At 65.8% G+C, this 112,506-nt stretch carries 105 protein-coding genes, 1 tRNA gene, 1 pseudogene and 1 riboswitch (1 of these 108 only partly in view); of the genes and pseudogenes, 54 read left to right on the top strand and 53 right to left on the bottom strand.

The genetic code is table 11. The annotated features are described in order from the left end of the window. Both P2G62_RS00535 and P2G62_RS00530 read left to right on the top strand, forming a co-directional pair. Positions 1-530 (top strand): annotated as a pseudogene (locus P2G62_RS00535) (cytochrome c); its annotated part reaches 100 nt to the left of the window's first position; the annotation flags it as partial. A 503-nt stretch (positions 531-1,033) separates the two neighbouring features. Further along, a complete protein-coding gene (locus tag P2G62_RS00530) occupies positions 1,034-1,948 on the top strand; it encodes a magnesium transporter CorA family protein (protein WP_275733203.1) in 915 nt (304 codons plus the stop codon). A gap of 100 nt (positions 1,949-2,048) precedes the next feature. Here P2G62_RS00530 and P2G62_RS00525 read toward each other — a convergent pair whose 3' ends face one another. Genes P2G62_RS00525 through P2G62_RS00515 form a run of 3 tightly spaced genes read right to left on the bottom strand, consistent with a single transcriptional unit; the run spans position 2,049 to position 3,752 of the window. Then, entirely contained in the window at positions 2,049-2,627 is a 579-nt protein-coding gene (locus tag P2G62_RS00525; protein ID WP_275732897.1) for a TIGR02281 family clan AA aspartic protease, read from the bottom strand. Between the two features lie 48 nt (positions 2,628-2,675). Beyond that, positions 2,676-3,308 carry a MarC family protein gene (locus P2G62_RS00520; protein ID WP_275732896.1) on the bottom strand — a complete coding sequence of 211 codons (633 nt, stop codon included), beginning with the start codon at positions 3,306-3,308 and terminating at the stop codon, positions 2,676-2,678. 60 nt (positions 3,309-3,368) lie between these two features. Beyond that, the gene (locus tag P2G62_RS00515) at positions 3,369-3,752 is read right to left on the bottom strand and encodes an HTH domain-containing protein (protein ID WP_275732895.1); all 384 of its coding nucleotides are present in this window, start codon (positions 3,750-3,752) and stop codon (positions 3,369-3,371) included. 164 nt (positions 3,753-3,916) lie between these two features. Here P2G62_RS00515 and tatA point away from each other — a divergent pair, with 164 nt between their 5' ends. The 4 genes from tatA to P2G62_RS00495 are packed head-to-tail and all read left to right on the top strand — an operon-like array spanning position 3,917 to position 6,401. After that, complete coding sequence (gene tatA / locus P2G62_RS00510; RefSeq protein ID WP_275732894.1) at positions 3,917-4,135, top strand: twin-arginine translocase TatA/TatE family subunit; 219 nt, start codon at positions 3,917-3,919, stop codon at positions 4,133-4,135. 45 nt (positions 4,136-4,180) lie between these two features. Continuing rightward, on the top strand, positions 4,181-4,717 hold the full coding sequence (gene tatB / locus P2G62_RS00505; RefSeq protein WP_275732893.1) for a Sec-independent protein translocase protein TatB: 537 nt from the start codon (positions 4,181-4,183) through the stop codon (positions 4,715-4,717). Then, positions 4,714-5,568, top strand: coding sequence for a twin-arginine translocase subunit TatC (gene tatC / locus P2G62_RS00500; protein ID WP_275732892.1), 855 nt, complete (start codon positions 4,714-4,716; stop codon positions 5,566-5,568). The genes tatB and tatC overlap by 4 nt, the downstream gene beginning before the upstream one ends. Beyond that, positions 5,565-6,401, top strand: coding sequence for an ATP-binding protein (locus P2G62_RS00495; RefSeq protein ID WP_275732890.1), 837 nt, complete (start codon positions 5,565-5,567; stop codon positions 6,399-6,401). Before tatC ends, P2G62_RS00495 begins: the two co-directional genes overlap by 4 nt. A gap of 140 nt (positions 6,402-6,541) precedes the next feature. On the opposite strand, the gene P2G62_RS00490 is transcribed toward P2G62_RS00495, so the two are convergent. From P2G62_RS00490 to P2G62_RS00470, 5 genes are all read right to left on the bottom strand, one after another. Continuing rightward, entirely contained in the window at positions 6,542-8,221 is a 1,680-nt protein-coding gene (locus tag P2G62_RS00490; RefSeq protein WP_275732889.1) for a putative transporter, read from the bottom strand. A 218-nt stretch (positions 8,222-8,439) separates the two neighbouring features. Continuing rightward, entirely contained in the window at positions 8,440-9,648 is a 1,209-nt protein-coding gene (locus tag P2G62_RS00485) for a M23 family metallopeptidase (RefSeq protein ID WP_275732888.1), read from the bottom strand. A gap of 56 nt (positions 9,649-9,704) precedes the next feature. Next, positions 9,705-10,364 carry a protein-L-isoaspartate(D-aspartate) O-methyltransferase gene (locus P2G62_RS00480; RefSeq protein WP_275732887.1) on the bottom strand — a complete coding sequence of 220 codons (660 nt, stop codon included), beginning with the start codon at positions 10,362-10,364 and terminating at the stop codon, positions 9,705-9,707. Beyond that, positions 10,361-11,146: a 5'/3'-nucleotidase SurE gene (gene surE, locus P2G62_RS00475; protein ID WP_275732886.1), complete on the bottom strand. Its 786-nt coding sequence runs from the start codon at positions 11,144-11,146 to the stop codon at positions 10,361-10,363. Before surE ends, P2G62_RS00480 begins: the two co-directional genes overlap by 4 nt. A gap of 154 nt (positions 11,147-11,300) precedes the next feature. After that, entirely contained in the window at positions 11,301-11,972 is a 672-nt protein-coding gene (locus tag P2G62_RS00470; RefSeq protein ID WP_275732885.1) for an SDR family NAD(P)-dependent oxidoreductase, read from the bottom strand. Positions 11,973-12,181: 209 nt separating this feature from the next. Between P2G62_RS00470 and P2G62_RS00465 the strand changes: the two genes are divergently transcribed. Beyond that, on the top strand, positions 12,182-12,733 hold the full coding sequence (locus P2G62_RS00465; protein WP_275732884.1) for a biotin transporter BioY: 552 nt from the start codon (positions 12,182-12,184) through the stop codon (positions 12,731-12,733). Between the two features lie 63 nt (positions 12,734-12,796). On the opposite strand, the gene P2G62_RS00460 is transcribed toward P2G62_RS00465, so the two are convergent. The 3 genes from P2G62_RS00460 to gltX all read right to left on the bottom strand — a co-directional run bounded on the left by P2G62_RS00460 (position 12,797) and on the right by gltX (position 16,134). Further along, a complete protein-coding gene (locus tag P2G62_RS00460) occupies positions 12,797-13,216 on the bottom strand; it encodes a DUF1284 domain-containing protein (RefSeq protein ID WP_275732883.1) in 420 nt (139 codons plus the stop codon). A gap of 146 nt (positions 13,217-13,362) precedes the next feature. Continuing rightward, on the bottom strand, positions 13,363-14,658 hold the full coding sequence (gltA, locus tag P2G62_RS00455; RefSeq protein WP_275732882.1) for a citrate synthase: 1,296 nt from the start codon (positions 14,656-14,658) through the stop codon (positions 13,363-13,365). Positions 14,659-14,733: 75 nt separating this feature from the next. Then, positions 14,734-16,134 carry a glutamate--tRNA ligase gene (gene gltX, locus P2G62_RS00450; protein WP_275732881.1) on the bottom strand — a complete coding sequence of 467 codons (1,401 nt, stop codon included), beginning with the start codon at positions 16,132-16,134 and terminating at the stop codon, positions 14,734-14,736. Positions 16,135-16,242: 108 nt separating this feature from the next. On the opposite strand from gltX, the gene P2G62_RS00445 reads away from it, so the two are divergent. Next, the gene (locus tag P2G62_RS00445) at positions 16,243-18,405 is read left to right on the top strand and encodes a ComEC/Rec2 family competence protein (RefSeq protein WP_275732880.1); all 2,163 of its coding nucleotides are present in this window, start codon (positions 16,243-16,245) and stop codon (positions 18,403-18,405) included. Positions 18,406-18,493: 88 nt separating this feature from the next. Here the strand turns inward: P2G62_RS00445 and lexA are convergent, their stop codons facing one another. From lexA to P2G62_RS00415, 6 genes are all read right to left on the bottom strand, one after another. Next, positions 18,494-19,201, bottom strand: a complete 708-nt coding sequence (gene lexA / locus P2G62_RS00440) for a transcriptional repressor LexA (RefSeq protein ID WP_275732879.1) — start codon at positions 19,199-19,201, stop codon at positions 18,494-18,496. Between the two features lie 123 nt (positions 19,202-19,324). After that, on the bottom strand, positions 19,325-20,506 hold the full coding sequence (gene glp, locus P2G62_RS00435; protein ID WP_275732878.1) for a gephyrin-like molybdotransferase Glp: 1,182 nt from the start codon (positions 20,504-20,506) through the stop codon (positions 19,325-19,327). Continuing rightward, positions 20,503-20,979, bottom strand: a complete 477-nt coding sequence (gene moaC / locus P2G62_RS00430; protein ID WP_275732877.1) for a cyclic pyranopterin monophosphate synthase MoaC — start codon at positions 20,977-20,979, stop codon at positions 20,503-20,505. Before moaC ends, glp begins: the two co-directional genes overlap by 4 nt. Beyond that, a complete protein-coding gene (trpC, locus tag P2G62_RS00425; RefSeq protein ID WP_275732876.1) occupies positions 20,976-21,770 on the bottom strand; it encodes an indole-3-glycerol phosphate synthase TrpC in 795 nt (264 codons plus the stop codon). Before trpC ends, moaC begins: the two co-directional genes overlap by 4 nt. Next, positions 21,767-22,789, bottom strand: a complete 1,023-nt coding sequence (gene trpD, locus P2G62_RS00420; RefSeq protein ID WP_275732875.1) for an anthranilate phosphoribosyltransferase — start codon at positions 22,787-22,789, stop codon at positions 21,767-21,769. The genes trpC and trpD overlap by 4 nt, the downstream gene beginning before the upstream one ends. After that, positions 22,786-23,373 carry an aminodeoxychorismate/anthranilate synthase component II gene (locus P2G62_RS00415; protein ID WP_275732874.1) on the bottom strand — a complete coding sequence of 196 codons (588 nt, stop codon included), beginning with the start codon at positions 23,371-23,373 and terminating at the stop codon, positions 22,786-22,788. Before P2G62_RS00415 ends, trpD begins: the two co-directional genes overlap by 4 nt. Before the next feature lie 165 nt (positions 23,374-23,538). Between P2G62_RS00415 and P2G62_RS00410 the strand changes: the two genes are divergently transcribed. After that, positions 23,539-25,017, top strand: a complete 1,479-nt coding sequence (locus tag P2G62_RS00410; protein WP_275732873.1) for a divergent polysaccharide deacetylase family protein — start codon at positions 23,539-23,541, stop codon at positions 25,015-25,017. A 52-nt stretch (positions 25,018-25,069) separates the two neighbouring features. Here the strand turns inward: P2G62_RS00410 and trpE are convergent, their stop codons facing one another. From trpE to fabI, 6 genes are all read right to left on the bottom strand, one after another. After that, entirely contained in the window at positions 25,070-26,578 is a 1,509-nt protein-coding gene (trpE, locus tag P2G62_RS00405) for an anthranilate synthase component I (RefSeq protein ID WP_275732872.1), read from the bottom strand. Positions 26,579-26,589: 11 nt separating this feature from the next. Further along, positions 26,590-28,440 (bottom strand): SurA N-terminal domain-containing protein, encoded by a 1,851-nt coding sequence (locus tag P2G62_RS00400; protein ID WP_275732871.1) that lies wholly within the window; start codon positions 28,438-28,440, stop codon positions 26,590-26,592. A 65-nt stretch (positions 28,441-28,505) separates the two neighbouring features. Next, positions 28,506-29,687, bottom strand: a complete 1,182-nt coding sequence (locus P2G62_RS00395) for an aminotransferase (RefSeq protein WP_275732870.1) — start codon at positions 29,685-29,687, stop codon at positions 28,506-28,508. A gap of 210 nt (positions 29,688-29,897) precedes the next feature. Further along, complete coding sequence (gene gpt / locus P2G62_RS00390) at positions 29,898-30,404, bottom strand: xanthine phosphoribosyltransferase (protein WP_275732869.1); 507 nt, start codon at positions 30,402-30,404, stop codon at positions 29,898-29,900. Between the two features lie 12 nt (positions 30,405-30,416). Then, positions 30,417-31,034 (bottom strand): LysE family translocator, encoded by a 618-nt coding sequence (locus P2G62_RS00385; protein WP_275732868.1) that lies wholly within the window; start codon positions 31,032-31,034, stop codon positions 30,417-30,419. A 3-nt stretch (positions 31,035-31,037) separates the two neighbouring features. Continuing rightward, a complete protein-coding gene (gene fabI / locus P2G62_RS00380; RefSeq protein ID WP_275732867.1) occupies positions 31,038-31,871 on the bottom strand; it encodes an enoyl-ACP reductase FabI in 834 nt (277 codons plus the stop codon). 140 nt (positions 31,872-32,011) lie between these two features. Here fabI and pdxH point away from each other — a divergent pair, with 140 nt between their 5' ends. The 4 genes from pdxH (at position 32,012) to P2G62_RS00360 (ending at position 34,037) form a co-directional block, all read left to right on the top strand. Beyond that, positions 32,012-32,635, top strand: coding sequence for a pyridoxamine 5'-phosphate oxidase (gene pdxH / locus P2G62_RS00375; RefSeq protein WP_275732866.1), 624 nt, complete (start codon positions 32,012-32,014; stop codon positions 32,633-32,635). A gap of 143 nt (positions 32,636-32,778) precedes the next feature. Continuing rightward, a complete protein-coding gene (locus tag P2G62_RS00370) occupies positions 32,779-33,318 on the top strand; it encodes a cold shock domain-containing protein (RefSeq protein WP_275732865.1) in 540 nt (179 codons plus the stop codon). Beyond that, positions 33,288-33,776, top strand: coding sequence for a DUF192 domain-containing protein (locus tag P2G62_RS00365; protein WP_275732864.1), 489 nt, complete (start codon positions 33,288-33,290; stop codon positions 33,774-33,776). The genes P2G62_RS00370 and P2G62_RS00365 overlap by 31 nt, the downstream gene beginning before the upstream one ends. 184 nt (positions 33,777-33,960) lie before the next feature. Continuing rightward, positions 33,961-34,037: transfer RNA gene (locus P2G62_RS00360), tRNA-Pro, on the top strand. A gap of 102 nt (positions 34,038-34,139) precedes the next feature. On the opposite strand, the gene P2G62_RS00355 is transcribed toward P2G62_RS00360, so the two are convergent. From P2G62_RS00355 to P2G62_RS00310, 10 genes are all read right to left on the bottom strand, one after another. After that, positions 34,140-34,529, bottom strand: a complete 390-nt coding sequence (locus P2G62_RS00355) for a hypothetical protein (RefSeq protein WP_275732863.1) — start codon at positions 34,527-34,529, stop codon at positions 34,140-34,142. Continuing rightward, on the bottom strand, positions 34,526-34,912 hold the full coding sequence (locus P2G62_RS00350) for a response regulator (protein ID WP_275732862.1): 387 nt from the start codon (positions 34,910-34,912) through the stop codon (positions 34,526-34,528). Before P2G62_RS00350 ends, P2G62_RS00355 begins: the two co-directional genes overlap by 4 nt. After that, complete coding sequence (locus P2G62_RS00345) at positions 34,903-35,781, bottom strand: protein-glutamate O-methyltransferase (protein WP_275732861.1); 879 nt, start codon at positions 35,779-35,781, stop codon at positions 34,903-34,905. The genes P2G62_RS00350 and P2G62_RS00345 overlap by 10 nt, the downstream gene beginning before the upstream one ends. Then, complete coding sequence (locus tag P2G62_RS00340) at positions 35,778-36,245, bottom strand: chemotaxis protein CheW (protein ID WP_275732860.1); 468 nt, start codon at positions 36,243-36,245, stop codon at positions 35,778-35,780. Before P2G62_RS00340 ends, P2G62_RS00345 begins: the two co-directional genes overlap by 4 nt. A 5-nt stretch (positions 36,246-36,250) precedes the next feature. Continuing rightward, entirely contained in the window at positions 36,251-38,467 is a 2,217-nt protein-coding gene (locus P2G62_RS00335) for a chemotaxis protein CheA (protein WP_275732859.1), read from the bottom strand. Positions 38,468-38,478: 11 nt separating this feature from the next. After that, positions 38,479-38,844: a response regulator gene (locus P2G62_RS00330; RefSeq protein ID WP_275732858.1), complete on the bottom strand. Its 366-nt coding sequence runs from the start codon at positions 38,842-38,844 to the stop codon at positions 38,479-38,481. After that, positions 38,841-39,116, bottom strand: coding sequence for an STAS domain-containing protein (locus tag P2G62_RS00325; RefSeq protein ID WP_275732857.1), 276 nt, complete (start codon positions 39,114-39,116; stop codon positions 38,841-38,843). The genes P2G62_RS00330 and P2G62_RS00325 overlap by 4 nt, the downstream gene beginning before the upstream one ends. A 111-nt stretch (positions 39,117-39,227) precedes the next feature. After that, positions 39,228-40,202 carry a glucokinase gene (locus P2G62_RS00320; protein WP_275732856.1) on the bottom strand — a complete coding sequence of 325 codons (975 nt, stop codon included), beginning with the start codon at positions 40,200-40,202 and terminating at the stop codon, positions 39,228-39,230. A 1-nt stretch (position 40,203) separates the two neighbouring features. Continuing rightward, the gene (locus P2G62_RS00315) at positions 40,204-41,526 is read right to left on the bottom strand and encodes a GH1 family beta-glucosidase (RefSeq protein WP_275733202.1); all 1,323 of its coding nucleotides are present in this window, start codon (positions 41,524-41,526) and stop codon (positions 40,204-40,206) included. Continuing rightward, a complete protein-coding gene (locus P2G62_RS00310) occupies positions 41,507-42,568 on the bottom strand; it encodes a substrate-binding domain-containing protein (RefSeq protein ID WP_275732855.1) in 1,062 nt (353 codons plus the stop codon). Before P2G62_RS00310 ends, P2G62_RS00315 begins: the two co-directional genes overlap by 20 nt. Before the next feature lie 283 nt (positions 42,569-42,851). On the opposite strand from P2G62_RS00310, the gene P2G62_RS00305 reads away from it, so the two are divergent. The 6 genes from P2G62_RS00305 (at position 42,852) to P2G62_RS00280 (ending at position 50,745) form a co-directional block, all read left to right on the top strand. After that, entirely contained in the window at positions 42,852-44,204 is a 1,353-nt protein-coding gene (locus P2G62_RS00305) for an ABC transporter substrate-binding protein (RefSeq protein ID WP_275732854.1), read from the top strand. 61 nt (positions 44,205-44,265) lie between these two features. Continuing rightward, entirely contained in the window at positions 44,266-45,261 is a 996-nt protein-coding gene (locus tag P2G62_RS00300; protein WP_275732853.1) for a sugar ABC transporter permease, read from the top strand. Then, positions 45,261-46,394 carry a carbohydrate ABC transporter permease gene (locus P2G62_RS00295; protein WP_275732852.1) on the top strand — a complete coding sequence of 378 codons (1,134 nt, stop codon included), beginning with the start codon at positions 45,261-45,263 and terminating at the stop codon, positions 46,392-46,394. The genes P2G62_RS00300 and P2G62_RS00295 overlap by 1 nt, the downstream gene beginning before the upstream one ends. Further along, positions 46,395-48,029, top strand: coding sequence for an alpha-amylase family glycosyl hydrolase (locus P2G62_RS00290; protein WP_275732851.1), 1,635 nt, complete (start codon positions 46,395-46,397; stop codon positions 48,027-48,029). Positions 48,030-48,032: 3 nt separating this feature from the next. Beyond that, entirely contained in the window at positions 48,033-49,118 is a 1,086-nt protein-coding gene (ugpC, locus tag P2G62_RS00285; protein WP_275732850.1) for a sn-glycerol-3-phosphate ABC transporter ATP-binding protein UgpC, read from the top strand. Positions 49,119-49,188: 70 nt separating this feature from the next. Next, positions 49,189-50,745, top strand: a complete 1,557-nt coding sequence (locus P2G62_RS00280; protein ID WP_275732849.1) for a trimethylamine methyltransferase family protein — start codon at positions 49,189-49,191, stop codon at positions 50,743-50,745. A 147-nt stretch (positions 50,746-50,892) separates the two neighbouring features. On the opposite strand, the gene P2G62_RS00275 is transcribed toward P2G62_RS00280, so the two are convergent. Genes P2G62_RS00275 through P2G62_RS00260 form a run of 4 tightly spaced genes read right to left on the bottom strand, consistent with a single transcriptional unit; the run spans position 50,893 to position 54,961 of the window. Beyond that, positions 50,893-52,215, bottom strand: coding sequence for an HlyC/CorC family transporter (locus tag P2G62_RS00275; RefSeq protein ID WP_275732848.1), 1,323 nt, complete (start codon positions 52,213-52,215; stop codon positions 50,893-50,895). 40 nt (positions 52,216-52,255) lie between these two features. Next, positions 52,256-53,218, bottom strand: a complete 963-nt coding sequence (locus tag P2G62_RS00270; protein ID WP_275732847.1) for a site-specific tyrosine recombinase XerD — start codon at positions 53,216-53,218, stop codon at positions 52,256-52,258. Then, positions 53,215-54,837, bottom strand: coding sequence for a hypothetical protein (locus P2G62_RS00265; protein WP_275732846.1), 1,623 nt, complete (start codon positions 54,835-54,837; stop codon positions 53,215-53,217). Before P2G62_RS00265 ends, P2G62_RS00270 begins: the two co-directional genes overlap by 4 nt. Continuing rightward, positions 54,827-54,961: a hypothetical protein gene (locus P2G62_RS00260; protein ID WP_275732845.1), complete on the bottom strand. Its 135-nt coding sequence runs from the start codon at positions 54,959-54,961 to the stop codon at positions 54,827-54,829. The genes P2G62_RS00265 and P2G62_RS00260 overlap by 11 nt, the downstream gene beginning before the upstream one ends. Before the next feature lie 248 nt (positions 54,962-55,209). Between P2G62_RS00260 and P2G62_RS00255 the strand changes: the two genes are divergently transcribed. From P2G62_RS00255 to P2G62_RS00245, 3 genes are all read left to right on the top strand, one after another. Further along, complete coding sequence (locus P2G62_RS00255; RefSeq protein WP_275733201.1) at positions 55,210-55,788, top strand: shikimate kinase; 579 nt, start codon at positions 55,210-55,212, stop codon at positions 55,786-55,788. A 1-nt stretch (position 55,789) separates the two neighbouring features. After that, on the top strand, positions 55,790-56,896 hold the full coding sequence (aroB, locus tag P2G62_RS00250; protein WP_275732844.1) for a 3-dehydroquinate synthase: 1,107 nt from the start codon (positions 55,790-55,792) through the stop codon (positions 56,894-56,896). A gap of 136 nt (positions 56,897-57,032) precedes the next feature. Beyond that, positions 57,033-57,929, top strand: a complete 897-nt coding sequence (locus P2G62_RS00245) for a hydrogen peroxide-inducible genes activator (protein WP_275732843.1) — start codon at positions 57,033-57,035, stop codon at positions 57,927-57,929. Positions 57,930-58,047: 118 nt separating this feature from the next. Here the strand turns inward: P2G62_RS00245 and P2G62_RS00240 are convergent, their stop codons facing one another. Further along, positions 58,048-58,596: a peroxiredoxin gene (locus P2G62_RS00240; RefSeq protein WP_275732842.1), complete on the bottom strand. Its 549-nt coding sequence runs from the start codon at positions 58,594-58,596 to the stop codon at positions 58,048-58,050. Positions 58,597-58,888: 292 nt separating this feature from the next. Between P2G62_RS00240 and lipA the strand changes: the two genes are divergently transcribed. The 4 genes from lipA to P2G62_RS00220 all read left to right on the top strand — a co-directional run bounded on the left by lipA (position 58,889) and on the right by P2G62_RS00220 (position 64,857). Next, entirely contained in the window at positions 58,889-59,839 is a 951-nt protein-coding gene (gene lipA / locus P2G62_RS00235; protein WP_275732841.1) for a lipoyl synthase, read from the top strand. Between the two features lie 78 nt (positions 59,840-59,917). Continuing rightward, a complete protein-coding gene (locus P2G62_RS00230) occupies positions 59,918-62,248 on the top strand; it encodes a Tex family protein (protein ID WP_275732840.1) in 2,331 nt (776 codons plus the stop codon). Positions 62,249-62,504: 256 nt separating this feature from the next. Next, the gene (locus P2G62_RS00225; protein ID WP_275732839.1) at positions 62,505-64,211 is read left to right on the top strand and encodes a tetrathionate reductase family octaheme c-type cytochrome; all 1,707 of its coding nucleotides are present in this window, start codon (positions 62,505-62,507) and stop codon (positions 64,209-64,211) included. Next, complete coding sequence (locus P2G62_RS00220) at positions 64,204-64,857, top strand: cytochrome b/b6 domain-containing protein (protein WP_275732838.1); 654 nt, start codon at positions 64,204-64,206, stop codon at positions 64,855-64,857. Before P2G62_RS00225 ends, P2G62_RS00220 begins: the two co-directional genes overlap by 8 nt. A 76-nt stretch (positions 64,858-64,933) precedes the next feature. Here the strand turns inward: P2G62_RS00220 and tyrS are convergent, their stop codons facing one another. After that, entirely contained in the window at positions 64,934-66,184 is a 1,251-nt protein-coding gene (gene tyrS, locus P2G62_RS00215) for a tyrosine--tRNA ligase (protein WP_275732837.1), read from the bottom strand. A 59-nt stretch (positions 66,185-66,243) separates the two neighbouring features. Here tyrS and P2G62_RS00210 point away from each other — a divergent pair, with 59 nt between their 5' ends. Next, positions 66,244-67,353 carry an anhydro-N-acetylmuramic acid kinase gene (locus P2G62_RS00210; RefSeq protein ID WP_275732836.1) on the top strand — a complete coding sequence of 370 codons (1,110 nt, stop codon included), beginning with the start codon at positions 66,244-66,246 and terminating at the stop codon, positions 67,351-67,353. Between the two features lie 173 nt (positions 67,354-67,526). Further along, a complete protein-coding gene (locus P2G62_RS00205) occupies positions 67,527-67,781 on the top strand; it encodes a DUF2798 domain-containing protein (RefSeq protein ID WP_275732835.1) in 255 nt (84 codons plus the stop codon). 154 nt (positions 67,782-67,935) lie between these two features. Here the strand turns inward: P2G62_RS00205 and eno are convergent, their stop codons facing one another. From eno to P2G62_RS00180, 5 genes are all read right to left on the bottom strand, one after another. Beyond that, positions 67,936-69,210: a phosphopyruvate hydratase gene (eno, locus tag P2G62_RS00200; RefSeq protein ID WP_275732834.1), complete on the bottom strand. Its 1,275-nt coding sequence runs from the start codon at positions 69,208-69,210 to the stop codon at positions 67,936-67,938. A 103-nt stretch (positions 69,211-69,313) separates the two neighbouring features. Then, positions 69,314-70,189, bottom strand: coding sequence for a DMT family transporter (locus P2G62_RS00195; RefSeq protein WP_275732833.1), 876 nt, complete (start codon positions 70,187-70,189; stop codon positions 69,314-69,316). 98 nt (positions 70,190-70,287) lie between these two features. Then, positions 70,288-70,992, bottom strand: a complete 705-nt coding sequence (locus tag P2G62_RS00190; protein WP_275732832.1) for an endonuclease/exonuclease/phosphatase family protein — start codon at positions 70,990-70,992, stop codon at positions 70,288-70,290. 38 nt (positions 70,993-71,030) lie between these two features. Next, entirely contained in the window at positions 71,031-72,458 is a 1,428-nt protein-coding gene (locus P2G62_RS00185; RefSeq protein WP_275732831.1) for a protein adenylyltransferase SelO, read from the bottom strand. Positions 72,459-72,570: 112 nt separating this feature from the next. After that, positions 72,571-73,506, bottom strand: a complete 936-nt coding sequence (locus P2G62_RS00180) for a nucleoside hydrolase (RefSeq protein ID WP_275732830.1) — start codon at positions 73,504-73,506, stop codon at positions 72,571-72,573. 155 nt (positions 73,507-73,661) lie between these two features. Between P2G62_RS00180 and P2G62_RS00175 the strand changes: the two genes are divergently transcribed. Further along, positions 73,662-74,405: a hypothetical protein gene (locus P2G62_RS00175; protein ID WP_275732829.1), complete on the top strand. Its 744-nt coding sequence runs from the start codon at positions 73,662-73,664 to the stop codon at positions 74,403-74,405. Positions 74,406-74,453: 48 nt separating this feature from the next. On the opposite strand, the gene P2G62_RS00170 is transcribed toward P2G62_RS00175, so the two are convergent. The 3 genes from P2G62_RS00170 to P2G62_RS00160 all read right to left on the bottom strand — a co-directional run bounded on the left by P2G62_RS00170 (position 74,454) and on the right by P2G62_RS00160 (position 77,807). Continuing rightward, the gene (locus P2G62_RS00170; protein ID WP_275732828.1) at positions 74,454-75,458 is read right to left on the bottom strand and encodes a Fe(3+) ABC transporter substrate-binding protein; all 1,005 of its coding nucleotides are present in this window, start codon (positions 75,456-75,458) and stop codon (positions 74,454-74,456) included. A 132-nt stretch (positions 75,459-75,590) separates the two neighbouring features. Further along, positions 75,591-77,444 (bottom strand): ABC-F family ATP-binding cassette domain-containing protein, encoded by a 1,854-nt coding sequence (locus P2G62_RS00165; protein WP_275732827.1) that lies wholly within the window; start codon positions 77,442-77,444, stop codon positions 75,591-75,593. A gap of 60 nt (positions 77,445-77,504) precedes the next feature. After that, positions 77,505-77,807 carry a hypothetical protein gene (locus P2G62_RS00160; protein ID WP_275732826.1) on the bottom strand — a complete coding sequence of 101 codons (303 nt, stop codon included), beginning with the start codon at positions 77,805-77,807 and terminating at the stop codon, positions 77,505-77,507. Between the two features lie 230 nt (positions 77,808-78,037). Between P2G62_RS00160 and ndk the strand changes: the two genes are divergently transcribed. Beyond that, positions 78,038-78,460 carry a nucleoside-diphosphate kinase gene (gene ndk, locus P2G62_RS00155; protein ID WP_275732825.1) on the top strand — a complete coding sequence of 141 codons (423 nt, stop codon included), beginning with the start codon at positions 78,038-78,040 and terminating at the stop codon, positions 78,458-78,460. On the opposite strand, the gene P2G62_RS00150 is transcribed toward ndk, so the two are convergent. Both P2G62_RS00150 and P2G62_RS00145 read right to left on the bottom strand, forming a co-directional pair. Beyond that, positions 78,457-78,858 carry a TfoX/Sxy family DNA transformation protein gene (locus tag P2G62_RS00150; RefSeq protein ID WP_275732824.1) on the bottom strand — a complete coding sequence of 134 codons (402 nt, stop codon included), beginning with the start codon at positions 78,856-78,858 and terminating at the stop codon, positions 78,457-78,459. The two genes, ndk and P2G62_RS00150, sit on opposite strands and share 4 nt — an antisense overlap. A 393-nt stretch (positions 78,859-79,251) precedes the next feature. Further along, positions 79,252-79,761 carry an Rrf2 family transcriptional regulator gene (locus P2G62_RS00145; protein ID WP_275732823.1) on the bottom strand — a complete coding sequence of 170 codons (510 nt, stop codon included), beginning with the start codon at positions 79,759-79,761 and terminating at the stop codon, positions 79,252-79,254. 182 nt (positions 79,762-79,943) lie between these two features. Here P2G62_RS00145 and P2G62_RS00140 point away from each other — a divergent pair, with 182 nt between their 5' ends. Further along, a complete protein-coding gene (locus P2G62_RS00140; RefSeq protein WP_275732822.1) occupies positions 79,944-80,945 on the top strand; it encodes an SLAC1 anion channel family protein in 1,002 nt (333 codons plus the stop codon). Positions 80,946-81,095: 150 nt separating this feature from the next. On the opposite strand, the gene P2G62_RS00135 is transcribed toward P2G62_RS00140, so the two are convergent. Next, the gene (locus P2G62_RS00135) at positions 81,096-82,142 is read right to left on the bottom strand and encodes a cytochrome-c peroxidase (protein WP_275732821.1); all 1,047 of its coding nucleotides are present in this window, start codon (positions 82,140-82,142) and stop codon (positions 81,096-81,098) included. Positions 82,143-82,336: 194 nt separating this feature from the next. Between P2G62_RS00135 and speB the strand changes: the two genes are divergently transcribed. From speB to P2G62_RS00095, 8 genes are all read left to right on the top strand, one after another. Next, positions 82,337-83,311: an agmatinase gene (gene speB, locus P2G62_RS00130; protein WP_275732820.1), complete on the top strand. Its 975-nt coding sequence runs from the start codon at positions 82,337-82,339 to the stop codon at positions 83,309-83,311. Next, on the top strand, positions 83,308-83,727 hold the full coding sequence (locus P2G62_RS00125; protein ID WP_275732819.1) for a DUF1499 domain-containing protein: 420 nt from the start codon (positions 83,308-83,310) through the stop codon (positions 83,725-83,727). Before speB ends, P2G62_RS00125 begins: the two co-directional genes overlap by 4 nt. A 119-nt stretch (positions 83,728-83,846) precedes the next feature. After that, positions 83,847-84,926, top strand: coding sequence for a DUF475 domain-containing protein (locus P2G62_RS00120; protein ID WP_275732818.1), 1,080 nt, complete (start codon positions 83,847-83,849; stop codon positions 84,924-84,926). An 18-nt stretch (positions 84,927-84,944) separates the two neighbouring features. Next, positions 84,945-85,142, top strand: a riboswitch (cobalamin riboswitch). A 129-nt stretch (positions 85,143-85,271) separates the two neighbouring features. Then, positions 85,272-87,161, top strand: coding sequence for a TonB-dependent receptor (locus P2G62_RS00115; protein WP_275732817.1), 1,890 nt, complete (start codon positions 85,272-85,274; stop codon positions 87,159-87,161). Continuing rightward, positions 87,148-88,008 carry an ABC transporter substrate-binding protein gene (locus tag P2G62_RS00110; RefSeq protein WP_275732816.1) on the top strand — a complete coding sequence of 287 codons (861 nt, stop codon included), beginning with the start codon at positions 87,148-87,150 and terminating at the stop codon, positions 88,006-88,008. The genes P2G62_RS00115 and P2G62_RS00110 overlap by 14 nt, the downstream gene beginning before the upstream one ends. Then, on the top strand, positions 88,005-88,988 hold the full coding sequence (locus P2G62_RS00105) for an iron ABC transporter permease (protein WP_275732815.1): 984 nt from the start codon (positions 88,005-88,007) through the stop codon (positions 88,986-88,988). The genes P2G62_RS00110 and P2G62_RS00105 overlap by 4 nt, the downstream gene beginning before the upstream one ends. After that, positions 88,985-89,737, top strand: a complete 753-nt coding sequence (locus P2G62_RS00100; protein ID WP_275732814.1) for an ABC transporter ATP-binding protein — start codon at positions 88,985-88,987, stop codon at positions 89,735-89,737. The genes P2G62_RS00105 and P2G62_RS00100 overlap by 4 nt, the downstream gene beginning before the upstream one ends. 115 nt (positions 89,738-89,852) lie before the next feature. Then, positions 89,853-91,466: an FMN-binding glutamate synthase family protein gene (locus P2G62_RS00095; RefSeq protein WP_275732813.1), complete on the top strand. Its 1,614-nt coding sequence runs from the start codon at positions 89,853-89,855 to the stop codon at positions 91,464-91,466. Between the two features lie 153 nt (positions 91,467-91,619). Here P2G62_RS00095 and ssb read toward each other — a convergent pair whose 3' ends face one another. Then, complete coding sequence (gene ssb / locus P2G62_RS00090; protein WP_275732812.1) at positions 91,620-92,129, bottom strand: single-stranded DNA-binding protein; 510 nt, start codon at positions 92,127-92,129, stop codon at positions 91,620-91,622. Positions 92,130-92,407: 278 nt separating this feature from the next. On the opposite strand from ssb, the gene P2G62_RS00085 reads away from it, so the two are divergent. Continuing rightward, a complete protein-coding gene (locus P2G62_RS00085; protein ID WP_275732811.1) occupies positions 92,408-93,025 on the top strand; it encodes a lytic transglycosylase domain-containing protein in 618 nt (205 codons plus the stop codon). Positions 93,026-93,099: 74 nt separating this feature from the next. Here P2G62_RS00085 and P2G62_RS00080 read toward each other — a convergent pair whose 3' ends face one another. Beyond that, positions 93,100-93,657 (bottom strand): YSC84-related protein, encoded by a 558-nt coding sequence (locus P2G62_RS00080; RefSeq protein ID WP_275732810.1) that lies wholly within the window; start codon positions 93,655-93,657, stop codon positions 93,100-93,102. Between the two features lie 329 nt (positions 93,658-93,986). Between P2G62_RS00080 and P2G62_RS00075 the strand changes: the two genes are divergently transcribed. The 12 genes from P2G62_RS00075 to P2G62_RS00020 all read left to right on the top strand — a co-directional run bounded on the left by P2G62_RS00075 (position 93,987) and on the right by P2G62_RS00020 (position 107,037). Further along, positions 93,987-94,631: an XRE family transcriptional regulator gene (locus P2G62_RS00075; protein WP_275732809.1), complete on the top strand. Its 645-nt coding sequence runs from the start codon at positions 93,987-93,989 to the stop codon at positions 94,629-94,631. A gap of 181 nt (positions 94,632-94,812) precedes the next feature. After that, positions 94,813-95,700, top strand: a complete 888-nt coding sequence (locus tag P2G62_RS00070) for a glutamine amidotransferase family protein (protein ID WP_275732808.1) — start codon at positions 94,813-94,815, stop codon at positions 95,698-95,700. Between the two features lie 2 nt (positions 95,701-95,702). Beyond that, positions 95,703-96,386 carry a GXGXG domain-containing protein gene (locus P2G62_RS00065; RefSeq protein ID WP_275732807.1) on the top strand — a complete coding sequence of 228 codons (684 nt, stop codon included), beginning with the start codon at positions 95,703-95,705 and terminating at the stop codon, positions 96,384-96,386. 11 nt (positions 96,387-96,397) lie between these two features. Continuing rightward, positions 96,398-97,723: an FMN-binding glutamate synthase family protein gene (locus tag P2G62_RS00060; RefSeq protein WP_275732806.1), complete on the top strand. Its 1,326-nt coding sequence runs from the start codon at positions 96,398-96,400 to the stop codon at positions 97,721-97,723. 55 nt (positions 97,724-97,778) lie between these two features. After that, complete coding sequence (glnT, locus tag P2G62_RS00055; protein ID WP_275732805.1) at positions 97,779-99,083, top strand: type III glutamate--ammonia ligase; 1,305 nt, start codon at positions 97,779-97,781, stop codon at positions 99,081-99,083. 60 nt (positions 99,084-99,143) lie between these two features. Continuing rightward, the gene (locus P2G62_RS00050; protein WP_275732804.1) at positions 99,144-100,394 is read left to right on the top strand and encodes a sarcosine oxidase subunit beta family protein; all 1,251 of its coding nucleotides are present in this window, start codon (positions 99,144-99,146) and stop codon (positions 100,392-100,394) included. Positions 100,395-100,422: 28 nt separating this feature from the next. Then, entirely contained in the window at positions 100,423-100,713 is a 291-nt protein-coding gene (locus P2G62_RS00045) for a sarcosine oxidase subunit delta (RefSeq protein ID WP_275732803.1), read from the top strand. Continuing rightward, positions 100,710-103,643 (top strand): sarcosine oxidase subunit alpha family protein, encoded by a 2,934-nt coding sequence (locus tag P2G62_RS00040; RefSeq protein ID WP_275732802.1) that lies wholly within the window; start codon positions 100,710-100,712, stop codon positions 103,641-103,643. The genes P2G62_RS00045 and P2G62_RS00040 overlap by 4 nt, the downstream gene beginning before the upstream one ends. Beyond that, entirely contained in the window at positions 103,636-104,202 is a 567-nt protein-coding gene (locus P2G62_RS00035) for a sarcosine oxidase subunit gamma family protein (RefSeq protein WP_275732801.1), read from the top strand. The genes P2G62_RS00040 and P2G62_RS00035 overlap by 8 nt, the downstream gene beginning before the upstream one ends. Further along, positions 104,199-105,089, top strand: a complete 891-nt coding sequence (gene folD, locus P2G62_RS00030; RefSeq protein ID WP_275732800.1) for a bifunctional methylenetetrahydrofolate dehydrogenase/methenyltetrahydrofolate cyclohydrolase FolD — start codon at positions 104,199-104,201, stop codon at positions 105,087-105,089. Before P2G62_RS00035 ends, folD begins: the two co-directional genes overlap by 4 nt. Positions 105,090-105,174: 85 nt before the next feature. Then, the gene (gene purU, locus P2G62_RS00025; protein WP_275732799.1) at positions 105,175-106,059 is read left to right on the top strand and encodes a formyltetrahydrofolate deformylase; all 885 of its coding nucleotides are present in this window, start codon (positions 105,175-105,177) and stop codon (positions 106,057-106,059) included. Positions 106,060-106,311: 252 nt separating this feature from the next. Next, positions 106,312-107,037 carry an FCD domain-containing protein gene (locus P2G62_RS00020; protein WP_275732798.1) on the top strand — a complete coding sequence of 242 codons (726 nt, stop codon included), beginning with the start codon at positions 106,312-106,314 and terminating at the stop codon, positions 107,035-107,037. On the opposite strand, the gene P2G62_RS00015 is transcribed toward P2G62_RS00020, so the two are convergent. Continuing rightward, positions 106,985-108,310: an ABC transporter substrate-binding protein gene (locus P2G62_RS00015; protein ID WP_275732797.1), complete on the bottom strand. Its 1,326-nt coding sequence runs from the start codon at positions 108,308-108,310 to the stop codon at positions 106,985-106,987. The genes P2G62_RS00020 and P2G62_RS00015 overlap by 53 nt on opposite strands. Positions 108,311-108,482: 172 nt before the next feature. On the opposite strand from P2G62_RS00015, the gene P2G62_RS00010 reads away from it, so the two are divergent. Further along, positions 108,483-109,826: an NAD(P)/FAD-dependent oxidoreductase gene (locus P2G62_RS00010; protein WP_275732796.1), complete on the top strand. Its 1,344-nt coding sequence runs from the start codon at positions 108,483-108,485 to the stop codon at positions 109,824-109,826. Between the two features lie 65 nt (positions 109,827-109,891). Then, positions 109,892-112,261 carry an aminomethyltransferase family protein gene (locus P2G62_RS00005; RefSeq protein ID WP_275732795.1) on the top strand — a complete coding sequence of 790 codons (2,370 nt, stop codon included), beginning with the start codon at positions 109,892-109,894 and terminating at the stop codon, positions 112,259-112,261. Positions 112,262-112,506: the final 245 nt, after the last annotated feature.

Genomic DNA, 112,506 nt, shown 5'->3' with positions numbered 1-112,506 from the left:
CCGAGGAAATCGACGCCTGGAACCTGGATGTCAGCCCCGATGGCACCGGCCTGCCCGAAGGCTCGGGCTCGGTCGCCGATGGCGAGACGCTGTTTTCGGAAAACTGCGCGGTCTGCCACGGCGAATTCGCCGAAGGCGTGGACAACTGGCCGAAACTGGCCGGGGGTATGGACACGCTCGACCGCAAGGACCCGCTGAAGACCGTGGGCAGCTACTGGCCCTATCTTTCGACCGTGTGGGATTATGCGCACCGCTCGATGCCCTTCGGCAACGCGCAGACGCTCTCGGTCGACGATACCTATGCGATCGTGGCCTATATCCTCTATTCCAACGATCTGGTGGATGACGATTTCGTCCTGACGAAAGAGAACTTCCTGGACGTCGAGATGCCCAACAAGGACGGTTTCATCGTCGATGACCGCGCCGAGACGGAATATCCCGAGTTCTCGAAGCCGGCTTGCATGGAAAACTGCAAGGAGTCGGTCGAGATCACCGCGCATGCCACCGTTCTGGACGTGACGCCCGACAATCAGGACGACTGATCCCGTCAGGGATTGCCGTTCTGCCTCCCCACGCGTCCGCTTCGGCGGGCGCGTTTTTCATTCAGGGGGTGGCTTCAGATATGACAAAACGCCCCTGACCGTGGGGCGGGGCGTTGCATGGTGCGCAGGTGATCTGTCGGCAGGCGGGTGTCAGGCGCGGGCGTGTTTGCGTGCGATCAGGCGGCCGTGGATTTCGCGCGAAATGGCAATGCCGATCACTACCAGCGCGATCGTGTCGAAACTGAAAATGTCCAGAAAATCCATCTGCCCTCTCCGTCGCTGCTGAGCCCAGAGTGTGGCGGGAAATGCGGCATAAAAAAGGCGCGCCCAAGGCAATTTCGGCGCGCCTCCGGGCCCCGGCACGCAACGGGGGGCTTGACCCGCCGCGCGTGCCCGCTACCGATGGGCAAAACGCCTTGAGGGTCCGTCACATGCTTTTCGCTTTCACTTCCGGGGCCCGGGGCCTGAAACGGCTGGGGCAGGACACGCCGATGACGCCGGGCAGCGATCTGGAGCACGCGCTCTGGATCGACCTCTATCGTCCGCTCGACAGCCAGGCCGAGGCCGTGTCGCGGCTGGGGATCGAGGTGCCGACACTGGCCGACATGGAAGAGATCGAAATCTCGAACCGGCTGTATCGCGAAGAGGGTGCGGATGTGATGACCGTGGTGCTGCCCGGGCTGACACCGGACGGGGCCCATGTCGCAGGGCCGGTCAGCTTCATCCTGACGGCGCGGCGTCTGGTCACCGTGCGCCACCATGCGCCGCGCAGCTTCGAGACGTTCCCCGAACGCGCGGATCGCTCGGCTGCGGGCTGCGGCAGTGCCGAACGGGTGTTTCTGGGGCTGATCGAGGAAATTATCGCCCGTCAGGCCGACCTTCTGGAAGGTGTGGGCCGCGCGCTCGACCGGGTTTCGGCGCAGGTTCTGTCGGGGCAGGGGCTGGGGGCGCCGGAATTGCAGCTGGCGCTCGAAGATGTCGGGCGGCAGGGCGAATTGCTGGGCCGGGTGCGGCTGGCACTGCTGACGCTTGAACGGGCGCTGTCGTTTTACGACCAGACCATCACCGGCCACCCGCAGGCGAAAGAGCTGCGGATGATCGTGAAAAGCCAGATGCGCGACATCGGCTCGCTTTCGGTGCATGGCGATTTCCTGTCCTCGCGCGTGTCGCTCTCGGTCGACGCGACGCTGGGGATGATTAACCTCGCGCAGAACACCACCGTGCGGATCGTGTCGGTGGTGGCGGCGCTGTTCATGCCGCCGACGATGATCGCCTCGGTCTACGGGATGAACTTCCATTTCATGCCCGAACTCGACTGGCCCTGGGGCTACCCGCTGGCGCTCGGGTTGATGGCGGGGTCGGCGGTGGGAACCTGGGCGTTTTTCCGATGGAAGGACTGGTTGTAAGGCCGGCTGCCTCCGGCGGGAGTATTTGTGCCAAGAAGAAAGGGCTTCAGGCTTCTTCTTGGCACAAATACTCATTGCCCGGTTGAAACAGGACCCGCGCTCAGCGTTCCAGAACCATCCGGTCACGGCTGAACTCGACCCGGGCGAAGCGGGTGAGATAGGTCATCCCCATCAGCGAGGTATCCATGTCGCTGCCGTTGACCACGGCGCGCAGGTTTTCATCCTGAATCGGGCCGAGCGCGAAACTGTCGATCCGCACCGGGGCGATGCGCACGATCCCGTTGGCGGTGCGCGCCTCGCCCAGATAGGCCAGCCCGGCGGTGTCGATGCCCGCGCGCGTCGCATCGCGTTGCGTCAGCACGATGTCGGTCGCGCCGGTGTCTACGACGAAGCGCACCGGCACACCGTTCACCTCGGCTTTCAGGTAGTAATGCCCGTCCGGGGCCAGCGGCGCCTCGATCCGGCCTGCGCTGAGCACGGCTTGCGTCGGGGCGACTTCACGGCGGATGTCGGACCACAGCCCGACCGCCGCCAGCGTGCCCAGAAAGATCAGCCCCCAGAGCATCGCCTGTTGCAGCGTGCGCCCGGGGCGGCGGCGGAATTCGATCACGAAATACCCCCCCACAGCCACCAGCAGCAGGGCAAGATAGATCAGACGTGCGGCGTTTTCGGCAAGCATGGGCCTGATGTAGGGGGCGGGGGAACAAAAGCGAAGGGGCGGAATGTCTCAGGCGGCGGAAAGTGTCGCAAAAATTCCCGCGCCACGCAGCCCGTCCAGAATGAACTGGATCGCCAGTGCCGCCAGCAGCATGCCCAGAAGGCGCGTGACCACCATCGTGCCGGTCCGGCCGAGCGCACGTTCCAGCGGCGTGGCCAGCAGGAACAGCGCGAAGACGCAGCCCAGAACCGCCAGCATTACCAGATGGATCAGCGCGATATGGGTCGCATCCGCCCCCGGCGCGCCCGCCAGCAGGATCATCGTAGCCATCGCACCCGGGCCCGCGATCAGGGGCGTGGCCAGCGGAAACACCGACGGGTCATGTTCGGGTTCGGCATGCTGGCCTTCGCGCCGTTCGGTGCGGCGTTCGAACAGCATGTCCAGCGCGGTCAGGAACAGCAGCACGCCGCCCGCGATGCGGAAAGCGGGCATCGAGATGCCGATGCCCAGCAGGATCTTGTCGCCAAACAGGCCGAACAGCGTCAGCAACCCCGCGCCGATCGCCACCGCACGCACCCCGACCATTAGCCGGGCCCGCGCGCTCATGCCCTGGGTCAGGGCAATGAACAGCGGCGCCAGCCCGATCGGGTCGACGACCACGAAAAGCGTGACAAAGGCAGTGATATATTCGGCGGTCGGCATCCGGGCTCCTTTCATGCGACCCTAGCGCGGGTCGCGCGCCGGGGCCAGAGGGGGCATGTGTCAGCCGTCGCGTGCCGCAGGGGCAGCGGGCATGGGGTCGGGCGGCGCGGGCTCGGGCAGGGCGGCGCGGATCTTGGCGGCCAGGCTCTGGGCGCCGGCCGCGATCCGGGTGTCGGCATGGGCTTGCGCCAGCCGCAACAGATGTTCGAGGGCCGCGATCTCTTCGGGGTTCAGCACCAGGGGCGGCAGCGCCACCGCCCGGCGCAGCATGTAGCCCACGCCGCGCTGGCCCACGACCGGCACGCCGAATTCCGACAGCACCGACATGTCGCGCCAGATCGTGCGCTCGGACACGCCCAGTTCGGCGGCCAGATCGGCCGCGCGCAGCATGGCGCCGCCGCGCATCATCTCGATCAGTTTTTGCAGACGTTCGGTGCGGGTCATGGCCCGGGTCTAGCATGGCGCGGCGCAACTGACAAATAACTGTCAGTAATCTGCGCTCCGGCCTGCCTGCGCGCCGGATTCGGGCTTTGATTGCCGTCTCGCTGCCCCTAAAACCGAAGGCCAGACAACGGGCGCGGCACGGGCCGCCCCATGAGGAGAAGACTATGCTCAACAATATCGGCCTTCCCGGCCTTCTTCTGATTGCGGTGGTGGTTCTGGTGCTGTTCGGCCGCGGCAAGATTTCCTCGCTGATGGGCGAGGTCGGCAAGGGCATCACCGCCTTCAAGAAAGGCGTGAAAGACGGCACCCAGGAGATCGAGGATGCCACCGTCACCGACGTGACGCCCGCCAACGATCCGGCCAAAGACAAAGACAAGGTCTGAGCCTTTCGCCCCCGGGCGTGACAGGCGCAGGAGGCCTTACATCCCATGTTCGATATCGGTTGGAGCGAGCTTCTGCTGATCGGCGTCGTGGCGCTGATCGTCGTGGGGCCCAAGGATTTGCCCGGCATGTTCCACACGTTGGGGCGGCTGACGGCGCGTGCGAAATCCATGGCACGCGAGTTTTCGCGTGCGATGGAGGATGCCGCCAAGGACACCGGGCTGGATGCGACGGCCACGGATCTCAAGAACCTGACCTCGAAAAAATCGCTTGGGCTCGATGCGCTGGAAAAAGCCACCGAGAAATTCGAGAAATGGGAGCCGAATCTGCCCGGCACGATGAAGATGCCCGAGCCGTTCACGCCCCCCGACCCGGCGGTGGCGACCGAGGACGAGCTGGCCCCCGAACCCGCGGCGCCCAAGGCCGCGGCCAAGACGGCCAAGCCCAAGGCGCCCGCCAAGGCCACGGCCGACAAACCGGCGGCGAAACCCAAGGCCGCGGCCAAGCCGAAGGCGGCCAAGGCCGCCGATCCGGCAAAACCCAAGACAAGCCGCAAAACCGCTGCCAAGAAGGGTGACGCATGAGCACCGACGAGATCCACGACACCGCCGCGCCCCTGATCGAACATCTGGCCGAGTTGCGCACCCGGATTCTTTATGCGCTGGCGGCCTTTGTCGTGGCGATGGTGATCTGCTATGCGCTCTGGCAGCCGGTGTTCAACTTTCTGACGCAGCCGATCTGTCACGCGCTGGCGGAGCGGGGCCAGCAATGCGGGCTGTATCTGATCAAGCTGCAAGAAGGCTTCTTCGTTGCGATCAGCATCTCGTTTCTGGGTGGCTTCGCGCTGTCCTTCCCGGTGATCGGCTATCAGCTGTGGCGGTTTGTGGCGCCGGGGCTGTATAAATCCGAAAAGAACGCGTTCCTGCCGTTCCTCGTTGCCTCGCCGGTGATGTTCTTTCTGGGCGCGGCCTTTGCCTATTACGTCATCCTGCCGCTGGCCTTCGCCTTCTTTCTGGGGTTCCAGCAAGGCGGGCTGGATGCGGCCAATGGCGCCAACGAGATGGCCGCGATCGGGTTCCAGGGCTCGGTTCAGGAATATCTGTCGCTGACGATCAAATTCGTGATGGCCTTCGGCATCTGCTTCCAGCTGCCGGTTCTGCTGTCGCTGATGGGCAAGGCGGGGCTGGTGTCGTCCCGCGGGTTGAGCAGCGTGCGCAAATATGCGGTTGTGGTGATCCTGATCGTCGCCGCCGTCGCCACCCCCCCCGATGTGGTCAGCCAGGTGATCCTGTTCACGGTGGTTTACGGGCTTTATGAAGTGTCGATCCAGCTGGTGAAACGCATCGAAAAGACCCGCGAAGCCCGGATGCGTGCCGAGGGCACCTGGATCGACGACGAGGATTTCGAAGATGACGAGGGCGAAGGCAAGGCATGAGTGATCCGCTGATCCGCATTGCCGCCGCGCTGGAGCGGCTGGCACCCGCGCCGGCACCGGCCCCGGATTTCACCGCCGCCGATGCCTTCCTGTGGCACACCGCCCCCGACCGGCTGGAGCCGGTGTCGCGGGTGAACCGGGTCGATCTGGCGCAGCTGGTGGGGATCGACCGGGCGCGCGACACGCTCTTGGCCAATACGCTGCAATTCGCGCGTGGGGCAGCGGCGAACAATGCGCTGCTGTGGGGCGCGCGCGGCATGGGGAAATCCTCGTTGGTCAAGGCTGTGCATGCGGCGGTCATCGAACAGGGACTGGCGCTGAAGCTGGTGGAACTCGCGCGCGAGGATCTGCCCTCGGTCGGGCGGTTGCTGGCGCATCTGCGTGCCTCGGATCAGCGCTTCGTGCTCTATTGCGACGACCTCAGCTTCAGCCATGACGACCAGCATTACAAATCGCTCAAGGCGGTGCTGGATGGCGGGATCGAGGGGCGGCCCGAGAACGTGATCTTCTACGCCACTTCGAACCGGCGCCACCTGATGCCGCGCGACATGATCGAGAATGAACGTTCGACCGCGATCAACCCCTCCGAGGCGGTCGAGGAGAAGGTCTCGCTCTCGGATCGCTTCGGGCTGTGGCTGGGCTTCCATCCCTGCGATCAGGATCAGTTTCTGGCGATGATCGCGGGCTATTGCGCGGCCTATGGCATCAAGATCGCGCCCGAAACCCTGCGCGCCGAGGCGATCGAATGGCAGGCCACGCGCGGCGCGCGTTCGGGCCGGGTGGCGTGGCAGTATTTCACCGATCTGGCGGGGCGGCGCGGCATCGCGCTGTAACCGATGCGGCGCCGTTTGCGGGGCTGAATCCGAGTATTTTTGCCAAGAAGAAGCCCGTGAAGAAGCCTGTGCGATCTTGCGCTTCTTCTTGGCCCAAATACTCCGGGGGAGGCGCGCCTGCGCGCCGGGGGCAGCGCCCCCTACATCAGCAGCAAAACTAGGATCTGCGGCGCCAGAATCCGCATGCACATCACCAGCGGATAGACCGAGGCATAGCCGATGCTTTGCGCGGCCGAGGGTGACATCGCATTGGCGAAGGCCAGCGCCGGCGGATCGGTCATCGACCCCGCAAGCACGCCGCTCAGGCTCAGGTAGTTCACCTTGAACACCATGCGCGCGACGAAGCCCACGATCAGCAGCGGCAGCAGGGTGATCAGCACCGCATAGCCCATCCACCTGAAGCCGTCGCCATGGATCAGCGTATCGACGAACTGATCGCCGGCCTTGAGGCCGACGGCGGCCAGGAACAGCACGATGCCCAGCTCGCGCAGTGCATGGTTCGCGACCGGCGGCATGAACCAGACGAAGGGGCCGAAATCGCCCAGCCGCGCCAGCAGGATCGCCACCACCAGCGGGCCACCGGCGAGCCCGAGTTTCAGCGGCGCGGGCAGGCCGGGGATCAGGATCGGGATCGAGCCGAGCAGGATGCCCAGCACGATGCCGATGAAGACGGCGGAGAACTGCACCTCGTCTAGATGGCGGCGCTGATCGCCAAACAGGCTGCGCGCGGCGGCCACATCGTTGGCGGTGCCGACCACGGTCAGGATGTCGCCGAATTGCAGCGCCAGACCGCCCTGCGCAGGCAGCTGCGTGCCCGCCCGCGACACGCGCGAGATGGTGACGCCGCGCGCTTCCAGCCCGAAATCGCGAATCCGGTGGCCGAGCGCGCGTTTCTCGGTCACGGCGATGCGCTCCCAGACTAGATTGGTGCCCTTGGTCGTGGTCAGCGCGACATCGACCTGCTCTCCCAGGATCAGCATCATGTTGTGAAGAAGCGGTGCGGGGCCGACCAGATGCACAACATCGCCAATCGCGATCGGCGTTTCGCGGACCGGGTGGATCAGATCATCGCCCTTGCGCATCCGCGACACCACCACGCCCTTGTCGAACAGGTCAGGCACCTCGCCCAGGGTCAGCCCCGCCAGATTGGGGTTCTTCACCCGCACGTTCATCACCGGCAGCTCGGCGTCGCCCTGTTTGCGGCTGTGTTCGAAGGCGGTCTCTTCCTCGGCGATGTTGACCCGCAGAACCGCGCGGATCAGCAGCATCGAAATCAGAATGCCGACAATGCCGAAGGGGTAGGCGACGGCATAGCCCAGACTGGGCAGGGCCATCGACGCCCCGTCGGCGCCGATGTCCTTGAGCACCTGTGTCGCCGCGCCAAGGCCCGGTGTATTGGTCACTGCGCCCGACATCAGCCCGACCAGCGCGGGCAACGGAATGTCGGTGGCGAAATGCAGCGCCACAGTGATCAGAACGCCCAGCGTGACGATGGCGGCCGCGATCAGGTTCAGTTGCAGCCCGGATTTCTGCAATGTCGCAAAAAAACCGGGGCCGACCTGAATGCCGATGGTGAAGACGAAGATGATCAGCCCGAATTCCCGGACGAATTCGATCGTGGCGTGGTCAAACCCGATTCCGGCCGTTCCCGCCAGATGGCCCACGAAGATGCCCGCAAACAACACGCCACCGATGCCCAGGCCGACGCCCCGCACCTGCAACCCGCCCAGCCACAGCCCCAGCGACCCCGCCAATGACAGTGCTGCGGTTGCAAGCGCTACGTCGGGCAGCCCATGCAGAAAGGCGAGAATCGGCTCCATGGCGCTAGTCTTTCCCAGAGGCGTTAAACAATTGAAAATGCGGGCGTGGGGGAAGCCTGCACCCATGGCGGGGGCGGGTCAACGGGCGGGCGCAAATTTCGCTGCGCTGCGGCAGGAAACCCGGGTGCCCGGGGCGTGCCGGGCGTCGGCTGCGCAGAAATTCAGCAGGGCCGGGAGTGGCGCAGGGCCGGGCGCGCCTGCGCGCGCGCGCAACCGGGTTATTCCAGATAGGGCATCGGATCGACGCTGTCATAGCCCTGGCGCACCTCGAAATGCACGAAGCCCGGCTCGCTTGCACGGACCTTCGCGATGCTTTGGCCGCGTTTCACGCTGTCGCCCTTGGCCACGCTCAGCGCGTCGATATTGGCATAGACCGTCAGCAGGCCGTTGGCATGGCGCAGCACCAGGATCGGCACCTGATCGGTGTTCTTGGTGATCGCGGCCACGGTTCCGGCCTCGGCGGCGGCGACCGTGGTGCCGGGGGCGGCGGCAATATCCACGCCGTCGTTCTTGCCCTTCACATAGGGCCGGATGATCGCGCCCGAGACCGGCATCTGCAGCCTGGACTTGCCCGAGGCGGCGGTGCGCGAGGCGCCCAGATCGGGGGCGGCCGATTTGTCGACCGGGGTCGAGGCCTTCACCGGGTTTTCGGCAGGCAGCGGCTTGGCGGCCGAGGGGGGCGTCGGCGTGGGGCTGCCCTGACCAGGCTGCGTCTCGACGGTTTTCGGGGGTTTGCCTGCCGCGGTCGGGATCAGCAGATACTGCCCCTCGCGCACGCTCAGATCGGCCGAAAGACCGTTCCATTCTGCCAGCGATTTCACCGGCACGTTGTAATAGCGCGCGATCGAATAGGCGGTCTCGCCGCGGGCGACCTTGTGCTTGGTCGGTTCCGTCCCCGGGGTGGCCTTGACGGCGGGTGCGGGCGTGGCCGGAGCGGTGGTTGTGGCCTTGGGCGTGCCCGCCTCGGCGCGGTCGATGGCGCTTGAGGCCAGCGAGGTGATGTCGATCTTCTCGCTCCCGAGCGCGGTGGGCGTGCTGGCCGCAGGCTCCGCAACGCGGCGCGGAAGCGCCAGCAACTCGCCCTTGTTCAGGGTCGCATTCGGTTGCACGGCATTATAGCGCGCCAGTTCCACCGGATCGACGCCGATGCGGTTGGCGACGCTGGTCACCGTATCGCCGCGATTGGCCACGGCGACCTGATAATTGGGGTAAGAGATGATCCCGCGCGCGTCGGGTTTGGGCCGGTCGGCGGTCGCCTGACGCGCGGCCTCGGTGGTGTCCAGTCCGATCTGGCCGAAGTTGCGCAGATCCGCGTCGAACTGCCCGTTCGGGTCACAGGCGGCCAGCGCGCCCAGGGCACAGCCAGCGAGCATCAGGCGGCGTGCGCGCGGCAAAAGGCAGGGCAGGGCGGAGGGGTGCTTTGTCATCGGCTCAGTCCTCATTCTTGGTCGTGGCCCCTGTTGCCGGGGCCTTGGCGGTATCATCAGTCGCTTGCCATGCCCTCGACAAGCGGCACGAAGCGCACGGGGCGCAGTTCCTCGTAATCGAAACCCGTATCCAGACGGCGCACCCGGATCAGGCTTTGCACCGTGTCCGACTGGCCTACAGGCAAAACCATGATACCGCCGATCTTGAGCTGCGACAACAGGGGGCCCGGCGGGTCTTCGGCGGCGGCAGTCACAAGAATACGATCAAACGGCGCCTGATCGGGCAATCCGCGCGACCCGTCGCCGGCGATTGTCACGATATTGGGGATGTGCAGGGTGCGGAACAGATCTTCGGCCTCGCGCGCCAGACGGCGGTGGCGGTCCACGGTATAGACCCGGCGCACCAGACCGGCCAGCACGGCCGCCTGATAGCCCGAGCCGGTGCCGACCTCGAGCACGGTATCGCGTGGCCCGGGCCGCAGCGCCTGGGTCATCAACCCTACCACCGACGGCTGCGAGATCGTCTGGCCGCAGGCAATCGGCAGCGGCATGTCTTCATAGGCGCGGTCGGCAAACAGCCCCTTGACGAAAAGCCCGCGATCGACGCGTTCCATCGCGCCCAGAACGCGCGCATCGGTCACGCCCTTGGAGCGCAGCGCGAAGAGGAAGCGCATCTTGCGCTCGGCCAGATCCTCCTCTTCGGGCAGATCGTTCATCCCAGGCGCGCCTCCAGATCGGTCAGAACCTCATGCGCGGTCAGATCGGCGCGCATCGGCGTGATCGAGATGTAACCGTCCAGATTGACCGCCGCATCGGTGCCCGGCGCGGTGGCCGTGTGCTGCGGGCCGCCCTTGATCCACAAGAAGCGCCGCCCCGTGGGCGAATGGTGCGGTTCGACCCCGAAGAAGCTGTCGGTGCGATAGCCCTGCGCCGCGACCTTGTGGCCCTTGACCTTCGCCGCCGGAACCGGCGGGAAGTTGACGTTATAAAACACCCGGTAGGGGCCATCGTCCCAGACGCCGTTTTCCCACAGCTTGCGCACCAGCGCGGGGCCATGCACGCGCGCGGCCTCGAACGGATCGTCGAGCGAGAACACGTCCGGCCCGAGGAACTGGCTCAGCGCGATTGCCGGGATGCCCTGCAGCGCCCCCTCCATCGCGCCGCCGAGCGTGCCGGAATAAAGCGCGTTCTCGGCCGAATTGTTGCCCCGGTTCACCCCCGACAAGATCAGGTCGGGGCGCCCGTCCTTCAGCACATCGTAAAGCCCCGCCAGCACGCAATCGGCGGGGCTGCCCTCGGCCGCATAGCGGCGGGGCGCGAGCTTGGCGATCATCATCGGGTGGGTGTAGCTGATGCAATGCGCCACGCCCGATTGCTCGAACGCGGGCGCCACGGTCCAGACCTCGCCGTCCGGTCCGGCCAGTTCGGTGGCGATATGGTGCAACACCTCAAGGCCCGGCGCGTTGATACCATCGTCGTTGGTGATGAGAATGCGCATGCCGCCCCCTTGATTGCCTTTGCCCCTGCTTAGCGCGGGGGCGGCGGGGCGTAAAGCGCTTGGCCGCGTCGCTGCGGATTATCCGGCAGGCGGTGTTTTCAGGCACACGCAAATGCCTTCGGCAGAAGTATTTAGGGCAAGATGAATGCCGCGGTCAAAGCCCGGCCACGATCCGCGCGGCTTCGATCCGGCAATCGGTCAGCGCGGCACGGTCTTCGCCGGGGAAGAAGCGCGCACGGGTGGCGGTGGGCATCGGCGCCGGCGTGTCGATCAGGACGCGGGGGCCGATCTTGGCATTCTCGGCCTGCCAGCTGCGCACCAGGGCCATCTGCGCGGCCTTGGTCGCCCCGTAAGCGCCGAAGAATTTCTCGCCGCCACACGGATCGTCGAAGAACAGCGCCGTGCCATCGCCCGCGCGCAGCAGCGGTTCGATCAGCGGCAGGAGCGTGGCCGTCGCCGCAAGATTGGTGGCGATGGATTTCGTCATGTCCTTGGGGTCGATATGCGCAGCCGGGGTCAGCGGCGCGGCATGCACCGCGCAATGTGCCCAAAGCTGGACCCCGCCCCAGCGGGCCGCAATCGAACTGGCCAGATGTTTCATCTGATCGGCATCGGTCACGTCCAGCGGCGCGAGCGTCGCGCTGCCGCCTGCGGCCTGAATCCGGTCGTCCAGTTCCTCCAGCGCGCCAACGGTGCGCGCCACCGCCATCACATGCCAGCCCGCGGCGGCAAGCGCCTCGGCCAGGGCGCTGCCCAACCCGCGCGAGGCGCCGGTGACAAGAGCCAGTTTCTTGGGTTCGGACGGGGTGTGATCTGCGGTGCTCATGGCGGTTCTTTGGCAGAGCGCGCAGGCCCGTGCAAGAGGCTGCGCGCGTCCCGGGCTGCGGCGCGGCGGCGCAGCGCCTGTTTGCAAATTAGCGCGGCGCGGCACCGCGGCAGTTTGCAACGTCGCTGGATTGTCTGCGCAGGCGCGTTGACTTTGCAGCGGCCGCAGCCAAGGGTTCCGGCGCGAATTGGATGAACAGGGAGGTTCCTATGACGCTTTCGAAAGCTCTTGCGCCGGGTGCATCGCGGGGCGCGCGCGCCGCACAGGTTCTGGCAGGCACCGCGCTGCTGGCCGCGGCATCGCAGATTTCGGTGCCGATGTTTCCGGTGCCGATGACGCTGCAGACGCTGGCGGTGCTGAGCATCGGTATGGCGATGGGCACGCGGATGGGCGTGCTGACCGTGGCCGCCTGGCTGGCCGAGGGCTTCATGGGCCTGCCGGTGCTGGCCAATGGCGGGTCGACCGCGGCTTTCTTCGGACCCACGGCGGGCTTCCTGCTGGGCTTCGTGGCGATGGTGGCGGTGGCGGGGATCGCGGCGGATCGCGGCGTGAAATCCTTCCTGGGGCTGACCGTCGCCGGGCTGATTGCGGGTGTGGTGCTGTATGTGCCGGGTCTGGCCTGGCCCGCGCTGGTGATGGGCAAGGCGATGCCCGATCTGCTGGCGGGCTGGATGATGCCCTTCGTGCTGGGCGATATCGTGAAAGCGGTGCTGGCCGCGCTGATCGTTTCGGGCGGCTGGAGCTGGCTGGCCCGGCGCTGAGCCCTGCGGGACACTGCGAAACGCCGCCCCGTCCGGGCGGCGTTTTTGTTTTTTAGCAAGATATTACGCGCCGTTCTTCAAACGTTTCAGCGCCGCCGCGCACATCCCGTATTGCAGCCACTGGCAGGGTGCGCAGATCCGTTCCAGCGCGTCATCGGGCAGGGCGCGCATCCGATCCAGTGCCGCGCCCCAGTTGAGCCTGTCTCCCGGCGCAAGCCTCATGGCCCGACTGTGCGCCGCGTCAAGCTGTGCGATCCGCTGCGCGCTTTCACACCCCTCTCCACGCCGCGAAGGACAGGGGGCGCAGATGTCGTCGGCGCTATCCTGCACCATGATCTCGACCGCCTCGCCGCCCGGTGCGCGCAGCCGGTCCATCACGATCGCCGCCATGTTCGCGGTGAACTCCGGCGAATAGCCTTTGCCCTCGAAGCCCAGGGCGCACAGGAAATGATGCGGACGAAAGCGGAGCGGGGGCTGTGACATCGGCGCGGCGGTCCCGGTGGGCAGGGCAGGGTGAGTATTTGTGCCAAGAAGAAGCGAGGGTCTTTCTTCTTGGCATAAATACTCCTGCCGGAGGCAAAGAAAAGGGGCCGGAGGTTTCCCTCCGGCCCCGGGTTTTTCAGCGCAGATCAGCGCGCGTCGACATTGACGTAATCGCGCGCGACCGAGCCGGTGTAGAGCTGACGCGGACGGCCGATCTTGCCAGCCGGATCGCCGATCATCTCTTTCCACTGCGAGATCCAGCCGACGGTGCGCGACAGCGCGAAGATCGGCGTGAACATCGAGGTCGGGAAGCCCATCGCCTCGAGGATGATGCCCGAGTAGAAGTCGACGTTCGGGTAGAGTTTCTTCTCGACGAAATAGGGATCTTCGAGCGCGATCTTTTCCAGTTCCTTGGCGACCTGCAGCAGCGGGTTGTTGTGCACGCCCAGCAGATCCAGAACCTCGTCGGCCGATTCTTTCATGACCTTCGCGCGCGGGTCGAAGTTCTTGTAGACGCGGTGGCCGAAGCCCATCAGGCGGAACGGGTCGTTCTTGTCCTTCGCGCGGGCGACGAATTCAGGGATCCGGTCGACCGAGCCGATTTCGCGCAGCATTTCCAGGCAGGCCTGGTTGGCGCCGCCGTGGGCCGGGCCCCAGAGGCAGGCGATGCCGGCCGCGATACAGGCGAAGGGGTTGGCCCCCGACGAGCCGGCCAGACGCACGGTCGAGGTCGAGGCGTTCTGTTCGTGATCGGCATGCAGCGTGAAGATCCGGTCCATCGCCTTGGCCAGCGCGGGCTGCACGGTGTAGGGCTCGGCCGGGACCGAGAAGCACATGTGCAGGAAGTTCGACGCATAGTCGAGGTCGTTGCGCGGATAGACGAAGGGCTGACCGATCGAATATTTATAGGCCCAGGCGGCGATCGTCGGCAGTTTCGCGATCAGGCGCATCGAGGCGACCTCGCGCTGCCAGGGATCGTTGATGTCGAGGCTGTCGTGGTAGAAGGACGACAGCGCGCCGACCACGCCCACCATGGTGGCCATCGGGTGCGCGTCACGACGGAAGCCGCGGAAGAAATACTGGATCTGCTCGTGCAGCATGGTGTGACGGGTGATCCGGTATTCGAAATCTTCCATCTGCTGGCGGTTCGGCAGTTCGCCGTTCAGCAGCAGATAGCAGACTTCCAGATAATGCGATTTCTCGGCCAGCTGTTCGATCGGATAGCCGCGATACAGCAGTTCGCCCTTGTCGCCGTCGATATAGGTGATGGCCGATTCACAGGCGGCGGTCGAGGTGAAGCCCGGGTCGAAGGTGAACACATCGGCCTGACCGTAGAGCTTGCGGATGTCGAGCACATCGGGCCCGACGCTGGGCGAAAGCACCGGGAGGTCGTAGGTCTTGCCGTCAAGCGTCAGCGTGGCGGTTCTTTTTGTATCGGCCATGTGGGTCCCTTTCCTGTCGTCCGGCTGGGCTTGCCGGCATATATCTTCCGGAGGTTCCGGAAAGGCGGCCCGCCCTCAGGCCGCCTGATCGTCCAACCTGGCCAGAGTTTCATCGCGGCCAAGAACAAGCATCATATCGAATACGCTGGGCGTCACGGACCGCCCTGCCAGAGCGGCGCGCAGAGGTCCGGCGAGCTTCCCGAAGCCCAGCCCGTGTGCCTGCGCCACCGCATTCAGAGTGGCCTCCAATTCATCCCGCGTCCAGCTAGCATTTTGCAACTGCGGCGTCAATTCTTTCAGTATACCACGGGATACCGGATCAAGAGTTTTCTGCGCCTTCTCATCCGGGGCGATGGGGCGCGAAGCCAGAACAAATTCCGCCTTTTCAAGCAGTTCCGGGAAGGTTTTCGCGCGTTCTTTCAGGCAATACATCGCCCGTTCCAGCCCGTCACGCTGTGCCGTGGTCAGCGCTGGTTTGTCTGCGGCGGCCAGATAGCCCTCGATTTCACGCACAAGTGCAGCATCTTCGGCCACGGCGATATGCTGGCCGCACAGGTTTTCGAGCTTTTTGAAATCGAGCCGCGCCGGCGCGCGGCCGATTCCTTCCAGATTGAACCAGTCGCGGGCCTGCGCATCGGTGAAGAATTCGTCGTCGCCATGGCTCCAGCCAAGCCGCGTCAGGTAGTTGCGCATCCCCGCCGCCGGGTAGCCCATCGCCTGATATTCCTCCAGGCCCACGGCGCCGTGGCGTTTGGACAATTTCTTGCCGTCGGGACCATGAATCAGCGGGATATGCGCAAAGACCGGCACGTCCCAGCCCATCGCGTTATAGACCTGCACCTGCCGCGCGGCATTGGTCAGGTGATCGTCGCCGCGGATCACATGGGTCACGCCCATGTCGTGATCGTCGACGACCACCGCCAGCATATAGGTGGGCGTCCCGTCCGAGCGCAGGCAGACCATGTCGTCCAGCTGATCGTTCTTGAATGTCACCGTGCCCTGCACCTTGTCCTCGATCACCGTGGCGCCCTCGCGCGGGGCTTTCAGGCGGATCACATAGGGCGCGTCGGGGTGGCTGGCCGGGTCGGCATCGCGCCAGGGCGACTGGAACAGGGTCGAGCGGCCCTCGGCCCGGGCGGCCTCGCGGAAGGCCTCGATTTCTTCTTGCGTCGAGAAGCATTTATAGGCCGCGCCGCGCGCCAGCATCTCGCGCGCGACCTCGGCATGACGCGCGCGGCCTTCGAACTGGCTGACCACCTCGCCGTCGTAATCGAGCCCGAGCCAGTCGAGCCCTTTCAGGATCGCCGCCGTCGCCGCGGGGGTGGAGCGTTCGCGGTCGGTATCCTCGATCCGCAGCAGGAAGGTGCCGCCATGGCCGCGCGCGAACAGCCAGTTGAACAGCGCGGTGCGCGCGCCGCCGATATGCAGATAGCCGGTGGGCGAGGGGGCGAAACGGGTGACGATCTTGTCCGACATCGGGGGCCTTTCTGCGCCGCTTCGGGGGCGGCGTTAACCTTTTGGAAACCATGAAGCCCGTAGGCTTGCTTGGCTGAATGCATAAGTGGCGCGGGCCGGAGAAACAAGGTGCAGGCACAGGCCGAAAGCGGCGGGATCGGGGATATGCGCGGGCCGGCGGGGCCGAAGGCCGCGCTGCGGGCCCGGCTTGCCGGGGCGGGCGGGCGTGCGCTCCGGGGCGCGGTCGCCGGGCTGGGCGATCCGGCAGCGGCGCTGGTGCGCGCGCAGCTTGATCTGATCCTCTGGGCGCCGGTCGCGCTGTCGCTCGGGATCGGCGGCTATTTCCTGTGGCCCGGCGAACCCGGCCTGCCCGGCCTTGCGCTTGCGGTGGCGGGGGCCGTGCTGGGCGCCGGGCTGTGGCTGCGCGGCGCGGCATGGGGGCTGGAACCTGCGCGCTTTCCCGCAGCCCTGTTGATGTTGGCGCTATGCGGGGGGCTGCTGGCAAGTGCGCGGGCGCATTCGGTCGCCGCGCCGGTCCTTGGCTTTCGGTATTACGGTCCGGTCGAGGGGCGGGTGGTCAAGATCGACCGCTCGGCCAGCGACCGGCTGCGGCTGACGCTCGATCAGCCGGTGCTCAGCGGCGTCGATCCTGCGCGCACGCCGGCGCGGCTGCGGGTCTCGTTGCATGGCGACCAGACGCATCTGGACCCGATGCCGGGGCTGCGGGTGATGCTGACCGCAAATCTGGGCCCGCCGCCCCCGCCGACAGAGCCCGGCTCGTATGATTTCCGCCGCCATTTCTGGTTCGAACAGCTGGGCGCCGTGGGCTATACCCGCGCGCCGGTGATGGTGCTGGAACCGCCCGCACCGGGGCAATGGGCGCTGGCAGGGCACCGGCTGCGGATGCGGCTGTCGCAGGCGATTCAGGCCCGCATTCCCGGTCAGGCGGGCGCGGTGGCGGCGGCATTGATGACGGGCGACCGCGCGGGCATCACCGAGGCGACGAACGAGGCGATGCGCGCGGCCAACCTGGCGCATATCATCGCGATTTCGGGTCTGCACATGGGGTTGCTGGCCGGGTTCGTCTTTGCCGCCGTGCGCTACGGTCTGGCGGCCTTGGGGCGGCCCGCGCTGATCTGGCCGGTTAAGAAAATCGCTGCCGTCGTCGCGCTGCTGGCCGCCAGTGCCTATCTATGGGTAGCCGGGCCGCAGGTTGCAACGCAGCGCGCCTATCTGATGACGGGTGTCATGCTGCTGGCGGTGCTGTTCGACCGCCGCGCGATTTCGCTGCGCACCGTGGCACTGGCGGCGCTGATATTGCTGCTGTGGCGCCCCGAAAGCCTGCTTTCGCCGGGGTTTCAGATGTCCTTTGCCGCAACGGTTGCCCTGATCGTGACCTATGGCGGATGGGGCCGGGTCGCGCCGCGCATTCCGATGCTGGCGCGCCCGGTGGTGATGCTGGTGCTGACCTCGCTGGTCGGGGGGATGGCGACCGGGCCGATCGCGGCGGCGCATTTTCACCGGATGCCGGAATACGGGCTGCTGGCGAACCTGCTGGCGGTGCCGGTGATGGGCACGCTGGTGATGCCGGCGGGCGTGATCGCGGCGCTGCTGGCGCCGCTAGGGTTGGCCGCGCCCGCGCTATGGGTGATGGAGCAGGGCACACGCTGGATGATCTTTGTGGCCGAATGGGTTGCCGGGCTGGAAGGGGCGGTGATCGCCGTGCCGCAGCCGCCCGCCTTCGTATTGCCGGCGCTGGCGCTGGGCGCAGTGGTCGCGGTGCTGGCGCGCGGCGCGGGGCGCAGTCTTGGCGGGCTTGCGATGGTTCTGGCGCTGGGGGGCTGGGCGGTGGCGGTGCGGCCCGTTCTGCTGATCGCGCCCGAGGCCACGCTGGTGGGGGTGATGACGCCGGCCGGGCGCGCGTTGTCCAAACCTGCCGCCGGTTTCATCGCCGAAAGCTGGCTCGAGGCTGATGGTGACGGGGCAACCCGCGATGAGGCCGCCTTGCGTCCGGGTTTTGAGGGGCCAAGGAACGCCCGCGTGGCGCGCTTGCCCGATGGTCGCGCGCTGGTGCATCTGAGCGGCAAGGGCGCGGCCGGGCGTCTGGCAGAGCACTGCCACGGCGGCGCGCTGGTGGTTCTGGCGGCGAAGGCGCCGCCCGACGATCACCCTGGGTGTGATCTGTGGGACGAGACCCGTCTGGCCACAAGCGGGGCAGTAGCAATCGCGGCGGATGGCCAGATGCACACCAGTGCCAAGGTGACTGGCGCGCGACTTTGGACCGGGCGCTAGGCCCCGCCTGCGGAGGCCAGAACACCGGACCCAAACACCGGAGCGGAGCCTCCGGCGGGAGTATTTGCGCGAAGGTGAAAGGGCGGCGTCAGTAGCTGCGGATCAGCCCGACCAGGCGGCCCTGTACCTTGACCTGATCGTCGCGCAACATCCGGGTTTCATAGGCGGGGTTGGCGGCTTCAAGCGCGATCATCCCGTTGCGCCGGTAGAAGCGTTTCAGCGTGGCCTCGTGCCCCTCGACCAGCGCCACGACGATGTCGCCATTGTCGGCGGTGGTCTGTTCGCGGATCACCACGATGTCGCCATCGTTGATCCCGGCCTCGATCATACTGTCGCCCTTGACTTCGAGCGCGTAATGCTCGCCGCGTCCCGACAGCATCGTGCCGGGCACCGCGACGTGATGCGAGACTTCGGAGATTGCCTCGATCGGCACCCCGGCGGCGATCCGCCCCATTACCGGCAGTTCGATCGCGCCTGCGGATTCCACCGCCATCGCGCCGCGCGGCGGATCGGTGCGATCGCCTTCGATCACGCGGGGGGTAAAGCCCGGCTTCGGCTGGGCGCTATCGGCTTTTTCCAGAGCTTCGGGCAGTTTCACGATCTCGATCGCGCGGGCCCGGTGCGCCAGACGGCGGATGAAGCCGCGTTCTTCCAGCGCAGTGATAAGCCGGTGAATCCCGGATTTCGACCGCAGATCCAGCGCATCCTTCATTTCATCGAACGAAGGCGGAACACCGTCACGCGCCATGCGTTTTTGAATGAAATCCAGCAGTTCCAGTTGCTTACGCGTCAGCATTGCGGTCCCTCCGGTCAATCGCCCACCCGGCGTTCCCCTAAGGTTCTAGCGCTGTTCCCGGTTCGTGTCAATAATTTGCGCCATCCCGACGTCGTGACCCTTGCCCTTGTGGCAAGGGGGCGCTCAGATCGGCAGATAGTCGACAACCTCGCCCGCGCGGCGCGGGCCGTCCCCCAGCGGGCGGATCAGCAGCGCGTCGGCTTCGGCCAGGATGCCCAGACGCGCGCTGTCCTGGCTGTCGAACGGGGTGATGACCGGCAGGCCATCGGTCGGGCCGAGGCGGGCGCGCATGTAATGCGTGCGCGGTCCGGTGGGGCCGGTGTCGGCGCCCAGCACCGCGCGCGCGGTGCGGTGAACCCCGGGCAGCCCCTGCATCGCGGCCAGCATCGGCAGCAGGAACAGGTGCGCGCAGACCGTGGCCGAAACCGGATTGCCGGGCAGGCCCAGCATCGCCGCACGGCCCATCCGCCCCGCCATCAGCGGTTTGCCCGGGCGCATCGCGATCTTCCAGAAGGCGCGCTCCAGCCCCAGATCGGTGGCGACCTTGCCGACCAGATCATGTTCGCCCACCGAGGCGCCGCCCGAGGTCACGATCAGATCGGCGCCTTCGGCAAGGCCGAAGACCGTGCGCAGGCTGGCCTCGGTATCGCGCGCAATCGGCAGCATCCGCACCTCGGCGCCCGCGGCTTCGGCCAGCGCTGCCAGCACGAAATTGTTCGAGCACAGGATCTGGTCGGGGCCGGGGGTCTCGCCCGGCATCACCAACTCATCCCCCGTCGCGATGATTGCCACGACAGGGCGGCGATAGACCGTCACCTCGGGCACGTTCATTGCCGCCAGCAGCCCCAGGACCCGGGCGTCAAGCCGGCGCGGCGCAGAAAGTTGGTCGCCCCGTGTGAAATCCTGCCCACGGGGGCGGATATTGTCGTGGCTTTCAAGGTCTTGCGACAAGGTGATCGTGTCGCCGTCGCGGGTCACATGTTCCTGCAGCACGACCACGCCGCCGTCGCGCGGCACCGGCGCGCCGGTGAAGATGCGCAGCGCCTGGCCGGGGGCAACCGGCGCAGACCAGCCCCGCCCGGCGGCCGACTGGCCCTCGACCCGCAGCGTGGCGCCGGGCCGGTGATCGGCGGCGTCGATCCAGTAGCCATCCATCGCCGAAGCGGAAAACGGCGGTTGGGTCAGCGCCGCCGTGGCGGGCGTGGCCAGAACCCGGCCCGCCGCGCGGCGCAGGGCCACGGTTTCGGTGGGCAGGGGGGCGACAAGCGCCAGAACGCGGGCCAGCGCCTCTTCGACTGAAATCATCGTTCTGCCTCGTACCGGCCGGATTTGCCGCCGTCTTTCAGGGTGACCTGAATGCCCTCGATCCGCATCGACTTTTCCACGGCCTTCAGCATGTCATAGACCGTCAGCGCCGCGACCGACACGGCGGTCAGCGCCTCCATCTCGACGCCGGTCTGGCCGGTGGTCTTGACGGTCGCGGAGATCCGCACGCCGGGCAGGGCGGGGTCCGGCGTCAGATCCAGCGCGACCTTGGTGATCGGCAGCGGATGGCACAGCGGGATCAGATCGGCGGTCTTCTTGGTCGCCATGATCCCCGCGACCCGCGCGATGCCCAGCACGTCGCCCTTCTTCGCCGTGCCGTCCAGCACATAGGCCAGGGTTTCGGGCGTCATCACCACGCAGCCCTCGGCCACGGCCACGCGCGCGGTCACCTGCTTGTCCGAGACATCGACCATATGGGCCTGACCGGCGGCGTCGAAATGGCTCAGGCTCATGCGGCCTCCAGCAGGGCACGGGTGGCGGCGGCGACATCGGCCTGCCGCATCAGGCTTTCGCCGATCAGGAAGCGGCGCGCGCCGACGGCGGCCATCGCGGCCATGTCGGCGCGGGTGAAGATGCCGCTTTCGCAGACCAGATCGCGGCCCTCGGCCAGGATCGCGGGCGCGAGCTGCCGGGTCACATCCAGCGTCACCTCGAAGGTTTTCAGGTTGCGGTTGTTCACTCCCAGAAGCGGCGATTTCAGGTGTTTCAAGGCGCGCTCCAGCTCGGGGGCGTCATGCACCTCGATCAGCACATCCATCCCCCAGCTGAAGGCCGCGTCTTCCAGCTCGACCGCCAGCGCATCTTCGACTGAAGCCATGATAATCAGGATGCAATCGGCGCCCCAGGCGCGCGCCTCGGCGACCTGATAGGTGTCATACAGAAAATCCTTGCGCAGCGCGGGCAGGGTGCAGGCGCCGCGCGCCGCGCGCAGGAATTCCGGCGCGCCCTGAAAGCTGGGCGCATCGGTCAGCACCGACAGGCAGGCCGCACCGCCCGCCTGATAGGCCTGCGCCAATGCGGGCGGGTCGAAATCGGGGCGGATCAACCCTTTGGAGGGGCTGGCCTTCTTGATTTCGGCAATCAGGCCATAGCCGGTCGCGGCCTTATCGGCCAGCGCCCGGGCAAAGCCGCGGGTCGGATCGGCGGCGCGGGCCTCGGCCTCGACCTCGCCCAGGGGGCGGGCGGCCTTGGCGGCGGCCACTTCCTCCAGCTTGTAGGCCTTGATCTTGTCGAGAATGTTCATGCCGCAACCTCTTGCGTGATCCGGGCAAGGGTTTCGAGCGCGCGGTTTGCCGCGCCGCTGTCGATGCTGTGCGCGGCCATCTCGGCACCCGCTTTCAGATCGGCCACCTTGTCGGCCACCACCAGCGCGGCAGCGGCATTCAGCAGCACCGCGTCGCGGTAGGCGGATTTTTCGCCCGCAAACAACGCCCGGATCGCGGCGGCGTTTTCGGCAGGCGTGCCGCCGACGATGTCCTTGAACGGATGCACCGGCAGGCCCGCGTCTTCGGGGTGGATCGTGCGCCCGGTGATCTTGCCACCGTCCAGCACCGCGACCTCGGTCGTGCCGGTGATGGTGATCTCGTCGGTGCCGTCCGAGCCATGCACCAGCCAGGCCTTTTCAGTGCCCAGCATCTGCAGGGTTTCGGCCATCGGGAAGATCAGGTCGGGGGCGAAGGCGCCGGTCAGCTGACGCTTGACGCCGGCCGGGTTGGTCAGCGGCCCAAGGATGTTGAAGATCGTCTTGCAGCCGAGTTCCGCGCGCACCGGCCCGACATGGCGCATCGCCGGGTGGTGGATCTGCGCCATCATGAAGCCGATGCCCGCCTCGGCCAGTCCGCGTTCGGTCGCCACGGGGCCGGCCATCACGTCGATCCCCAGTTCGGATTGCACATCCGCCGTGCCGGATTTCGAGCTGGCCGCGCGGTTGCCGTGCTTGGCCACCGGCACGCCCGCGCCCGCCACCACAAAGGCCGTCGCGGTCGAGATATTGAGCGTATGCATCCCGTCGCCGCCGGTGCCAACGATGTCCATCGCCCCTTCGGGCGCCGTGACCGGCACGCATTTGGCGCGCATCGCGGCGGCGGCGGCGGCATATTCGGCCACCGATTCCCCGCGCGCGCGCAGCGCCATCAGAAAGCCGCCGATCTGGGCGGGCGTCGCCTCGCCGTTGAACAGGATCTCGAACGCGGTCTCGGCCTGGGCGCGCGACAGCGGCCCTTCCGAGGCCGCATAGATCAGCGGTTTCATCGCGTCGCTCATGCGCTCACCTTCACTTTCGCGTCCTCGAGGAAATTGCGGATCATCTGGTGACCGTGTTCCGAGGCAATGGATTCGGGGTGGAACTGCACCCCCTCGATCGGTTTTTCGCGGTGCCGCAGGCCCATGATCATGCCGTCTTCCAGCCAGGCGGTGACTTCCAGACAGTCGGGCAGGGTGGCGCGATCGACGATCAGGCTGTGATAGCGGGTCGCCTGGAACGGGCTGGGCAGGCCGCGGAACACGCCTTTTCCGGCGTGATGGATGGTGCCCATCTTGCCATGCACGATTTCGCCCGCGCGCACGACATGGCCGCCGAAGGCCTCGCCGATGGTCTGATGGCCCAGACACACGCCCAGCAGCGGCACGTTTGCCTCGGCGGCGGCCAGGGTCAGCGGCAGGCAGATCCCGGCGGCCGAGGGGTCGCAGGGCCCGGGGGACAAAACGATCGCCTCGGCGCCCATGCCCATCGCCTGCTGCACATCCAGCGCGTCATTGCGCACGACCTTCACATCGGCGCCCAATTCCCCGAAATAATGCACGAGGTTGTAGGTAAAGCTGTCGTAATTGTCGATGAGCAGAAGCATGGCGTCGCTTTTCCCGTGTGCCGCCCGGATTCAGGGGGTGAACCGGGAATTTCGTCGCGCTATAGATGTTCAGAGCGATGCGCCGGGGTCAAGGGCCGTGGGTCGGTTTTGACCTGTGTTTCGGGCCCCGAGGCGGTTGAACGAGCTGGATTCGAGGGGTGAGGCATGGGGCGCGGAGTAATCGCGGGCTTGGGCGTGGGCAGCCTGATGACGGTCGTCGGGCTGGGGGCGGCATCGCTGATGGCGCCGGTACCGCAGGCGCCCCGCGTTCTGGCCCTGCCGGTCCCGGATGTCGGAAGCGCGGGGGATGCGGCGGGCGATCCGACGATTGTCACCGTGCCGCAGGGCTCGGAATTCGCGCGCAGCGGCACCGACCGCGTGCCGCAATTGCCCACGCCGCAGTCGACGCCGGTCGGTGCCGCCGCGCCGCAGGTGGCGGCGCCCGTTGCCACGCCCGACCCGAAGCTGGCCGTGGTCGACCCGGGCGCGCGCCCCGAGGCGGGCATGCCCGCGCCCGCCCCGCAAACCGCCCCGGAAACGCCGATGGCCGCGCTTGATGCCCTGCCGGTGCCCGAGGCGCCGGTGCCGGTTCCACCGCCGGGCGAGGTGGAAACCCCGCAACTGCCGCAAGCCGAGGCCGAGGCGACCCGCCCCGCCACGCCCGCGGCCCCGCCGCAGATCGAACCCGCGCCGACGCCCGCCCCGGTTCTGGCGCCTGTGCCGCCCGCCGAGATCGTGCTTTTGCCCGATGGCACCCCGGCGCGCCCCGATCTGGTGCCCGCGCCAGCCGAACCCGTGCCGGAAACCCCCACGATGCCTGCCGAGGCCATGGACAGGCCGCAGGTCTTCACCCTTGATACGCCGTCGCCGGGCTTCACCGAAGCGCCGGGCGTGCTGACCAACCGGCTGCCGCGGATCGGGGACGCCCCTGCCGCGCAGGACGATCCGGGTGTGCAGGGCGCGGGCGCGTTGAGCGACTATGCCGCGCCATTCAGCCATGATGACGCCCGCCCGCTGTATTCCGTGGTATTGGTCGATCCGGGGGTCGAGGCCGGCGGGCTGGACCGGAACACGCTGAAAACCATCGGCTTTCCGGTGACCATTGCGCTTGACCCGATGCGCGCGGGCGCGGCCGAGGCGGCGCGGGATTATCGCGCGGCGGGGTTCGAGGTGGCCATTCTGGCCGCCCCCCTGCCGCAGGGCGCAACGGCCGCCGATCTGGAAGTGGCGCTGGAAAGCTGGCGTGCGGCGGTCCCCGAGGCGGTGGCGCTGGTCGAACCGGCGCGCCCGGTGCTGCAAAACAACCGCCTGCTGGCGCAGCAGATGACCCGGATTCTGGCGCAGGACGGTCTGGGGCTGGTGACGCAGGATCAGGGGTTGAACGCCGCCGCCCAGCTGGCCACGAGCGAAGGGCTGCCGCAGGCGGTGCTGTGGCGTGTGCTCGATGCCAACCGCGACCGCGCCGCCGCGATCGAACGGACGCTGTCGCGCGCGGTGTTCGAGGCGCAGCGCGACGGCCATGTCGCGGTGATGCTGACGGCCTGGCCGGAATCGGTCGCCGGGCTGATGAACTGGGCGCAGGGCGCGACCGGCAGCGTGGCCCTGGCGCCGGTGTCGGCCCTGGCGCTGCAATCCGTGAACTGAAAAAGGCGGGCCCGGGTGCCCGCCTTTCTAAAGGGATTCCGAACCGTCAGGTTTAGCCGTTGCCGTGGCTGACGAACAGCCCCGCATCCTCGGCCGCCTTGCGCAGGGCCTTGGATTTGTTGACGGTTTCCTGGAATTCCGCCTCCGGGTCGCTGTCGAAGACCACACCGCCCCCGGCCTGGATATACAGCGTCTGATCCTTGATCACCGCCGTGCGCAGCGCGATGCACATGTCCATTTCGCCATTGGCCGCGAAATAGCCCACGCCGCCGCCATAGATGCCGCGCTTCTCGGGCTCCAGCTCGTCGATGATCTCCATCGCGCGGACCTTGGGCGCGCCCGAGACGGTGCCTGCGGGCAGCCCGGCCAGCAGGGCCGAAAGCGCATCCTCGCCCTCGGCCAGCTCGCCCACCACGTTCGACACGATATGCATGACGTGGCTGTACCGCTCGATGATGAACTTTTCGGTCGGTTTCACCGTGCCGATCTTGGCCACCCGGCCCACATCGTTGCGGCCCAGATCCAGCAGCATCAGATGCTCGGCCAGTTCCTTTTGGTCGGCCAGCAGATCGGCCTCCAGCGCGCGGTCCTCCTCGGGGGTGGCGCCGCGCGGGCGGGTGCCCGCGATCGGGCGGATCGTCACTTCGTTTTCACGCAGCCGCACCAGGATTTCCGGGCTGGCGCCGACGATCTGGAAGCCGCCGAAGTTCAGGAAGAACATGAAGGGCGAGGGGTTGGTGCGCCGCAGGCTGCGGTAAAGCGCGAAGGGCGGCAGCGGGAAATCCGCCGACCAGCGCTGCGCCGGAACCACCTGAAAGATGTCGCCCGCGCGGATATAGTCCTTGGCCTTCTCGACCGCGGCCTTGTAGCCCTCGGGGGTGAAGTTCGACCGCAGCGGGCCGACCTGCGCGGCCTCGCCCAGCGAACGGTTTTGCGCGGGGGCGCGGTCCAGATCGCGCAGCGCGTCCATCACCCGCTCGGCCGCCTGCGCATAGGCGGCGCGCGCCGACAGACCGGCGCCCTGGAAGGCCGGGGCGCAGAGCGTGACATCGCCCTTGACCCCGTCCAGCACCGCCACGACCGAAGGCCGCATCAGCACCGCATCGGGCACGCCCAGCGGGTCGGGGTTGACGTTGGGCAGATGCTCGACCAGCCTGATCATGTCATAGCCGAGATAGCCGAACAGCCCCGCGGCGGCGGCGGGCAGATCGTCGGGCATCTCGATGCGGCTTTCGGCGATCAGCGCGCGCAGGCTTTCGAACGGATGGCCGGGCAGGGGTTCGAACTTGTCTTCGAACCGGGCGGCGCGGTTGATGCGCGCCTGCGTTCCGCGGCATTCCCAGATCACGTCGGGCTTCATGCCGACCATCGAATAGCGCCCGCGCACTTCGCCGCCGGTCACCGATTCCAGCATGAAGGAATTGGGCGCCGCATCGGCCAGTTTCAGCATCAGTGAGACCGGCGTGTCCAGATCGGCGGCCAGACGCGCATAGACGAGCTGGTTCTTGCCTTCGGCCCAGGCCGCTTCGAACACCTCGAAGCTGGGAGAGAGTGCAACCACGTCCGGTCTCCTTACTGCATCTGCGCCTGCACCGCGTTGATCGCGGTGGGGTCGATGGTCATGCCCGCCTCGGCCTCGGCGGCCCGGGCGTAGAAATCCAACAGATCGTTGGCGATGGATTGAGAAATCTGGGTCTGGGCCATTTCGCGCACCTGCGCCACGTCGTCCGAGGCGGGGTCGGCGGCATGCACCGTCTCGACCGTCACCACAAGAACCCGCTCGCCCTCGGTCACCACGCCCACCTTGCCCGGTTCGGTGGTGAAGGCGGTGTCGATCAGCGCGCGCGGCTGGCCTTCCAGATAGCCGCCGCGCGGCAGCTTCGCGACCGAGGTCAGCAGCACACCCTGCGCGCCCAGCGATGCACCCGACTCCACGGCGGCGGCAATCTCGGCGGCGCGTTCGGTCTTCAGCCGGGTCAGTTCGGCGGCACGCCAGGCGGTGGCAACCTGATCGCGGACCTCTTCGAACGGGATCAGCGCGGCCGGGGTCACCCCGTCCAGCCGCAGCGCAAAGACGCCGCCATCGTCCAGATTGCCCAGTTCCGGGAAATCCTCGGCCGTGACCTTCTGCGCGGCCTCGCGGAAGGCTTCATAGCCCGCGATGTCGGCATCGGTATCGGGCGCCATCGAGATATGGCCCAGCTGCATGTCGGTTTCCTCGGCCATCTGTTCAAGCGTCGCGCCGCCTGCCAGACGATCCTCCAGATCGGTGGTCATGTCGCCGATCATCCGGCGCGCGCGATCGGCGGCCGCTTCGGAGGACAGCTCGGCCCGGGCATCTTCGAAACTGGTTTCCTGCGCCGGGATGATCGCATTCATCGCATAAAGCGCGGGGCCCAGATCGGTCTCGATCGGGCCTGCGACACCGGGTTCGCTCAGCGCGAAGACGGCATCGCCCGCTTCGCCCAGCTCGTCCTTCGACGGCTCGCCCAGGTCGATGTCTTCCAGCGTCAGCCCGCGCTCGGCCGCCAGATCGGCAAAGCTCGCCTGACCTGCGTCATAGCGCGCCTTGGCGGCCTGCGCTTCTTCCAGCGTCGGATAGACCAGCTTCTCGACCAGCCGCTTTTCCGGCTGCACAAATTCGTCGCGGCGGCTGTCATAGGCGGTGCGCAGCGCGTCCTCGTCCAGTTGCACCTTGTCCATCAGCATGTCGGGCGTCAGCCAAACATAGCTGATCTCGCGCGTTTCGGGCCGGGTGAACTGATCGGCGTGTTCGCTGTGGAAGGCGCGCAGCTGGTCCTCGCCCGGTTCGGCCACGGCTGTGGTCAGATCGGCCTCGGTCAGTTCGGCATAGGCGATGTCGCGGGTCTCGGTGATATAGGCGGCATAGGCATTGGTCGTGGCCTCGGGCGCGCGCAGCCCACCGGCCACGGCGCCTTGCAGGATCGAGCGCGCGATGTCGGCACGCAGCTTGGATTCGAACTCGGCCTCGGTGAAGCCTTCCTGACGCAGGGTCAGACGATAGGTCTCGCGGTCGAACTTGCCATCCAGCCCCTGAAAGGCGCGGGCGGCGGTGATCTGGCGGTGCAACTCGGCATCGCCTGCCGACAGGCCGATCACCCGCGCGGCCTCGGTCACCGCGGCCTGACCGAACATCTGGCCCTGCACCTGACGATCAAGACCCAGCGACTGCGCTTCGGCCAGCGTCAGCGGACGCCCGATCTGGGCGGCGGCGGCGTTCATTTCCTGCCGCAGCGCGCGGGCGTAGTCATTCACCGAAACATCGGTTTCGCCGACCGATCCGATGGTGCTGATCCGGCCCGAGAAATTCGCCATCCCGAAGCCGCCGAGCCCCAGAACGAGCATCGCCAGAAGCACCCAGACCACCATGTTCTTGCCATGGCTACGCAGCTTGTTCGACATGCTCGATCCTCCCGGGATTAGGCTGTTTTGGGGTGTTTAGGGCTTTGACGGTGGGGCCGCAAGGCTCAGGGCGCCAAAGCGGCCAGCCGGCGCATCAATTCCGCGATGCCCGCCACGTCGACATTGGCGAAGGCGATGCGCAGCTGGCGCTGGCCTGCCGGGTCGCTGGCGGGTATGAACATCGTGCCGGGCAGCAGCAGCACGCCCGCCTCGCGCACCAGCGCGCGGGCGAATTCCGGCGACGGGCGCGGGTCGGGGTGGGCGACATAGGCGAAATAGGCGCCACAGCCGAGCGTCTGCCAGCCGGGCAAGTCCGCCAGACCCTTGGCCATCGCCGCGCGCCGCGCCAGGATTTCGGCGCGTTCGCCCGCCACCCATTGCGACAGGTTCCGCATCCCCCAGAGCGCCGCGATCTGGCCCAGCTGGTTGGGGCAGATCGCCACGGTATCAAGGAATTTCTCGACCTCGGCCAGCCGCGCGGGGCTGGCGACAATCGCGCCGACGCGATGCCCGGTCAGACGATAGGCCTTCGAAAAGCTGTAAAGATGAATGAAATTCGCGTCCCAGCCGGGATCGGTGAACAGATCATGCGGCGCGCCTGTGCGGGCGTCGAAATCGCGATAGGTTTCATCGACAATCAGCGCCAGCCCGCGGGCCTGCGCCAGATCGTGGAAGGCGCGCAGCAGTTCGGCGGGGTATTCCGCGCCGCCCGGGTTGTTCGGGCTGACCAGAACGATGGCGCGGGTGGCGGGGGTGATCAGCGCGGCGGCGGCCTCGGGGTCGGGCAAAAGCCCGGCGCCGGTCGCCAGCGGCACCGTGCGCACGCCCTGCATATCGAGCCACATCTTGTGGTTGAAGTACCACGGCGTCGGCAGAATCACCTCGTCGCCCGCACCCGCCAGCGTCGCCATCACCGCGCAGAAGGCCTGATTGCAGCCCTGGGTGATGGCCACCTGAGCGGGCGCGATCGCGCCGCCATAGGCCGCCGACCATTGTGTGGCCAGTTCGGCGCGCAATTCGGGATTGCCAAGCACGGGCCCGTAAAGATGGGCGGCCGGATCGTTCAGCGCGGCCTCGGCAATCGCGCGGCGCAGCGCTTCGGGCGGCGGGTCGACCGGCGCGGCCTGGCTGACGTTGATCAGCGGGCGTTCGGGCGGGAAGCTGACACCCTCGAGCCAGCGGCGCGCCTCCATCACCGGGGGGGCGAAGGTTGCGGCCAAAGCGGGGTTCAGGGGGGAAAGTGTCATGGCATCCTCGGGCTGTTGGCGCCAGATCACCACCCCGCTGCGGCCTTGGCAAGGGCGGACGCCTCCGGCGGGGGAGTATTTGGGCCAAGAAGAAACCGCAATCGCATGACGCTGCCGCCGAAGGGCCGAAGCGCGAAGGATTTCTCCTGGCTCAAATACTCCCGCCGGAGGCTGCGACGCCGGCCCAGGCGGAGGGCCGGGCAGAGGCGCTCAGGCGTCGGTGCCGCGGAACGGCTGGACGTATTGCAGCGCCATGTCCCAGGGGAAGAAGATCCAGGTGTCCTGGCTGACCTCGGTGACATAGGTGTCAACGAGCGGCTTGCCCTTGGGCTTGGCGTAGACGGTGGCGAATTGCGCCTTGGGGAACAGCTTGCGCACCAGTTCCAGCGTCTTGCCGGTGTCGACCAGATCGTCGACGATCAGGATGCCCTCGCCATCGCCCATCAGATCCATCTGCGGCGATTTCGTCACCACCGGCTCGCGCTGGTCCTGATGGCTGTAGGATTTGACCGAGATCGTGTCGACCACCCGGATGTCGAGTTCGCGTGCGATCACCATCGCGGGCACCAGGCCGCCGCGGGTGATACCGACCACGGCCTTCCAGGCGCCGTTGTCCGGGCCCTTGCCGTCCAGCCGCCAGGCCAGCGCGCGCGCATCGCGGTGCAGTTGATCCCAGCTGACGTGGAAGCCTTTTTCATGCGGCAGACGTTCGGTCATGGAGGTTGCTCCTCAGGACAGGGCGAGTTTGGCCCCCAGCAGCGCCAGCAGCGCGCCAAAGGTCCGTTCGATCGCGGTTTTCAGGTTGAGATAGAAGCTGCGGGTGCGTGGCAGCGAAAAGATCCGCACCACCAGCGCATTCCAGCCCGCATCATTGACGAAGATGATCGCCAGGATCACGCCATAGGCCCAGGCAGGCGCTTCGGGCGGCACGAAGGTCAGGAAGATCGTGCCGAAGAACACCGCGGGTTTGGGGTTGGCCAATTGCGTGGCGACGCCTTGCCATATCAGCCCCAGCGTGCCGCGTGCCGACTGTTCCTCGCTGATGCGGGTATCCAGCGGCTCGGGCGCATGGCGCCACATCTTCCAGGCCAGATACAGAAGATAGGCCGCGCCTGCATATTTCAGAACGCTGAGCAGGGCGGGGGCCACGCGAAACAGCACCGCCAGACCGAACAGCGCGGCCAGGGCCCAGATGCAGGCGCCCAGGCCCAGGCCAACGGCCAGCCAGGTGCCGCGCAGGAAACCCTCGCGCAGCCCGGTGCGGGCCGCGAGCAAAACCGCGGGCCCGGGCGAGATTGCCGCCGCCAGATGCACAAGATAGATCGCGGCAAAGGCGGCGAGCGTCATGGATCAGCTCTTCGCGGACGAGGGCGGCGCGGTGACCGTGGCAATGTCGGGGGCGTCGACCGCTTTCATGCCGACGACGTGATAGCCCGCATCGACATGCAGGTTCTCGCCCGTGGTGCCCGAGCCCAGATCGGACAGCAGGTAAAGCGCGGCCTTGCCGACCTCTTCCTGCGTCACGTTGCGGCGCAGGGGCGAGTTCAGTTCGTTCCACTTCATGATGTAGCGGAAATCGCCGATGCCACTGGCGGCCAGCGTCTTGATCGGGCCGGCCGAGATCGCGTTGCAGCGGATGCCGACCTTGCCCAGATCCTCGGCGATATATTTCACCGAAGCCTCCAGCGCGGCCTTGGCAACGCCCATCACGTTGTAATGCGGCATCACCTGTTCGGCGCCGTAATAGGTCAGCGTCAGCAGGCTGCCGCCATTGGGCATCAGATCCGCCGCGCGGGCACAGATCGCGGTGAAGGAATAGACCGAGATGTCCATCGTCATCGTGAAGTTGTTGCGCGAGGTGTCGACATAGCGGCCGCGCAGCTCGTTCTTGTCCGAGAAGCCGATCGCATGCACCACGAAGTCGATCGTGCCCCAGGCATCCTTCAGCCCGGCGAACAGCGCGTCCATGCTGGCTTCGTCGGTCACGTCGCATTCGAACAGCAGGGGCGTGCCGAGACTGGCGGCCAAAGGCTCCACCCGTTTCTTCAGCGCTTCGCCCTGATACGAAAAGGCGAGTTCCGCCCCGGCATCGGCGCAGGCCTTGGCAATGCCCCAGGCGATGGATTTGTCATTCGCCAGGCCCATGATCAGACCGCGTTTGCCCGCCATCAGGTTATTTGACATCTCGGGTTTCCCTCGCTTCCCTCTGGTAAGTGCGAAAGCATTAGGCGAAAGCTTGATTGGCATCAAGGCCGCCAAGCCGCTTCTGTGGTATCGAAAACAGGGCAGGCCGGGGGAGCAACGTCTGCACGTCAGGAGGCAACATGAGTGACAGAAGCGGGATTTTCGCAGGCGATGATCCGTTTGCCATTGCGCAGAAGTGGCTTGCCGAGGCCGAAGCCAGCGAGATCAACGATCCCAATGCGATTGCGCTGGCCACGGTGGATGCTAACGGGCTGCCGAATGTACGGATGGTCCTGCTGAAGGAAATCGAAGGGCAGGGCGCGCCCTCGGGTGGGGCCTTCGTCTTCTATACCAACTACACCTCGGCCAAGGGGCGCGAAATCGAAGCGGCAGGCAAGGCGGCCTTTGTGCTGCACTGGAAGTCGCTGCGCCGCCAGATCCGGGTGCGGGGGCTGTGCACCCGCGAAGAGGGGCCGCAGGCGGATGCCTATTACGCCTCGCGCTCGCTCAAGTCGCGCCTGGGCGCTTGGGCGTCGCATCAAAGCCAGCCGCTTGCCTCGCGCACGTCCCTGATGGCCGAGGTCGCCCGGGTCACCGCCGCCCATGGTCCGAACCCGAAGCGCCCGCCGTTCTGGGGTGGGGTCCGGATCACGCCGCTGGAGATCGAATTCTGGGCGGATGGCGCCTTCCGGCTGCATGATCGCTTCCGGTGGAGCCGCCCAGAACCGTCCGAAACATGGAGAATCGATCGCCTCAACCCCTGAATTTCACGCTTCGTGAATTAATCAGGTATGGAATACCTTACTTTTTGCACTTGAATCCCGCCCTCTTCGTGTGAGACTTGGTCAGCACCTCGCTTGTCTCGCGGCAAGACGACAGCCAGCGATGCCAGTAACGGAAGAATGAGATGGAAGACGCACAAATAGATTTGCGACAGGTGACGGGCCGGGTGAAGTGGTTCGATCCGGGCAAGGGGTTTGGCTTCATTCTCGATACAGAGGGTGGCCCCGATATCCTGTTGCATGCGAATGTCCTGCGGAATTTCGGCCAGGGTTCGGTCGCGGATAACGCCGGAATTACCGTGACGGTTCAGGTCACGCCCCGCGGCGCGCAGGCGGTCGAGGTTCTGGCCATCGCCCCCCCGGAAGGCGAGGCGATGCGCCCCGCGCCGATCGAGGATCTGGGAGACAGCGACCCGGCCGAGATTGCGGCGCTGCCGCTGGAGCCGGCGCGGGTGAAGTGGTTCGACAAGGTCAAGGGCTTTGGCTTCGCGAATGTGTTTGGCCGCCCCGAAGATGTGTTTATTCACATCGAAGTGCTGCGGCGCTCGGGGTTTGCGGATCTGGGCCCGGGCGAAGCGGTGTGCCTGCGGGTTATCGAAGGCAAACGCGGCCGGATGGCGGCGCAGGTGGTGTCATGGGAAACGGCCTTGCGCGAGGTGCGCTGAGCGCGCTGTTCTGGGCAGGCTTCGGTCTGCAGATGGCGCAGGCGGCGGCCTGTCGCGCCGATCTTGCGTTGTTTTCCCTGCCACGGGGGGGCGAGGCACGGTTCAGCATCGAGCTGGCCGATACGCCCGCCGAACGGGCGCAGGGGCTGATGGCGCGCACGTCATTGCCCGCCAGCACCGGGATGCTGTTCATCTATGAGACCGAGCGCGAAGTCGCGTTCTGGATGAAGAATACCCTGATTCCGCTGGACATGATCTTCATCGACGCCACCGGGGAGGTTGTCGCGGTGCACGAGAATGCCGTGCCGCTGGACGAGACCCCGATTCCCTCGGGGGTGCCGGTACAGATGGTTCTGGAAATCCGCGGGGGGCTGGCACGTCGGATCGGGCTGGTGCCGGGCGCGCATCTGGCCCATCCGGCGATAGACCCCGCGCGTGCACTGCTGCCCTGCGACTAAGGGCTTTCCCTTGGCAAAAGGCCCGGTTAGGAAGAGGCATCGGCCTGCCACAGCCCGATCATGCCGGTGCCGTAGGTACGGGGGAATGGTCAGAACGTCTGTCGCGGTCGCAGGGGGTTGAAATGTCGTTTCCCGTATGCAGGTGGTTTGCATCGCGTGGTTTCGACGATACAAGGCCCCGAGTCAGCCCGTAGCGCAGTCTGGTAGCGCGTTGGTTTTGGGTACCAAAGGTCGTGAGTTCGAATCTCACCGGGCTGACCATTTCAGGAGTGCATCAGATCTGGCGCATGCTTTGCGGGTTATTCCTCCCTCGGGGTCGGCCGCCTGTTCTGTGCATGCGCCCTTGTCAGGGCGGACCGCGTTTCAGAGCCACTGGATATCTCCCTCCGACTCATGCTCTTGAACGGTCTTTTCTTGCGCGGGGTCCAGGTTTGTAATCAATTCATGCAGCCGCAGGCGTGACAGGATCGGCACTGCGTGCAGCTTCACGTCCTTGGGCATTTCACCTGAAACCGCAGCCATCAGGCGCCCGAGATCTTCGAGCGCCTGGGTGATCCGGTCGATGCCCTGCAGGCCGCGAATGGCTTGTGGATCGGTATGTTCTGCGAAATGACACATCGACAGGGCGCGCTGCACGTCCGAAGACAAGCGCGCAAGCGTATCCAGCTCGTCTCCGATCCGCGCCGCAAGCGCATCCAACGGCAGATCGCGCCGGGGCGGCGGAACGGTTTCCTGACTGGAGGCGATCATCATAGCCGCCCCACGACGGCTTCGATGCAGGCCCTCAGTTCTTGCGGTGTGAAGGGTTTCTTCAGGAAGTTGTTCATGCCGAGCCGGCGCCCGGTGTCGATGATTTCCTTGTCGGCCCGCCCGGTGATCAGAATGAACCCGAGCCCTTTGGTCTTGGGGGCGCTGCGCAGGGCATGCAGCAGTTGCAGGCCATCCATTCCCGGCATGTTATAGTCGGAAATAACCAGGTGGACCGGCGTTTTTTCCAGAATTTGCAGGGCGCCCGGCCCGTCGGTAGCGTAGCCGATCTGTCGTATTCCCATGGCGTCGAGCGCCTGGGTAATCAGGCCACGGCTGGTGGACATGTCGTCCACCACCATGATTCTGAGTTGATCTCTCAATGCCATTGCGTGCCTCCATCTGTCTGGCCCGCATCGGGCAGTCGATATGTGGTGATCCCGGCGGTCTTGAAGGCGCTTGCACCGTCCAGCGCCACACGTTCGGAATGACCGACGAACAGCCAGCCGCCGGGGTTCAGCGTGGCTTCAAGACGGTTCCAGAGACGCTGCTGCGCCTCGGGGGCGAAGTAGATCACGACATTGCGGCAGAAGATGATGTCGAAACGGCCCTTCATCGGCCAGGGATCGTGCAGGTTCAATTCCCGAAAGCTGACGCAGTCGCGCACAGGCTGAATGACGCGCTGACCATCAGAGGTCGGCTCGAAATATTTGCGACGCAGGGCCGCGGGCACGGCCTCTACAGTTGCGCTCTCATAGGTGCCGGCGCGGCCGCATGCGATCATGACCGGGTCTATATCCGTTGCCAGAATACGAATATCGAGCCGCGCAAAATCACTTGCCATCTCTGCCAGGACCATGGCGATCGAATAGGCCTCCTGGCCGTTCGACGACCCGGCGGACCAGATGCGCACCCGTCCACCCGCCCGTGCGCGCGCCAGCAGCGGCGGCAGGGCGGAGTTGCGTAGCGTCTCGAAATGATGGTTTTCCCGGAAGAAGTGCGTGACATTGGTGGTCAGCGCCGAGATCATTTCCTTCCGTTCGGCCTGCCCCGCGTCCGATGTCAGCAGGCTGATATAGCTGCCGTAATCGCTCAGGCCGAGGGCGCGCAGTCGTTTGGCCAGTCGTGACTGGACCATAGAGCCCTTTCCGGGGGCAATGACGATCCCGGCATGTTCGTGCAGGATTGCCGCGATTGCCCGGAGATCGGCGTCACCGAGTGTGGGCTGTCCGGATGGTGGTGTGAATGCGTGGGTCATGCGGCCTCGGCGGTATCGTCAGGCAGAACCGCGGTGAGATCGAGCACGCGGATCATGCGGCCCTCCACGATCGTCAGGGCTTCGATGAAACTATGTGCCGTATCGGCGGCAAGCTCGGGCGGGGTCTGCAATTCGCTGCGAGGCAGCGCCAGGATGTCGGACACGGCATCGACCAGCAGACCCGCAGTTTGGGTGCCCACCTGAACGACGATAATGACATTGCGCACATCGCCCTCGACCGGGGGCATGCCCAGGCGCACTGACAGATCGACCACAGGCAGGACCGTGCCGCGCAGGTTGATCACACCGCGAACATGGGCCGGGGCATGTGGCAGGGGCGTGGCCCGGGTCCAGCCGCGGATTTCGCGAACCGACATGATGTCGACGCTGTATTCTTCTTCGGCCAGGCGGAACGAGAGAAGCTCGACTTCGGAGGTGCTTTGGGAGGTTTGATCTGCGGTCATGGCTTTCATCCTGCAAGGGCGAGATCGGCGGCGCGCGTGCGGCCGGAAGCATTTTGAACGAGGTCGGCGGGGTCGAGGATCAGGGCGATCTGTCCGTCGCCCAGAATCGTCGCGGCAGCGACACCGGGAATATGGCCGTAGCTCCGCTGCAGCCCTTTGATGACGACTTGGCGCTGTTCCATGATCGCATCGACGACCAATGCGCTGCGGGCGCCGTTTTCCAGTGCCGTCAGCAGGACGATCCCGCCGTCATAAGAGGATTTCGGGCGTCGATAACCCAGTTCGGCCCCGAGATCATAGAGCGGGACAAAGGCGCCGCGTACATGGATGACATTGGTTTCCGGGCCCAGGGCGCGAATATCCCCCTCGGAGAGGGTTGCCGTTTCGAGGATCGAAGATAGCGGCACGACCAAGGTCTCGCCGGCTACATTTACGACCATCCCGTCGAGAACCGCGAGAGTCGGTGGCAGCGAGATCGAAAACCGTGTGCCTTTACCCGGTTCGGAGTGGATCGTGATACGCCCGCCCAACGATTGGATGGCCGACCGCACCACATCCATGCCGACGCCGCGCCCCGACAACGCCGAGACCTGGTTCGCGGTAGAGAAGCCGGGAAGGAACAGCAGATTGTCGATGTCGCTGTCGCTCAGAACGGCATCGGCGGCGATCAGCCCCTTTGCGATGGCGATTTCGCGCACTTTCGGGCGGTTGATCCCCGCGCCGTCATCGCTGACCTCGATGACCACGCGGCCAGAACGGTGCTGCGCGGACAAGGTGATGACGCCTTCGTGGCTTTTGCCCGAGTCCCGCCGTTTGTCCGGGGTTTCCAGACCGTGATCGACGGCGTTGCGGATCATATGTGTCAGCGGGTCCGCCAGCCGTTCGATGACGGTTTTGTCGACTTCGGTCGCCTCGCCTTCGGTGCGCAGGCGCACCTCTTTGCCGACCGCGGCGGAAGCTTCGCGCACGATCCGGGCCATGCGCTGGAACAGCGGCTTGACCGGCTGCGCGCGGATCATCATCACGCTGTCCTGGATGTCGCGGGTCAGCATCATGAAGGCTTCGAGCCCGGTCATCACGGTCGAATTCGGCGGCAGGCCGGCTTCGGCGACCGATTGCGCCAGCATCGCCTGGTTGATCACCAATTCGCCCACCAGGTTGACCAGGCGGTCGATGCGGTCAAGGTCAACGCGCACGGTGGCCGAGGCTTCGGTCGCGGGTTCTTTCGGGGCGGGGGGCAGGGGCACTGCTGCGCCGGGTGGCGGCGCGGCCGCGGCGGGAGGCGCCGAGGGGGCTGCCGGCGCCGGGTCCGGCGTGGCGATGGGGGGCCGGGCGCTGGCCGCTGGCGCAGGGGTGTCTTCGGCGCTCAGCGGCGGCTGCCCGAAGCCCTGATCAAAATCCATGCTGTCACCTGTGGCGCCAAAGCCCATCATCGGGGCGGCTTCAGCCGCGGCCCGGGAAATCTCAAGATCGCTGACATCCTCGACGAAATCGAAGACTTCGCGGATGTCGGCCTCTTCCAGATCACCGGTGACGGTGATCTGCCAGCTCAGCGCCGAATCCTCGGGGGTCAGCGTGTCCAGATCGGGCAGGGCGCCCAGATCGCAGCGGACCTGGGTCGTGCCTAGGCTCGCAAGGGCGCGCAGCAGATGCAGCGGTTCGTTGCCCGAGGCATAGAGCGCCGCGCTGGGGGTGAAGCGCAGCTGCCAGACCGGCGGTTCTCTGGGGCTGTCATCTTCCGTGGCCTCGTTGCCCAGATCGCCGAAATCGAAGCTGAGCCCCATCGGTTGGAAATCGTTCACCTCTTCTTCGGCCGCGGCCGCAGGGCCCGCCCCGCCACCGATCAGCGCCTCGAGCTCGACCAGGCACTCCTCGGCGCCATCGGGCACGGGGCCCGCATCGCGCGCGGCGCGCACATGGTCGTGCAGCAGGTCGGCCGCGTGGAAGAACAGCTTCATCGCGTCGGGGGTGATTGCCAGCCGGCCCGAACGCAATTCATCCAGAACGGTTTCGTAGCGATGGGCAAAGCTCACAAGCGCGTCGAGGCCGAAGGCCCCGGCGCCGCCCTTGATGGAATGAACGGCCCGAAAGACGACGTTGATCGTCTCGTTGTCGTGCTGGCCTTCGTCCATTTCGCCAAGCGCGTCTTGCAGGCTTTCGAGCAGTTCTTCGCATTCGACGAAGAAACTGGCCCGGATTTCTGCCATCGGATCCGTTGCCATCGCGCCCTCCCTCAGCCCGCAACCATCTGCAATGCCTTGACCAGTTTCGGCGGATCGAAGGGCTTGACGATCCAGCCGGTCGCCCCAGCCGCGCGGGCGCGCGCTTTCAGTTCGGGGGCGGATTCGGTGGTCAGCACCAGAATCGGCGTGGCGCGGTGCTTGTCCTGTCCCCGCACCGCCTCGATGAAGCCGAAGCCGTCGAGCCGCGGCATGTTGATGTCGGAGATGATCGCATCGGGTTGGATACCTGAGAGCACTTCGAGCCCATGCACGCCATCCTCGGCCAGGTGCAGGGTGATCCCGGCCTCTGTCAGGGCCAGCTTGAGCATGTCGCGGATCGTGCGGCTGTCATCCACCGCAAGGACTGTCAGGCTCATGCGGCCTCCTCGGATTGCAGGTCCGCCAGATTGACCCCGAAGGTGCCAAGCGCCTCGTCGAAGGCGGCGGAGCGTGGTTGAATGGTCAGTGAATGGCCCTGGGTACGCCAGGTTTTCGCGGCGGCGGCCAGGAGCTGCAGGCCAAGCCCGCCCAGATGCGTCACCGCGCTGGCGTCAAGCACAAGGTCGGCCCCCTTGTGCCCGCGCAGCGCACCGGCCAGTTCGGACGCATGCGACAGATCGAGCCGCGGCGCGAGGGCGAGCGTGGTCATGCGCCACCCCCGAAAAACGTCATGTGAGAAAGGCGCACCTTGTTCCCCTTTCATTCCTGGATGAAAGAGGCTTACCCGCCAGCCGTTAAGATTGGCTTGACGCCAAAACTTTTATCGCGGCTTGCGCAGATTTTGCAGATAGGCGGCGCAGCCGGTCAGCGCGGCATAGTCGTCCTCGACCACCGACACCGAAAATTCCGCCATCAGATCCGAGAAACGCCCCTTGGCGCGAAAGGCGTCGGCAAAGCCGAATTCGTCGAACCACGGCACGAAGCCACGCGCCGCGCCGCCGATCAGATAGATCCCGCCGAAGGGCAGGTGGGTCAGCGCCAGATCGCCCATCGCGCGGCCCAGCATCGTGACGAACAGCTGCCCGGCCTGCCGCGCCACCCGATCGCCCGCTTCCAGCGCCGCGATGATCTGCGAGCCCGGGGTGATCGCATCCTCGTGCCCCGCCAGATAGGCATAGACCCGCTCGATCCCGCGCCCCGAAACGACATGTTCGACCGAGGCGAAGACGTGCTTGGCCTCCAGATAGCGTTTCAGGGCGAAATCGCTTTCGGTGATGCAGGGCAGGGTGACGTGACCGCTTTCCGAGGGCGGCACGACGCGCCCGCCGGGGGCCTCATGCACCGGGGCGGCGTTGAAGCCGGTGCCGACCCCCACCACCAGACGGCTGGCCCCCGCGGCCGGGGTTGCCGTGCCGGGCAGGATCTGGCGCACCATCTGCGGCGCAAGATATCCTAGCGCATGGCCCTGCGCCTGCAGATCGTTCAGAACGGCCACGGTCCCGGCGCCGGTCACCTGGGCCACGGCATGATCCTCGATCACCCAGGACAGGTTGGTCATCGTTGCGACCCCGTCGCGCACCGGCCCGGCCGCGGCCACACAGGCCCCCGCCAGATCGGTGATGCCTTCGGTCCGCATATATTCCGCCAGGATCGGATAGAGCGCGGGCCGTCCGGCATTGGCATATCTGCGGATCGTTTCGGGCAGCAGTCGCCCCCCCTCGGCCAGCGCCACGCGCGTATTGGTGCCGCCGATATCGGCCAGCAGCATATAGCGGTCGGGGGTCGGGTCGATCATGTCAGCCTTTCAATGCCTGCGCCCAAGCGTGATAGGACGCCTTCGGGGTGCGCTGCAAGGTTTCAAAATCCACATGCACCAGCCCGAAGCGCTTTTCATAGCCGAGCGCCCATTCGTAATTGTCCAGCAAAGACCATGCCATATAGCCGCGCAGGGGCACCCCCTCGGCGATGGCGCGCAAGGATTGGGCCAGATGGGCGCGGAAATAGGCGATGCGGTCCGTATCCGTCACCGTGCCCGCATGCAGCACATCGGGGGCCGCCATCCCGTTTTCGGTGATATAGAGCGGCAGCGCGCCGGTGTAGTCGCGCGCGATCCGGGTCAGGAAATGGTGCAGCCCCTCGGGACAGATTTCCCATCCGGTTGCGGTTTTGGGCAAGGGGCCGGGGCGCTCCGTCAGCGCGGGCCAGGGGCCGGGGGCGGGGGCGATCCGCTTGCAGGTGTAATAGTTCACCCCCAGCCAGTCGAGCGGGGCCTGAATCGTCGTGAAATCGTCCTGCCAGCCCTGCGGCAAGTGTCGTGCAAGCCCTTCCAGGGCTTCGGCCGGATACTCCCCCCGGAACAGCGCCGAGACGAAAAACTGGTTGAAGCAAGCGTCATGGCGGGCGGCGGCCCGGGCGGCAGCGGCTGTGTCATCGGCGGGCAAGGCATATTCGAAATTACACACCGCCCCCAGATTGCCCAGACCCGCCGCCCGCATCGCCTGAATTGCGCGGCCATGCGCCAGCAGGACGTGGTGCATCGCCCGGGCGGTGGCGCGGATGTCGCGCAGGCCGGGCGCATGCAGCCCCAGAAAATGCCCCATCCAGCCGACACACCACGGCTCGTTGATCGGCGCGGCCGACCAGATCCTGTCGCCCAGCCGGGCCGCCACGACCTGCGTGTAATCGGCAAACCAGTCGGCACTGTCGCGGTTGCGCCAGCCGCCCAGATCGGCCAGCGCCGCGGGCAATTCCCAGTGATAGAGCGTCAGCGCCGGTTTCAGCCCGCGCTCCAGCATCCCGTCGACCAGCCGGTCGTAGAAATCCAGCCCCTCGGCATTCACCGCGCCGCGCCCCTCGGGCATCACCCGCGCCCAAGAGGTCGAGAAACGATAGACATCGAACCCCGCGCCCGCCAGCAGGTCCAGATCCTGCGGCCAGCGGTGGTAGTGATCGCAGGCGCGCGCGCCATCTTCGGCATGGGCCACATTGCCGGGGGTGGCGGCGAAGCTATCCCAATGGGTCGGCCCGGCGCCGCCCGCGCGATGGCCCTCGATCTGATAGGCCGAGGTCGCGGCGCCAAACACGAAATCGTCCGGGAAATCAGAGCGTTTCGGCAGCATGTTCATTCTGTCTGTTCAGCGCGCGACACGGGCCGGTGGACTGGCCGACAACCAGAACTGCCTCCAGCAACTCGGTTTGCGGCGTGGGGTCACCCGAGGCCACCTGGCGCAGCAGCATCGCCGCGCAGCGCCGCCCGGCCTCGCGCACCGAGGACCGCGTGGCAGTGAAGATCGGCTCCTCTTCTCCGTTTTTCAGATAGCCCAGCTCGTCGTCATGGGTCAGCACCGAGACATCGCGCCCGAGTTTCAGCCCGGCTTCCTCCAGCCCGCGCCGCACCCCCATCGCGGACAGCAGCGATGCGGTCAGATAGGCGGTTGGCGGATCGGCCAGCGCCTGCATCGCACGCGCCGCGGCATGGCCCTGCGCCTCGGTCATCTCGCCCGCGACGATCAGCGCCGGGTCCGCCGCCAGCCCGCGCCCCGCCAGTGCCCGTTCGAACCCGCGCCGTCGGCGCAGCGCAAAATCCATCCCGTCGATGCCGTTGACCAGTGCGATCCGCCGGTGCCCCAGATCGAGCAGGAACTCGGTCGCGCGCTCGAAGGCGCGGGTGTTGTTGACATCGACCCAGGAATAGGGCGCCCGCACCCCCGACGCGCGGCCATGCACCACGAAGGGCAACCCCAGGTCGTTCAGCAGCGCGATGCGCGGATCATGGGCCTTGGGCGCGTGCACGAGGATGCCATCAACATTGCGCTTCGAGCGGATTTCGCGATAGGCGCGCTCCTCGTCATCGTCGGGCACGATGGTCAGCACCATGTCATAGCCCGCCCGGGCATAGACTTCGCCCGCACCGGCCAGGAAATCGGCAAACACCGGGTTCACGATCTCATGCTGGGTCGAGATCGGGATCACATGGCCGATCGCCATTGCCCGCCCGGTCGCCAAGCGCTTGGCCTGTGTGTTGGGCCGGTAATTATACCGCTGTGCGGCCTCGGCCACGCGTTTGCGGGTCGCCTCGTTCACCTCTGGATAGCCGTTCAGCGCCCGGCTGACCGTGGTGGGTGACAGCCCCAGAAGCGTGGCAAGATCCTTGAGAGTCATGACGCAGCCTCCGAAAATCTAATTCAAAGCGCTTTGAATGACTTTGAGATTAGCCCTGCCAGTGGCGGGCGTCAATTGCGTCCCGAGGTCAACATCTGATGCTGCAAGTGCGAAGTAAGCCATGGAAATACTGTGCAAATGCGGCAATCGCTCCGGTTGACTTTTGGCCGGCGATGCGGGAGCCTTCCGGCACTCAAAGCGCTTTGATCTTGTGTCGGGCATCGGGCCCGCATGGCGCCGGATCTGATCCATGGGGCTCGCCCCCCGGTCTTGGGAGGATTGCATGACCAGAACCCTTTTTCTTTCTGTCGCGACGCTGGCCCTGATCGCCGGGTCGGCCGGGGCGCAGGATCTGAAATTCCCCCCGGGCGCGGATGCGCGGTTCGACTGGGCGTCGTATGAGGCGCTGAAATCCATGGACCTGAAGGGGCAGAAGCTGACCATCCTCGGGCCCTGGCTGTCGGCCGACAAGGATCTGGTCGAAAGCGTGCTGGCCTATTTCGAGGCCGCGACCGGGGTCGATGTGCAATATTCCGGTTCCGACAGTTTCGAGCAGCAGATCGTGATCGACGCCGAGGCCGGCAGCCCGCCCGATGTGGCGGTGTTTCCGCAGCCCGGTCTGGCCGCCGATCTGGCGAAAAAGGGTCATCTGAAGCCGCTGGCCGAGGGGGTCGAAGGCTGGATCAAGGAAAACTACGCGGCCGGGGACAGCTGGGCGGCTTATGGCAATTACACCGGGCCGGATGGGCAGGCGCATCAATATGCCTTCCCCTACAAGGCCGATGTGAAGTCGCTGGTCTGGTATGTGCCTGAAAACTTTGAAGATGCGGGCTATGCCGTGCCGCAGAGCATGGAGGAGCTGAAGGCGCTGACCGAACAGATCGTGGCCGATGGCGGCACGCCGTGGTGCATCGGGCTGGGGTCTGGCGGCGCCACCGGCTGGCCTGCGACCGATTGGGTCGAGGACATGATGCTGCGCCTCAACACGCCCGCCGATTACGACGCCTGGGTGCGGAACGATCTGAAATTCGACGACCCGAAAGTGATTGCCGCGATCGAGGATTTCGGCTGGTTTGCGCGCAATGACGCCTTCGTTTCGGGCGGCGCGGGGGCGGTGGCCTCGACCGATTTCCGCGACAGCCCGAAAGGTCTGTTTGCCAGCCCGCCGCAGTGCTACCTGCACCGTCAGGCCAGTTTTATCCCCAGTTTCTTCCCCGAAGGCACGGTGATCGGGCAGGATGCCGATTTCTTCTATTTCCCCGCCTATGCCGACCGCGATCTGGGCCAGCCGGTGCTGGGCGCGGGCACGATGTTTGCCAAGCTGACCGACAACCCGGCCGCCGATGCCTTCATCACCTTCCTGCAATCGCCCATCGCGCATGAGGTCTGGATGGCCCAGACGGGCTTCGTCACGCCCTACAAGGCGGTGAACCCCGACATTTACGGCGATGCGACGCTGAAAAAGATGGGCGATATCCTGCTGAATGCCACGACCTTCCGCTTCGACGGGTCCGACCTGATGCCCGGCGCGATCGGGGCGGGCGCGTTCTGGACCGGTATGGTCGATTACGCGGGCGGCAAGGATGCCGCCGCCGTTGCGCAGGCGATTCAGGCCACCTGGGACACGCTGAAGTAAGCTTTCACATTTTCCGCCCGCAGGTTAGGCTTGCGGGCGGACTGATTTCGGAGGGCGCGCCTTGGAGCAACTGGCCTTTGCCACGGGCACCATCGTCGCGGGCGTCTTTGCCTGTGTGGCGTGGTTCTGGGGCTCCAACTGGCTGCTGGATGCGGTGTTTCCGGCACGGGGCGCGCGGGCGGGCGCCAATATCCTGCGTGCCAACATGATCCGGCCCTGGCTGTTCATCGGCCCGGCGGTGGGGTTTCTGGCGGTCTATCTGGTTTATCCGGTGATCAACTCGGTCTGGCGCAGCCTGCATGACGCGGGCGGGCGCGACTGGGTCGGGCTGGAAAACTACGCCTGGCTCGTGCGGGACGCGAAATTCCGCGAGGCGATCTGGAACAACATGCTGTGGCTCGCCGTGGTGCCCGCGCTGGCCACGCTGTTTGGCCTGTTGGCGGCGCAGATCACCGACCGCATCCGCTGGGGCAATGTCGCGAAAAGCTTCATCTTCATGCCGATGGCGATTTCCTTCGTGGGCGCCGGGGTGATCTGGAAATTCATCTATGATTACCGCCCCGAGGGGCAGGCGCAGATCGGCCTGCTGAACGCGATCTGGACCGGCCTGGGCCAGGCGCCCGAAACCTGGCTGACGCTGCCGTTCTGGAACAACTTCTTCCTGATGGCGGTGCTGATCTGGATTCAGACCGGTTTTGCCATGGTGATCCTGTCCGCCGCCCTGCGTGGCATCCCCGAGGAAACGATCGAGGCGGCCATTCTGGACGGTGCCAACCCCTGGCAGGTGTTCTTCCGCATCAAGGTGCCGCAGATCTGGGGCACGATCGCGGTCGTGTGGACGACGATCACCATCGTCGTGCTCAAGGTCTTCGACATCGTCTTCGTGATGACCAACGGGCAATGGGGCACGCAGGTGCTGGCCAATCTGATGTATGACTGGATGTTCCGCGGTGCGCCCGATTATGGCCGTGGCTCTGCCATCGCGCTTGTCATCATGGCGCTGGTGACGCCGATCATGGTCTGGAACATTCGCAACGCCCGCAAGGAGATGCGCTGATGGGCGGGATTGCGGGCACGAAGGCGCGGCTGGTCTGGGCGGTCAATCTGGCCGCGCTGCTGCTGGTGGTGCTGTGGACGATCCCGACCTTCGGCCTGCTGGTGTCCTCGTTCCGCGACCGTGACCAGATCGCAGCCTCGGGCTGGTGGCGCACGCCCTTCACCGCCGAGTCCACGGGCTTCGTGCGCGCGGGCACTGCCGCCGATCAGCAGCCAGAGGGCGATCTGTTCGTGATTTCGGGCACGGTGCTGGCCCCGGGGCAAACCCTGCTGGCCTGGGGCACCAGTGCGCGCGCGCCGGGCGCCTTTGCGCCGGGGGAAACCGTCGCGCTGAAGGACGGGCAGGCGCTGAGCGTCGCGGCCGATGGCCACTATCGCCTGACCGCGCCGCAGGCCTTCACCGAAACCCGCGGCATGCGGATCTTTCTGACCACCACCACGCCGCCGCGCCTGACCACGGAAAACTACGCCCGCGTGATCGGGGCCGAGGGGTTGGGCCGCGCGTTCCTGAACACCTTCACCGTGACGATCCCGGCCACGGTCATTCCGATCCTGATCGCGGCCTTCGCGGCCTATGCACTGGCCTGGATGCAATTTCCCGGCCGCGCACTGCTGATTGCCGCCGTGGTGGGGCTGCTGGTCGTGCCGCTGCAACTGGCGCTGATCCCGCTGCTGAAGCTGCATAACGATATCGGGCTGGGCAAGGGCTACATGGGGATCTGGCTGGCGCATACCGGCTTTGGCCTGCCGCTCGCGATCTATCTGCTGCGCAACTACATGGTCGGCCTGCCGCGCGAGATCATCGAAAGCGCGCGGGTCGATGGCGCGACCGAATTCCAGATTTTCCGCCGCATCATCCTGCCGCTGTCGTTTCCGGCGCTGGCGAGTTTCGCGATCTTTCAGTTCCTCTGGGTCTGGAATGACCTTCTGGTGGCGACGGTGTTTCTGGGCAATTCGCAGGACCAGCTGGTGATGACCGGCGTGCTGCGCGAACTTCTGGGTTCGCGCGGGGGGGATTGGGAAATTCTGGCGGCCTCGGCTTTCGTGTCGATCGCGGTGCCGTTGCTGGTGTTCTTCGCAATGCAAAAATATCTGGTGCGCGGGTTGCTCGCCGGGTCTGTCAAAGGTGGATGAATGAACGGATTGAAAAAAGACCCCGATTGGTGGCGCGGTGCGGTGATCTATCAGATCTATCCGCGCAGTTATCAGGACAGCAACGGCGATGGGGTGGGCGATCTGCTGGGCATCGTGCGGCGGCTGCCGCATGTCGCCAGCCTAGGTGCCGATGCGATCTGGATTTCGCCGTTCTTCACCTCGCCGATGAAGGATTTCGGCTATGACGTGGCCGATTACTGCGATGTCGACCCGCTGTTCGGATCGCTCGCCGATTTCGATCAGGTGATTGCCACGGCGCATCTGCTGGGCATGAAGGTGATGATCGACCTGGTGCTGAGCCATACCTCGGATCAGCACCCCTGGTTCAAGGAAAGCCGCGCCAGCCGCGACAATGACAAGGCCGACTGGTATGTCTGGTCAGATCCGAAACCCGACGGCACCCCGCCCAACAACTGGCTGTCGATCTTTGGCGGGCCGGCTTGGCAATGGGACGCGCGGCGTGAACAGTATTACCTGCACAATTTTCTGGTCAGCCAGCCCGACCTGAATTTCCACAGCCCGGCCGTGCAGCAGGAACTGTTGGGCGTGGCCAAGTTTTGGCTGGAGCGCGGGGTCGATGGTTTCCGCCTCGATACCATCAATTTCTACATGCACGACAAGGAGTTGCGCGACAATCCTGCACTGCCGGCGGCAGAGCGCAACGACCAGACCGCTCCCAAGGTGAACCCCTATAATCACCAGCGCCACATCTATGACAAGAACCACCCGCAAAACGTTGAATTCCTGCGGAAATTGCGCACACTGATGAACGGCTACAACGCCGCCGCTGTGGGCGAGGTCGGCGATAGCCAGCGGGGGCTGGAAATCCTGGGCGAATATACCTCGGGGGCGGACAAGATGCAGATGTCCTATGCGTTCGAATTCCTGTCCGGCCACGAACCCCTGTCCGCCCGCTATTTCAAAGAGGTGTTCGACAAGGTTTCCGCCGTTGCCGCCGATGGCTGGGCGTGCTGGGCCTATTCCAACCATGACGTTGTGCGCCACATCTCTCGCTGGGATCTTTCTGCCGCATCTGCAAGGCTTTACGCGACGTTGATGATGTGCCTGCGGGGATCGGTCTGCCTGTATCAGGGCGAAGAACTGGGCCTACCAGAGGCCGATATCACTTTCGAGGACCTGCAAGACCCTTATGGCCGCGAATTCTGGCCCGAGTTCAAGGGCCGCGACGGCTGCCGCACGCCGATGGTCTGGGAAAAAGACGCGGTCTATGGCGGGTTTTCCAGCGCGAAGCCGTGGTTGCCGGTGTCGTCGGCGCAGCTCAATCTGGCGGTGGACGTGGCCGAGCACGACCCGACGGCGCTGTTGCACCACTATCGCCGCGCTATTGCATTTCGTCGCAATCACAATGCCTTACGCGACGGAGTTATGACAGAAGTGATGGCTGAGGGATCGCTTCTGAGCTTCCGGCGGATCAATCAGAACGAAGAAATCCTGTGCTTCTTCAACCTGTCGGATCAGCCGGTCAATGCGACCGTTCCCGCAGGCGACTGGGTGACGATTGCGGGCGAGCTGGGCTCGATCCGCCCGTTGCCCGATCACACGCTGCATCTTGGACCGTGGCAGCCCAGCATTCTGCTGTTGAACAAGGGGTAGGACATGGCCGATCTGTCGCTGAAAGACGTGGCCAAGGCCTATGGCGAGGTCAAGATCCTGTCGGGGATCAATCTTGAGATCAAGTCCGGGGAACTTATTGTTTTCGTTGGGCCTTCTGGTTGCGGCAAGTCTACGCTGCTGCGGATGATCGCCGGGCTGGAACGGATTTCGGGCGGCGATCTGACGATTGACGGGCAGCGCATGAACGATGTGCCGCCCGCGCAGCGTGGCATCGCGATGGTGTTTCAGTCCTACGCCCTTTATCCGCACATGACGGTGCGCGACAACATGGCCTTCGCGCTGAAGATTGCGAAGAAGTCCCCGCAGGAAATTGAAAAGGCAGTGGAAAATGCTGCGCGCATTTTGCAGCTGACGCCCTATCTGGACCGGCTGCCCAAGGCGCTGTCAGGCGGGCAGCGGCAGCGTGTGGCGATCGGGCGGGCGATCGTGCGCGACCCCAAGGTGTTTCTGTTCGACGAGCCTCTGTCCAATCTGGATGCCGCGCTCCGCGTCGCCACCCGGATCGAGATCGCGCAGCTGAAAGAGGCGATGCCCGACCGCACGATGATCTATGTCACCCACGATCAGGTCGAGGCGATGACGCTGGCAAGCCGCATCGTGGTGCTGGCGGGCGGCGGGATCGCGCAGGTCGGCACGCCGCTGGACCTTTATGACCGCCCCGAAACCGAATTCGTCGCGCAGTTCATCGGCAGCCCCGCGATGAACCTTCTGCCCGGAACGGTTGTCAAGACCGGCGCGCAGACCACGGTCGAACTGGCGGGTGGGGGGATCGCGCACAGCCATGTGCCGACGCGGCCCGCCGATCTGGGGCTCGCGGTCAACATCGGTGTGCGCCCCGAGGATTTCCATCCGACCGATGGCGCGGGCATCTTCAGCGGAACCGTCGCGATCGTCGAGGCCCTGGGCGAAGTGAGCCTGCTGTACTTCACCCCTGAAAAGGGCGCCCCGGCGATGATCGCCAAGCTGCCCGGCACTCACGCCGATCTGCGCCACCGGCAGGTGACCCTGGGCGCCGACCCGGCGAAGGTGCATCTGTTCCACGCCGGGCGGTCGCTTCTTTACCGCTGATGTCGCTTTGTGCGCATGGGTGCGGCCCAGGGCACGCTACAACAGACTCAAAGCACTCTGGGAGGCGTGAATGGAAGAGGTTGTCGAGGGGCAGTCGGGCGGACGGCGGGCACGGGGTGGCGGTGGCGCCGCACGGCGGGCCGAACGCACAGCGGTGAAACAGGAATTCACGCGTTTCATCACCCGCAACATCCCCAATTTCGACGTGCTGACCGAAGAGGCGCTGCAGATCATCGAGCATAACGCCGAAACGGTGCTGGAAGAGATCGGCGTGAATTTCGTGGAAAACCCGGCGGCCCTGCAGCGCTGGCGCGATGTCGGTGCCGATGTGCAGGGCGAACGGGTGCGCATTCCCCGCGGTCTGGCGCGCAAGCTGTGCGCGACCGCGCCGGCGCAGTTCACCCAGCATGCCCGCAACCCCGAGCGCAACGTCGAGATCGGCGGCAAGAATCTGGTTCTGGCGCCGGTCTATGGCCCGCCCTTCGTGCGCACCGCTTCGGGCGGGCGGCGCTATGCCACGATCGCGGATTTCCGCAACTTCGTGAAACTGGGGCAGATGTCGAAATGGGTTCACCATTCGGGCGGCACCGTCTGCGAACCCACCGATGTTGCGGTGAACAAGCGCCATCTCGATATGCTGCATGCCCATATGACGCTGAGCGACAAACCCTATATGGGATCGGTCACCGAACGCTCGCGCTGTGTGGATTCGGTCGAGATGTCGAAGATCCTGTTCGGCGCGGATTTCGTCGATCAGAACACGGTGATGACCTCGCTCGTCAACATCAACTCGCCGCTGACCTTCGATCCGATCATGATGGACGCGCTCGAGGTCTATGCCGCGGCGAACCAGGCCTGCATCATCTCGCCCTTCATCGTGGGCGGCGCGATGGCGCCGGTCAGCGTCGCGGGCACGCTGACGCAGGTGCTGGCAGAGGTGCTGGCGGGCGTGGCCTACAGCCAGATGATCCGCCCCGGCGCGCCGGTGATCTTCGGCGCCTTCGTGACCTCGATCGACATGAACTCGGGCGCGCCGACTTTCGGCACCCCCGAGGCCGCGCAGATTACCCTGGGGGCGGGCCAGCTGGCGCGGCGCCTGGGGCTGCCCTACCGCTCGGCCGGGGCCTTCTGCGGATCGAAACTGCCCGATGCGCAGGCGGCTTATGAAACCGCCAACAGCCTGAATATCGGGCTGCTGTCAGGGGTCAACTTCATGCTGCACGCCTGCGGCTGGCTGGAAGGCGGGCTGGTCAGTTCGTATGAGAAATATGTGATGGACGCCGACCAGCTGGGCATTCTGCACCGTCTGGCCGCGGGTATCGACATGAGCGAGAACGGGCAGGGGATGGATGCGATCCGCGAGGTCGGCCCCGGCGGGCATTACCTCGGCTGTGCCCATACCCAGGCCAATTTCAAATCGGCCTTCTGGAAGACCGACCTGCTGGATTACAAACCCTTCGAGACCTGGGAAGAAGAGGGCGCGCGCGACACCGTGGCGCTGGCTGCCCGCCGGGTTGAAAAGATGCTGGGCGACTATCAGCCGCCCGCGCTCGACCCCGCGGTGGGCGAGGCGCTGGCAGAGTATGTGGCCAAAAAGAAAGCGGCAGAGCCTGACGCCTTCATGTGAGAAAAGGGGGGCTCTGCCCCCCGTCCTTCGGACTCCCCCCGGGATATTTGGGCCAGAAAGAAGGATGGATTTCTTTCTGGATGAAATATCCCGGGGGTGAATGGCCGAAGGCCAGAGGGGGCGGCGCCCCCTGCACCCGGGCCGTCCCTAGTCGATCTTGGGCAGAAGCGGCCGGATCTTGAGCTTGGTGATCCGGTTATCCTTGCGACCGACGACCTCGAAGCGGAAGCCGTGGAAGGAAAAGACCTGACCTTCGGTCGGGATCGTCTGCGCCTCGTGGATCACCAGGCCAGCGATGGTGTTCGCCTCGTCATCGGGCAGCGTCCAGTCGGTCTCGCGGTTCAGGTCACGGATCGTCATCGCCCCATCGACAAGGTAATCACCGGTCTCGGTGGGTTTGAGCTGACGCTCGGCCTTGGGGTCGAATTCGTCGGAAATCTCGCCCACGATTTCCTCGAGGATGTCTTCCAGCGTCAGCAGCCCCTTCAGATCGCCGTATTCATCCACCACCATGGCGAAATGGGTGCGCCGTTTCAGGAACTCACGCATCTGTTCGTCGAGCGGCGTTGTTTCGGGGATGAAATAGGGCTTCATCGCCACTTTCATCACATCCATCTCGGCAAGGCTGGCCAGCGTGCCATCGCCTTCGCGCAGCAGCTTTTCGACCGCGCGCAGCAGGTCCTTGGCGTGGATCACCCCCACCACATTCTCGCGCTCGCCCTTGTAGAGCGGCAGGCGGGTGTGCGGCGAGGCCAGAACCGCAGTGAAGATCGCGTTGGGGTCGTCCTCGGCGTCGATCATCTCGATCTGGCTGCGGTGGCGCATGATTTCGTCGACCGTGCGCTTGCCCAGATCCAGCGCGCCCAGCAGGCGGTCGCGGTCTTCCTTGTCGACCGTGCCCTCCGAGGTGCCGATGGCCAGCGCGCCTGCGATTTCATCATGGATCGAGAACATTGCCTGATTGGCGTCGGTGCGGAACCCGAACGCCCAGAGGATACCGCGCACGATGGCGCGCACCACGCTGACCATGGGGGCCAGAACCCTGGTCAGGATGCGGATCGGGCGGGCCACGCGCGAGGCCACCGTTTCGGGCAGGGTGATCGCATACGTTTTGGGCAGGACTTCGGAAAAGATCAGCACCAGCAGCGTCATGCCAAGCGTTGCCAGCGCCACGCCGCTGTCGCCGAAAAGCCGCGTCAGCAGCGCTGTGGCCAGCGAGGCCGACAGGATGTTGACGACGTTATTGCCCAGCAGGATTGCGCCGATCAGCCGTTCGCTGTCTTCGGTGACCTCCAGCGCGGCCTCGGCGCCGACATCGCCCTTGTCGGCGCGGCTACGCAGCTTGGCGCGGCTGGCGGCGGTCAGCGCGGTTTCCGAGCCGGAAAAGAAGGCCGACATCAGCAAAAGGGCGATGATCGACCCGGCGGTCAGCCAGAAGGTCGTGTCGAGGAGGGAAAATTGCGGGTCCATGGCACTCATTTAGGGGTGAGAGGCGGCGGCATTCAAGGGGTTAGTCGCGGTGGGTGTCGGGGGCAGGGCGCGCCAGCGGGTGATGCCCCAGCACCAGGTCTTTCAGGCGTTCGTCCAGCACATGGGTGTAAATCTCGGTGGTGGACAGATCGGCATGGCCCAGCAGGGTCTGGATCACGCGCAGATCGGCGCCGCCCTGCAGCAGATGCGTGGCGAAGGCATGGCGCAGGACGTGGGGCGTGACGCGCGCGGGGCTGATCCCGGCGGAGACCGCGATATCCTTCAGCAGGCCGTGGAACCCTTGCCGGGTCAGGTGGCCTTCCTTCGCCCCCGAGGGAAACAGGAACCGCGAGGGCGGCACGCGGCGCTGCACGCGGGCCTCTTCCTCGGCCGCGTCGCGGCAGGCCAGCCACGCGGCCAGCGCCTCTTGCGCGGGGGGGCTGAGCGGGACCATGCGTTCCTTGTCGCCCTTGCCGCGGATCAGCAGCATCGCCGGATTGCCGCGGGCGGCCGCGACCGGCAGACCGACCAGTTCGCTGACCCTCATGCCGGTGGCGTAAAGCAGTTCCATCAGGCAGCGGTTGCGGATCTGCTCGGGCAGGCTGCGGCCCTGATCGCGCGCGGCTTCCAGCAGCGCCTCGACCTCGTCAAGGCCGAGCGTCTTGGGCAGGCGCTGCGGTTTGCCCGGCCCCGCGATGCGAATTGCGGGATTGTCGGCGCGCCAGCCTTCCTCGTAGGCGAAGCGATAAAGCTGCCGGATCGACGAGAGCCTGCGCGCGCGGGTCGATTTGGCCAGCCCCTCGGCCTCGCAGCGGATCAGATAGGTTTCGATGTCGGCGCGCGTCAGCGTATCGAGCGTCAGCGACTTCGCCGCGACAAAGCCTGCAAAGTCGTTCAGATCGCGGCCATAGCTCAGCAGGGTGTTGCGCGCCGATCCGGCCTCGGCGGCCTGGGCGTCCAGAAATGTCGCAATCCAGCCTGCCGCGTCGGACGGCGCGCTCATCCGCGCCGCTCCAGGATCACCAGTTCCAGCGCGGTGCGCCGCGCCACGCTTTCCAGGCCCGCCATCCGCAGCAGCGACAGCCCGGCAACGACCCGGCGGTAATCGCCCTTGGCGCCTTCGGTCACATCGTCGATCGCGGCCAGCAGCGCCTCGCCCAGACGACCGGGCAGCAGCGCGGCATAGGGGGCGGGGGCGGCCGCGGGGGGCGCATCGAAGACCTGTTTGAGCGCCAGCCCCAGCTGATCCTGCGCGGGGATGCCGACGGTCGTGCCCTGCGCGATCCCGACCAGCAGCCGCTCGTCCAGATCGCGCGGCGCGTGGGCGCGGGCCACGGTTTCGTAATCGGGCGTCAGCAGCCCCAGCCGGAAGGCCAGCGCGCCCGAATCGCCGGGCAAATCCATCGTCGCCAGTTGCGGCGCATAGAAGGCGGCCAGCACGGGTTCCAGCTCCTGCCCCTGCATCACGTCATAGGCGGCGGGCAGCAGCTGCGCCACGCGGCTGGCCTTGCCGGCGGCAATCGCCGTGTCGAGCTTGGCAATGGCGTTGACCCGGTCCCAGACGCCGCCCGAAGCAGCGGCGCTTTGATCGGTGTAAAGACCCAGCAACTGGTTGGGGTCCAGCACGCCCACGCGGGCCAGCCGCTCGGCGGCCTCAAGCTGTGCCTTCCAACCGGTATTGGCGCGCAGGTCGGCCTGGGCAAAGGCCAGCGGCAGATTGCCGGTGGGCATTGGCTGGCCGATTGCCTCCATCATGCGGAAGACCAGCGGCGAGGGACGGGCCGGCGGCACCAGATCCTCGGCCCCATCGGCCAGTTCAGGCTCCAGGAACCGCTCCAGCAGGGGGGCGATGTCATCGTCGATCTGCCCGAGCGCCCGCCCGGTGCCGAAACTCAGCGCCGCGGTCTGCCAATCGCCGCGTCGGGCCAGACAGAAGATCCGGGCCGGGAACGAGGGCGCGATGCTGGGCGCGCGTTCCATCATCGCGCAGGCGGCATCTTCCTGTCCCAGCAGCAGCGCCACGTCGAAATGACGGCGGAAAATCTCGGGGTCTGCGGGGTCGGCCTGTTCCAGCAGTGCCAGCGCCGGTTCCAGGGCGCCCAGATCCAGCAGCCGGTCGATCCGCGCCAAAAACAGCACGTTGCGTCCGGTCGTCGCGGTATTCAGGGGCGGGTCGAGTTCGGCCAGCAACAGTTCCAGCAGGAAGCCCTGCACGCTGGGCAGGGTGTCCAGTCGCTCCTTGCGCAGTGTGACGGCAAGGCTCGCTTCGGGCGTGGCGCCCCACAGATCGCGCGGCAGGCCGGTGCGGCTTGCGGGCAGCAGGCCCAGCCCGTTGGAAGACGGCCGGTCCAGTGACATCACCGTCACATCGGCGACCGGCGCACCGGAACTGACCGGGGGTTCGCCCGGATGGGCGCCCGTAACTGCCCGGCTGCCATTCGGTGCCATGCCGACCGGCGTCACGACCGAACGCGACAGCCAGTCGATGGCCGACATCGGCTGGGTTTCGGCCTGCGCAGGCAATGTCAGCCCCAGACCCACCGCGCATAGCAAGACCGCGCCTGCGCGCTTGCGCGCCCGGCGCGGTGTCATCCGCGGCAAAAAGATGTGGTCAGTTCCCACTCGGTCCCTCCGGCAGCGTCACATCCAGCCGCTGCTCGGTGCTGTCAGGGGCCATGTCGCCGAAATAGGCATAGCCCACCACCGCCAGCCCTGCCAGCAGAGCCAGAATCACGAGTATCTGCAAGATGCGCCCCATAGGTCGGCCTTTCGTTTCTTCTTTGCCCCGGAGGTCCGGGAATTTCGTTCAGCGCTTGGCGCTTTGCGCGGTCGCGCCCCCGAAACGACCCTGCTCCGGTCGTCGCACTTCGGGGAGCGGCGCGATTATAACTGGCATTTCGCGGAAGTTCACGCCATTCAAGAGCGGAAAGATCACGAATGCGCAACCGCCCGCCGACCGGCGGGATTGCGCGCAGGGGCCGGCCTGGCGGGCGGTTGGAAGGAAGAGACGTGACCCAGACAAGTTCGCGACCGCCCCGGTTGCGCAAGACGGTGGTATTGGTGGGGATGATGGGGTCCGGCAAGACGGCGGTCGGCACCGCGCTGGCCCGGATGCTGGGGGTGCCGTTTCTGGACAGCGACGAGGAAATCGTGCGCGCGGCCCAGATGTCGGTGGCCGAGATCTTCGCCCGCGACGGAGAGCCCTTCTTCCGTGCCCGCGAGACCGAGGTGCTGGAGCGGTTGCTCTCGGGGCCGCCTGCGGTGGTCTCGACCGGCGGCGGGGCCTTCATGAGCGCGCAGAACCGCGAGATGATCGCGCGGCTCGGGGTCTCGGTCTGGTTGCAGGCGGATCTGGAACTGCTGTGGAACAGGGTGCGGCACAAGAATACCCGCCCGCTTTTGCGCACCGCCGATCCCAAGCGCACGCTGACCGACTTGCTTGCCCAACGCGCGCCGGTCTATGCGCTGGCGCAGATTGCGGTTCCGGCCGAACCGGGCCTGTCGATCGAAGCGATGGCGCAAAAGGTGGTGGGTGCGTTGCGCGCCCGGCCGGGTTTGTTCGAGGAGGCATGAGATGCGCGAAACCGTGCGGGTAGAACTGGGCGCGCGCGCCTATGAGGTGCGGATCGGCACCGGGCTGGTGGCCAATGCGGGCGCCGAGATTGCGCCGCTGCTGCGCCGTCCCCGGGTCGCGGTGATTACCGATGAAACCGTGGGGCCGCTGCATCTGGCGGCGCTGCGCGCGGGTCTGGGCGATATTGAGATGGTCAGCCTTGCGCTGCCCGCGGGCGAGGCCACCAAAAGCTGGCCGCAGTTCACCCGCGCGGTCGAATGGCTGCTGGAACAGAAGGTCGAGCGCAAGGATATCGTCGTGGCTTTCGGCGGCGGCGTGATCGGCGATCTGGTGGGCTTTGCGGCCGCCGTGCTGCGCCGGGGTGTGCGGTTTGTGCAGATCCCGACGACGCTGCTGGCGCAGGTCGACAGCTCGGTCGGGGGCAAGACCGGGATCAACGCGCCGCAGGGCAAGAACCTGATCGGCGCCTTCCATCAGCCCAGCTTGGTTCTGGCCGATATCGACCTGCTTGATACGCTGCCTGCGCGTGATTTTCTGGCGGGCTATGGCGAGGTGGTGAAATACGGGCTGCTGGGCGACGCGAATTTCTTCGACTGGCTGGAGGCGAACGCGCCCGCGATGGCGGCGGGCGACAAGGCCGCGCGGCTGCATGCCGTTACCCGCTCGGTCCAGATGAAGGCCGATATCGTGGCGCGTGACGAAACCGAGGAAGGCGACCGCGCGCTGCTGAACCTGGGCCACACCTTCTGTCACGCGCTGGAATCGGCCACCGGCTATTCCGACCGGCTGTTGCATGGCGAAGGCGTGGCGATCGGCTGCGCGCTGGCGTTTGAACTGAGCCAACGCCTGGGCCTGTGCGCGCAAGAGGCCCCGAGCCGCGTGCGCGCGCATCTGAAAGCGATGGGGATGAAGACCGATCTTGCCGATATCCCCGGCGATCTGCCTGATGCCGAGGCGCTGATCGCGCTGATGGCGCAGGATAAAAAGGTGCTGGACGGCAAGATGCGCTTCATTCTGGCGCGCGGGATCGGGCAGGCTTTCGTCACCTCGGACGTGCCGCGCGATGTGCTGAAATCGGTTCTGGTGGACGCGCTGGCCGCGCGCTGATCCGGGGGCTTGCCCACAGGGCGCGCGGGTTTCCTGCGCGCCTTTTCTTTTGCGCCTGAGGCCCGCGTGGCTGCGATGCCCCGGCCTGCGAAGACTTCGGAATTGTGGTTTCGCAGTTTCGTGCTAAGCGTTCCTTATGAGAATAACCTTGCGCCAACTCAGCTACCTGATCGCGCTGGAACGGCACCGCAGCTTTTCGCGCGCAGCCGAGGCGGTGCATGTCACTCAGCCTGCGCTGTCCATGCAGATCCGCGAGCTGGAAACCGAATTGGGCCTGTCCCTGATCGAACGCCGCCCGCGAGACATCCGCCTGACCCGGGCGGGCCGGATGGTGCTGGCGCGGGCCGAGGCGATCGAGGCGGAACTGCGCGCGCTGCAAGCCGAAGCCCGGCGCGGGCAGGGCAGCCTTAACCTAGGGGTGATCCCGACAATCGCGCCCTACCTTTTGCCGCGCGCATTGCCCGCATTGCGCGCGAGTGCCGCGCTGCGCCTGCGCGAGGCGCGCACCGAGGCCCTGCTGGCCGATCTGAACGCCGGCCGGATTGATGCGGCAATCATCGCCACGCCCGCGCCCGAGTGCCATGAGGTGCCGTTGGGCGAAGACCGCTTCCTGCTGGCCGGAACGCCCGCATTGCTGGCGCTGAACCGCGGGCTTGCACCCGATGCGCTGGATCCCGGCGCGCTGTTGCTGCTGGATGAAGGGCACTGTCTGGCCGATCAGGCACTGGCGCTGTGCGGGCTGACGCGGGCGGCGCAATCGGTCGATCTGGGGGCCTCGTCGCTCAGCACGCTATGCGGGCTGGTGGGGCAGGGGATGGGGCTGACCCTGGTGCCGGAAATCGCAGCCTCCGTCGAGTCGCGGGCGGCACCGGGTCTTGCGCTGATGCGATTCGCGCAAGAGCCCGCCCGCACCCTGCGTCTGGTCGGGCGCAAGGACAGCCCCGATGCCGCGCTCTGGTTCGAGCCGCTGGCCCAGACCCTGCGCGCCGTTTGTGCGGACCTTCTGGCAGAGGTGCGCAAGGAATTTCCCTGAGGCAGGGCGCGCGCGCCCGGCGAGCTTTGTGCCGTCAGGGCAAAGAAAAAGGCCGGGGGGACGTATCCCCCCAGCCCCCGTTCGCGCCTTTCCTGGAGGCGCGAAAGCGATGCGGCGATCAGGCCGCCTGTTCCTTGTTGGCCTCGATCAGCCAGTTCAGGACGGTTTCGGGCGAGGACATGCCGTAGGGATCTTCGCCGTGGTTATCGGCCAGCCCCGGCTCTTCGAACCAGGCTTCGACCACGCCATCATTGACGACGGCGGCATAGCGCCAGCTGCGCAGCCCGAAGCCGAGGTTGTCCTTGCGCACCAGCATGCCGACGCGGCGGGTGAATTCGCCCGAGCCGTCGGGGATGACCTGCACGTTTTCCAGCCCCTGCGCCTTGGCCCATTGGTTCATCACGAAAGCGTCGTTGACCGACAGGCAATAGATCGCGTCGATGCCTTGCGCCACGAAATCGCCAAACCCCTTTTCGAAGCCCGGCAGCTGGTAGGTCGAGCAGGTGGGAGTGAAGGCGCCGGGCAGGGCGAACAGCACCACGCGCTTGCCCGCGAAATAATCCGCGGTGGTCTTGTCTTCCCAGCGGAACGGGTTCGACCCGCCGATGGATTCGTCGCGCACACGGGTGTGGAAGGTGACTTCGGGCAGTTTGGCGCCGGTTTGCATCGGGGGCTCCTGCTGGGGGTGGGGGAATGGGTGTCTTTGGAATCGTTCTAAAAGCTGCGCGATAAGGTCACAAGAGCTGACTTTGCAATTGCGGCAAAAAACCTGGGGAATTTTCTGCATTGCAAAGAAAAGCGGCGCAGGGAGGGGGCTTTGCCGCTTTGGGCGGGTGTCACGCACAGGCAAGCGGTCACGGGGCGTGCCGCCTGCGCCTTGACGCGGGGGCGGGCAACGTTGCTTCGGCGCCCGAAAGGGCGTATCTGAGGGGACAGACCGCTTTTCAGGGGGAAAATCCGTGCGCGATCTCAAGATTCCCGGCCAGCGTCACCCGGAAAAGGCGCATAAACCCGATCAGGCGCAGCCGAAGAAGCCTGGCTGGATCCGGGTCAAGGCACCGACCTCGCAGGGCTACAAGGACACGCGCGAGATCCTGAAAACGAACAAGCTGGTCACCGTCTGCGAAGAGGCGGGCTGCCCCAATGTGGGCGAATGCTGGTCGCAGGGCCATGCCACGATGATGATCATGGGCGAGATCTGCACCCGGGGCTGTTCGTTCTGCAACATCGCCACCGGCCGTCCCGACACGCTGGATGCGTTCGAGCCGGGGCGGGTCGCGCATGCGGTGGCGACGCTGGGGTTGAAACATGTGGTCATCACCTCGGTCGATCGCGACGATCTGGAGGATGGCGGGGCCGAGCATTTCGCCCAGACGATCCGCGCGGTGCGCCACCGGGCGCCGGGCACGACCATTGAAATTCTGACCCCGGATTTCCTGAAATGCGCCCCTTCGGCGCTGGAAACCGTGGTTGCGGCCAAGCCCGACGTGTTCAACCACAATCTGGAAACGGTGCCGGGGCTTTACCCCACGGTGCGCCCGGGCGCGCGCTATTTCCACAGCCTGCGGCTGTTGCAGCGCGTCAAGGAACTGGACCCGACGATCTTCACCAAATCCGGCATCATGGTGGGTCTGGGCGAGGACGGCCAGGGCGTTCGGCAGGTGATGGATGACATGCGCGCGGCCGATGTCGATTTCCTGACCATCGGCCAGTATCTGCAGCCCACGCCGAAACACCACAAGGTCGACCGTTTCGTGACGCCCGAGGAATTCAAGGAGTACGAAAAAGCGGCCTATGGCAAGGGTTTCCTGATGGTTTCGGCCACGCCGCTGACGCGGTCCTCCTATCATGCGGGCGACGATTTCGCGCGGCTGCGCGCGGCGCGTCTGGCGAAACTCGGTCAGGCGTAAGGCGCCTGTCCCCGGCCCCTTCCCCTTGCGGGTGGGGGTCGCTAGAAAGGGCCTCCGCACAGACCGAGGAGGCCCCCCGTGGACACCAACCAACGTATCGCCCAGACCATTGCGCAGGAAATCTCTGCCCGCCCCGAACAGGTGCGCGCCGCGGTGCAATTGCTGGACGAAGGCGCCACCGTGCCCTTCGTTGCGCGCTATCGCAAAGAGGTGACGGGCGGTCTGGACGACACGCAACTGCGCACGCTGAATGACCGGCTGACCTATCTGCGCGAACTGGAACAGCGCCGCGCCGCCATCGTCGAATCGATCCGCGCGCAAGACAAGCTGACCGACGATCTGGCGCTGTCGATCCATCGCGCGGTGACCAAGGCCGAGCTGGAAGACATCTATCTGCCCTACAAGCCCAAGCGCCGCACCAAGGCGATGATCGCGCGCGAAAACGGGCTGGGCGCGCTGGCCGAGGCGATCCTGGCCGACCGCATGGCCGACCCCGAGGCGCTGGCCGCGGGCTTCGTGACCGAGGCGGTGCCGAGCGTGAAGGATGCGCTGACCGGCGCGCGCGACATTCTGGCCGAGGGCCTGTGCGAAAATGCCGCCCTGCTGGGCGATCTGCGGGCGTTTTTGCAGCGCGAGGCGCAGATCGTGTCGAAAGTGGTCGCAGGGCAGGAAGAGAAGGGCGCGAAGTTTTCGGATTACTTCGACCACCGTGAGAAATGGGCGACCGTTGCGGGGCATCGCGCGCTGGCGATGCTGCGGGCCAGCAACGAAGGTGTGGTGACGCTCGACATTGCCCCCGACGAGGCGGGCGTGGCACAGGCCGAAGCGATGGTGGCCGCAGCGCTGGAGGCGCGGGGCGGCGGTAAGGGCGATGTCTGGCTGCGCGGTGTCGCGGGCTGGACCTGGCGGGTCAAGCTGTCGCTGTCGATGATGCTGGATCTGCTGGGCGAGATGCGGGCCCGCGCGCAGGACGAGGCGATCGGTGTCTTTGCCCGTAACCTCAAGGATTTGCTGCTGGCGGCGCCGGCGGGCGCGCGGCCCACGCTGGGGCTGGATCCGGGCATTCGCACCGGGGTGAAGGCCGCGGTGGTGGATGCGACCGGCAAGCTGGTGGCGACCGATACCCTGTATCCGTTCCAACCCAAGAACGACCTGCGCGGCGCGCAGGCGGCCATTCTGGCGCTGATCGCGCGCCATGGGGTCGAACTGATCGCGATCGGCAACGGCACCGCCTCGCGCGAAACCGAGAAACTGGTGGCCGAGACGCTCAAGATGCTGCCTGCGTCGGTCAAGGCGCCGACCAAGGTCGTGGTGTCCGAGGCGGGCGCCTCGGTCTATTCGGCGTCAGAACTGGCGGCGCGGGAATTCCCTGACCTTGATGTCAGCCTGCGTGGCGCGGTGTCGATTGCGCGCCGCCTGCAGGACCCGCTGGCCGAACTGGTCAAGATCGAGCCGAAATCCATCGGTGTGGGCCAGTATCAGCACGATGTCGACCAGCACCGTCTGGGCCGGTCGCTGGAAGCGGTGGTCGAGGATGCGGTGAACGCGGTGGGCGTCGATCTGAACATGGCCTCGGCGCCGCTGCTGGCGCATGTGTCCGGGCTGGGGCCGGGGCTGGCCGAGGCGATCGTCGCGCATCGCGATGCCAATGGCGCCTTTGCCACCCGCCGCGATCTGCTGAAGGTCGCGCGTCTTGGGCCGCGCGCGTTTGAACAATGCGCGGGCTTCCTGCGCATTCGCGATGGCGAAGAACCGCTCGATGCCTCGGCCGTCCACCCCGAAGCCTATGCCGTCGCGCGGCGGATCGTGAAGGCCTGCGGGCGCGATCTGCGGGCGCTGATGGGCGACAGCGCGGCCCTGCAACGGCTGCGCGCCGAGGACTTCGTGGACGACAAATTCGGCCTGCCCACGGTGCGCGACATCCTGTCCGAACTGGAAAAACCCGGCCGCGACCCGCGCCCCGATTTCAAGACCGCAAGCTTCGCCGACGGGATCGAGGACATCAAGGATCTGCGCCCCGGGATGGTGCTGGAAGGCACGGTGACCAACGTCGCGGCCTTCGGCGCCTTTGTCGACATCGGCGTGCATCAGGACGGGCTGGTCCATGTCAGCCAGTTGGCGGATCGCTTCATCAAGGACCCGCACGAGGTGGTGAAGGCAGGCGATGTGGTCAAGGTCACGGTGACCGAGGTCGACGTGCCGCGCAAACGGATCGGCCTGTCGATGCGCAAGGACGGTGGCGCCAGCGCGCGTGAAGACCGCGCCGCGCGCAGCGCCGGACCGGGTGGCCCTAAAGGTGCCAGGCCGCCGCGCGGGCCGATGCAGGCAGGCCCCAAGGGGCAGGGCGGGACGGCGGCCGGCACCGGCGCACTGGGCGCGGCGCTGCTGGACGCGATGCGCAAACGCTGATCCTGCGACGGTGCGTCGGGGTGACCCGCGACGCTGTCTGTGCTAGTCTTTCGCCTGTTGGGGACGCCTCGTGTGGGCTGTCCCGAACAGACTGCGGGTTTGTGTCAATCGCTTCTGTCATGTCTGACGCAGCGTTATGCTGCGACGGCGTGTCTCAGGGGGTAACGGGTTTGTCGCATAGTCATACCGTTCACATTCTCGTAACTGAATACTTGGGAGACCCATATCCAGCCCTACGCCAGATTTCGGAGACTTGATGAGACAGACAGCGTTACGGATCACTGCCATCGTCTGGGCAGTCGTCCTGGGAGGGGGAGGCGCTGTCGCGCAAGACACCGCGGCCCCCGCAGAGCAGACGCCCACCGGCGCCCAGTCGATGCCCGCTCCGGGTGCGCTGGCCGCCCATATGAGCGATCCGGTCAAGGAATTGACCGCCGATCACGCGAAATTCGAGATCCTCAAGGGCCCCTTCGCCTCGGGCCCCGAAGTCACCGCCGCCTGTCTGAGCTGCCACACCGAGGCCAGCAATCAGGTGATGCATTCGGTGCACTGGAAATGGGAATATGACAATCCGGCCACCGGACAGACCCTGGGCAAGGCCAAGGTTCTGAACGCGTTTTGCGGCAACGTCGCGTCGAACGAAGTGCGCTGCACCTCGTGCCACACCGGCTATGACTGGGTCGATGTGCGCCAGCCGATGCCCGACGATCCGACCAAGGTCGACTGCCTCGTGTGCCACGACACCTCGGGGCAATATGCCAAGCAAGACAACACCGCAGGCAACCCGCCGCTGGACCCGGTGGACCCGAAGGCCAAGACCATCACCGGCGCCGATGCTTGGGCCGTTGATCTGGCCAAGGCCGCGCTGTCGGTGGGGCCGCCGTCGCGTGAAAACTGCGGCAACTGCCATTTCTACGGCGGCGGCGGCGATAACGTGAAGCACGGCGACCTCAGCTCGGCGCTGTTCGATCCCAGCCGCGCGGTGGATGTGCACATGTCGAAAGACGGTGCCAATTTCACCTGCGAGGCCTGTCACGTCTCGGACAAGCACGTTCTGGCCGGCTCGCGCTACACCACCGACGTGGCGCTGCCCGATGATGCGATGCACAAGCCGGGTGCCGCGCGCGACGTGGCGGCCTGCACCTCGTGCCACACCGATCAGCCGCACAAGGGGCCGAACCCGGTGATCGGCATGAAGCTGAACGATCACACCGACAAGGTGGCCTGCCAGACCTGCCACATCCCGGAATTCGCGCGGGGCGGCGTGGCGACCAAGACTTGGTGGGACTGGTCGACCGCGGGCAAGCTGAAAGACGGCAAGGGCTATTCCGAGGAAGAGTTCGTGCAGTCTGACGGCAAGCATCTGCACACCTATCTGTCGACCAAGGGCGATTTCAAATGGGGCGAGAATGTCGTGCCCTATTACGCCTGGTCGAATGGCGTGATGACCTACACCCTGCCCGAAACCACGATCGACCCGACCCAGGTGGTCGAGATCAATTCGATCGGCGGCGAAGCCGGGGCCAAGGATGCGCGGATCTTCCCGTTCAAGCGGATGGAAGGCAAGCAGGCCTATGACACCGAGCGTAACGTGCTGCTGTATAACCACGTTTACGGTCCGGGCGATGGCACGGCGCTGTGGTCCTATTTCGATTGGGAAAAATCGCTGAAGGCGGGGATGGACTATGTCGGTCTGGAGTACTCCGGCAAGTTCGATTTCGTCGAAACCCACATGTATTGGCCGATCACCCATATGGTCGCGCCGAAGGAAGACGCGCTGAAATGCGAAAGCTGCCACAGCGAAGGCGGCCGGATGGCCAATATCGCGGGCATCTATGTGCCGGGCAGCGGCATCGGCATCGGCGGCAAACTGGGGCTGGTGGTGTTCCTGATGGCGCTTCTGGGCGTGGTCGGGCACGGCGTTCTGCGCCTGTTTGGCAAGAAAGGGGATCACCATGGTTGAACGTTGCGTCAAGGTTTACACCCGGTTCAACCGGATCTGGCACTGGTCGCAGGTTGCCTCGATCATGGTGCTGTTCTTCACCGGCGCGCGGCTGCTGGGCCTGCACCAGATCGGGCCGTTCGGTCTGGCGGTGACGGTGCATACCATCGTGGCGCTGGCGCTGCTGCTGCTGTGGATCTTTGCCACCTTCTGGCTGTTCACCACCGGCGGCTGGCGACAGTTCATCCCGCGGCTGACGGGGCTGGCGCAGGTTGCCCGCTTCTATGCCTACGGCGTTTTCAAGGGCGAAGAGCACCCCTATGTGAAACGCTATGACCGTCGGCATAACCCGTTGCAGGCGCTGGCCTATTTCGCGCTGAAAATGGCGCTGTTCCCGGCGATCTGGATCTCGGGGCTGCTGTATCTCAGCTATAACCTCTGGGGCGGGAACGACGGGCAGGCGGTGCTGCTCGGGCTGGTCGCCAACCTGCATGTGCTGGCCGCCTTCGCCATTGCGTCCTTCGTGGTGGTGCATATCTATCTGCTGACCATCGGCCATGGCTTCCGCCAGCATGTGCGCCCGATGATCACCGGCTATGAAAAGGTCGATCTGACCCCCGAGGCCGAGGCCTATTTCGAATCCACCGGGCAGCTGATCAAGGACTGACCCGCAGGGCATACCAAACAGGAACGGGCGCCGGAGAGATCCGGCGCCCGTTTCCTTTTGTCCTGTGGTGCGGGCCTCAGCCCAGGCTGACCAGCGCGTGCCGCTTCTTGCCCGCCGAGAGCTTCACCGGCTCGGCGAAGTCGCCCGCGTGGAACATCCGGCCCGCATCGGCGCACAGATCGTCGTTCACCCGCAGCCCGCCTTCGGCGATCAGGCGCTTGCCGTCCTTGCCGGTCTTGGCCAGCCCCGAACGCACAACCAGCTGCGCCAGGCTGATGCCCTCGGCCAGATCGGCGGGGTCCAGATGCAGGGTGGGCAGGTCATCGCCCACACCGCCCTTTTCGAACACTTCGCGCGCGGTGGCTTCGGCCGCCTCTGCCGCGGCGCGGCCATGGCACAGCGCGGTGACCTCATTGGCCAGAATGACCTTGGCCGCGTTGATTTCCGACCCTGCCAGCGCGCCCAGACGGTCGCATTCCTCGACCGGCAGCTCGGTATAGAGCTTCAGGAACCGGCCGACATCGGCGTCGGTCGTGTTGCGCCAGAACTGCCAGAACTCGTAGGGGCTCAGCATCTCGGCGTTCAGCCAGATCGCACCGCCCTGCGACTTGCCCATCTTCTTGCCGTCCGAAGTGGTCAGCAGGGGCGAGGTCAGGCCGTAGATCTCGTGATCCAGCACACGCCGCGTCAGGTCGATCCCGTTGACGATATTGCCCCACTGGTCCGACCCGCCCATCTGCAGAAGGCAGCCATACCGGCGGTTCAGTTCCAGGAAATCATAGGCCTGCAGGATCATGTAGTTGAATTCAAGGAAGCTCAGCGATTGCTCGCGATCCAGCCGCGACTTCACGGATTCAAAGCTCAGCATCCGGTTGACCGAGAAATGCCGCCCGATGTCGCGTAGGAAATCGAGGTAATTGAGCCCGTCCAGCCATTCGGCATTGTTCAGCATCAGCGCGCCGGTCGGCCCGTCGCCGTAATCAAGGTATTTCGCGAAGACCTGCTTCATCCCGGCGATATTCTCGTCGATCTGCGCGGGCGACAGCAGCGGGCGTTCGTCCGAGCGGAACGAGGGGTCACCCACCTTGGTGGTGCCGCCGCCCATCAGGGTGATCGGCTTGTGCCCGGTCTTTTGCAGCCAGCGCAGCATCATGATGTTCAGCAGATGCCCGACATGCAGCGACTTGGCCGTCGCGTCATAACCGATATAGGTCGGAACGATGCCTTTGACCAAAGCCTCGTCCAACGCCTGATAATCGGTGCAATCGGCCAGATAGCCGCGCTCCATCATCACACGCATGAAGTCTGATTTGGGGTGGTAGGTCATCGTGCTTGTCCCTTTCTACGCCCCATGCGTATATCGGCCAAGCAGCCAAAGGGGAAGCCATGTTGAAGACGGGTCCGGTCCGGGCGTTGGGGGCGATGTCGGGCACTTCGCTTGATGGCGTGGATGCCGCGCTGGTGCTGACCGATGGCGTGCGGATCTTTGACTTTGGCCGCCATGGCTACCGCCCCTATTCGGAGCCTGAGCGGGCGACCTTGCGTGCCGTTTTGGGGTGCTGGCCCGGGGCGCCGGGGGTCGAGGCTGCGGCCGAGCTGGTCGAAACCGCCCATGCCGAAGTGCTGAGCGACTTCCCCGAGGCCGAACTGGTGGGCTTTCACGGCCAGACGCTGGCGCATGATCCGCAGGGCCTACAAGGGCCGCGGCGCACCCATCAGGCCGGCAATGGCGCGGTGCTGGCCGAGGTGCTGGAACGGCCCGTGGTCTGGGATTTCCGCACGATGGATGTGGATCTGGGCGGGCAGGGCGCGCCGCTGGTGCCCTTCTTCCACTTCGCCTGCGCGATCTGGGCGGGGCTGGAGGCACCGGTGGCGTTTGTGAACCTCGGCGGCGTCGGAAATGTGACCTGGGTCGATCCGCGCGCCCCGGGCCCCGAGGCGCCGGGCGCGGTGCTGGCCTTCGATACCGGCCCCGCCAACGCGCCGATCAACGATCTGCTGGCGGCGCGGCGCGGGCTGGCCTGCGACGAGGGCGGCGAACTGGCGCTGAGCGGGCAGGTCGAGGACGCGCTGGTCACGCGGTTCCTGGCCCATCCATATTTCCTGAAAATTCCGCCCAAATCACTGGATCGAAATGATTTTCGTGAAATTCTGAAATTTGTAGATGACCTGTCCGACGCCGATGCCGCCGCCACACTGACCGCCTGTGCCGCGGCCGCCGTCGCGCGCGGGGCCGAACATTTCCCGGCCCCGCCTGCGGCGGTTTATGTCAGTGGCGGCGGGCGGCTCAACGCCGCGTTGATGGTGGAACTGTCGCGTCGCATGGGCTGCCCGGTGGTTCCGGTCGAGGATATCGGGCTGAATGGCGACATGCTCGAAGCGCAGGCCTTCGCCTATCTGGCGGTGCGGGTGGCGCGCGGACTGCCCACCACGGGGCCCAGCACCACCGGCGTTGCGGCGTTGGTTGGCGGCGGCAAGGTCAGCCGGCCGGGGTGACCCCGCCTGTGGCCGCTTGACCCGCGCGTGGCGCCGCGCTAAATCGCCCGAGCCGAGAAACGGAAGACCGGTTGGTTACCCCGGTCCCTGCGCGCGTTGCAGGAGTTAGTCGATCCTCGAACCCACGGCCTCTGATCCCCCGCGCGCTGGCGCCAATTATGAGACCGTAACCAATGCAACACCCTGATCCCAAACGGGAAAAACTGACGATCATCGTCGCGCAAGTCTTCATTTCCTGCATGATGGCGTTTTTGATGACGCTGATCTTTTCGATCCTGCCCTTCGGCTTTGGCCCGGGTTGGTTTGCCACCTGGATGCGCCATTGGCTGACCGCCTGGCCGGTCGCCTTCGTGTTCTCTCTGGGTGTCGGGCCGCTGGCCTTCAGGCTTGCCTTCCTGCTGATGCACCGCGCCCAAAACGGTGCGTGACGCCGAGTGTGGCTGTGCCCTCCGGCCAGCTCAGAGCCCTGAGGTTCCGGCCGTTTCTTCTTGGTCAAAATACTCCCGCCGGATGCAAGAAAACCCCGCCGCAGCGCGTGCTGCGACGGGGTTTTTGAGTATTTTTGCCAAGAAGAAGCAGGGCTTACTTCAGGATCGAGCGGCCCGCGTATTCGGCGGTTTCTCCCAGCATTTCCTCGATACGGATCAGCTGGTTGTATTTCGCCAGCCGGTCCGAGCGCGCCAGCGAGCCGGTCTTGATCTGGCCGCAGTTGGTGGCGACCGCCAGATCGGCGATGGTCGCGTCTTCGGTCTCGCCCGAGCGGTGCGACATCACGTTGGTGTAGCGCGCGCGATGGGCCATTTCGACGGCCTGCAGGGTCTCGGTCAGGGTGCCGATCTGGTTGACCTTGACCAGCATCGAGTTGGCGACGCCTTGCTTGATGCCATCGGCCAGACGGCGCGGGTTGGTGACGAACAGATCGTCGCCCACCAGCTGCACCTTGTCGCCCAGCTTCTCGGTCAGGATCTTCCAGCCGTCCCAATCATCCTCGGACATGCCGTCCTCGATCGAGATGATCGGGTAGGCGGCGCAGAGTTTCGCCAGATATTCGGCGTTCTCTTCCGAGGTCAGGCTCAGGCCTTCGCCCTTCATCTCGTATTTGCCGTTCTTGAAATACTCGGTCGAGGCGCAGTCGAGCGCCAGATAGATGTCTTCGCCCGGCTTGTAGCCGGCCTTTTCGATCGAGGCGAGGATCAGATCCAGCGCCGCGGTGGTCGAGGCGATGTTCGGGGCAAAGCCGCCTTCATCGCCCAGGCCGGTGGACAGGCCCTGCGCCGACAGCTCTTTTTTCAGCGTGTGGAACACTTCCGACCCCATCCGCACCGCGTCGCGGATATTGCCCGCGGCGACCGGCATGATCATGAATTCCTGAATGTCGATCGGGTTGTCGGCATGTTCGCCGCCGTTGATGATGTTCATCATCGGCACCGGCAGAACCCGCGCCGAGGTGCCGCCGACATAGCGATAGAGCGGCTGGGTGCAGAAATCGGCCGCGGCCTTGGCGACCGCCAGCGACACGCCCAGAATGGCATTGGCACCGAGGCGCGACTTGTTCGGTGTGCCGTCCAGTTCGCACATCATCCGGTCGATCTCGACCTGTTCGGTCGCGTCTTCGCCCACCAGGTTTTCGGCCAGCTCGCCATTCACCGCCATCACGGCTTCCAGCACGCCCTTGCCCATGTAGCGCGCCTTGTCGCCATCGCGGCGTTCCATCGCCTCATGCGCGCCGGTCGAGGCGCCCGAGGGCACAGCCGCACGGCCCATCGTGCCGTCTTCGAGGATCACGTCGACCTCAACGGTCGGGTTGCCGCGGCTGTCGAGGATTTCGCGCGCGTGGATGTCGATGATCGTGCTCATGTCGGTCCCCTCATTGGGTGGCTGAAGAAGTCGCGCTTTCTATACCCCCGGGGCCGTCGCGCGAAAAGGGCGCATCGCGGCAAAAACGCCGCATCCCGGTATGTTAGCGACGAAGCTGCCCCCGCAACCGGGCCTGCCGCCACAATGTATAGAGCCCCGAGCCCACAATCACCGCCCCCCCGATCAGGGTGTAGCGGTCGACGGATTCGGAAAACACCGCCCAGCCAATGATCAGGGCAAAGATCAGCCGGGTGTAGCGGAACGGCGTGATGACCGAAACCTCGCCCAGCCGCATCGCCGCGATCAGCGCGTAATAGCCGCCCGTCCCGAACAAGAGCGCACCCGCGATCTGCGCCAGATCCAGCGGGGACGGCGGAACAAACCCTGCCGGGTCAAGCGCGGTCATCAGCAGGCCGGCGGGGATGATCGTGGCGAAGCCATAGGTGGCCAGCTGCATCGAGGCGATGGTTTTCGGCACCCGGCGGGTGGCCACATCGCGCACCGCCAGCCCGATCACCGCGACCACGGCCAGCAGCGACAGCACCGAAAAGCCCTCGGTCCCCGGCCGGATCACGATCATCACGCCGATGAAGCCGATCACGATGGCCGACCAGCGCCGCCACCCGACCTTTTCGCCCAGAAACAGCGCGGCCCCCAGCGTCACCGCCAGCGGTGTGGCTTGCAGGATCGCCGAGGCCTGCGCCAGCGGCGTGAAGGCGATGGCCGAGACGAAGGCCAGGGTTCCGACCAGCTCGCCCAGATTGCGCACGATCACCGGGCGCGAAAACAGATCCCCGGAAAACAGCCGGTCGCGGCGCCAGAGCGCGAGGGCCGCAAAGATCACCGTGCCACCCGCCCCCAGCAGGGCCAGAACCTCGCCCACCGCCAGCCGGGTCGACAGCGACTTGACGAACATGTCCTCCAGCGCGAAGCCCGCCATGGCGACGACCATCAGAATGCTTCCGCGCAGATTTTCCATGAGGCCCCTCGGAGTGGCGCTGACCGGGTGGTCAAACCGTGATCTGGCTTTGCCGCAAAGCCCGCGCGTCGTCCAGCACGCGATTGTGTCGCGCACAATCAGCGCAAGAGGCCGGTCACATCCGCCCAGATCGGCAGGTGATCCGAGGCGCGCCGGGCCAGCGCGCTGTCGAAGACACCCATTCGCACCACCCGCACCCGGGCGCAGGTCACCAGCCGGTCGAGCCGCCCGAGTGGCGCGCGCGCCGGAAAGCTGGGGCCGGGGGCGTGGATGTCAAAGCCGGTCAGCGCCTCGAACCCGTGTTTGGCGCGCCATTCGTTGAAATCGCCGATGGCCATCGCCGGGTCGGGCGCGGCATCCCCCAGCACCTGTGCAATCCGCGTCCATTGTGCGCGCCGGTCCATCCGCCGCAGCCCCAGATGCCCGGCGATCAGCGTGAAGGGCGCGGCCCCCGGCGCCGCGATGCGCAAGGCCAGCGCGCCGCGCGGCTCCAGCCCGGGCAGGGTCATCGCCTCGGAGTGCAAAAGCCGGAACCCGCGCCGCAGCAGCACCGTCTGGCCGTGCCATCCCAGGCTGTCGGGCCCGGTGCGCGGCAGCGGCTCGGGGCGCTGAAAGTCGCTGTCTTCCTCGATCATCCGGGTGGTCAGCGCGGCCGGGCGCGCGCCCATGCGCAGGTCGGTTTCCTGCAGGGCGACGACATCGGCCCCCAGGGCGTTTATCACCGCAAGACTGCGTGCCGGATCACGGCTGCCATCCGAGCCCACGCATTTGTGCAGATTATAGGATGCGATACGCACTGTCATGGAAAACCTTTAGATTGCAGGTCATTGCGTGGCAAAGCTCAGGTTCCGCAAAAGGTGCGTTCGACGCGTTCTTCGGGGCGGGGCGCGGCCTCCAGATCCGAAAATTCCGGGGCCGGGTCGAAGGGTCTGGCCAGTGCCGCCCCCAGCCGGTGGAACGGCGCGAAATCGTCCTCCACCGCCGCCACGATCGCCGCCTCGATCCGATGGTTGCGCGGAATACGCACCGGATTGGCGCGGGCCATCACCGCCTGCGGGGCGGCTTCGGCCGCCAACCGCGCCTGCCAGCGCGCCTCCCAGCCATCAAACGCGGCGGGGTCGATGAATTCATTGCGCGCGCGGCCCGTCACCAGCCCGCGGAAGGTGCGGGTGAAATCGGCGCGCTCGGTCGCCATGCGCGAAAGCAAATCCTCGATAAGCGCGCGGTCGTCTTCGTCGGCCCGGGCCAGTCCGATCTTCGCCCCGAAGCGGCGCAGCCATGCCGCCTGGAACTGCGGCGCGAAACCATGCACCGCCTCGGTCGCGGCCTCGATCGCCGGGCCCTCGGGGCCCATCAGCGGCAACAGGCAACTGGCGAATTGCGCCAGGTTCCAGGCGGCGATCTGCGGTTGGTTGGCATAGGCATAACGGCCGTATTGGTCGATCGAGGAAAACACCGTGTTGGGATGGTAGACATCCATGAAGGCACAGGGGCCGAAGTCGATGGTTTCCCCCGACAGCGCCATGTTGTCGGTGTTCATGACCCCATGGATGAAGCCGACGGCCATCCATTGCGCGATCAGATCCGCCTGCCGCGCCACCACCGCGCGCAGCAGATCAAGCGGTGTTTCCGACTGGGGATAATGTCGGTCAATCAGATGCTTGCACAGTGTTTCCAATGCGGGCACGTCATCGCGTGCGGCGAAATACTGGAAGGTGCCGACGCGGATATGGCTTGATGCGACGCGCGTCAGGATCGCGCCGGGGCGGCCCGATGCCTCGCGCACCACGACCTCTCCGGTGCTGACCGCGGCCAGGGCGCGGGTGGTCGGGATGTCCAGCGCGGCGAAGGCCTCGCTCACCAGATATTCGCGCAACACCGGACCAAGCCAGGCCCGCCCGTCGCCCCGCCGCGAAAACGGCGTCTGGCCCGCGCCCTTGAGTTGCAGATCGAAGCGCGCGCCATCCGGTGTCACGACCTCGCCCAGCAGGATCGCACGGCCATCGCCAAGGCTATGCGACCAGCCGCCGAACTGATGCCCCGCATAGGCCATGGCCAGCGGTGTTGCGCTGGCAGGCATGGTATTGCCCGCCAGCATCGCCACGCCGTCGGGGCCCGCCAGCCAGTCGGGGTCGAGCCCGAGCCGCACGGCCAGATCGCGGTTCAGGGCAATCAGCGCCGGCGCGCGCACCGGCACCGGGTCCTGCCGGGCAAAAAAGCGGTCGGGTAGGCGGGCATAGCTCGTGTCGAAAACGGGGGGCTGGGTCATCGCTCTGATCTGGTCCTTGCACAGAGGGGATCAAGGTCGTTTGAGTATTTTTGCCAAGAAGAAGCGGATAATTTCTTCTTGGCCCAAATACTCCCGCCGGAGGCGGCGGCGCTCACAACCGGCTCAGGCGTTCGGTCAGCAGGGCATAGAAGCCCTCGGCATCGACACCGCCCATGAACATCGCATTCGCCGGGCGGTCGGTCACCCGCCACCAGTCGGCCACCGTCATGCCCAGCGTCAGCTCTGACCGGGTTTCGATTTCCACATTGATATGACGGCCGGTGAACAGATCGGGGCGGATCAGGTAGGCGATCACGCAGGGGTCGTGCAGCGGCGCGCCCTGGCTGCCGTATTTCGCCATGTCGAAGCGCTCGAAGAAATCGGTCCAGCTGGCGACCGCATGGCCGACCGGGGTGCCAAGGGCGCGGAACGCTTCAATCCGGGCGCGGGTGGTCAGCACCTTGTGGGTCACATCCAGCGGCATCACCACGATTGGAACGCCGGATTTGAATACGATTTCCGCGGCTTGTGGGTCGACGTAAATGTTGAATTCGGCGGTGGGGGTGACGTTGCCCACCTCGAAATAGGCGCCGCCCATCAGCACGATTTCGGCGATCTTCGGGGCGATGTCGGGGGCGCGTTGCAGGGCGGTGGCGATATTGGTCAACGGCCCCAGCGGACACAGCGTCACCGTCCCCGCGGGTTCGGTGCGCAGCGTCTCGATCAGAAAATCGACCGCGTGCTGGTCTTGCAGTGCCATTTCGGGGGCGGGCAGGGCGATCCCGTCAAGACCGGTCTTGCCATGCACATATTCCGCCGTCACCAGCGCCCGTTCCAGCGGCCGGTCGCAGCCGGCGAACACCCGGGTTTCGGGGCGTCCGGCCAGTTCGCAGATCACCCGCGCATTATGTGCCGTGCGCGCCAGCGGCACATTGCCCGCAACGCAGGTCAGGCCCAGCACCTCCAGTTCGGGGCTGGCCAGCGCCAGCAGGATCGCCACGGCGTCGTCCTGGCCGGGGTCGGTGTCGATGATGATCTTGCGGGTCATGTGCGGGCTCCGGTTTCGGGGCAGAGTGTCGCAGCCCGGCGGCAGAGTCCAGATCCGCAGCCCCGGTCAAAACTTCGCCACAATTGGTCAATAGCACGGTCTGATAAGACGAGTGGAAACGGGCCAACCGATACCACCGCGAGACGAGGCGTGACATGAGCAGGACGCACCACCACATCTTTTTGGCGGCCCCCGGATTCGGGCCGCTTGGCGCCTGCGTGGCGCGCAGCCTTGCACTGGGACGCGCGGCCCTGACCGCGGCGGGCACTATCCATGTCGACGAAACCCTGATGGGGCGCGCTGGCGCGGGCCTGTCGGGGTTCTTTCCGATGGCGCCGCAGCGAATGCGCCGGTTCGCCACGAAAATTCAGGGGCCGGTCGGGCGCGTCGTGCTGCTGACGCAGAGCTATGACACCTATTTCCCGCAGATCTGGCGCCATCAGGCGCAACGCCGCGCGATGCCGGATTTCGGGGATATCGCCCCCGCCCTGGTGCGCGATCAGCGCGGTTGGGCCGATCTGGTGGCCGAGGTGCTGCGTGAACTGAAGCCGCGCGACCTGGTCGTTCTGCCTGCGCCGGTCACCCCCGCCGAGGTGCTGGCGGCGCTGGCCCCCGGGGTGGCGTTGCCGGTGGCGCCGCTCGATACGGTGCAACTGCCCGACACCGGCCTTGCCATGTTGCAGCGGCTGCTGCGCGCGGGCGTCAGCATTGCCCCGCGCCAGGCCCAACGGCTGATGGCCTTTCATGCCGAACAGCCGCAGCCCGCGCCGCTGGCCGGCTTCGGCGTTCTTGAAGCCGCGCGCCTGCGCCGCCGTTATGAGCAGGATCTGGACCGGATCGCCGCCATGCCGGGGGTGCGCATCGGGGCGATGGTGCCGCTGGCGATTGCCGCAGAATGACAAAAGCCCCAAGGTGACCTTGGGGCTTTTGTATTTTTTGTCAGGCAATTAGCCGTCGAAGTTTACTTCCTCGATCAGCTTGAGCGCAGCCGGGCGCAGCGCGGCCACTTCGGTCAGGCTCAGCGTGTCAGGCGTGAACGGGCCCCAGCTTGTGACCAGCGCCGAAGACGGCACGCCGGGCTTGACGGGGAATTCGTGGTTGGTCTCGGCATAGATTTTCTGCGCCTCGTCCGAGGCTAGGAATTCCATCAGCTTCAGCGCGTTTTCGTGGTTCGGTGCGGCGGCGGTCATCGCGGCGCCCGAAATGTTCATATGGGTGCCGCCGCCTTCGAAGACCGGGAAGACGATGTTCACCGCCGCGGCATAGTCTTTCTCGACCGCATCGTTGACCATCTGACCCATGTAGTAGGTGTTGCCCAGGCTGATGTCGCATTCCCCCGCCCAGATGGATTTCACCTGGCTGCGGTCATTGCCCTCGGGTTTCTTGGCAAGGTTCGCCTTCACCCCTTCAAGCCAGGTTTTCGTGGCCTCGGGGCCGTGATGGGCCATGTAGGCGGCGGTCAGCGCGACGTTGTAATCGCTGGTGAAGGGACGGGTGCAGATCCGGCCTTTCCATTTCGGATCGGCCAGGTCTTCGTAGGTCGTCACCTCGCCCGGGGCCACGCGGTCCTTGCTGGCATAGACGATGCGCGCGCGCGAGGTCAGGCCGAACCACTGTTTGTTCGGGTCGCGGAAGCTTTCGGGGATCGCGGCGTCCAGCGCCGGGTCGTCCACGGCCTGGGTCACGCCCGCGTCCACCACCTGCATCAGCCGGGCGATGTCGACCGTCATCACCAGATCGGCAGGGCTGCGCCGGCCTTCCGCCTGCAGGCGTTCCACCATGCCCTTGTCGACGAAGGCCACGTTCACGTCGATACCGGTTTCCTTGGTGAAGGCGTCGAACAGCGGTTGCACCAGCTCGGGTTGGCGGTGCGAATAGACGTTCACCTCTTCGGCCAGGGCGGGGGCGGCGATCAGCGCGGTCGTCAGGGCCAGCAGGATGCGAGCGGTCATGGGTGACTCCTTTAGTCGGAATTTGGCTCGGTTAAAGCGGATGCCCGTGCACAGGTCAATACCCGAGTGGATAACTCGGATACTCTGTCGGCTTTGTGATAGTGGCGCCCGCGCGGGCGGGGCAGTCCGTGCTTACCCCTGCGCGGTTTCCAGCGCCTCAAGCGCGGCCATCCACAGCTCTTCGGCGCGGGCCATGGCCTCACGCGCCTCGGCGTGTTTTTTCGCCCATTTTTCCGCATCCCCCGCGCGGGCGGGTTCGTAAAGCGCCGGGTCCGCCATGATTGCGTCAAGCTTTTCAAGCATTTCCGTCAGCTTGTTCACGCGGTCTTCGCATTTGCGCACCTCACTGCGCAATTGTTGCAACTCGTCGCGCGAGGCACGGGCGGGTTTTTCCTTGGCCTTGGCCGGGGTGGATTTGGCGGCGCTGTCGCCTGCCAGCAATTCGCCGCGATATTGTTCAAGATCGCCGCTGTAGGGCGCCACCGCCCCGCCTTTGACCAGCCACAGCCGGTCCGCGACCAGTCCCAGCAGGTGCATGTCATGGCTGACCAGAATCACCGCGCCGGAATAGGCGGTCAGCGCCTCGACCAGCGCCTCGCGGGATTCGATGTCCAGGTGGTTGGTCGGTTCGTCGAGGATCAGCAGATGCGGCGCGTCGAGCGTGGCCAAGAGCAGCGAAAGCCGCGCCTTCTGCCCACCCGACAGCTTGCCGACCTTGGTTTCGGCCTGATCGGCGCCAAGCCCGAAGCCCGCCAGACGCGCCCGCAGCCGGGGTTGGCCTTCGTCCGGGCGCAGCCGCTGGATATGCGCCAGCGGTGTTTCGCCAAGGTCCAGCTCGTCGACCTGATGCTGCGCGAAATAGCCGATCCGCAGTTTCGAGCTGCGCGTGATGGTCCCTTCGGAAACTTGAAGTTTGCCCGCCAACAGTTTGGAAAGCGTGGATTTCCCTTCGCCATTGCGCCCCAGAAGGGCGATCCGGTCATCCTGGTCGATCCGCAGGCTGAGGCGGCGCAGCACGGGCGGGCCGCCATAGCCCACCGCGGCGCCTTCCATGGTGATGATCGGCGGGCTGAGCTGTTCTGGCGCGGGAAAGCTGAAGACCTGTTTCGCCGCTTCCTCGGGCGCGGTGATCGGCTCCATCTTTTCAAGCATCTTGACGCGGGCCTGCGCCTGCACGGCCTTGCTGGCCTTGGCCTTGAACCGGTCGACGAAGCTTTGCAGATGGGCGCGGCGGGCCTCTTGCTTCTTGGCCTCGGCGGCCTGGCCCGCGCGGGCGGCGGCGCGCTGGCGGGCGAACTGGTCATAAGGCCCGTTCCACAGCGTCAGCTTGCGGTTTTCCAGATGCAGGATCGACCCCACGGCACGGTTGAGCAGATCGCGGTCGTGGCTGATGATCAGCACTGTATGGGGATATTTCGCCAGATACTGTTCCAGCCAGAGCGCGCCTTCCAGATCCAGATAGTTGGTCGGTTCGTCCAGCAGCAGGTAATCGGGCTGGGCAAACAGCACGCCCGCCAGCGCCACGCGCATTCGCCAGCCGCCCGAGAAATCCGAACAGGGGCGCAGCTGCGCCTCGGCGTCGAAGCCCAGCCCTTTCAGGATCGCGCTGGCCCGGCCCTCGGCGGACCAGGCGTCGATATCGGCCAGGCGCGCATGCACCTCGGCGATGCGATGCGGGTCGGTGGCGGTCTCGGCTTCGGCCATCAGGGCGGCGCGTTCAATGTCGGCGGCCAGCACGGTATCGAGCAGGCTGGTGGCCGACGATGGCACCTCTTGCGCCACGCCGCCGATACGGGCGCGGTTGGGCAGGGTGATTTCGCCACCTTCCAGAACCAGCTCGCCCCGGATCAGCTTGAACAGCGTGGTCTTGCCCGCGCCATTGGCGCCGACGATCCCGACCTTGTGGCCGGTGGGAATGGTGGCAGAGGCGCCCTCAAACAGCGGGCGGCCCTCGACGGAATAGGAGATGTCGGAAATCTTGAGCATGGCGCTGTCCTGCCCTGCCTGTCCGCCCGCGTCAACGGCCAAGCGCGCAGGGGCGGGGCGCTAGTCCAGCAGGCCCGCCATCAGATCGACCGGCCAGGACCGGAAATCGACCAGCGGCTGATCGCCTTCTTCGGAAAACACGAAGACGTGGATTTCGTCATTCAGCAGTGCCATCCGGCAGAACCGCCCCTCGGCGGCCAGATCGACGGGGCACACCGGCATGTCGACATGCGGCACGGCGGCTTCGAACATCAGATAGGTGAAGGGCAGGGCGACCGGCGCGTCCCCGGCGGGTCCGTCTTGTGCGGCCAGCGGCGTGGCGGCAAGGCAAAGCGGCAGCAGCAGGCGGATCAGCGGGCGCATCGGGGGCTCCTTCGGGGCTGGTGTCCCGCAGCAGATAATCGGGAAGCGTCGGGCACACAATGGCCCGACCTGCCGCTTTGCACCAGAGTTTCGCGCAAAAGTCATCATACCGGGGTAACCCTTGCCCATAAGGAGGGCTTTTCAAGCGCAAAACCCCGTGCTAGCAGGCCCCAGACGCAATTTCGGACCGGGTGGACAAACCCCGGACAACTATAGGAAGGGCTTCCCTCATGGCCATCGAACGCACGCTCTCGATCATCAAACCCGATGCCACCCGCCGCAACCTCACCGGCAAGATCAATGCCAAATTCGAGGAAGCCGGCCTGCGCATCGTCGCGCAAAAGCGCATCAAGCTGTCCATGGAACAGGCCGGCAAATTCTATGAAGTCCACAAGGAACGCCCCTTCTATGGCGAGCTGTGCGAATTCATGGCGTCCGAACCGGTCGTCGTGCAGGTTCTGGAAGGCGAAGGCGCCATTGCGAAGAACCGTGAAGTGATGGGCGCAACCAACCCGGCGCAGGCCGCTGACGGCACCATCCGCAAGGAATTCGCGCTGTCGGTCGGCGAAAACTCGGTCCACGGCTCGGACGCGCCGGAAACCGCCGCGCAGGAAATCGCCTTCTTCTTCTCGGGTCTTGAACTGGTCGGCTAAGGCCGGGCAGGGGGCGGCGTCCGGCGCAGCCCCAGACCGATCTCATCAAGGGCCGCTTCCAGCCGGAGGCGGCCCTTGTCATTGCTGACGTCGGCGCGCGCCCCGGTATCGGGCTGTGCCGCAACACGCGCCTTCATCGTGTCGAACCTGACCCGCAGCGCGGCTTTCTCGGCCCCGCGGCAGTCGTTCCAGGGGCGGCCCTGCAGGGTCATCACCAGCGCGTAATATCCGATGAAATGCGGCGGGTTCCCGGCGGCGATCCAGGCCGCATAGGCGGCATCCGCCCCCATCGCGCGCAGGGTCTGCGCATCGACGATGCCCGCGCGGGCAAAGCCTTCGGCCGTGGCCGGGCCGATGCCGGAAATGGTGGTGATCGGAAGGGGCTCGGTCTGGGTCATCTGCGGATCGCTCTGGCAATGCGCTAGTGTCCCGCGCAATGCAGGCCCATGCAAGCCCGGGCGCGATGCAGGGCTAAGGTCCGGCGGCCATGAGGGCCGGGGCAGAGGGCGGGGCCGTTTCACACAGCCCGCGCCACGGGTCCGGGCTCAGATCGACGCCCAGTCGGTGAACCCGGTCTGTTGCGGTGCGGGGGCGGTTTGTCCCTGTTGCTGCGGTTTGGCCGGAGCGGAGGGCGTGCCCTGTTGTTGCGTGGTCTGCATGGTTTGCCTCAATGATTGTCGCCTTGCCCCTTTATGAGGCACCCTGAAAATGGCGAAATCGCGGCGGAGCTACGCCTTGTTTGTTAACCGGTCAAGCGAAGATGAAGCCGGGCACGCGGCCTCGCGCGGATGTTACAGGGCCGCGCGCGGTTCGGTCTCGTCCTTGGCTGCGGGACGGGGCCCGCCGCAGACCGAAATCGCAGGTGTTCCGGGCAGTCGCAGCAGGTGTTCCAGCGCGGCGTTATCCGCGACCATATCGGCCAAAGTCCGCCGATCCATCGAGGCGTAGAAGGCCTCCAGCGCCTCCAGCAGGGCTTCGCGGAACAGGCAGGCCTCGTAAAGCGGGCAGGTGTTCGAATCGAGGTCGAAACATTCCGCGAAGGGCAGGGTCGCCTCGAAGGCGCGCAGCACCTCGCCCACGCCGATCTGGTCCATCGGACGCGCAAGCCGCAATCCGCCGGACCGGCCGCGCTGCGTTTCGATGAAACCGCGCTGTGCCAAGGTGTTGACGACCTGTGCCAGATGGTTTTCCGAAGCGTTGCAGGCCTCGGCGATCTCGTGTTTGCGCACGATCCGTTCGGGGTTGACTGCGCAGAACATCAGCGCGCGCATGGCAAGGTTGGTGCGGGTGGTCAATCTCATGGCGGTTCCTTTGGTTGGCCCTGCATAGGAGATTTCGCCTTGGGACGATTTGACCCAGATCAGATATGCAAAATGCATCAATTAAGCCGCGCATCGCGCAGGCCGATCGGTTATAGATACATGCGTAATGTTGAATATCATGGCCGGCCTCACCCCCCGACCCGTCAGCCAAGGAGACCTCGATGAGCGCGCCTTCCCCTGCCGCCGCCGCACCCGATGCGCCGCATAGCCGGCTTGAACATTTCCCGATCACCTTCTTTGCCACCACGATGGGGCTGGGCGGCTTCACGCTGGCGTTGCGCGCGGCGGCCGGGCCGCTGGGGATCGGGCCCTTGCCCTATCAGATCGCCTTTGTGGTGACGGCGGCGGTCTTCGTGCTGCTGCTGGGGGTCTATGCGATCAAGGCCACGCAGCATTGGCGCGCGGTCTCGGCGGAATGGCACCACCCGATCCGGCTTGCTTTCTTTCCGACGGTGGCGATCTCGCTCTTGCTGCTGGCGATCATCGCGATGAGTGTGTCGAAACCGCTGGCGCTGGCGCTGTGGGGCACGGGCACCGCGCTGCAGGCCGTGATGACGATCTCGGTCATCACCAGCTGGATCGGCACCCGCAGCTTTCAGCACGGCCATCTGAACCCGGCCTGGTTCATTCCGGCGGTGGGCAATGTGATCGTGCCGGTGGCGGGCGCACAGCTGGGATTTGTCGAGCTGTCGTGGCTGTTCTTCTCGGCGGGGATGATCTTCTGGATGGTGCTGCTGACGCTGGTCTTCAACCGGCTGGTGTTCCACGATCCGCTGCCCGGGCGGTTGCAGCCGACGCTGGTAATCATGGTGGCGCCGCCCGCGGTGGCCTTCATCGCCTGGGTGCGCCTGACGATGACCGAAGGTGCCACGGTCGATCCGTTCGGCCATATCCTGCTGTCGCTGGCCTATGTGTTCGGTGCGCTGGTGGCGGTGCAGATCCCGCGCATCCTGCGGCTGCCCTTCGCGATGTCGTTCTGGGCCCTCAGCTTCCCGCTGGCCGCGCTGACCATTGCCACCTTCCTGTATTCGGAACTGGCGCATTCGGCCTTCCATCTGCGCTTTGCCACCGCCTTGCTGGTGACGCTGAGCGTGCTGATCGCGGGGCTGATCGGGCGCACGATCCTGGGCATCCTGCGCCACGAGATCTGCGTGCCCGAATAAGGGCTGCGCCGTAACACGATGAAAGCCCCGGCATGTCCGGGGCTTTCTGCTGTCCGGGGCGGAGGCCGGTGCGCGCCCGGGTTTTCCCCGCCCATGAAAAAGGGCGCGGAGTTTCCCCCGCGCCCTGATCGAAGCGAGCTTCGGTCCGTCTTACATCGGCGCCGGTTTCGGCGTCGTCGCAGTGCTGACCGGGAAGGTCGGGTGCACGACCCGCGGCTGTTCGCCCGTCAGCGTGCCGAGGAAGGCGACGATGTCGTCGATCGTGGCCTCGTCCAGCTGTTCGCCCAGTTGCGATTCCGCCATGATGTCCACCGCAACCTTCAGATCCCAGACCTTGCCCGAGTGGAAATAAGGCGCGGTGACGGCGATGTTGCGCAGGGGCGCCGCGCGGAAGACATACTCGTCATCTGCGGTTTCGGTCACGGCAAAGCGCCCGCGGTCGCCTTCGGGCAGAATGTCGGCGCCGGGCTTTTCGATCAGGCCGAAGGGATAATAGCCGTTCCCGCCGAAGTTGATGCCATTGTGGCACGAGGAACAGCCCTTATCCATGAAGGCGACCAGACCGCGTTTTTCCTGCTCGTTCATGGCGCCGTCCTGCCCCATCAGGAACTGGTCGAATTTCGAGTTCGGCGTGACCAGCGTCGCCTCGAACGCCTCGATCGCCAGCGCGAAATTGTCGAAGGTGACGGGGTCGGCTTCGCCCGGGAAAGAGGCCTTGAACGCATCGACATAGCCGGGCATCGAATTCAGCGTCGCCACCACCTGATCGGGGGTGTTGTTCATTTCGACGCCGGCCTGAACCGGGCCTTTCGCCTGCGCAGCAAGGTCGGGCGCCCGGCCATCCCAGAACTGGGCGATGTTGAACACGGCGTTCAGCATCGTGGGGGCGTTGCGCGGCCCTTTCTGCCAGCCGTGGCCGACCGAGGTTTCCAGCCCGTCAACACCGCCCAGACCGACGTTGTGGCACGACTGGCACGAGAACAGGCCCGATTTCGACATCCGCGGATCGAAGAACAGCATGGTGCCCAGATCGACCTTTTCGCGGGTGATGCTGTTGCCGCTGGCAAGCTGCGGCGCCTGCATCGGAATGACTTCGAACAGGCCCTTGGCCTCTTCGCGCAGCGCGGCATCGTCCGCGAGCGCCGGTGCGGCCAGCACCGTCGTGGCGGCAAGCGCGAAAGCGAGATTACGTTTCATAGCTAGATTCCTCCGTAGCTCCGAAAGCTGGAATCTTTCTAAACTCACGGGTCCGTGATCAATTTGATCTGGATCAAGAATAATTCTAATTCGAACTGCGACATGCGGTCCCACCCCGCGTCCCGCCCGCCCGGGGCCGGCCGGTGCTTGACCTTTGCTGGCCGAGGGTTCAGCAAGGGCAAAAAGGGGGGCAAATGGCACTCGAAGACGCGAAACATCAGATCGACATGGCCTTCACGCGCGAAGATCCGCGGGGGCTGGCCTTTGAAAATGCGTTTGGCGGGGCCACCAGTTTCCTGCGCCGCCGCTATACCAAGGATCTGACGGGTGTCGATCTGGCGGTGACCGGCGTGCCCTTCGATCAGGCGGTGACACATCGTCCGGGTGCGCGCTTCGGGCCGCGCGCGATCCGCGAGGCCTCGGCGCTGCAGGCCTTCGATGCGCCCTATGGCTGGGGCTACGATCCGCTGAGCGAAATGACCGTGGTCGATTATGGCGATCTGGCCTTCGATTATGCCCATACGCCCAGCTTCCCGGGCCGCGTGCAGGCCCATATCGCGGGAATTCTGGCGGCGGGTGCGGGCAGCATCACGCTGGGCGGCGATCATTTCATCACCCTGCCGATCCTGCGCGCCTATGCGGAAAAATTCGGTCCCGTCGCGCTGATCCAGTTCGACGCGCATTCCGATACCTGGGCCGATGACGACATGGATCGGATCGACCACGGCACCTTCCTGTACAAGGCGATCAAGACCGGCGTCGTCGATCCGGCGGCGACGGTTTCGGTCGGTATCCGCACCGACAACCCCGACACGCTGGGGGTCGGGATCGTCGACGCGCCCTTCGTGCATCAGCAGGGGGTAGAGGCCACCATCGCGCGGATCAGGCAGGTGGTGGGGGATCGGCCCTGCTATATCACCTTCGATATCGACTGCCTCGATCCGGCCTTCGCGCCGGGCACCGGCACGCCGGTCTGGGGCGGTCTGGCCAGCTGGCAGGCGGCGGCGATCCTGCGCGGGCTGGCGGGGATTACCCTGCTGGGCGGCGATGTGGTCGAGGTCTCGCCCCCCTATGACACCACCGGTGCCACCGCGATTGCGGGCGCCCATGTCGCGATGGAACTGATCGCGCTTTACGGCTGGACCCGGCGCCGCGGGGCCCCGGCATGATCCGCATCGGCCTGATCGCCCTGGTTCTGCTGGTGGCGGGCTTCGCGGCCTGGGTCCGGCTGGCGCCGCTGCCCGCCGACCGCTGGCACAAGATGGCCGCCACCAAGACCGAGGGCGACTGGCCCGACACCGGCGGCTTCGAGGCGGTGCGCCAGATCCCCGATCCGCAGGCGCGTCTGGCGGAACTGGGCCGGATCGTCGCGGCCAGCCCGCGCACGGTCTTGCTGGAGGGCAGCGTCGAAGAGGGGCTGATGACCTTTGTCACCCGCTCGGCCGTCTGGGGCTTTCCCGACATCACCAACCTGTGGATCGAGGGTGACCGGGTCCATATCCGCGGTCATCTGGTCTTTGGCCGGTCCGATCTGGGGGTGAACCGCGACCGGATTCTGGGCTGGCTGGGCCGCGCGGGGCTTTGAACGGCGGACGGGCGGGGCCGGTGTTGCGCGCAAACCACTTGCGCAGGATCTGACAGGGGCCGCCTTGCGGGGGCTTGGGCGGCTTCCTATCTGTGCGACATATCCCCACAGGAGCGATCATGCGCACGGCCATTCACTATTTCCGTTGGGCTTTCGGTTTTACCGCAGTGGGGCTGGTTCTGGCCTTCTGGCTGGGCTGGGGCTATTCGGGCAACTTCACCGGCGCGCTGTCGTTCTTTCTGATCGCGGGCGTTCTGGCGGTGCTGGAAATCAGCCTGTCCTTCGACAATGCCATCGTGAATGCCAACAAGCTCAAGGATATGACGCCCGAGTGGCAGCAACGCTTCCTGACCTGGGGCATCGTGATCGCGGTCTTCGGCATGCGCATCCTGTTTCCGCTGCTGATCGTGGTGATCGCCGCGGGCATCGGCCCGATCGAGGCGCTGGTTCTGGCCGCCACGAAACCTGCCGAATATGCGCGCATCATCGGTTCGGCCCATGTCTCGATCGCGGCTTTCGGCGGCGCCTTCCTGATGATGGTGGCGCTGACCTATTTTATCGACGAGGGCAAGGAGGTCGACTGGATCGCCGCCCTCGAACGCCGCCTGCGCGCCTGCGCCTCGATCCGCGGGCTGGAGATCGGTTTCGTGCTGGGCGTGGTGATGTTGTTCACCTGGGTTTTGCCGCCGGGCACCGAGGGCAGCTTCCTGTTTGCCGCCGTCGCGGGGCTCTTGACCTTTCTGGCGGTCGAGGTGCTGGGCCAGGTGCTCGACCGGGCCTCGATGACGACCGAGGCCGCCAAGGGGGGCCTGGGCGCGTTTCTTTACCTTGAAGTGCTGGACGCCTCGTTCAGCTTCGACGGGGTCATCGGCGCCTTCGCGCTGACCCAGAACCTGTTCCTGATCGCAATCGGTCTGGGCATCGGGGCGATGTATGTGCGGTCGATGACGATCATGCTGGTCGAACGCAACACCCTGGCCGAGCTGCGCTATCTGGAACATGGTGCGTTCTGGTCGATCCTGATCCTGAGCGGCATCATGTTCGCCCAGACCCTGATGCACATTCCCGAGGTCATCACCGGCCTTCTGGGGGCAGGCTTCATCGGGTTGGCGCTGCTGTCCTCGGTGCGGTTCAACCGGGCCTGCGCGCATTCTGCGCCCAAGGCCACGGATCTGCCCGAAACGCCCAATAATTCTTGACATATATGCCGTGCGGCGCCAAGAGGGCCGCACTTCGGTTCCGGCCCCAAAAGCCGGATGAAAAGGGAAATCGGTGCGGGCCTCGGCCCAATGCCGGTGCTGCCCCCGCAACTGTAAGCGGTGAGCATGGGCCACGGCCACTGGGGATACCCCGGGAAGGCGGCCCGATGTCACGACCCGCAAGCCAGGAGACCTGCCGAGGCGATCACTGATTTCCACCACACGGGGGGTGTGGGGAGGCGGTTCTTCCCGCTGAAAGGTGACAGCCACCGTCGGCGGAAAGGCATCTTTCCAAAGGCAGATCGACATCGGGGCCGTATCGGTCCGCCGCAGGATACAAGACAGATGATCCGCTCTCGCATGCTTTTGCTTTCGCTTCTTTCCAGCACCGCGCTGGCCGCCCCGGTCCTGGCCCAGGACGTTCTCGCACTGGACGAGATCGTGGTTTCGGGCGGGCTCTTGCCGGTTTCGCAATCGGCCTATGGCCGCGCCTATTCGATCCTGACCGCCGAGCAGATCGCCACGCGCGGCCTGACCACCGTGCAGCAGGCGATCCGTGCCCTGCCGGGCGTCGCGGTCGAGGGGTCGGACCCCTACAACACCCAGGTGCGCATCCGTGGCGGCGAGGGCAATCACGTTCTGGTCCTGATCGACGGGGTCGAGGCGACGATGGGCGAGAATGGCGAATACTATTTCTCGGGGCTGGAACTGGCCGATGTCGAGCGCATCGAGGTGCTGCGTGGCCCGCAATCGGTGATCTACGGCTCGAACGCGGCGACCGGGGTGATCGCGATCTACACCAAACGCGCGCAGACTGCCGGCACCAGCTATCAGACCGGGGTCGAATATGGCACGGCGGGCAGCTATGCGGGCGATTTCGCGGTGCGCACGCGGGGTGAAAAGGGCGAGTTGGCCTTTTCGCTGCAGCACCGCGACGAAGCCGGGTTCGACCAGTCGGGCGATGGCGGGGATCGCGACGGATCGCGCCGCACCACGGCCAATCTGACCGGCCGCTGGCAGCTGAGCGATACCTTCTCGACCGGGTTCACGCTGCGCCATTCCGATCAGGATTTCGATTTCGACGCCGACAACTGGGCGGCGACCGATGCCGACAGCTATATCGTGGACAGCGGCGATTACGGCAAGCGGCGCGAGACGCTGGCCTCGGTCTGGCTGCAGGCCGATACGCTGGGCGGACAGTTGCAGCAGCGCCTGACGCTGAGCGGCAATGATTTCGATACCAAACGCTATGACGCGACCGGCAGCCTGACCTCGATGGCGCTGTCGCAGCGCGAAACGGTGGCCTACCGGCTGGCCTATGCGCTGGACGGGGCGGCGGTCGATCAGTCGCGCCAACGCGTGACCCTGCTGGCCGAGCATGACAGCGAGGTTTTCCGCCGCGAAACCGGCGGCACGCGCTATGCCCGCAACGCCAATGGGCTGGCGCTGGAATATCAGGGCAGCTACGACAACGGGCTGGATGTGCAGGCCGGCGTGCGGCAGGATTTCAACGCCCAGTTCCAGAACGCGACGACCTGGAACCTGGCGGCGTCCTATCCGCTCGGCACCGCGCGGCTGCACGGCTCGCTCGGCAAGGCCGTGGTCAACCCGACGATGTATGAGCAATTCGGCTATACCCCCGGTTTCTATACCGGCAACCCCGATCTGAAACCCGAGGAATCGCTGGGCTTCGACATCGGCGTCGAGCTGCCCTTCGCGGGGGGGCGCGGCACGGTCGATGTGACGCTGTTTGCCGAAAATCTGGAAAACGAAATCGTCTACAGCCCGAGCTATACCACCGCGCTGAACAGCGACGGCCTGTCGCAGCGCCGGGGCGTCGAAGTGTCGGGCAACTGGCAGGCGACTGACCGGCTGGGATTTGGCTTCAGCTACACCTACACCAAGTCGAGCGATGCCGATGGCGCGCCCGAAGTGCGCCGCCCGCGGCACCAGCTGGGGCTGGATGCGACCTGGGCATTCGCGCAGGGGCAGGGCTCGGTCACGCTGGGGATGCGGCATGTGGCCGATACCTGGGACACCCAGTATTGGGGCAGCTATGCCACCGAAAAGCTTGAGGATTACACGGTCGTGAACCTGTCGGGCAAATATGCGCTGACGCCGAAGGTCGATCTGGTGGGCCGGATCGAGAACCTGACCGACTCCGAGTATTCCGAGGTCTGGGGCTATGCCACCGCGGGCCGCACCGCCTATGTCGGGTTGCGTGGCACGTTCTGAGCGCAGGGGCAGGGCGCTGCGCGGCGCCCTGCTGGTTCTGGCCGCTTTTGCGGCCTCTTTCGCACGGGCCGAGCCGCCGCCCGCCCGGGTGGTGTCGATGAACCTGTGCACCGATCAGCTGGCGCTGTTGCTGGCCGATCCGGGGCAGATCGTCTCGCTCAGCCATTTCGCCTCTGACCCGCAGATGTCGGTGCTGGCGGCGCAGGCCGCGGCCTATCCCGCCAACCATGGCCGGGCCGAGGAAATCGCCGTTCTGCGGCCCGATCTGGTGCTGGCCGACATCTGGTCGGCGCCGGGCACCATCTCGATGTTGCGCCGCCTTGGCATCCGGGTCGAGCAATTGCCGCCGGGCACCTCGCTGCCCGAAATCCGCGCCCGGATCACGGCGATGGGCGCGCTGCTGGGCCAAGAGGCGCGCGCAGAGGCGATGCTGGCGCGGTTCGATGCCGATCTGGCCGCGATCATGCGTCCCGCGCCGGGGCTGCGCGGCGCGGTCTACGGGATCGGCGGTTACGGTTACGGGCCCAACACGCTGGAAGGGCAGATCCTTGCGCTGGCCGGGTTCGAGAATGTGGTGGGCGGGCCCGGGCAGGACTGGGGCGGGCCGCTGCCGCTGGAGCGGCTGGTGATGGCCGCGCCGGATCTGGTGGTGTCGGGCGGCGACAGCTATGGCCACGGCCCCAGCCGCGCGGGCGAGATCCTGCGCCATCCCGCGCTAGCGGCCCTGCCGCGCGCCCGCAACCTGCGCGACGCCCGCTGGAGTTGCGGCCAGCCGGCGATGCTGGGGGCGGTGGCCGATCTGGCCGCCATCGGGCGCGAACTTGAAAAAGAGAAGGCATCGCAATGAGGTATCGCACGTTGTTGATGCTGCTTTTGGCGCTGGTCGCGGGGCTGTTTCTGCTGTCCCTGCTGATCGGACCTGCGGGTATCGGCTGGGCCGAGGGGCTGCGCGCGCTGGTTTCGGGCGAGGGCGCTGCGGGGCTGGTGATGCGGGAATTGCGGTTGCCGCGGGCCATTCTGGGGGTGGGCGTGGGGGCGGCGCTTGGCCTTGCCGGGGCGGCGATGCAGGGCTTCCTGCGCAATCCGCTGGCCGAGCCGGGGCTGATCGGCACCTCGTCGGGCGCGGCGCTTGGTGCGGTGATCTCGATCCAGACCGGGGCCTATGCCGCCTTTGCGCTGGCGCTGCCCTTCGCGGCGCTTGCGGGGGCGGGGGCGGCGGTCGGGCTGATCCTGCTGCTGGCGGGCCGGTCGGGGCGGGCGCTGACGCTGATCCTTGCGGGGATTGCGGTGTCCGCACTGGCGGGCGCCTTGACCGCACTGGTGCTGAACCTGGCGCCCAGCCCCTATGCCGCCGCCGAAATCGTGTTCTGGATGATGGGATCGCTGGCCGATCGCGCGATGAGCCATGTCTGGCTGGCCGCGCCCTTTCTGCTGATCGGCGGGGCGGTGCTGCTGTCCACCGGCCGCGGGCTGGATGCGCTGAGCCTGGGCGAGGATGCCGCGGCCTCGCTTGGGGTGTCGCTGCGGGCGTTGCGGCTGCGGGTGATCTTCGGCTCGGCGCTGCTGGTCGGCGCGGCCACGGCGGTGGCGGGCGCCGTGGGCTTCGTGGGGCTGGTCGTGCCGCATCTGCTGCGCGCGCGGGTAGGCGCGCGGCCTTCGGCGCTGCTGGGGGCGTCGGCGCTTGGCGGGGCGGCGATGCTGCTGTGCGCCGACATCGCGACCCGGCTGATCGCGCCAGAGCGTGATCTGAAGCTCGGGGTGCTGACCGCGCTGGTCGGCGCCCCCTTCTTCCTGCAGATGATCCGCCGTCTGGGGAGGGAAGAATGAGCCTGCTGAGCCTTGCCGGCATCACCGTTCTGCGCGGCAGTTGCCCGGTTGTCGATGATGTGAGCTTCGCCGTGCAACCCGGCGAATTCATTGGTCTTCTGGGGCCGAATGGGGCGGGCAAGACAACTCTGATGCGCGCGGCCCTCGGGTTGATCGAGGCGCGCGGCCACTCCAGCCTGGCGGGGCTGACGCCCGGGGCGCGGGCGCGCGCCGCCGCCTGGCTGCCCCAGGCGCGCGAGATTGCCTGGGGCCTGTCGGTTGCCGACGTGGTCGGGCTGGGCCGATTGCCGCATCCGCGCCCCGATGCCGCCGGACCCGCCGCCATCGCCGCCGCGCTGGCCGAGATGGGGCTTGAAAACTACCGCACGCGCATCGCCACACAGGTGTCGGGGGGCGAGCAGGCGCGGGTGCTGATTGCCCGGGCGCTGGCGCAATCCGCGCCGCTCATTCTGGCGGACGAGCCGATTGCGGGGCTCGACCCGGCGGCACAGATCGCCACGATGCAGGTTTTCGCACGCCATGCCCGGGCGGGCGGCGCGGTGGTGGCGTCGCTGCACGATCTGGGGCTGGCCGCACGCCATTGCAGCCGCGTGCTGGTGCTGGACCGGGGCCGCCTGGTGGCCGATGGCGCGCCCCTGGACGTGCTGACCCCCGATCTTCTGGCCGGAACCTTCCACATCCGCGCCCATGTCAGCACCGGGCCGCAGGGCCCGATCTTTCAGCCGCTGACCACTTTGAACGGGTTTTGAGGGGCGTTTGACCGGGAAAGCGGATCGACTCCGCCGATCTGGCTGCTAGTCTTCACGAAACTTGAACGGATTGCTGCTGAACTGGCGGCGACGGGCGGCGGAAGTGCCGGAAGGAATGACGATGATCTACAGCCGTTATCTGCCACTGGCGCTGTGCGGGGTGTTTGCTCTGGTTTCGGTTGCGGCGGTGCCGGTTTCGCCGTTGTTCTGGCTGCTTGCGGCGTTGTTCGGGTATCTGTTCGGCTTGGGCATCTACGATCTGGTGCAGCCCCGGCATTCGGTGCTGCGCAACTATCCGGTGCTGGGGCATATGCGCTTTCTGTTCGAAGGCATCCGCCCCGAGATCCGGCAATATCTGATCGAAAGCGATCAGGATGAAGAACCGTTTTCGCGCGACGAACGTTCCATCGTCTATCAGCGTGCGAAGAACGTGGAAGATGCGCGCCCCTTCGGCACGCGGATGCGGGTCTACGATTCCGGCTATCAGTGGCTGACCCATTCGATCCGCCCCAAACATATTGCCGACACCAATTTCCGGGTGCAGATCGGCGGACCCGACTGCACGCAACCCTATTCCGCCTCGATCTACAACATTTCGGCGATGTCCTTCGGCGCGTTGTCGTCCAATGCGATCGAGGCGCTGAACCGGGGCGCGGCGGCGGGCGGCTTTGCCCATGACACGGGCGAAGGCGGGATTTCGCGCTATCACCGTGCGGGTGGGGGCGATCTGATCTACGAGGTCGGCTCGGGCTATTTCGGCTGCCGCAACCATGACGGCAGTTTCAACCCCGAGAAATTTGCCGTGGTTGCCGCCGATCCGCAGGTGAAGATGATCGAAATCAAGCTGAGTCAGGGCGCCAAGCCCGGCCATGGCGGGATGCTGCCGGCGGCAAAGATCAGCCCCGAAATCGCCGAGGCGCGCGACGTGCCGATGGGCGTGGATTGCATTTCCCCTGCCTCGCATTCGGCGTTTTCCACCCCGCTCGAAATGATGGGCTTCATCCGGCAATTGCGGGAACTATCGGACGGCAAGCCGGTGGGTTTCAAGCTGTGCATCGGGCATAGGCGCGAATTCATGTGTATCGTCAAGGCGATGCTGGAAACGGGGGTGACCCCGGATTTCATCGTGATCGACGGGAAAGAGGGTGGCACAGGCGCCGCGCCGCTGGAATTTGCCAACCATATGGGCATGCCGCTGGTCGAGGGGCTGACCTTCGCACATAACACGCTGCGCGGTGCGGGTTTGCGCGACCGGATCAAGATTGGCGCTTCGGGCAAGCTGGTGACGGCCTTCGATATTGCCAAGGTGCTGGCGCTTGGCGCGGATTGGGCCAATTCGGCGCGCGGCTTCATGTTTGCCATCGGCTGCATTCAGGCGCAGTCCTGCCATACCAACCGCTGCCCGGTTGGCGTGGCGACGCAGGACAAATCGCGCGCCCGGGCGCTGGTGGTGCCCGACAAGGCGGCGCGGGTCGCCAATTTTCACCGTAACACCCTGAAAGCATTGGGGGAAATGACGGGCGCTGCGGGGTTGGAGCATCCCGGCGGGTTCCTGCCGCACCATTTTCTGATGCGCGAGAAAGACCGCGACATGGTCGTCGGAGACGAGGTCTATCCCTATATGCCTGAGGGGTTCCTGCTGCGCGAGGATGACGAACGCTTCGGCTATCTCAAGCGCTGGCTGCGGGCCCGGCCCGATCGCTTCGAGCCCTATGACAGCGGGGTGTGATGGGGCGTCTCATACTGTTATGATTTTCTGAAATGTCAGAAAATCATTTGTTTCCGATGGATTGCGCGCTGATTTGCCTGTGCCGCCGGGCTGTCCGTGGACGGCAGATATGAAAAAGGAGCCCGCCGGGCTCCTTTTTCGATTCTCGTGGGATCAGAACGGGATTTCGTCGTCGAAATTGCCGCGCCCGCCGCCCGCCGGTGCGCTCGACCCGCCACCATAGGACGGGCCGTCGTCATAGCCGCCGCCTTGATAGCCACCGCCCTGCGCGCCGCCACCATAAGAGCCGCCACCGCCCGAGCCGCCGCCATCACGGCTGTCCAGCAGGGTCAGGTTGCCGGTGAAGGGACGCAGGACGACCTCGGTCGAATAGCGGTCCTGACCCGACTGATCCTGCCATTTGCGGGTTTCCAACTGGCCTTCAATATAAACCTTCGATCCCTTGCGCAGATATTGCTCGGCGATCTTTGCCAACGGCTCCGAGAAAATCGCGACCGAATGCCATTCGGTGCGTTCCTTGCGCTCGCCCGTCGCCTTGTCGCGCCAGGTCTCGCTGGTGGCGATGCGCAGGTTGCACACCTTGCCGCCATTGGCAAAGCTGCGCACTTCCGGGTCGCGGCCCAGATTGCCGACCAGAATGACCTTGTTGACAGACCCTGCCATGAAATCCTCCGCCTTTGGGGTGTGCCACCCCGGGGGCGGCGATTCTGAATTGGTTCCAGAGGGTATAGAACAACCCGCGCGCGATCAGAAGGGGCAAGGGGGCGCAGGCCCGCTTTGGCCGGGTTTTCGGGCGTCATCGGGTCGCGTTGCCGGGCTGTCCTATAGGCAGTCTGAGCGGAACCCTGCGTATCGGTTTCGGGGTGCTGGATCAGAATGCTTTAACTTGCACGGATAAAAGGCTATAAACGCGCCCGACGAAGCGGTTGTGGTGAGGGTCCATGCGGAAAGTTGCCGGGGCGGTGACCTTGGGGCTGGCGTTTGCGCTGGCGCCGGTTTTCGGGGCGGGGGCGATGGCCGAAGGCTTGTCGCTGGCGGGGAATTCCTCGAAGTCGCGGGCGGTCCTGTTTCGCAACCAGACCCGCATTCTCGATACCCGGGCCGCGACCCAATATGAAAACTCGACCCGCCTGAAACCGAAAACCGACAGGCTGAACGAGATCAGCGGGGCGCTGCCGCGCTATGTCGGGCGCTACAAGGGGGAATACCTGCCGGTGGCGCGCGCGATGGCGGCCAAGCACGGGGTGCCCGAGGATCTGTTCCTGCGGCTGGTGCAGCAGGAAAGCGGCTGGAACCCGAATGCGGTTTCGCATGCCGGGGCGACGGGCCTGGCGCAGTTGATGCCGGGCACTGCCGCGAAACTGGGCGTCAACCCGCGCGACCCGCATCAGAACCTGGAAGGCGGCGCGCGTTATCTGCGGATGATGTATGACCGGTTCGGCAACTGGCGGCTGGCGCTGGCGGCCTATAACGCAGGCCCCGAGGCGGTGGCCAAGCACGGTGGCGTGCCGCCCTATCAGGAAACCAAGAATTACGTCCGTGTGATCTACGGCAGCTGAAACCCCGCGAATCCAAAGGATTGCGGGGCAAGAATTCAGGTGGCGCGCAGGGTTTGCGCGCCATTTTTCATGTTTTACGGAATGATCCGGGTGTATTTCGTGCCGGCCAGCGAGGCGCCGGCAATCAGGCCCGCCTGGCCGAAGACCAGCGCGATCACCGGCGCGGTCGAAGTGGTGGTGTCGGCCCCGATCGCGCCGCCACGGTCGGGCAGGGCATAGCGTGCATCGGCGCCCAGTTCCCAGCCGTCGGCACGGCGGAACCCGGCCAGCGCAGCCTCGGTCATGAAGAACAGCGCGTGGGCATATTGTTGCGCGCCGATCTGGAAGCCGAAGGAAGCCGTGGCCGCCGAATAGTAATCGACCGTCACATTGTTGATCCGCAGCGCGCCGCGCCCGAAAGAGCCGCCGAAGCCAAAGCCCGCCTCGGTCACCAGCGGCATGTAAAGCACACCCACCGCCTTGTTCATCAGATCCTGCGTGCCGGGGTATTTGCCGAGCAGATAGCTGCGTGTGGCATCGACGCGCGCGTCGATCTTGGCTGCGCCCTGACTGCCAATACCATTGCCGCAGGCCGCAAGGCCAAGCCCCGCGCCGCCCATGGCCAGAAGAGTGCGTCGTGAAATTTGCGTCATCTGCTGCTCCGCTCAGGTAGGTTCGGCCTTATTCTGGCCAGATTGCCACAAACTATAGGTGACGAAATCGGCTTTGTCACTTCCTGTTGATCGGGTGGGCCCTGCGCGCCCGGATCGGGCGGATTTCCGCGCGCGGGGCCGAGTATTTTTGCCAAGAAGAAATGCCTGCGGATTTTGTGCCCCGCAGAGGGGCGCGCGCAGGCAGGGCGCGGGCGGACAGTGGACAGCGCCGCGCGAAAGCCGCAGATTGGGCGCAAGCGCGCGGCGCGGCCTTCCGGCTGGTGAAACCGCGCCGATCCCAGGGCAGAGTGCAGGAGAAAATTGAACCGATGACCGAGACGACCGGCCCCGAGCAGCGCCTGACGCAAAACCCCCATGCCCTGCGCGAGACCCGCGAGAAGAACCTCGAGGTGGCGATCGGCCGTCAGGTGCGCGAGCTGCGCAAGCGCCAGCGCATGACCGGGTCCGATCTGGCGGCGGCGGCCGGGGTCTCGGTGGGGATGCTGTCCAAGATCGAGAACGGGGTGATCTCGCCCTCGCTGGCGACGCTGCAGACGCTGGCCCATGCGCTGCGCGTGCCGCTGGTGCAGCTGTTTTCCGGCTTTGACGAGGTGCGCGGCGCGATGCATGTCAAGGCGGGCGAGGGGGTCGAGATCGAACGCGCGGGCACCCGGGCCGGGCATCAGTATCACCTGCTGGGCCATATCGGCTCGAACAATTCCGGCGTCGTGGTGGAGCCCTATCTGATCGTGCTGAGCACCCAGAGCGACCGTTTCCCGACTTTCCAGCACGAGGGGATCGAGATGCTTTATATGCTGAAAGGCGTGGTCGATTACCGGCACGGCGACCAGATCTATCGGCTGGAGCCGGGCGACAGCCTGCTGTTCGACTCGGATGCGCCGCATGGTCCCGAAGAACTGGTCGAGCTGCCCGCGCATTACCTGTCGATCATCACCTATCCGCAGTCGAAATAGGCGGGATCTGCCTGCTTTGGCAGCGCAAGGCCGACGAAGCCCGTCAAAACTGCCCGGAATTTCAGCAGAATATACACAATGGAAAAATTTTCTTCTGCAGAGGCAAAATAGCTTGAGGGGAAAATTAATTTCCCGCTAGTCAATCCGTGACGGCACCAGCCGAAGCTGAACGGAGAAGACTATGTGTGGCATCGTTGGCCTCTTTCTGAAGAAAGAAGATCTGCGCCCGCGACTGGGCGAAATGCTGACCGATATGCTGATCACCATGACCGATCGCGGCCCCGATAGCGCGGGCATCGCGATCTATGGTGACGAGGCGGGCGGGCTGAAAATGACCGTCCAGTCGGACACCCCCGAGACCGCCTTTGCCGGGCTCGACACCGCGCTGGAAGCGGCACTGGGGCAGAAGATCACGATGAAGGTGATCGACACCCATGCGGTGCTGACCCTGCCCGAAGGCACCGAGGCTGCGGCCCGCGCCTTCCTGGCCGAAAAGGGGCTGCGCGTGATGGGCGCTGGCGCCGCGATGGAGATTTTCAAGGAAACCGGCCTGCCCAAGGATGTGGCGGCGCGCTTTGGCATCCGCGCGATGGGCGGCAGCCACGGCATCGGGCACACCCGGATGGCCACGGAATCGGCGGTCACCACGCTGGGGGCGCACCCGTTCTCGACCGGCGACGACCAGTGCCTTGTACACAACGGCTCGCTGTCCAATCACAACCAGATGCGCCGCGTGCTGACCGAGAAGGGCTTCGCGCCGCTGACCCAGAACGATACCGAGGTCGCCGCCTGCTACATCTCGTCCCGGCTGGCCGAGGGCGCCAATCTGGGCGAGGCCCTGGAAGGCACCCTGCAGGATCTGGACGGCTTCTTCACCTTCGTCGTGGGCACCAAGAACGGCTTTGGCGTCGTGCGCGACCCGATTGCCTGCAAACCCGCGGTGATGGCCGAAACCGACGATTACGTCGCCTTCGGCAGCGAATACCGCGCCTTTGCCAACCTGCCGGGCATCGACACCGCCCGTGTCTGGGAACCCGAACCCGCCACCGTCTATTTCTGGGAGCGCTGAGCATGCAGACGATTGATATGAGCACGACGCCCTTGCGCGAGGTCAACGTGGCGCTGCAGGCGCAGGCCGCACAGACCAACCAGACGCAATGGGTCATCGAAAACCCGCGCGGCGCGCATGCGATCGCCGTCGGTCTGGACGCGCCGATCGAGGTCACCGTGAAGGGTTCGACCGGCTATTACTGCGCGGGCATGAACAAGCAGGCCACCGTGCATGTCACCGGATCGGCAGGCCCGGGCGTGGCCGAGAACATGATGTCGGGCACCGTCATCATCGACGGCGATGCCAGCCAATATGCGGGCGCCACCGGCCATGGCGGGTTGCTGGTGATCAAGGGTAATGCATCGAGCCGCTGCGGCATCTCGATGAAGGGCATCGACATCGTGGTGCATGGCAACATCGGTCACATGTCGGCCTTCATGGCGCAATCGGGCAACCTGGTGGTGCTGGGCGATGCGGGCGATGCCCTGGGCGACAGCCTGTATGAGGCGCGTCTGTTCGTGCGCGGATCGGTCAAGTCGCTGGGCTCGGACTGCATCGAAAAGGAAATGCGCCCCGAGCATATCGAGATCCTGAAGGATCTGCTCGAACGCGCAGGCGCCGATGCGAAACCCGAAGAGTTCAAACGCTACGGCTCGGCCCGCACGCTCTACAACTTCCACGTCGATCACGCCGGCGCTTATTGAGGATCTGAGAGATGGAAAATACTCCGCACACCAAGCCGCGCGACAGCTGGACCTTCAGCCCCGAGATCAACGCCGAGATCCGCCGTGCCGCCGAAACCGGCATCTATGACATCCGCGGCGGCGGGGCGAAACGGCGGGTGCCGCATTTCGACGACCTGCTGTTCCTCGGCGCCTCGATGTCGCGCTACCCGCTCGAAGGCTATCGCGAGAAATGCGACACCTCGGTCACGCTGGGCACGCGCTTTGCCAAGAAACCGATCGAGCTGAAAATCCCGGTGACCATCGCTGGCATGTCGTTTGGCGCGCTCTCGGGCCCGGCGAAAGAGGCCTTGGGCCGTGGCGCCACGATGGCGGGCACCTCGACCACCACGGGCGACGGCGGCATGACCAACGAAGAGCGTGGCCATTCGGAAAAGCTGGTTTATCAATACCTTCCCAGCCGTTACGGCATGAACCCCGACGATCTGCGTCGTGCCGATGCGATTGAAATCGTGGTGGGCCAAGGTGCGAAACCGGGCGGCGGCGGCATGCTGCTGGGTCAGAAGATCACCGAACGGGTCGCGGGCATGCGCAACCTGCCCGTTGGCATCGACCAGCGCTCGGCTTGCCGTCACCCCGACTGGACCGGGCCGGACGATCTGGAAATCAAGATCCTGGAGATCCGCGAAATCACCAATTGGGAAAAGCCGATCTACATCAAGGTCGGTGGCGCGCGCCCCTATTACGACACCGCGCTAGCGGTGAAAGCCGGGGCCGATGTGGTGGTTCTGGACGGGATGCAGGGCGGCACCGCGGCCACGCAAGACGTGTTCATCGAACATGTCGGTCAGCCGACGCTGGCGTGCATTCGCCCCGCAGTGAAGGCGCTGCAGGATCTGGGCATGCATCGCAAGGTGCAGCTGGTGGTCTCGGGCGGTATCCGCACCGGCGCGGATGTGGCCAAGGCGCTGGCGCTTGGCGCCGATGCGGTGGCGATCGGCACTGCGGCGCTGGTGGCCCTGGGCGAGAATGACCCGAAATGGGCCGCCGAATACACCAAGCTCGGCACCACGGCCGATGCCTATGACGACTGGCACGAGGGCAAGGACCCGGCCGGCATCACCACCCAGGACCCCGAGCTGATGAAGCGGCTCGACCCGGTCGAGGCGGCGCGCAAGTTGCGCAACTACCTCGCGGTGCTGACGCTGGAATGCCAGACCATCGCGCGCGCCTGCGGCAAGAGCCATGTCCACAACCTCGAACCCGAGGATCTGTGCGCGCTGACGATCGAGGCTGCGGCCATGGCGGGGGTTCCGCTGGCGGGCACCAGCTGGATCCCGGGTCAAGGCACCTTCTGAACACTGACGGGCGGGGCAGGGACCCCGCCCGCATCCAACAACAGGGAATGATGCAATGACCGATCTTGCCGCCTTCGCCCGCGAAAAGGGCGTGAAATACTTCATGATCTCCTACACCGACATGTTCGGCGCGCAGCGCGCCAAACTGGTACCGGCGCAGGCGATTGCCGATATGCAGACCGATGGCGCGGGCTTTGCCGGCTTTGCCACCTGGCTCGATCTGACGCCGGCGCATCCCGACATGCTGGCGGTGCCAGATGCGCCCTCGGTGATCCAGCTGCCGTGGAAGAAGGATGTGGCCTGGGTCGCGTCGAACTGCGTTATGGACGGTGCGCCGCTGGATCAGGCGCCGCGCAACGTGCTGGCGAAGCTGATCGGCGAGGCCGCCGAGATGGGGCTGGAGGTGAAAACCGGGGTCGAGCCCGAATTCTTCCTGCTGACCCCCGAAGGCACCGCGATTTCGGACCCTGCCGACAATGCGGTCAAGCCCTGCTACGACCAGCAGGCGGTGATGCGCCGCTATGATGTGATCGCCGAGATCTGCGATTACATGCTGGAACTGGGCTGGGAACCCTACCAGAACGACCACGAGGACGCCAACGGCCAGTTCGAGATGAACTGGAAATACGACGGCGCCATGGCCACCGCCGACAAACACAGCTTCTTCAAGTTCATGGTCAAATCGGTCGCCGAAAAGCACGGGCTGCGCGCCACCTTCATGCCCAAGCCGATCATGGGCCTGACCGGCAACGGCTGCCATGCGCATATCTCGGTCTGGGATACGAAGACCGGCAAGAACGCCTTCGCCGATGACAGCAAGGAACTGGGCCTGTCCGACAGCGGGCGTCACTTCCTGGGCGGGATCATGAAACACGCCTCGGCGCTGGCGGTCATCACCAACCCGACCGTGAACAGCTACAAACGGATCAACGCGCCGCGCACCATGTCGGGCGCGACCTGGGCGCCCAACACCGTCACCTGGACCGGCAACAACCGCACCCATATGGTGCGCGTCCCCGGCCCGGGCCGGTTCGAACTGCGCCTGCCCGACGGGGCGGTGAACCCCTACCTGCTGCAGGCCGTCATCATCGGTGCCGGGCTGTCGGGTCTGCGTTCGAAGGCCGATCCGGGGCCGCGCTACGACATCGACATGTATGCCGAGGGCCACAAGATCGAGGGCGCGCCGAAGCTGCCGCTGAACCTGCTGGACGCGATCCGCTATTATGACGCCGACAGCGAATTGAAGGCGATCATGGGCGAGGACTTCTCGACCGGGTATCTGAAACTGAAGATGCAGGAATGGAACAGCTTCGTGAACCATTTCTCGCGTTGGGAACGTGAAAACACCCTCGACATCTGATCCTGACCGGACCGGCCGTCCGGGCCGGTCCTTCCTTCCCTTTCTGGATGATCTGACATCATGCGCTTTTCCGGCTTTCGCGTCGTCAAAGAGGCCCTGACCGGCCACCACGGGTGGAAACCCCTGTGGCGCAACCCCGCGCCGCAGCCGGCCTACGATTATGTCATCGTGGGCGGCGGCGGGCACGGTCTGGCGACCGCCTATCACCTGGCCAAGGTCTTCAAGGGCACGCGCATCGCGGTGCTGGAAAAGGGCTGGCTCGGGTCTGGCAATATCGGGCGCAACACGACGATCATCCGCTCGAACTATCTGCTGCCGGGCAACGAACCCTTCTACGAGTTCTCGATGAAGTTGTGGGAGAACATGGAGCAGGAGTTCAACTTCAACGCCATGGTCAGCCAGCGCGGGATCGTGAACCTGATCCACACCGACGCGCAGCGCGATGCCTATCGCCGCCGCGGCAATGCGATGCTGCTGGCCGGCGCGGATGCCGAACTGCTGGACCGCGACGGCGTGCGGGCGATGTATCCCTGGCTGAATTTCGACAATGCCCGCTTCCCGATCAAGGGCGGGCTGTTGCAGCGCCGGGCAGGCACGGCGCGCCATGACGGCGTGGCCTGGGGCTATGCCCGGGGCGCCGATCTGCTGGGCGTCGACATCATCCAGAACTGCGAAGTCAGCGGCTTTCGCATTGAAAACAATCGTGTTCTTGGCGTCGAGACCTCGCGCGGCTATATCGGCGCCAAAAAGGTTGGTGTCGCGGTGGCGGGGTCGTCGGGCCGGGTCATGGCGATGGCGGGCATGCGCCTGCCGATCGAAAGTCACGTCCTGCAGGCCTTCGTGTCCGAAGGGCTCAAGCCCGTCGTGGATGGCGTCATCACCTTCGGCGCCGGGCATTTCTATGTCAGCCAGTCCGACAAGGGCGGGCTGGTCTTTGGCGGGGATATCGACGGCTACAACTCCTATGCGCAGCGCGGCAACCTGCCGGTGATCGAGGACGTGGCCGAGGGCGGCATGGCGCTGATGCCCGCGATCGGGCGCGCGCGGCTGTTGCGCGCCTGGGGCGGGATCATGGACATGTCGATGGACGGCAGCCCGATCATCGACCGCACGCCGATTGACGGGCTCTATCTCAACGCGGGCTGGTGCTACGGCGGGTTCAAGGCAACGCCCGCCAGCGGTTACGCCTTCGCACATCTGCTAGCCACCGACCGCCCGCATGAAACCGCCACCGCCTACCGGCTGGACCGGTTCGCCCGCGGCTATGTCATCGACGAAAAAGGCATGGGCGCGCAGCCCAACCTGCACTGATTTTCCTCGCATCATTCAAGGCACGATCATGCTGATCCCTCATCCCCTCCTTGGCCCCCGCGACGCGCAGGAGTTCACCTATCTGGGCGACGCGAGCCTGCTCGACCGCCCCGATGGCATGGCCGACACCGCACCCGAGGCCTTCGCCGAGTATGTCTATCTGCGCGACAATCCGGCCGGCGTGCATCGCGAGCTGTGGTTTCACGAACAGGGCGACCGCAGCTGGCTGATCGTCACCCGCAACACGGTGACGCATGAAATCCTTGGCGCCGAACTGGCGCGCGATGTGGCCCTGGCCACCATTGGGGGTGCGCAATGACCCGGCTTTCCGGCGGTCTGATCGACCGTGGCACCACGCTGAACTTCACCTTCGACGGGCGCGCGATGACCGGCCATCCCGGCGATACGCTCGCTTCGGCGCTTTTGGCCAATGACGTGCGGCTGATCGGGCGTTCGTTCAAATATCACCGCCCGCGCGGTCTGGTCGCGGGGGGTTCGGAAGAACCCAACGGGATGGTCGAGTTGCGCAGCGGCGCGCGGCGCGAACCCAACACCCGCGCCACGATGGCCGAGCTTTTCGACGGTCTGTCCGCCGACAGCCAGAACCGGATGGGATCGCTCGGCTTCGATCTGCTGGCGGTCAACGACCTGATGTCGCCCTTCTTCGCGGCGGGCTTCTATTACAAGACCTTCATGTGGCCGCGCGCCTTCTGGGAAAAGCTGTACGAGCCGATGATCCGCCGCGCGGCGGGCTTGGGCAGCCTGTCGATGCTGCCCGACCCGGACAGCTATGACAAAGGCTTCCTGCATTGCGATCTGCTGGTGATCGGCGGCGGCGCGGCCGGTCTGGCGGCGGCGCTGACCGCGGCGCGCGCAGGCGCCCGGGTCATTCTGGCGGACGAGGATTTCCGTCTGGGCGGGCGGCTGCTGGCCGAATCCCACACGCTGGACGACGCCCCCGCGACCGAATGGATCGCGCAGGCCGAGGCCGAATTCGCCAGCCTACCGAACCTGCGGGTGATGCGCCGCACCACGGTTTTCGGCGCCTTCGACCACGGGATTTACGGCGCGGTTGAACGGGTGGGCGACCATCTGGCAACGCCGGGCAAGGGCGTGCGCCAGACGCTGTGGCGGATCACTGCCAAGCGCACGGTTCTGGCCGCCGGCGCGACCGAGCGGCACATCCCCTTCGCCAATAACGACCGTCCGGGCGTGATGCTGGCCGGCGCGATGCGCGCCTATGCCAACCGCTGGGCGGTGAGCCCCGCGCAGACGGTGGCGATCTTTACCAATGGCGACGATGGCCACCGCACGGCGCTGGATCTGGCGGCCAAGGGCGTGCGCATCGCAGGCGTGATCGACACCCGCGCGGATGCCCGCGCGCAGGGCGATTATCCGCTGTTTGCGGGCGCCGTGGTCAGCGATACCAAGGGCCGTCTGGGGCTCAAGCGCATCGCTGTGACGCGCGAAGGCCAGACCCAGTGGATCGAAGCGGGCGCCCTGGGGGTTGCGGGGGGCTGGAACCCGAATGTGCATCTGGCCAGCCATCACCGCGGCCGCCCGGTCTGGAACGACGACCTGCTGGCCTTCCTGCCCGAACCGGGCGCGGTGCCGGGGATGGCCGTGGCCGGGGCCGCCAACGGGCAGGGCTCGACCCACGGCGCGCTGCACTCGGGGGCGCAGGCCGCGCTTGACGCGCTGGCGGGTCTTGGGATCACCGCGCCCGCACCCGATCTGCCGCGGGCCGAAGATGCGCCCGTCACGCAGGCCGCGTTCTGGCATGTGCCGGGCAAGGGCCGTGCCTGGGTCGATTTCCAGAATGACGTGACGGTCAAGGACATCAAGCTTGCGCATCAGGAAAACATGCGCCCGGTCGAGCATCTGAAACGCTGGACAACGCTGGGCATGGCGACCGATCAGGGCAAGACCGCCAATGTCACCGCCCTTGCCGTGATGGCCGAGCTGTCGGGTCAGTCGATCCCGGCCACCGGCACCACGATCTTTCGTCCGCCCTATACCGGCGTGTCGCTGTCGGTGCTGGGCGGCGGCGATACCGGGCCGAACTTCCGCCCGCGCCGCCTGACGCCCACGCATGAATGGGCGGCCTCGCAGGGTGCCGTCTTCGTCGAGGTCGGGCAATGGATGCGTGCGCAATACTTCCCCCGCAAGGGCGAAACCCATTGGCGCGAAACCGTCGACCGCGAGGTTCTGGCGACCCGTGCCGGTGTGGGACTGTGCGATGTCACCACGCTGGGAAAGGTCGACGTGCAGGGCGCCGATGCGGGCGAATTCCTGAACCGGATCTATGCCAACGCCATGGGCAGCCTGAAGGTCGGCATGGTCCGCTACGGGCTGATGCTGCGCGAAGACGGGCACGCCTATGACGACGGCACCTGCGCGCGTCTGGCCGAAGATCACTACGTTGTCACCACCACCACGGCGCAGGCCGGTCCGGTCTATCGCCATATGGAATTCGCGCGCCAGTGCCTGTGGCCCGATCTGGACGTGCAGCTGATCTCGACCACCGACGCCTGGGCGCAGATCTCGGTCGCGGGGCCGAATGCGCGCAAGCTGCTGGAACGTGTGGTCGACGGGTTCGATCTGTCGAACGCGGCCTTCCCCTTCATGGCCTGCTCGGAACTGACGGTCTGCAAGGGTCTGCGCGCGCGGCTGTTCCGCATCTCCTTCTCGGGGGAACTGGCCTATGAAATCGCGGTGCCTGCACGCTATGGCAATGCGCTGATGGCCCGGATGATCGAGCTGGGAGCCGATCTGGGCGCCACCCCCTACGGGACCGAGGCCCTGGGCGTCCTGCGCATCGAAAAAGGCCATGCCGCGGGCAACGAGCTGAACGGCCAGACCACGGCGCAGATGCTGGGCATGGGCCGGATGGTCAGCACCAAGAAGGACAGCATCGGCGCGGTGATGAGCCGCCGCGAGGGGCTGACCGCCGAGACCCGCGTTCTGGTGGGCCTGCAGCCGGTCGATGCCAGCGCGCGGGTGGCCGCCGGGATGCATCTTTTCGCCCAGGGTGCTGCGCAAGACACCCGGGCCGATCAGGGCTGGATCACCTCGGCCTGCTATTCGCCGCATGTCGGTTCGATGATCGGGCTCGGGTTCCTGGCCGATGGCGCGGCGCGGATCGGCGAGGTGATCACCGGCGCCAACCCGCTGGAAGGCCAAAGCACCGCGCTGCGTGTCGTATCCCCGCATTTTGTCGATCCTGAAGGAGGACGGCTCCGTGACTGACCTGACCCCGATGACGGCCCTTGGCGGCCAGAGCGCACGCGTGCAGACCCTTGGCACGCTGAGCCTGAGTGAAACCCCCGATCTGGCGCTGGCCTCGCTGTCGCTGCGCCGGGGCGCGGTGCAGCCGGTGCCGATGGGCCTGCCGCTGCCCGGCCCCGGTGGCTGGACCGCCGGGCAGGGACTGTCCGCCTTCTGGACCGGCCCCGGGCAATGGATGATCGAAGCGCCGGGCCGCGCCGAGGCGGGGATCGAACAGGCGCTGAAACAGGCCGCCCCCGATTGCAGCGTGACCGATCAGACCGACGGCTTCGCTGCCATTGAAATCACCTCGGGCGCGGGCGGCGCGCCGATCCGGGCGCTGCTGGAAAAGCTTGTCAATCTGGATGCCGCCGGGTTTGGCCCCGGGTCCGCCACCCGCACCGGGCTGGAACATATGACCGTGTTCGTGATCCGCCGCGCCGAAGACCGGCTGGCGCTGATCGGGATGCGCTCGCTCGCCGGGTCGCTTTGGCACGCGGTGGAGCGCGCGGCGCAACATTTGCAGGAGGGCACGCAATGACAGCCACACGGATCGACGGGAAGGCGTTTGCGGCGGGGGTTCGGGCGCGGGTTGCCGAGCGGGTTGCGCGTCTGAAGGAAGAACAGGGGATCGTGCCGGGTCTTGCGGTGGTTCTGGTGGGCGAGGACCCGGCTTCCGAGGTCTATGTGCGCAACAAGGGCAAGCAGACCGTCGAGGTCGGCATGAACAGTTTCGAGCACAAGCTGCCGGCCGAGACGTCAGAGGCCGAACTGCTTGATCTGATTGGCAAACTCAATGCCGATCCGGCGGTGCATGGCATTCTGGTGCAGCTGCCGCTGCCCGGGCATCTGAATAGCGATCTGGTGATCAACGCGATCGACCCGGCCAAGGATGTGGACGGGTTCCATATCTCGAACGTGGGGCTTCTGGGGACGGGCCAAAAGGCGATGGTGCCCTGCACGCCGCTCGGGTGCCTGATGATGCTGCGCGACCATCTGGGCAGCCTCAGCGGGCTGAACGCGGTGGTGGTCGGGCGTTCGAACATCGTCGGCAAGCCGATGGCGCAGCTGTTGCTGGGCGACAGCTGCACGGTGACGATCGCGCACAGCCGGACGAAGGATCTGGCGGCACTGTGCCGGGGCGCGGATATCCTGGTGGCCGCGGTGGGCCGCCCCGAGATGATCACCGGCGATTTCGTGAAACCCGGCGCCACGGTGATCGACGTGGGCATCAACCGGACCCTGCGTGACGGCAAGGTCAAGCTGGTGGGCGATTGCCATTTCGACAGCTGCGCCGCGGTGGCGGGCGCGATCACCCCGGTGCCCGGCGGCGTCGGCCCGATGACCATCGCCTGCCTGCTGGCCAATACCCTGACCGCCTGCTGCCGCGCCAACGGCCTGCCCGAACCCGAAGGGCTTACGGCGTAAGTCACCGAAAAATAAACCGCGTTTCAGGGAGAGACGCATTCCCCGGCAACCGCCGGACCAACAGTCACACCGACGGGAGACCGACATGACGAAATACTGCCTCACCGTAGCCTGCCCGACGAAGCGCGGCATCGTCGCCGCGATCGCCAATTACCTGGCCGATCAGGGCTGCAACATCACCGACAGCTCGCAATTCGACGACACGCTGACCGGCCAGTTCTTCATGCGCGTCAGCTTCGCCTCGCAAGAGGGCAAGGATCTGGCCACGCTGGAAAAGGACTTCGCCGCCACCGCCAAGGCCTTCGCGATGACCGCCAGTTTCCATGACGAGGCCGAGAAGATGAAGGTCGTGATCATGGTCTCGCGCTTCGGCCACTGCCTGAACGACCTGCTCTATCGCACCCGCATCGGCGCGCTGCCGATCGAGATCGTCGCGGTGATCTCGAACCACATGGATTACCAGAAAGTCGTGGTGAACCATGACATCCCGTTCCACTGCATCAAGGTCACCAAGGAAAACAAGCCGGTGGCCGAAGCCGCCATCATGCGCGTCGTCGAAGATGCGGGCGCCGAGCTGATCGTGCTGGCGCGCTATATGCAGATCCTGTCGGACGAGATGTGCAAGAAGATGTCGGGTCGGATCATCAACATCCACCATTCGTTCCTGCCGTCCTTCAAGGGCGCCAACCCCTACAAGCAGGCCTATGAGCGCGGCGTGAAGCTGATCGGGGCAACCTCGCATTACGTCACCGCCGATCTGGATGAAGGCCCGATCATCGAGCAGGACACGATCCGCGTGACCCATGCGCAATCTGCCGAGGATTACGTCAGCCTTGGCCGCGATGTCGAAAGCCAGGTTCTGGCCCGCGCGATCCATGCCCATATCCACCGCCGGGTGTTCCTCAATGGCAACAAGACGGTGGTCTTCCCGGCCAGCCCGGGCAGCTACGCCTCGGAACGGATGGGCTGAGCCCGACCCGTGGACGGGGGGCGCTGCCCCCCGGCTTCCTTTCAGGAAGCTCCCCCCGGGATATTTCGACCAGAAAGAAAACCAGCTTTGCGCGTTCTTTCTGGTCGAAATATCCCCGGGGGTGAATTCGGCACAGCCGAAGAGGGGGGCGGCGCCCCCCTGCCAGCCGAGGGCGCGCGGTTTGCATCTGGCATTCCCCGACCGTCACAGTATTCTTGGCCCAGCATTCCGTCTTGGACCAAGGATTTTCCCGTGCCTCCTGCCTCTGGTCGTGCTCTCACAACCCCGCCGGGCGAACCTGTCGTCGGGGCGACGGTGCAATATGTCATCGACACACTCACCACGCGGATCGTCTCGCTGGAATATGGCGTGGACGAACGGCTGCCGTCGGAGCGCCAGCTGGCGCAGGATCTTGGGGTGGCGCGCAACACGGTGCGCGAGGCGCTCGATCAGTTGGAGGATCGCGGCATGATCCGGCGCCGGGCGGGATCGGGGTCGTTCGTGACCTATGACCCGAGCGGCGCGGCCACGGCGGCCTCGCCGGTGGCGGCCGAGACCGGACCACTGCAATTGCAGGTGGTGCGCGGCATCTTCGAGCCGGAAATGGTGCGTCTGGCGATCATCAACATGCCGCCCCGGCAGATCGAGGCCCTGGGCGAGATCCTGTCGCAGATGGAGGCGGTGGCGGGTGACGCGGGCGCCTTTGTCCGCCTGGAAGAGGAATTCCACCGCCAGATCGCGATGGGCACCGCCAACCCGCTGCTGATCGCCTGCTACAATCTGGTGATCGACGCGCGCCGGCAGTCGTTTCGCGGCGCGATGTATCGCCGCCATCTGACGCCAAACCGGATCGCCACCTATCAGCGAGGCTATAATGCGCTGTTCAACGCGATTGCCGCGCGCGACATCGAGGCGGCGAGCGAGTTTATGAAGTTGACGCTGATTGAGGATCAGAAGCTTTTGATGCAGGACGACTGATCCGGCCGCGCCGGACCGGTTGCAGCCGCTGGTGCCACATCTGGCCGAGCGATTCCAGGTGGCGGGCCAGCCGGTCGCCGTGCTGCCCAAGCCAGTTCAGGACCGAGCCGAATTCGACGATCTTGGCGCGTCCCTCCACGATCCGCACCACCGGCCAGTCGCCCACCAGCGCATTGTCGATGCCGAAGATGTCGGCCCCGGTCCAGCGTGCCGGGCCGAAGGCATGGGGCATCACCTGGCTGCGCTTCATCGCTGCCAGAACCGAGACCGGCTCTGTCGTGTCGGCGCTTTCGACGGCGGCGTGCCACAGATCGAGGATCGAGGCATATTCCCAGCTGACCGCGGTCCATTCGCCCGGAAACCGTTCGTTATAGGCCGCGAAGAACGCCTCGGGGCGGCGGAAGAAGAACGCGGTATCGGCCAGCGCGGGATCGTCGAAATCGGGGAACTGGAAGGTGTAGCGCGCCATGAACTCGGCCGAGGTCTGCGCGATCATCTGCGGGTAGTCATCGGCCGTGCAGGCCAGGATTTCACCTTGGAAGCCCTGCGCGAAGGCGGCTTCGGTCAGCGCACGCATCATCGGCGGTGCCGACGAACACCAGCACAGCACATCGGGGGCGCCCTCCAGCATCGCGCGCACGATACCCGCCGCGTCGGTGTCATCGGGGGCATAGCGGATTTCGCGCACCATCTCGCGCCCTGCCGCCTCGAATGCGGCGCGATAGACCGCCAGAGAGGGCAGGCCTAGACTGTCGGTCTGGCTGCACAGCGCCACACGCCGCGCCGCGGGGCGGTTGCGCGCCAGCCAGTCGACCCCGGTCACGTTGAACAGCGGGTGCACCTCGGAGGGGGCGATCAGATAGGGCGTGTCGGGCGACAGATCCGACGGCAGCAATGTGGCCACCAGGGCCCGGCGCGCCATCAGCCAAGGCAGGGCGGGGGCGAAACTGTCGCCGCCCAGCGTCAGGATCAGCCGGGCATCTAGATCGTCGACCAGTTCGCGCGCGGCCTCCAGCGTGGCGGCGCCGCTTTGTGCGGAATCGCGTGCGACGATCTCGATCGGATGCCTGCGCCCGCCGATCATCAACCCGCCGCGCGCATTCAACCCCTCGGCCCACAGCTGGCACCCATCCAGCCCCGGACGCCCCCATGATTCCTCGGGGCCGGACAGCGGCGTCAGAAACCCGATCCGCACCGGCATGCGATTCTTGACCCCGAGTCGGGGCAGGGAACCAGTTACGGCAAGGCGCTGCGCGAATGAAGATGTGCTCATATTTTGACCTATAGCCTTTTTTTATGGGCCTGGAACGCCAAAAAATGAGGAAATAAATATTCCGTGCAGGAAAATTTATTGACCGAAGAGGGGTGTCGCCCGCCTTGTTGGTTCATGCCGAAGGAACCAGTTGGGAAATCTGGTCCATACCGGAAAGAACAGGGAGACTGCCATGACCAAACGCGTTGCCATCATCGGTGCCGGACCTTCCGGCCTTGCCCAGCTCCGGGCGTTCCAGTCCGCGGCCCAGAAAGGGGCCGAGATCCCCGAAGTCGTCTGCTTTGAAAAGCAGTCGGACTGGGGCGGGCTGTGGAACTACACCTGGCGCACGGGTGTCGATGAGAACGGCGAGCCGGTGCATTGCTCGATGTATCGCTACCTGTGGACGAACGGCCCGAAAGAGGGGCTGGAATTCGCCGACTATTCCTTCGAGGAACATTTCGGCAAGCAGATCGCCTCTTATCCGCCGCGCGCGGTGATGGTCGATTACATCGAGGGTCGGGTGAACAAGGCCGGTGTGCGCGACTGGATCCGGTTCAACTCGGTGATCCGTTTCGTCGAATATGACCGCGATGCCGATGACTTCACCGTCACCGTGCATGACATGGCCAAGGATCATGTCTACAAGGAACGCTTCGATCACGTCATCGTCGCCTCGGGGCATTTTTCCTCGCCCAACGTGCCCGAATACCCGGGGTTTGCCGATTTTCACGGCCGCATCGTCCATGCCCACGACTTCCGCGATGCGCGCGAATTCGAAGGGCAGGACGTGCTGCTGCTGGGCTCGTCCTATTCGGCCGAGGACATCGGGTCGCAATGCTGGAAATACGGCGCGAAGACGGTCACCACGTCGTATCGCTCGGCGCCGATGGGGTTCAACTGGCCCGACAACTGGGAAGAGAAGCCCGCGCTGCTGAAGGTCGAGGACAAGACCGCCTATTTCGCCGATGGCACCAGCAAGAAGATCGACGCGATCATCCTGTGCACGGGTTACAAGCATTACTTCCCGTTCCTGCCCGACGATCTGCGGCTGAAGACCAAGAACCGGCTGGCCACCGCCGATCTGTATAAGGGCGTGGTCTATGTGCATAACCCGAAGATGTTCTATCTGGGCATGCAGGACCAGTGGTTCACCTTCAACATGTTCGACGCCCAGGCCTGGTATGTGCGCGACATCATCCTGGGCCGGATCGAGGTGCCCGCCGACAAGCAGGTTCTGATGGCCGATGTGGCCGAACGCGAAGCCCGCGAAGAGGCCTCGGATGACGTGAAATACGCGATCAAATACCAGGGCGCCTATGTCAAGGAACTGATCGCCGACACCGATTATCCCAGCTTCGATGTCGACGGCGCCTGCGAGGCCTTCTTCGAATGGAAGCACCACAAGGCTGACGACATCATGGCCTTCCGCAATCACAGCTACAAATCGGTGATTACCGGAACCATGGCCGAGCCGCACCACACGCCGTGGAAGGATGCGCTCGACGACTCGATGGAAGCCTATCTGCGCGCCTGACCTGTCCCTCCCCTGACCGGGGGGGCTGGTCCCCCCCGGATTTTTTCCAAGGATCGAGACCCGGAATGCTGTTGCCGCCCGATAGTCTGTTTCGCCCCGGCCCGCCCGTGCCCTCGCGCGCGCGCAGGCCTGCCGCCTTCGGGCTTGGCCCCGCTGAAGAGCGCCACTTGGTGCCCGCAGGGGGGGCGCTTGTCGTGCCGATCGCGGCAGGCGACCGGCTGGAAATTGTCAATGACGAAGGCGGGCAGCGCTGCGAATTGCTGGCGGCGCACCCGGGCGGGCGGGTCGATTGCGGGCTGCTGGGCTGGCGTGCGGATGTCCCGGCCGAGGGGCTGCGCGCGCTGCTGGGCGGGGGCGAAGCCTCGCTGCACCGGCTGCGCCGGGCGCTGGAGCGCCGCGGGATCGAGCTGGCCGGCGCGATGGCGATCGGCCTGTTCGGCGCGGCCTCGCGCGCGGGCGAGGCGGTCAGCTTCACCGCGCAGGGCGAGGGGGTGGCCATCGTCGCCGCCCCGGGGGGCGCGATGGATCTTGAACGTCAGGATACGTCCACGCCGCTGACCCTGAAACTGACCCGCGCCAATCCGCGTGCGACGGGCCGCTTTGCGCTGCCCGATCCGCTGGCCGACCCGATCCTTGATCTGCGCATCGCCTCGGCCACCGCCGAAGCCTATGTCGTCAAGGCTGGCGAATTCATCCAGATCCTGGATGTGGACGGCCGCCAATGCACCGATTTCCAGTGTTTCGACGCGCGCAAGCTGGATCGTGGCATCCAGAACCCGCTGGATGTCACCACCACCCGCACGCTGATGGGGCACGCCTATCCGAACCCCGGCCTGCATGCGAAATACTACGATCAGGACTTCACGCCGCTGGTCGAGGTGATCCAGGACACCTGCGGGCGCCACGATGCCTTCGCCATGGCCTGCGCGTCGAAATACTACGACGACATCGGCTATCCGGGCCACGCCAATTGCAGCGACAACTTCAACGCCGCGCTGGCCGCGCATGGGGTCGATCCGCGTGCGGGCTGGATGGCGGCGAATTTCTTCTTCAACACTGCGATTGATGCCCATGGCGTGATGATCGCGGACGAGCCCTGGTCGCGGCCGGGCGATTATGTGCTGCTGCGCGCGCTGACCGATCTGGTCTGCGTGTCCTCGGCCTGTCCCGATGACACCTCGGCCGCCAATGGCTGGAACCCCACAGACATTCATGTGCGCAGCTATGCCCCGACCGAGCGTTTCCAGCGCGCCTCGGCCTGGCGCGCCACCCCCGATGCGGAGCCGATCATGACGCGCGAAACTGCCTTCCACGAAAACTTCGCCGCGCTGACCCGCGATTTCGTCGATTACAAGGGGTTCTGGCTGCCCAATGCCTTCCCCGAATGCGACCCGGTCGAAAGCTATTGGGCCGCGCGCGAAGGCGTGGTGGCGATGGATCTGTCGGCCCTGCGCAAGTTCGAGGTCACCGGCCCCGATGCCGAGGCGCTGCTGAACTGGGTGCTGACCCGCGACGTGTCCAAGCTGGGCCATGGCCAGGTCGTCTATTCCGCGATGTGCTATCCGCATGGCGGCATGATCGACGATGGCACGCTGTTCCGGCTGGGCGATCAGAATTTCCGCTGGATCGGTGGCTCGGACGAGGGTGGCGCGTGGATGCGCGAAGAGGCCGCGCGGCTGGGCCTGAACGTGCTGATCCGCTCGTCCACCGATCAGATGCACAATCTGGCGGTGCAGGGGCCGAAATCCCGCGAGTTGATGGGCGCGATCCTCTGGACCGCCCCGCATCAGCCGGCGCTGGCCGATCTGGGCTGGTTTCGCTTCACCGTGGGGCGCATCGGCGGCCCCGAGGGCGTGCCGGTCGTCGTCTCGCGCACCGGCTACACCGGCGAGCTGGGCTATGAAATCTTTTGCCACCCGAAACACGGGGCCACCGTGTTCGAGGCGGTGTTTGCGGCCGGAAAACCCCTTGGGATCAAACCGATGGGTCTGGCGGGGCTGGACCTGTGCCGGATCGAGGCGGGGCTGGTCTTCGCGGGTTACGATTTCTCGGACCAGACCGACCCGTTCGAGGCGGGGATCGGCTTCACCGTGGCCCTGAAATCGAAGACCGCCGATTTCGTCGGACGCGAAGCGCTGATCCGGCGCAAGGAAACGCCCGCGCGCAAATTCGTCGGGCTGGAAATCGACGGCCACGATCCGGTCGGCCATGGCGATTGCCTGCGCATCGGGCGCGCGCAGGTGGGCGAGGTCTGCTCGGCCATGCACAGCCCGCGCACCGACCAGTGGATCGCGCTCGCGCGCATCGACGTGGCCCATGCGGGCCTTGGTACGGCGGTCGAGGTCGGGCGGCTTGACGGACAGATCAAACGCATTGCGGCCCGGGTCACGCCCTTCCCGCATTACGACCCGAAAAAGGAACGTCCGCGGTCCTGAGCGCGGCGGTCCAAAGGAATTCCGCGGCCCAAGGGGCGCGCGGCGATCCGGGGCAGGGAGCCCCGGCAGACGGCCCCGGGAAACCGGGTTGGGAGGCAAGAAAATGGGGAGAAACAGCCCCGTCCACACCAACAGGGAGCCTTTGACGTGGAACAGGACCTTGCGACATTGGCGGCTTCGGTCGCCGAACTGAAGGCGAAGGCGGCGATGACCGGCACGACCTTCTCCGAGACGTTTTATTTTCT

The sequence above is a fragment of the Paenirhodobacter sp. CAU 1674 genome (genome assembly GCF_029222945.1).
Lineage (GTDB): Bacteria > Pseudomonadota > Alphaproteobacteria > Rhodobacterales > Rhodobacteraceae > Rhodobacter.
Note: the sequence above shows the minus strand (reverse complement) of the source record. Positions and strands in the feature narration are given on the sequence as shown.

What these genes read in the sequence shown, in the direction of transcription:
- P2G62_RS00370 (WP_275732865.1), top strand. Translation starts at nt 32,779, where the DNA reads ATGGAAGACGCACAAATAGATTTGCGACAGGTGACGGGCCGGGTGAAG.
- P2G62_RS00065 (WP_275732807.1), top strand. Translation starts at nt 95,703, where the DNA reads ATGCAGACGATTGATATGAGCACGACGCCCTTGCGCGAGGTCAACGTG.
- pdxH (WP_275732866.1), top strand. Translation starts at nt 32,012, where the DNA reads ATGAGTGACAGAAGCGGGATTTTCGCAGGCGATGATCCGTTTGCCATT.
- P2G62_RS00170 (WP_275732828.1), bottom strand. Translation starts at nt 75,458, where the DNA reads ATGACCGCTCGCATCCTGCTGGCCCTGACGACCGCGCTGATCGCCGCC.
- glnT (WP_275732805.1), top strand. Translation starts at nt 97,779, where the DNA reads ATGACCGATCTTGCCGCCTTCGCCCGCGAAAAGGGCGTGAAATACTTC.
- P2G62_RS00290 (WP_275732851.1), top strand. Translation starts at nt 46,395, where the DNA reads ATGAACGGATTGAAAAAAGACCCCGATTGGTGGCGCGGTGCGGTGATC.
- P2G62_RS00220 (WP_275732838.1), top strand. Translation starts at nt 64,204, where the DNA reads ATGGTTGAACGTTGCGTCAAGGTTTACACCCGGTTCAACCGGATCTGG.
- P2G62_RS00115 (WP_275732817.1), top strand. Translation starts at nt 85,272, where the DNA reads ATGATCCGCTCTCGCATGCTTTTGCTTTCGCTTCTTTCCAGCACCGCG.
- P2G62_RS00095 (WP_275732813.1), top strand. Translation starts at nt 89,853, where the DNA reads ATGACGATGATCTACAGCCGTTATCTGCCACTGGCGCTGTGCGGGGTG.
- P2G62_RS00240 (WP_275732842.1), bottom strand. Translation starts at nt 58,596, where the DNA reads ATGCAAACCGGCGCCAAACTGCCCGAAGTCACCTTCCACACCCGTGTG.
- P2G62_RS00385 (WP_275732868.1), bottom strand. Translation starts at nt 31,034, where the DNA reads ATGACGCTCGCCGCCTTTGCCGCGATCTATCTTGTGCATCTGGCGGCG.
- ndk (WP_275732825.1), top strand. Translation starts at nt 78,038, where the DNA reads ATGGCCATCGAACGCACGCTCTCGATCATCAAACCCGATGCCACCCGC.
- P2G62_RS00415 (WP_275732874.1), bottom strand. Translation starts at nt 23,373, where the DNA reads ATGCTTCTGCTCATCGACAATTACGACAGCTTTACCTACAACCTCGTG.
- P2G62_RS00175 (WP_275732829.1), top strand. Translation starts at nt 73,662, where the DNA reads ATGAGCAGGACGCACCACCACATCTTTTTGGCGGCCCCCGGATTCGGG.
- tatB (WP_275732893.1), top strand. Translation starts at nt 4,181, where the DNA reads ATGTTCGATATCGGTTGGAGCGAGCTTCTGCTGATCGGCGTCGTGGCG.
- P2G62_RS00355 (WP_275732863.1), bottom strand. Translation starts at nt 34,529, where the DNA reads ATGATGATCGCCTCCAGTCAGGAAACCGTTCCGCCGCCCCGGCGCGAT.
- P2G62_RS00140 (WP_275732822.1), top strand. Translation starts at nt 79,944, where the DNA reads ATGAGCGCGCCTTCCCCTGCCGCCGCCGCACCCGATGCGCCGCATAGC.
- P2G62_RS00075 (WP_275732809.1), top strand. Translation starts at nt 93,987, where the DNA reads ATGACCGAGACGACCGGCCCCGAGCAGCGCCTGACGCAAAACCCCCAT.
- P2G62_RS00320 (WP_275732856.1), bottom strand. Translation starts at nt 40,202, where the DNA reads ATGATCGACCCGACCCCCGACCGCTATATGCTGCTGGCCGATATCGGC.
- P2G62_RS00245 (WP_275732843.1), top strand. Translation starts at nt 57,033, where the DNA reads ATGAGAATAACCTTGCGCCAACTCAGCTACCTGATCGCGCTGGAACGG.
- P2G62_RS00085 (WP_275732811.1), top strand. Translation starts at nt 92,408, where the DNA reads ATGCGGAAAGTTGCCGGGGCGGTGACCTTGGGGCTGGCGTTTGCGCTG.
- P2G62_RS00005 (WP_275732795.1), top strand. Translation starts at nt 109,892, where the DNA reads ATGCTGTTGCCGCCCGATAGTCTGTTTCGCCCCGGCCCGCCCGTGCCC.
- P2G62_RS00525 (WP_275732897.1), bottom strand. Translation starts at nt 2,627, where the DNA reads ATGCTTGCCGAAAACGCCGCACGTCTGATCTATCTTGCCCTGCTGCTG.
- P2G62_RS00080 (WP_275732810.1), bottom strand. Translation starts at nt 93,657, where the DNA reads ATGACGCAAATTTCACGACGCACTCTTCTGGCCATGGGCGGCGCGGGG.
- P2G62_RS00015 (WP_275732797.1), bottom strand. Translation starts at nt 108,310, where the DNA reads ATGAGCACATCTTCATTCGCGCAGCGCCTTGCCGTAACTGGTTCCCTG.
- tatA (WP_275732894.1), top strand. Translation starts at nt 3,917, where the DNA reads ATGCTCAACAATATCGGCCTTCCCGGCCTTCTTCTGATTGCGGTGGTG.
- P2G62_RS00305 (WP_275732854.1), top strand. Translation starts at nt 42,852, where the DNA reads ATGACCAGAACCCTTTTTCTTTCTGTCGCGACGCTGGCCCTGATCGCC.
- P2G62_RS00145 (WP_275732823.1), bottom strand. Translation starts at nt 79,761, where the DNA reads ATGAGATTGACCACCCGCACCAACCTTGCCATGCGCGCGCTGATGTTC.
- gpt (WP_275732869.1), bottom strand. Translation starts at nt 30,404, where the DNA reads ATGACCGAACGTCTGCCGCATGAAAAAGGCTTCCACGTCAGCTGGGAT.
- P2G62_RS00225 (WP_275732839.1), top strand. Translation starts at nt 62,505, where the DNA reads ATGAGACAGACAGCGTTACGGATCACTGCCATCGTCTGGGCAGTCGTC.
- P2G62_RS00180 (WP_275732830.1), bottom strand. Translation starts at nt 73,506, where the DNA reads ATGACCCGCAAGATCATCATCGACACCGACCCCGGCCAGGACGACGCC.
- P2G62_RS00530 (WP_275733203.1), top strand. Translation starts at nt 1,034, where the DNA reads ATGACGCCGGGCAGCGATCTGGAGCACGCGCTCTGGATCGACCTCTAT.
- tatC (WP_275732892.1), top strand. Translation starts at nt 4,714, where the DNA reads ATGAGCACCGACGAGATCCACGACACCGCCGCGCCCCTGATCGAACAT.
- P2G62_RS00270 (WP_275732847.1), bottom strand. Translation starts at nt 53,218, where the DNA reads ATGAGCGCGCCGTCCGACGCGGCAGGCTGGATTGCGACATTTCTGGAC.
- P2G62_RS00350 (WP_275732862.1), bottom strand. Translation starts at nt 34,912, where the DNA reads ATGGCATTGAGAGATCAACTCAGAATCATGGTGGTGGACGACATGTCC.
- P2G62_RS00495 (WP_275732890.1), top strand. Translation starts at nt 5,565, where the DNA reads ATGAGTGATCCGCTGATCCGCATTGCCGCCGCGCTGGAGCGGCTGGCA.
- P2G62_RS00165 (WP_275732827.1), bottom strand. Translation starts at nt 77,444, where the DNA reads ATGCTCAAGATTTCCGACATCTCCTATTCCGTCGAGGGCCGCCCGCTG.
- gltA (WP_275732882.1), bottom strand. Translation starts at nt 14,658, where the DNA reads ATGGCCGATACAAAAAGAACCGCCACGCTGACGCTTGACGGCAAGACC.
- ugpC (WP_275732850.1), top strand. Translation starts at nt 48,033, where the DNA reads ATGGCCGATCTGTCGCTGAAAGACGTGGCCAAGGCCTATGGCGAGGTC.
- purU (WP_275732799.1), top strand. Translation starts at nt 105,175, where the DNA reads ATGACGAAATACTGCCTCACCGTAGCCTGCCCGACGAAGCGCGGCATC.
- P2G62_RS00125 (WP_275732819.1), top strand. Translation starts at nt 83,308, where the DNA reads ATGATCCGCATCGGCCTGATCGCCCTGGTTCTGCTGGTGGCGGGCTTC.
- glp (WP_275732878.1), bottom strand. Translation starts at nt 20,506, where the DNA reads ATGATTTCAGTCGAAGAGGCGCTGGCCCGCGTTCTGGCGCTTGTCGCC.
- P2G62_RS00045 (WP_275732803.1), top strand. Translation starts at nt 100,423, where the DNA reads ATGCTGATCCCTCATCCCCTCCTTGGCCCCCGCGACGCGCAGGAGTTC.
- P2G62_RS00160 (WP_275732826.1), bottom strand. Translation starts at nt 77,807, where the DNA reads ATGCGCCCGCTGATCCGCCTGCTGCTGCCGCTTTGCCTTGCCGCCACG.
- P2G62_RS00340 (WP_275732860.1), bottom strand. Translation starts at nt 36,245, where the DNA reads ATGACCGCAGATCAAACCTCCCAAAGCACCTCCGAAGTCGAGCTTCTC.
- P2G62_RS00310 (WP_275732855.1), bottom strand. Translation starts at nt 42,568, where the DNA reads ATGACTCTCAAGGATCTTGCCACGCTTCTGGGGCTGTCACCCACCACG.
- folD (WP_275732800.1), top strand. Translation starts at nt 104,199, where the DNA reads ATGACAGCCACACGGATCGACGGGAAGGCGTTTGCGGCGGGGGTTCGG.
- P2G62_RS00465 (WP_275732884.1), top strand. Translation starts at nt 12,182, where the DNA reads ATGACGCTTTCGAAAGCTCTTGCGCCGGGTGCATCGCGGGGCGCGCGC.
- P2G62_RS00150 (WP_275732824.1), bottom strand. Translation starts at nt 78,858, where the DNA reads ATGACCCAGACCGAGCCCCTTCCGATCACCACCATTTCCGGCATCGGC.
- P2G62_RS00400 (WP_275732871.1), bottom strand. Translation starts at nt 28,440, where the DNA reads ATGTCGAACAAGCTGCGTAGCCATGGCAAGAACATGGTGGTCTGGGTG.
- P2G62_RS00365 (WP_275732864.1), top strand. Translation starts at nt 33,288, where the DNA reads ATGGGAAACGGCCTTGCGCGAGGTGCGCTGAGCGCGCTGTTCTGGGCA.
- P2G62_RS00330 (WP_275732858.1), bottom strand. Translation starts at nt 38,844, where the DNA reads ATGAGCCTGACAGTCCTTGCGGTGGATGACAGCCGCACGATCCGCGAC.
- P2G62_RS00460 (WP_275732883.1), bottom strand. Translation starts at nt 13,216, where the DNA reads ATGTCACAGCCCCCGCTCCGCTTTCGTCCGCATCATTTCCTGTGCGCC.
- P2G62_RS00410 (WP_275732873.1), top strand. Translation starts at nt 23,539, where the DNA reads ATGGGGCGCGGAGTAATCGCGGGCTTGGGCGTGGGCAGCCTGATGACG.
- lexA (WP_275732879.1), bottom strand. Translation starts at nt 19,201, where the DNA reads ATGCTGACGCGTAAGCAACTGGAACTGCTGGATTTCATTCAAAAACGC.
- P2G62_RS00480 (WP_275732887.1), bottom strand. Translation starts at nt 10,364, where the DNA reads ATGAACGATCTGCCCGAAGAGGAGGATCTGGCCGAGCGCAAGATGCGC.
- P2G62_RS00105 (WP_275732815.1), top strand. Translation starts at nt 88,005, where the DNA reads ATGAGGTATCGCACGTTGTTGATGCTGCTTTTGGCGCTGGTCGCGGGG.
- P2G62_RS00135 (WP_275732821.1), bottom strand. Translation starts at nt 82,142, where the DNA reads ATGAAACGTAATCTCGCTTTCGCGCTTGCCGCCACGACGGTGCTGGCC.
- eno (WP_275732834.1), bottom strand. Translation starts at nt 69,210, where the DNA reads ATGAGCACGATCATCGACATCCACGCGCGCGAAATCCTCGACAGCCGC.
- P2G62_RS00070 (WP_275732808.1), top strand. Translation starts at nt 94,813, where the DNA reads ATGTGTGGCATCGTTGGCCTCTTTCTGAAGAAAGAAGATCTGCGCCCG.
- aroB (WP_275732844.1), top strand. Translation starts at nt 55,790, where the DNA reads ATGCGCGAAACCGTGCGGGTAGAACTGGGCGCGCGCGCCTATGAGGTG.
- P2G62_RS00050 (WP_275732804.1), top strand. Translation starts at nt 99,144, where the DNA reads ATGCGCTTTTCCGGCTTTCGCGTCGTCAAAGAGGCCCTGACCGGCCAC.
- P2G62_RS00185 (WP_275732831.1), bottom strand. Translation starts at nt 72,458, where the DNA reads ATGACCCAGCCCCCCGTTTTCGACACGAGCTATGCCCGCCTACCCGAC.
- tyrS (WP_275732837.1), bottom strand. Translation starts at nt 66,184, where the DNA reads ATGACCTACCACCCCAAATCAGACTTCATGCGTGTGATGATGGAGCGC.
- P2G62_RS00210 (WP_275732836.1), top strand. Translation starts at nt 66,244, where the DNA reads ATGTTGAAGACGGGTCCGGTCCGGGCGTTGGGGGCGATGTCGGGCACT.
- P2G62_RS00205 (WP_275732835.1), top strand. Translation starts at nt 67,527, where the DNA reads ATGCAACACCCTGATCCCAAACGGGAAAAACTGACGATCATCGTCGCG.
- P2G62_RS00395 (WP_275732870.1), bottom strand. Translation starts at nt 29,687, where the DNA reads ATGACACTTTCCCCCCTGAACCCCGCTTTGGCCGCAACCTTCGCCCCC.
- P2G62_RS00280 (WP_275732849.1), top strand. Translation starts at nt 49,189, where the DNA reads ATGGAAGAGGTTGTCGAGGGGCAGTCGGGCGGACGGCGGGCACGGGGT.
- surE (WP_275732886.1), bottom strand. Translation starts at nt 11,146, where the DNA reads ATGCGCATTCTCATCACCAACGACGATGGTATCAACGCGCCGGGCCTT.
- P2G62_RS00490 (WP_275732889.1), bottom strand. Translation starts at nt 8,221, where the DNA reads ATGGAGCCGATTCTCGCCTTTCTGCATGGGCTGCCCGACGTAGCGCTT.
- speB (WP_275732820.1), top strand. Translation starts at nt 82,337, where the DNA reads ATGGCACTCGAAGACGCGAAACATCAGATCGACATGGCCTTCACGCGC.
- P2G62_RS00470 (WP_275732885.1), bottom strand. Translation starts at nt 11,972, where the DNA reads ATGAGCACCGCAGATCACACCCCGTCCGAACCCAAGAAACTGGCTCTT.
- P2G62_RS00195 (WP_275732833.1), bottom strand. Translation starts at nt 70,189, where the DNA reads ATGGAAAATCTGCGCGGAAGCATTCTGATGGTCGTCGCCATGGCGGGC.
- P2G62_RS00345 (WP_275732861.1), bottom strand. Translation starts at nt 35,781, where the DNA reads ATGACCCACGCATTCACACCACCATCCGGACAGCCCACACTCGGTGAC.
- fabI (WP_275732867.1), bottom strand. Translation starts at nt 31,871, where the DNA reads ATGTCAAATAACCTGATGGCGGGCAAACGCGGTCTGATCATGGGCCTG.
- trpD (WP_275732875.1), bottom strand. Translation starts at nt 22,789, where the DNA reads ATGAGCGACGCGATGAAACCGCTGATCTATGCGGCCTCGGAAGGGCCG.
- P2G62_RS00100 (WP_275732814.1), top strand. Translation starts at nt 88,985, where the DNA reads ATGAGCCTGCTGAGCCTTGCCGGCATCACCGTTCTGCGCGGCAGTTGC.
- P2G62_RS00315 (WP_275733202.1), bottom strand. Translation starts at nt 41,526, where the DNA reads ATGCTGCCGAAACGCTCTGATTTCCCGGACGATTTCGTGTTTGGCGCC.
- ssb (WP_275732812.1), bottom strand. Translation starts at nt 92,129, where the DNA reads ATGGCAGGGTCTGTCAACAAGGTCATTCTGGTCGGCAATCTGGGCCGC.
- P2G62_RS00335 (WP_275732859.1), bottom strand. Translation starts at nt 38,467, where the DNA reads ATGGCAACGGATCCGATGGCAGAAATCCGGGCCAGTTTCTTCGTCGAA.
- P2G62_RS00515 (WP_275732895.1), bottom strand. Translation starts at nt 3,752, where the DNA reads ATGACCCGCACCGAACGTCTGCAAAAACTGATCGAGATGATGCGCGGC.
- gltX (WP_275732881.1), bottom strand. Translation starts at nt 16,134, where the DNA reads ATGTCGGACAAGATCGTCACCCGTTTCGCCCCCTCGCCCACCGGCTAT.
- P2G62_RS00275 (WP_275732848.1), bottom strand. Translation starts at nt 52,215, where the DNA reads ATGGACCCGCAATTTTCCCTCCTCGACACGACCTTCTGGCTGACCGCC.
- P2G62_RS00190 (WP_275732832.1), bottom strand. Translation starts at nt 70,992, where the DNA reads ATGACAGTGCGTATCGCATCCTATAATCTGCACAAATGCGTGGGCTCG.
- P2G62_RS00520 (WP_275732896.1), bottom strand. Translation starts at nt 3,308, where the DNA reads ATGCCGACCGCCGAATATATCACTGCCTTTGTCACGCTTTTCGTGGTC.
- P2G62_RS00485 (WP_275732888.1), bottom strand. Translation starts at nt 9,648, where the DNA reads ATGACAAAGCACCCCTCCGCCCTGCCCTGCCTTTTGCCGCGCGCACGC.
- trpC (WP_275732876.1), bottom strand. Translation starts at nt 21,770, where the DNA reads ATGAACATTCTCGACAAGATCAAGGCCTACAAGCTGGAGGAAGTGGCC.
- P2G62_RS00010 (WP_275732796.1), top strand. Translation starts at nt 108,483, where the DNA reads ATGACCAAACGCGTTGCCATCATCGGTGCCGGACCTTCCGGCCTTGCC.
- P2G62_RS00060 (WP_275732806.1), top strand. Translation starts at nt 96,398, where the DNA reads ATGGAAAATACTCCGCACACCAAGCCGCGCGACAGCTGGACCTTCAGC.
- P2G62_RS00295 (WP_275732852.1), top strand. Translation starts at nt 45,261, where the DNA reads ATGGGCGGGATTGCGGGCACGAAGGCGCGGCTGGTCTGGGCGGTCAAT.
- P2G62_RS00040 (WP_275732802.1), top strand. Translation starts at nt 100,710, where the DNA reads ATGACCCGGCTTTCCGGCGGTCTGATCGACCGTGGCACCACGCTGAAC.
- P2G62_RS00120 (WP_275732818.1), top strand. Translation starts at nt 83,847, where the DNA reads ATGCGCACGGCCATTCACTATTTCCGTTGGGCTTTCGGTTTTACCGCA.
- P2G62_RS00325 (WP_275732857.1), bottom strand. Translation starts at nt 39,116, where the DNA reads ATGACCACGCTCGCCCTCGCGCCGCGGCTCGATCTGTCGCATGCGTCC.
- moaC (WP_275732877.1), bottom strand. Translation starts at nt 20,979, where the DNA reads ATGAGCCTGAGCCATTTCGACGCCGCCGGTCAGGCCCATATGGTCGAT.